The following is a 107,859-nucleotide window of genomic DNA, read 5'->3' as shown; positions in this document are numbered from 1 at the left end:
CTGATCGCCATACAGAAGTCAGCAGACGGCATAGTAGCTGGCGAATGTCAGTGAAGGCCTGAACGGTACAGAGTGGTGAATAGTTTCTGTTATTCGATACACCGGACGCAGACAAATCCAGCAAACACTGGAACTCATGCCAAGTGGTCACGGCGGAACCGGAGGCTGCGACGTTATGAGGGCTGAGGTTGTGTCGGCATCACAGGATTACGAAAGCCCGGCAAGCGATACAGGCTTGATGGCACGTATCGCCCACCCCAATAATCTGAAGAAAGCCTTTCAGCGAGTAAAACGCAACAAAGGAGCGGCAGGCATTGACCGCATGACAGTGGAAGACCTGTTCACGTATTTACAAGGGCATGGTCGTCAACTGAGGCAGTGTTTGAGCAGAGGGTTGTGGAAACCCACTCCAGTAAGAAGAGTTCTGATTCCCAAGCCGGACGGAGGAGAGCGAAAGTTGGGTATACCAACAGCTCTTGATCGAATGGTGCAGCAGGCAATACAACAAGTATTGCAGGCAGAGTGGGAGCCAAGGTTCTCGGCTTACAGCTACGGATTTAGGCCCTATAGGTCTGCACATCAGGCTATCAGTCAGGCTCAGTTGTATATGAAGGATGGTTACAACTGGGTGGTGGATATTGATTTGTCGAAGTTTTTCGACCGGGTCAACCATGATCGACTGATGGCAAAGTTGGCAGAGCATATAGAGGACAAGGATGTATTGCGTTTGATTCGTCGATTCCTGAAGTCCGGAGTGATGGAAAACGGGCTGGTAAAACCGCAAGCGGAGGGTGTGCCACAGGGAGGTCCCCTGTCTCCTGTACTTTCAAACATAGTATTGGACGAACTTGACAGAACGCTCGAAAATCGAGGTCTGCGATTTGTTCGGTACGCTGACGACTGTCGTGTGTTTGTTAAAAGTAAGAAGGCAGGGGAAAGGGTGATGGCCAGTCTGGTCAAGCTGATCGAGGGTAAAATGAAACTGAAAGTCAATCACACAAAGAGCGCGGTTGATCGGGCATGGAAGCGCCCCTTTCTGGGGTACAGTTTTACCCGAGACGGCAGGAAAACCCTTGCGACAAAGAGTGGCAAGCGCTTCAAGGATAAAATCAGACAGCTAACCCGAAAGGGAGGTCGATCCCTTGAGCAGAGGCTGGAAGGACTCAACAGGTACTTGCAGGGATGGAAGAACTACTTCCGAGAAGTAGAAACCCGCACAGAGTTTGAACACTTTGACTGTTGGATAAGAAGGCGGTTGCGAAGTCTGCTCTGGTATCAATGGAAGAGAAGCCCAAAGCGGTACAAGGAACTGCGAAAGCAGGGAATCAGTGACAAACTGACAAGGCAAACGGTAGCTTCAGGAAAAGGACATTGGCGAGTGAGCCGGAGTCCTGCGTTACACATGGCGCTACCCAATAGTTGGTTTGATAAGTTAGGTTTAATCAGATTGTTGGCCGCTTAACTGGCCGAAACGCCCAGTACGGACCCGTATGCTGTGGTGTTGTGGGAGGAGCGTAGCCGTGAGGCTACGCCCTATCCCGATCCATCTATCATGCTGCAAAGTCTGATTTTTGTAGCGTATGCATTCCCACGCTGGAGCGTAGGAACGAGGTTTAGGGACCACTTGTGCAACCATCTTCAATGCTCCGGTCATCCTGAGCTTGTCGAAGGATGTGGGCAAGGCTCTTCTTGTTCCTACGATCCCTCGCGGGAATGAATACCCGTCATTCTGCAAAGTGGTATAGGTTTCCACGAAGGCAAACATCAGGAGGTGGGGAGTGCGGCTCTAATTGCTCTTCTGGGGAGCTATTATCACTCCTCAGAGTCCACTATGAGCTGGACTGATTAGCCCAAAAACGCCTGATAAGCCTGATTATCTGTCTCTTCACAATAGTGATAGCCCAGCTCTTCCAAAAAGCTGGTCACATGCTGACGGTCATTCTGGGGAATATCCAGACCCACCGCAACACGACCATAGGCGGCACCGTGATTCCGGTAATGGAACATGCTTATATTCCAGCGGGCACCCAGTTTGTTCAGAAAGTTGAGCAGGGCGCCGGGGCGTTCCGGGAACTCAAAACGGTAAACCACTTCATTCTGAACAGCTTTGCTGTGTCCACCAACCATATGGCGAATATGCAGTTTAGCCATTTCATTTTCGGTGAGGTTGTCTACTGGGTAACCTTTATTTTTCAACTCATTGATTAAATTATCGATGGGCATCTGATCAGGGTGAACCTGAACCCCTACAAAGATTTTTGCATTTTTTGGGTCGTGGAAGCGGTAGTTGAACTCAGTGATATTCCTTTTACCCAGAGTCTCGCAGAACTTTTTGAAGCTGCCTGGTTGCTCAGGGATAGTGACTGCAATAATTGCTTCTCGCTTTTCACCGAGTTCAGCACGTTCTGAAACGTAACGTAGTCGGTCAAAGTTGATATTGGCACCACTGGCTATAGCCATCAGTTTCTGATCACTGGCACCTGTTTTGCTGACGTATTTTTTTAAGCCCGCCAGCCCAACCGCTCCGGCAGGCTCGCAAACTGAGCGAGTGTCATCAAAAATGTCTTTGATGGATGCGCAAATTTCATCTGAGCTGACAGTGATCACATCATCAATGTATTCTCGACAAAGCTTGAAGGTCTCTTCACCAATTTGGGCTACTGCAATACCGTCAGCAAATATCCCCACATGAGAGAGTTTCACCCGCTCATCTGCTTCCAGTGCCGCTTTCAGACAGGCTGATTCTTCATACTCAACGCCAATGACTTTGATGTCCGGGCGCAGGTATTTGATATAAGTTGCGATACCTGCTGCAAGGCCGCCTCCGCCAACAGGAACAAAAATGGCGTCGAGCTGGCCGGTATGCTGACGTAGAATCTCCATGCCGATCGTACCCTGACCAGCTATGGTGTATGGATCGTCGTATGGGTGGAGAAAGGTGTAGCCTTTTTCTTCAACGAGTTTTAAAGAGAAGTCCAGCGCTTGGTCAAAGGTGTCACCATGAAGGATGACTTTGGCCCCCCTTGCTTCGCAGGCCTTGTATTTGATCTCAGGAGTAGTACTGGGCATCACGATTACCGCTTCAATACCCATGGTTTTGGCTGCCAAAGCCACCCCCTGGGCGTGATTGCCGGCCGAGGCGCAAGTGACGCCCCGTGCCTTTTCTTCAGCAGTTAGTTGGGCCATCTTGTTGTAGGCGCCCCGTATTTTGAAAGAAAATACCGGCTGAAGATCTTCACGTTTCAACAAAACCTGATTATTCAGGCGTTGGCTGAGAGAAGGTGCCTCGTGAATTGGAGTCTCAATCGCCACATCATAAACTTTGGCTTCGAGTATCTTTCTTATGTACTGATGAGGCATGGGACTTCACTTTCGTATTGACTGTTCTTGGTTCGACCGATTCTAAACAGCCCTGTGCGCAAGAAACAATCTTTTATCGTATTCATATGATAAAAGGTTTGTGGGAATAGAGCATTTAGTTCAGCGAGGGATTGTTTCTGAGAGTATAATCCCTCGCTTCATTGTATATGACCGCAAGGTAGAGACATGACCCAGGACGAGCTGAAGAAGGCGACTGCCGAGGCTGCATTACAGCGAATTCTCCCTCATCTTGAAGATGATATGATCATCGGAATTGGTACCGGATCCACTGCTAATTTCTTTATTGATGCACTGGCTGAGCATAGAAACAGTTTTGACGGTTGCGTGGCCAGTTCGGAGGCTTCTGCAGATCGTCTGAAGCAACATGGAATCCCTGTTTATGATCTGAACAGCGTCAGTGAACTGCGCTTTTATATTGATGGGGCTGATGAAACGAATGAACATCTGCATCTGATCAAGGGTGGGGGCGCAGCTCTAACCCGTGAAAAGATCGTAGCGGCTGTGTCCAAAGAATTTATCTGCATTGCAGATGGCAGTAAAAAGGTAGGGGTTTTGGGTGAGTTTCCTCTGCCTGTTGAGGTGATTCCCATGGCTCGCAGTCATGTAGCCCGCGAGCTGGTCAAACTGGGCGGTGACCCTGCCTATCGCGAAGGGGTTATGACAGACAACGGTAATATCATTCTGGATGTATGGAATCTGAAGATTACTGATGCTGTTGCGTTAGAACAGAAAATAAACCAGATAGTGGGTGTCGTAACCAATGGTTTGTTTGCTGCCAGACCTGCTGATGTGCTGTTGTTGGGTACTGCTGAAGGGGTAGAGACAATCAAGCCCTGAATGATGATGAGCCGGGTGTAACCCCGGCCATTTTCCTGACATCTACCATGAAAAATTATTGACCATAGATGCGGATGAATAATTATTTCTTTCGCTCATGGCTGTTAGAAAATGGCATTCAAAAAGAAGTGAAGTGAAGCCAGAACACTGCCTAAAGAAAGTGACAGTAAAATCAGTTCGCCGGTTTCCAATTCGTGGTTCTGAGTATTGTGCTGTTTCATATCCATACTGCTTCTCCCTACATCTTATTTTGAGTATTCCCTTGCTGGATGTTTTCACTCTAGGTATTGATCGGTCCTATAGCCTTACTGCGTTGGTCGGTCTTTAGACTGAAGTCGAAGAAAAAAGTGTAGAAAAAGAGCTGTTATGACTGAAAAAAATCCTTAATATAGCTTTTTGAGAGCAAGAAGGATTTAAATAATAATTAAATGGAATTAGGTCCTTTCCAAGAGAACAGCACATGATAAAAAAAATGAATAAAACACTGGCCGCTCTGGCTGTATCTGCAGCCGTAGCAGGGGTATCAGGCCTCGCACAGGCAGCTGACACTATCAAAATTGCCCTGGCTGGCCCGGTTACTGGTCCTGTCGCTCAGTATGGCGATATGCAGTTCACTGGCGCCAAGATGGCTGTTGAGCAGATCAACCAACAGGGAGGCGTTAACGGTAAACAACTGGAAGCAGTGGTTTATGACGATGCCTGTGATCCCAAGCAAGCCGTTGCCGTTGCCAATAAGATCGTAAATGACGATATCCGGTTTGTAGTAGGACACCTGTGTTCCTCTTCTACTCAGCCAGCGTCCGACATCTATGAAGATGAAGGCGTTCTTATGATCACTGCCGCTTCTACTAACCCCGGTATCACCAGCCGAGGCTATGAGCTGGTATTTCGCACAATCGGTCTTGATAGCCTGCAAGGGCCTACTGCAGGAAACTACATCGTAGAAAGCGTTAAGCCCAAGCGTATGGCGGTCATCCACGACAAGCAGCAATACGGTGAAGGCATAGCTACAGCGGTTAAAAATACCGTTGAAAAAGCGGGTGTTGATGTCGCTGTCTTTGAAGGTGTTACGCCGGGTGATAAAGATTTTTCAGCGTTGATTGCCAAGCTGAAAAAAGAAAATGTGGATTTTATTTACTATGGCGGGTACCACCCGGAGCTGGGCTTGATTCTGCGTCAAGGTGCCGAAAAAGGTCTTAAAGCCAAGTTCATGGGGCCAGAGGGTGTTGGTAACAAGGACATCTCTGCGATTGCCGGACCAGCTTCAGAAGGACTTCTGGTCACACTGCCCAAGAGTTTCGACCAGGACCCAGCCAATGCGAAGCTGGTTGCTGCGTTCAAAGCTAAGGGCGAAGACTCCACGGGGCCTTTCGTATTCCCTTCCTACTCTGCTGTTCAGGTGATGGCAGAAGGCATGAAGCTGACCAAGAGTGAAAATCCAGACAAAGTAGCTGGCGCTCTGCGTTCAAATACTTTCGCTACACCAACAGGCAACCTGGCTTTTGATAACAAAGGTGACCTGAAAGACTTCAGTTTTGTTGTTTATGAATGGCATGCTGATGGCACCAAATCGGTCGCCAAGTAAGTAGTTGCCGGAGTGTGAAATACCGCAGGCTTAATCGTGATGGTATTTCCATTCGAAAGGGAATGGTTGCTCTCTGGGCCGACACTGAACTGTTCAGTAGTCGGCCTTACTGCTTCTGTCTGGTTAAATGGTTGAGACAGAGCAGGCAGGCGCCCTTTTTGAAGACTCACCGTGTTGCAACATTCCTTCTTAAACAGCCATGAACGATGGAAATAATTTTTATCACCTTAATGGATAAAAATTATTCTCAGTCAAAATAACAAAATGCAGTACCTAGCCTGATATGGAACAGCCCTGAGCTAGAAAACTCAGCTTGCTCTGAACTATTAAAATAGCGTTAGAACATGTCATAGCTGAATTTTCATGAAAACAGTTCCAGGCGACGGAGAATTATAAATATGCCTGAGTCTTTTTTTTATTTTATTCAACAGCTGTTGAATGGCCTGACAGTGGGCAGTACCTATGCCCTGATAGCCATCGGCTACACCATGGTTTACGGCATCATTGGCATGATCAATTTTGCCCATGGTGAAATCTATATGATTGGTAGCTACATCGCCTTTGCGGTATTAGCAGCACTGGCGATGATGGGTATTGACAGTGTTTCGCTGATGCTTATCTCTGCTTTTGTCATCAGTATCATCATCACAAGTACTTATGGGTTTGCTGTTGAACGGGTTGCATATAGACCCTTGAGAAACAGTAATCGTCTGATAGCACTTATCTCTGCTATCGGTATGTCCATTTTCCTGCAGAACTATGTTCGGTTGGCCCAGGGGTCAAGGGACATTGCCATGCCCAGTATGATCAGTGGTGGCTGGACCTTTGGTCCCGAAGATGGTTTTCATGCAACTGTGTCGTATATGCAGTTAATCATTTTTGTAGTGACTTTTATCTCTATGACAGCTCTGACTCTGTTTATATCCAAATCAAAAATGGGACGAGCCTGCAGAGCCTGTGCTGAAGATCTGGGGATGACTGGGCTGCTGGGTATCAATACTCATCAGATTATTTCTATGACTTTTGTTATTGGTGCGGCTCTGGCTGCAGTAGCAGGCGTCTTACTGGGAATGTATTACGGAGTAATCAATCCCTATATAGGTTTTATGGCCGGTCTTAAAGCGTTTACAGCAGCGGTTTTGGGAGGAATCGGAAGTATCCCGGGTGCAGTTCTGGGTGGCTTGATCTTAGGCATTACAGAAGCGTTTACGGCAGGTTATTTTAGCTCTGAATATAAAGATGTTGTGGCTTTTAGCCTTCTGGTTCTGATTCTTCTGTTCAGGCCAACAGGGATTCTGGGCAAGCCGGAGGTTGAGAAAGTATGAAGTCCTTACGCTTTACTCCAGCCATTCTTTCAACGGTGGTATTACTGGTATTAACCAGTTTAATGCTGGGTATTCGTCTGGAACCTTCGGGCATTGGGCTGAAAGTGACAGTGGCTGATGCCTCTTCACTGTATTGGATTGCGGCAGGCGCCGTTGCTGTTTTCTTTTTCCAGCTATTTCGCGCGCCGATTGATCAGGGATTATCGGGTGTCAAACAACGACTGCCTTCTGTTAAAACAGATCCATTGAAACAGCTCGCAGATAAAAAAAGCGTTAAAACAACACTGGTTTGTTTTGCAGTTGCCGGGTTGATGATTTGGCCCTTCTTTGTTTCGAGGGGGGCTGTGGATCTCGCAACATTGGCCCTGATCTACGTCATGCTGGGTTTAGGGCTTAACATTGTCGTGGGTCTTGCAGGCCTTCTTGATCTTGGATATGTCGGCTTTTACGCAGTCGGTGCTTACAGCTATGCATTATTAAATCAGTATCTGGGGCTCGACTTCTGGAGCAGTCTGGTACTGGGCGGCATTCTGGCAGCTTTTTTTGGGTTTGTACTGGGGTTTCCAGTGCTCAGGCTTCGGGGAGACTATCTCGCTATTGTGACTTTGGGCTTTGGCGAAATCATTCGAATCCTGCTTAACAACTGGACATCATTGACCGGTGGCCCCAACGGAATCAGCCAGATTCCCAAGCCTACTCTGTTTGGTCTTGAGTTTGGGCGAAGGGCGAAAGAAGAGGGGAATGTTCCCTTTCATGAATACTTTGGCATTGATTACAGCAGTACGTATAAGGTGATTTTCCTGTATATACTCGCTGTACTTTTGGTTATAGCGACTCTCTTTGTCATTAACCGTTTATTGCGCATGCCTATTGGCAGAGCTTGGGAAGCTTTACGTGAAGACGATATCGCCTGCCGTTCTTTGGGGTTGAATCCCACCGCCATTAAACTTTCTGCATTCACTATTGGTGCCGCATTTGCTGGCTTTGCGGGTACCTTCTTTGCTGCTCGCCAGGGTTTTATCAGCCCGGAGTCGTTCACCTTTATTGAGTCCGCCATCATTCTGGCCATCGTGGTTCTTGGCGGTATGGGATCTCAGGTAGGCGTTATCCTTGCGGCTGTGATCATGACAGTGTTGCCTGAGTTTGCTCGTGAATTTCAGGAATACCGGATGCTGATGTTTGGATTGATGATGGTCTGCATGATGGTATGGCGTCCAGAGGGACTGATGCCCATGAAACGACCTCATATCAAAATAAAATCCGGCAAGTCTGAGAACGAAAGTTCCGTTAAGACTGCACCAGTCGCTGAAAGCCTTTAGTGCATTCAGCTTATAGAGAGGGTGAGGGAATCAGAATGAGTGAAAGTTTACTGGAAGTTTCTGACCTGAGTATGCGCTTTGGCGGACTGTTGGCGGTGGATCAGATGGCTCTGAAAATCCGTCCCGGTGAGATTGTTTCCATGATTGGGCCCAATGGTGCGGGTAAAACAACGGTATTTAATTGTCTGACAGGTTTTTATCGCGCAACTGGCGGTTCAGTGCAATTTAAAGAGCAAGCCATCGAGAAAATGCAAGGTTACAAAATTGCTCGACTGGGAGTAGTGAGAACCTTTCAGAATGTGCGGTTGTTCAAGGGGATGACAGTGCTGGAAAACCTTCTGGTTGCCCAGCACAGGCATCTGAGCACCGGACTATTGGCAGGCTTGTTCAAAACGCCAGGTTATCGGCGAAGTGAAGAAAAAGCGATGGAAAGGGCAGAGTTCTGGTTGGAGAAGGTAGGTCTCACCCAGTTTGCTAATCGTGAAGCTGGGAATCTGGCCTATGGTCAGCAGCGCCGGTTGGAAATTGCTCGCTGTATGGTGACACAGCCTGAACTGTTGATGTTGGATGAGCCTGCCGCAGGTTTGAATCCAAATGAGACCGCAGAGCTGGATCAATTGATTTCAGATTTGCGACGGGATCATGGTGTCACTGTACTGTTGATTGAGCATGACATGAAGCTGGTGATGGATATTTCTGACCGAATTTATGTCATCAATCAGGGGCGACCTCTGGCTTCAGGCATACCAGAGGATATCCGCAATAATCCAGAAGTGATCAAGGCTTATCTGGGAGAAGGGTGATATTTGATATCTGGATCCCTGAAGCACTCCCAATAACCGGGAAGTGTACTGGTTTGATACATATCAACGGGTGTGCCTTCCGGTTTTTGAATATGAATGCTATTGGAAAAGCGAAGATAACTGAGGTAATGCCGGATGCTGTGTGACAGCCCTCGGTATAGCCTCAGGCAAGAAAGAGCATAATTGTTATTCAAGAAAGACAGGTATACTTCTTCGCCTGTTAATTTCTTGTATCTTTCAGTCGCATCCGGCTGATCATCTTTGAGCCTTTCCAACTCCAGGTTCACTGTATTCAGAGCCCAGTCAGGGTAGTAGTGGTTTTTACAGCCAGGCTGATTCAGTTCATCCGGTGTACAGTTATGGTTCTGGACGCTACTGTTTTCGAACATGGCCGCTATACTGGAGCGTTCAGGATGATCGGTAACAAGGTCATAACCCCACAGCAGTTCGATCATATATTTTCGGGGCTCGAGTAACTTTTCAAAATGCTTAACTAGCTCTTTTTGGGCATCCCGATTCAAAGGAAAAATAAGAGAGGTTGCCTGGTCGTACCATTCATAAGGTTGTTTGCCATCAACGCTGTATAAAGGTTGGGCAAGGTCGTTTAGCCTCAGGACGTATTCCCCCTTTCCTGTAAAGTGAACTTCCCAATTATTCAGCACGATATCCAGAGTGACTTCATTTCCGGGGTGATCCTTGTTGTACTCAAATATTCTTTGAGTAATCTGAAATTGTTTATGAAAAAAGTCTTTGGTTTCTTTTTCTGATGCTTTTTGCAGATACTTTTTTGCCAGCTTCTGGCCATTTAATAAAGGCTGAATAACATACACGACGCCCTGACCACCAGCGAGCCTTTCTCCCCATGTATGGCGCTTTTCTTCCAGTGCAACCAGTTGCGTGTCTGTAGTTTGAATGCCCAGTGCGTGTAACTTTTCTCGATAGGTATGGACTTGATGGATATGATCACTGGCATGAGTGAAAGAGTAAAAACCGGGAAGACGCCGGATTAACTTGTCTGGAATAGCAGCTATGGTCATACCCAGGCTGGTGGAGCCTGCGCCAATAATTCGGTAGGGAATCCGACTTTGCTCTGGTTTATCTACATCAATGCCAGATTCGAACGCCTGAAGTTTTTCAACAAGGCTCATGTCTTCAGTATCAGGGGAGGTGGCTAGCCCTTTCGTATCGGAGTAGCAGTGGTGACAAAATATATAGTCCTTTGCAAAATCATTTGCATCTGCGCTGCATTCAATACATAGAGTGATCAACAGGAAGCCCACCATAAATCTGGATAAGCAATATTTCTCGCAAGGCATTATTTGCATAGCCTGAGCCTTAATTGTTCTTTAGCGACCGATCAAATATAGAAGGTTTTTCAGGTTGTGTTGGAAATTATCCCTTCTGGCTACCCACCACAGGGTTAAATTACTGGAGGGTTTCGGATTGAGGGGCATGGAGCTGCCTAAGAAGATCATTTCTGGTATCTTCTTTTACTCATATAACTATCAGAATAATTAAAGGGCAGTAGTAGTATGTTGGCGCCGGAGCTTCTTCTCAGTATTCAAAATGTATCGACCTATTACGGTAAAATTCAGGCACTTGATTCAGTGAGTATGGACATTGGTGCTGGAGAAATTGTTACTCTGATCGGTGCCAACGGTGCTGGTAAGTCTTCTCTCCTTATGACTATTTGTGGGGATCCCCAGGCCGAATCAGGTTCCATTCAATACAAAGGTCAGGAGTTAACGGGAAGACCTACTTCAGAGATTATGCGCTCAGGTATTGCTGTTGTTCCTGAAGGGCGTAGGATTTTTTCCAGACTGACCGTGGAAGAAAACCTTACCATGGGTGGTTTTTTTGTTGATGGTGAAGCTTTCCAAAAAAACTATGAGCATGTACTGGAACTCTTTCCTCGCTTGAAGGAAAGGTTGAGTCAGAGAGGCGGCACTATGTCCGGTGGTGAGCAGCAGATGCTGGCCATTGCCAGAGCGCTGATGAGCAGCCCGGAGTTACTGCTGCTGGATGAGCCCAGTCTGGGCTTGGCTCCTATCGTTATTCAACAGATCTTCGAAATAATTGAACGGCTTCGTGAAGAAGGCGTTACAGTCTTTTTAGTAGAACAGAATGCTAATCAGGCTCTGAAGCTTGCAGACCGGGGTTATGTACTGGAAAATGGGCGTATCGTGCTGCAGGGTGGCGGTGATGAGTTGTTGGCGGACGATGCGGTCCAGAAAGCTTATCTGGGAGCTTGACGCTTTTCTGGCGTATAAAGGCTCATTGGATAGTCTGGACTACCAAAAGACCGTTCATCCATTGATACCATTCTCATGCTCGGTAGAGGAATCAGGCTGGACGCCAGAGACTACGGTACCTTTGATGTTCAGCTAGCAATTTGGACGCAGATTCTGATCGCTACACTGGGAACAGTAATGCCTTAATAGCGATTATGAAGTACGAGGTGAGCATTATGAAAGCTTCGAATGATCGACTGTCCCGCCGGGAAGTTGCCCTGTTAACCTGCTCTTTATACAGTCTGGCCGGTACAATGGTCTGGTTGTTAAAGACGATTCACTGATCGGATAAGAAACCGGTCTTCCTGATGATGGCCTGGGCCTTGTCCATAAGACCCACCAGGTCATCGAGAGAAAGGCTATCCTGCTTGAAACCACCCAGCATAGACAGGTTGTCACTGGGGGGGACTCTTGGGTTGACCGGAAATTCGTTGTTCAGCTCAGTCAATAAGGCTTGAGCTTCTTCTCCTGACATCCACTCCATAAAAGCAATAGCTTCTTTTTCTGCATGGGTACTCGTCGTCATGGCAATGGCTGAAATACCAATGTGAACGCCTTGTCCCCGCTGATTAGGCCAGAAAATATCTAATTTCAGATCTGGTTTGGCCAGCCTGGCTCTGGAAAAGTAGTAATGATTTACTATGGCAGCATCACAAATTCCCTGCTCAATGGCTTTGATAGCCTCTGAATCATTCTTCATAGGTGGCAGAGCTAAATTTTTAACCCAGCCCTCGATAATTTGTTCTGCATCCTTTTCACCATAGCGGTGGATCAAACTGGCTATCAACAGCTGGTTATAAGGCGTTTGTCCTGAAGCTATACAAAGCCTGTCTGTCCAGTTGGGGCCAGCCAGTGCAGCATAACTGAATAATTCAGATTTCATCACCTGGCGGGTTCCATACACAATGGCTCTGGCTCTCAGGCTGATACCAAACCAGCTATTCTCTCTGGATCTTAAATGCTCAGGTATGTTGGCACTCAATGTGGCCGAGTGGACGGTTTTCAGAAGGCCCGCACTCTGGGCTTTAAAGAGGGAATGAATGCTTTTAGCCAGAAACAGGTCTGCCTTTCGGAGTTGATCGGGGCTATTGAATGACTCAAGCAGGCGTGCCTCCTCTACTTCAACGAGCTTGATTTTGACACCATAAGTTTGATGGTACTTTTCAGTAAGAGGAGTGACCAGTTCGATATTACGAGTACTGTAAATTACCAGATCGTGATGAGCCATGCACGGAGGGGGTAGCAGGAGAGCCGATAATATCAGGCTCGTAAAACAGGCGTTAAATTGCTTCATGATGGCGGCTTTTAAGGATAACTGTTTCCAGATTATCGGCTTCGATGCGTTCTATTGAAGTGGTAGGGCCGGAACACTATTTATCGTTGTGGAAACCCTTCAAGCACCCTTTCAGGAGAGATTTTTAAATCGTATAGGGCATCTTGAAGGCTGAAAATAATACTGTGGGGTTCAAAGTCAAAACCTTGATGAATCGTTCTCTCTGCTTCAGAAGTTTTTCCCAGAAAAGTCTGGATGGCGGCCAGAGTGTTAAACAGATCTGAGGCAATGACATATCGTTGCGACAATGTTCTATTGAGAAGATCGTCTCTATATTCCATAAACTTTTGCTCAAGGTCATTCATTTCAGAAAGAAGCTTTTTGTGCCTGGCAGGATACTGGTTATCCAGCGCCAGAAGGTGATAGGCCCGGAATTGCCGTAAAGGGTATCGATTTGATTGAATCCAGAAAGGTAATTGGCTGCGAGAGCGCTTGGCGTAGCAATGTATTAAGGTTTCACTCATTGCCTCCAACCATTGATCAAAGTGTCTTTTATCTGTCAGATAATGGTTTTCAACCTCTCTTTTCGGCTGCAGCTTTACTTCTTCAGGGGTTATATCTCGTATTTGAAGGTTTTTGTCTTCGGGGCTTGAGCCGTAACCACTGTCAGATCTTGAACGTCTTTCCTGTGGAGGCAAACTCATGATGGAAATAGGGGATAACCTTCTATTTTCTGGCATATTCTGTTTCCCATTTCATCAGGTCATAGTGACTGACAAAACTCTGTCAGACCAATTGGATAACCGGTGATATTTCCCTGCTCATCGGATCTAAAATTTTCCATTAAAGAGGCGATGCTATAAGGGATAAACTACTCGACGCTCGTAATTTAGGCTGTAGGCACATTACACCGTACGCACTTGGGATTTAGTGGCAGGGATGGCCAGATAATGCAGGAAGCACAACAATCAACTGATAGAAAATTCAGGCATGGACTATCAGTCACACTTTTTGTCTGGTTCATGGTTCTGTCACTGGGGCCTATCACGGTGATCGGCGTTAATGAATACCGTGAAGGGAAAAATACAATTGTTCAAAGTCGTTATGAACAGTTGAATACGATTAATCAGCTACTCAGTCAGCAGATTAATAATTATTTTGACTCTGTGATCACTAACCTTTTTATCAAGGCTGGAGTGGCTCAGGAGTTCCTGTCCCATCTGATTCAGAGTCACAAGGCTTTAAAAAAGTCCCCGGAAGAGTTCATCAACTCCTTCAGTTACAACCTGGTGCTGGATCAGTATTCCAGTGAGTTTGTGGACTTTTTAAGGTATTACGATTATTCCGATCTCATTCTGGCTGACGCTGAAGGCAATATTTTATACACAGTGAATGCATACGGTGATCTGGGCAAAAACCTGTTCAAGGGAGCCCTTGCAAATACCTCTTTTGCGAAAGCCGCACGAGAAAGCCTCGAAGAAGTGGTTCCCAAATATGCTGATGTGGCGATGTATCCACCGATCGGGGATCAAAAAGTCAGTTTCTTTATCCTGCCGCTGGTAGACGAGCGGGAGAACACGACTGGCTTTTTGGCAGTCCAAATTCTGGCCTACAACGTTCAGAACATTTTTGAGAGTGAAAACCAGTTTGGTGGTGGCCTGAAGTCTTATCTGGTCGGCGATGATGGTTATATCCGCTATGGGACAGATCTGGATTCTACCCAGTCCATGACATTAGTAGCAGATAATGCCTTGATCAAAGACTGGGTCTCTCACCTGGATACTGAAGGTGATTTCCATGAAATCCATGAGGATGACCATGATCATGACATGGAGGATGAAAGTCTTAACCTTGATAGCGACGCAGAATTAAATGAACTCTTTGGCCAAGACGCTGGCTTGGAAAAAGAAGCGTCTAACCGTCAAAAAATAGAGCAAAAGCTTCATATCAAGAGTTACATCAATGTCTATGGGGAAAAGGTGCTGGGTACCTATCATGCAATAGAGGTAGCCGATACCCCGATGGCTTTGATTTCTGAAGTGGGTCAGGAAGATGCCTTTTCCTCTGTTATTGAGTTCAGAAATCGCCTGATCTATATCTCAGCCATTACTGCATTGATTGTTATTCTGATTGCCCTGGTCATTACTCGCAGGCTGGTCAGACCTATAAGAACTATTACTGCCTGGGTTAATCGAGTTGCTTCTGGGGATTATGTTCAGGGTGCGGTACTCAGTGGTCATAATGAAATCAGTGACCTGAGTCGCAGCTTCTCTGAAATGACCGAAAAGCTGCGAAATGTGATCAGCGACAATGATCGTAAAAGCTGGCAGCAGGAAGGCCAGGCGGGCTTGAATAATTGTATGCGGGGTGAGCAGGAACTGTCAGAAGTCTGCAAAAATATTGTTTCATATTTAGCGCGATATCTGGATATGCAGACCGGCGCCATGTATGTCATGGATGACGAGCAGCGGCTGCAATTGATGGCGTCTTATGCCTGGAAAAGGCGTAAACAGAGTAAAAACAGCTTTGAGGTTGGAGAAGGTTTGGTGGGACAGGCTGCGATGGAAAAGCAGACCATTGAACTAACCAGCATCCCGGAAGATTACATCAAAATCGAATCGGGTTTGGGAAGCACTCCTCCCAGAGTGATTATCACAGTCCCTCTTGTGTATGAAGGGGAAGTTAAAGGCGTTCTTGAGTTTGCTCTTTTGAGAGAACTTAACGATGAACAGAGAAGTTTTCTGGAAGACGCTCTGGAAAGTGTGGCTATCGGAATTAATTCTGCCCAATACCGTACCCGAGTTAACCAGCTGCTGGATAAAACCACTCGACAGTCGGAAGCGATGAAGGAGCAGCAGGAAGAGCTGAGGTCTGTCAATGATGAGTTAGAAAGTCGAGCCAGAGTTCTGGAAGAATCTCAGGAAGAACTGAAAGCCCAGAGTGAAGAAATGCAAAAGTCCAACGCCGAGTTGGAGGAAAAAACTGAGCTTCTTCAGCAGCAGAAAACTGAAATTGAACGAAAAAATCTGGATATTGAGCTCTCAAGAAAAACTCTGGAAGAAAAAGCTAAAGAGCTGGAGCAGGCCAGTAAATATAAGTCAGAATTTCTGGCCAATATGTCCCATGAGTTGCGGACACCTTTGAACTCACTGCTTCTTTTGGCACAAATGTTGGCAGATAACGATGAAGGTAATCTGAGTGAAGATCAAATTGAATCTGCCCAGGTGATCTACAGCGGAGGTAAGGAACTGCTGGACTTGATCAATGACATTCTTGATCTGTCCAAGGTTGAAGCGGGCAAGATGAGCATTAATCTGGATGACATGGATATTGAAGAGCTGTGCTCCAGTATGCGGACTTTGTTTAAGCCTCTGGCCAATAATAAAGGATTGGACTTCGCTGTAGAGATTGATCCCGGAACGACTCAGGTTATTCTTTCTGACAGTCAGAGAGTGATGCAGATTCTCAAAAATTTCCTCTCAAACGCTTTCAAGTTTACTGAGCAGGGGGGCGTTTACATCAGGGTATTCAGCTCAACTCGCGAGACTGATCATGGTAATGAAACTTATGTCGCCTTTGCAGTCAGGGATACCGGAATAGGTATTCCAGAAGACAAGCAAGAAGCTATTTTTGAAGCATTTCAGCAGGCAGATGGTTCAACCAGCAGGAAGTATGGCGGCACAGGTTTGGGACTGGCTATTTCACGAGAGATGTCTTCCATGCTGGGGGGGTATATTGGAATAGAAAGTACCGAAGGCGAAGGGACGACATTTACCGTTTATCTACCGGATAATGCAGTCTGCTCAATCGTAGGTGATAAAGTCATGGCTGACAGTTATTTGTCAGGCACCAGTGAGGGAACTCAAAATACAGTCTCTGCTGCAGCGACTCCTATGGCAAATAAAACAAAGGCTGAGTCCTCACCTATAACAAACAACGTCCCAACCAAAAAGAAAAAATCCAATGGGGCTAACAATATCCTGATCATTGAAGATGATCAGCACTTCTCCGATATTGTCAAGCAGCTTTCAGGGAGCCATGGTTATCAATGTCTGGTTGCAGGGAATGGTAAGGAAGGGATCAAAACAGCCATTGAAGAACAGCCTATGGCCATTATTCTTGATCTGGGGTTACCAGACATGGATGGTGAAGAAGTACTCAAACAGTTACAGCAGAACACTGACACTAAAGATATACCTGTCCATATCGTTTCAGGACGTGATCCGGATGAGTTGGAACGAAAAGGAGCTGTTGGCTACCTCGTTAAGCCGGTATCGGTAGAAGACCTCGAAAGTGTTTTCAGCACACTTGAAGAAGCCCTGTCGGAAGATATTCAACATGCGTTGTTGTTGGACAGTGATGAAAAGAATCGCGCTCATCTGGCCAAAATACTGAGAAAGAAAGGGATGAACATTGCCGAGGTTTCATCCGCAGCAGATGCTGAAAAATCAATGGCAGAGAACCATTGGCAATGCCTGGTGATGGACGTTGAATTACCAGACAGTACTGGCTTGGAGTTTTTACAGAAACTGCAGGAAAAGATGGGCGATAAAATGCCATCGATTGTGATTCATACCGATAAAAAGTTAACGGGTGAAGATCAGAAGGAACTGCAAAAGTATACCCGGGCTCTGGTGATGAAAGGGGATTATGCCTCAGAGCGGGTTATGGATGAGGTCAGTTTATTTATTCACTCTATTGAGAAATCGTCTCCTGATGAAGCGAAGCCTGCAGTAGAGACCGTCAGTAATAAATCTCTGGAAGGACATAAAATCCTGCTGGTGGATGATGATCTTCGTAATACTTTTGCACTGTCTAAAGGGTTACAGGCACTTGGGTTGGAAGTTGTTATCGCAGATAACGGACAGAATGCTCTCGACAAGCTGGATGAAGAAGAAGGCGTTGAACTGGTATTGATGGACATTATGATGCCAGTAATGGACGGCTATGAAGCCATGATCAAAATGCGTGAAATAGACCGACTGAAAGAAATGCCTGTGATTGCGCTGACTGCCAAGGCGATGTCTGATGATAAGGCTAAGTGTATCGAAGCAGGAGCCAACGATTATATGACTAAGCCTGTGGATATCGACAAGCTGGTGGCCATGATGAAGGTCTGGTTATTCAAATGACAGAATCCAGGGATACGGATCAGGACTTTGAACTAAAGCTACTGTTGTTGGCTGTTCAGGAAAAGTATGGCTATCAGTTTGGCAATTATGCCAGAGCCTCTTTAATGCGTCGTGTAAGAAGACATATGCAGATATCTGGAGTGCAGCATATCAGTGATCTGATTCCGCTGTTTCTTCACGATGAGCCTGCTTTTGCCGCTTTTGTTAAAGATATGTCAGTGGTTGTGACAGAGATGTTTCGGGATCCGGAGTTCTTTAAATCTCTCCGTGAAAACATCATTCCTCTTTTAAAGACCTATCCATTTATCAAGGTTTGGCATGCCGGGTGTGCCAGTGGACAAGAAGCTTATTCTATGGCGATTCTTCTGGATGAAGAGGGATTACTGGATCGCTGTCAGATCTATGCAACCGACTTTAATGATCAGGCATTGCGTCATGCCAGAACGGGTATTTATCCGGAAGAGGATATGGCGCTTTATGAAGAGAACTATCGTCTGGCAGGTGGTAAAACAGAGCTGTCTAAATACTGCCATCGAGGTTATGACTCAGTTAAGTTCAATGGCCGGCTGGCAGAGCATATAACTTTTGCCAATCATAACCTGGTGACCGACGGTGTGTTTGGGGAAATGAATCTGATCCTTTGTCGAAATGTGCTTATTTATTTTAATCAGGATCTTCAGGACCGGGTGTTGCAACTACTGTTTGACAGTCTTTGCTCCAGAGGAGTCCTGTGTATTGGTAAGAGGGAAAATATTCTGTTCAGTGCGATCGATGATCATTTAGAAGTGACCGATAGAAACCAGCGCATATACAGGAAAACCTCTTAATGAATGGTGGGGTCGTAGTGGTAGGGGCTTCTGCTGGAGGGCTGTCAGCACTTGAAATCCTGCTGACAGAGTTGGGTGCTAATTTTCCTGCCCCTGTTATTGTGACAAAACATCTGGCTTCAGGTGATGAAGAAGGCTTGTGTAAGGTGTTGAGCAAGTCATCGCCACTGACAGTCAATATTGCCTGTGATAAACAAAAAGTCACTGGTAATCATGTCTATCTGGCTCCGGGTGGATACCACTTGCAGATTGAAGATAAAGAAACCCTGAGTTTGAGTATTGATGAGCAGGTGTGTCATTCCAGACCTTCTGTGGATGTCCTTTTTCAGTCTGCAGCGGATGTTTTTGGAACTCAGATGGTGGGGATTTTATTAACAGGAGCCAACAAAGATGGTGCTGAAGGTATCAAAGCGGTTAAAGAGGCAGGTGGAGCGACGATTGTCCAAAACCCTGAAACTGCCGAAGTGCCGATTATGCCAAAGTCGGCCATTGCAACTGGTTGTGTAGATCATGTACTGGATTTGAGTGACATTGCCATCTGTTTAAAAGCGATGAGTTTTAATCTCGGGCCTAAATGAATCAGGGGAGCTGTCATGGATGACAAGCCGAAAGTCAAAATTCTGGTCGTAGATGACCGTCATGAAAACCTGCTGGCTATGAGTAAACTGCTCAAGCCTCTGGGAGCAGAAGTCCACAAAGTGGACTCTGGGGAAGCCGCTTTGTCAGAGGTTCTTCACCATCATTTTGCGGTGATTCTTCTGGATGTACAGATGCCCGGTATGGACGGCTTTGAGACAGCAACCTTGCTGCACAGTAATAAGCAGACCGCGAATATTCCTATCATTTTTGTGACCGCTATTAACAAGGACCAGGCTTATATCAGCAAGGGTTATAAGGCCGGTGCAGTGGATTATCTGCCCAAGCCCATCAACCCGGATATTCTGTTGGGTAAGGTTAAGGTCTTTTTGCAATTGGAAGAGCAGCGAATTGAGCTTGAGGAAGTTTCCAAGCAATTACGCTGGATTAGTCGTAAGAATAAGCTGTTATTAGATAACGCTGGTGAAGGCATTGCGGGCCTTGATTCTGATGGCAAGATCTCTTTCATTAACCCAACCGCATGCGCGATGCTGGGGGGGACAGAAGAAAGCCTGCTGGGAGAGCATATCAGCCAGTTTGTATTCAATGCTGAAGGAGAAGAGGCTCTGGGTAAGTGGGAGGAGTCTCAGATTCGCGAGAATACTATGATCAGTGGCGGTGTGTTCCGTAGCTCGGAGCGAGTACTCTGGACTCTGTCGAGAGATTCGTTTGCTGCTGAGTACAACATGGCGGCCATTGTAAACGATAGACAGGAAGTACAGGGTGGCGTTCTGCTCTTTCAGGATATTACCGAGCGTAAAAAGCTGGAAGATCAGCTGGTACAAATGGCGAAATACGACAGTTTAACGGGGCTGGCCAACAGAACATTGTTCAGGGAGTTTCTGGGAGCCTCTCTGGCCAGAAGCCAAAGGCGGGATAAGAGCACCGCTGTTATGTATCTTGATCTGGACCATTTCAAGGAAATTAACGATACGCTTGGTCATGATGCCGGTGACTTGCTGTTGAAAAGTGTTTCAGACAGGTTGCAGGAGTGTGTTCGTGAAGGGGATCTGGTTGCCAGGCTGGGTGGAGATGAATTTGCCATTATTCTGGATGATGTCGCTGAAGCTTCCGATGCCAAACTGATTGCTGAAAAGATCCTTACCAAAATTCGTGAACCCCATGACCTGGATGGTGAGGCCAGACACGTAGGTACCAGTATTGGCATTGCGACCTCTGAAGATACCAGTGATGATGCGGAGTCACTGCTCAAAGCGGCTGACCAGGCAATGTATGTAGCCAAGAAGAATGGACGTAATGATTACCGTTTGGCGTCTGAATTGAACAGCGAAGAAAAAGCTCAGGCAGAGCAGGGCAGCTAACCATAAGTCGCTGCTGCCCTGAAATGATTATTTATACATCAAATGAGTCGTTGAGTTTTTTCTCAACCAGTACTTTCTTGAGTTTGGCAAACCTTGGCAGGCCGTTGAGGTAAGGAGGGTATTCCTCTCCTTCAATCAGCGGTTCAAGATATTCCCGGCAAACAGACGTGATTCCAAAACCATCATCGTCAATGAATTCCATGGGCATTTTCTTTTCGTAGTTTGCTACTTCTTCCAGCTGCACTTCACCAATAGACCAGCGGTAAGGCGCATTGGATTCACGGATGATGCTGGACATGACGGCATTCTTGCCAGTAACTGCCAGCTCTACCGCTGCTTTACCTACAGCGTATGCCTGTTCGACATCGACTCTGGAAGCGATATGTCTGGCTGAACGCTGAAGGTAGTCAGCCACGGCATAGTGATATTTGAATCCATGTTCCCGCTTGATCATGGTGCACAATGCGGGAGCCACCCCACCCAGCTGGTGATGACCAAATGAGTCGATAACTGTGGTTGAAGCCGATACAAAGCTGCCGTCAGCATATTTGGCACCTTCAGAAGCGACAATCACACAATAGCCTTCTTCATCGACTGTCTTCTTGACCTTGGCCAGAAACTTTTCTTTATTCAGCGGTGTTTCAGGAAACACAATAATATGAGGCGGGTCACCGTTCTGGCGAGCTGCCAGACCAGCAGCTGCTGCGAGCCAGCCTGCGTGGCGCCCCATCACTTCCATAACGAAAACCTTGGTAGAGTTATCACACATGGAGGCGATGTCATGGCTGGCCTCTTTAGTGGAAACCGCCAGGTATTTTGCTGCTGAACCAAATCCGGGGCAGTTGTCAGTGACGGCCAGATCGTTATCGATGGTTTTGGGAATACCAATACAGGTAATGGGGTAACCCATTTTTTCACTGAGCTGAGACACTTTCAGCGCAGTATCCATGGAGTCGTTACCACCGTTATAGAAGAAGTAACCAATATTATGTGCCTGGAACACTTCAATCAGACGGCGGTATTCTGCTTCACTCTCTTCAAACGATTTAAGTTTGTAACGACATGATCCAAATGCACCTCCAGGGGTCCGGTGAAGCGCACCAATGGCCTCATGAGATTCCTGACTGGTGTCGATCAGCTCTTCTCTTAAAGCGCCCAGAATACCGTTATGACCCGCATAGACCTTACCGATTTGGTCCGGATAACGACGTGCGGTTTCGATAACGGCGCAGGCACTGGCGTTGATAACCGCTGTTACGCCTCCTGACTGCGCATAAAATGCATGCTTGATTGACATCCTGAGTAGCTCTCGCTGAATGAGTAATCTAAATTTTGTGAACTTATGTTGTTTTATGGTAGAACAAGTTTCGCGCTGAATGATACTTAAAACAGGGGAGTTTGTCCGTTTATTTAGCGTGAATTTTTTTATTGAGACGAATGACTAAAGAGTCATTTTTCTGTCCCTGACTATTGAGTCAATTTATCAGGCAATATCTACCAAAAAATCATCCGCTCGGAGTAAACTGCCGGTGGTTTTGTAGTCAAAACCTTTTTAGTCATTGAGATTAGACAGTCTGTTATGATGAGTGTCAGCAAAATCAATGCCATTGTGAGTACGAACCGGAAGGGATGAAAGTGTCAAAAGTACATCATACATCGCTTTGTGGGTACAAAATGTTAAGAGACATCAGTGGTTATTGAAGAGCCTTCAGAGGCTGATTATGAGTAAGGGTGATATGCACATACATATTCTGGGAATCTGCGGCACATTTATGGGAAGTCTTGCACTTCTGGCCAGGGATATCGGCATCAGGGTCAGCGGTTCCGATGAACATGTCTATCCCCCCATGAGTACACAGCTGAAAGCACAGGGTATTCAGTTAATGCAGGGCTATCAGGTAGAGCATCTGGACGATGAGCCTGATCTGGTGGTGATAGGCAATGCCATGAGCCGGGGGAATCCGGTCGTGGAATATGTGCTTAACAAGGGGCTGGCCTACACTTCAGGGCCTCAGTTCTTTGCTGAACATATCCTCAAAGACAAGTGGGTCATGGCGGTGGCCGGGACTCATGGAAAAACCTCTACCAGCAGTATGCTGGCCTGGGTTCTGGAGCATGCAGGCATGTCTCCGGGGTTTTTGATTGGAGGGATTCCGGCTAATTTCGGAATCTCGGCAAGAATGGGAGAGACCCCGTTTTTTGTGGTCGAGGCCGATGAGTACGATACAGCCTTCTTCGATAAACGCTCCAAGTTTGTGCACTATCATCCCCGCACCGCCATTTTGAATAACCTTGAATTTGACCATGCTGACATATTTGAGAATCTTGCCGCCATCCAGAAGCAGTTCCATCATCTGGTCAGAACGATACCGGGGGATGGCAGAATCATATCGCCGGCAAACTCCGAAGCTTTGAATCATGTTCTGGAGATGGGGTGCTGGTCGGAGCTGGAGCAGCTGGGCGGCGAGTGGACCACTCGTTTGATCAATACAGACGGTAGTGCTTTTGATGTGATGTATCAGGAAAAAGTGGTTGGCCACATCAACTGGTCTCTGACAGGAGAGCATAATGTTGCCAATGGTCTGGCTGCCATCGCAGCGGCCAGGCATGTAGGTGTCCTGCCAGGCCAGGCCTGTGAAGCGCTTGGGCAGTTTAAGGGAGTGAAGCGCAGAATGGAGTTGCTGGCGGATATCGAAGGCATCAAAGTCTATGATGATTTTGCCCATCATCCGACGGCTATTGAAACCACGTTGAAGGGTTTGCGTGCCAGATACCAGAATGATCGTATTCGGGCCATTATAGAACCACGTTCCAATACCATGAAAATGGGCATCCATGGTAATGCTCTGTCTGACTGTGTTCAAAATGCGTCAGAAGTGATCTGGTTTCAGTCCGGGGATATAAAGTGGTCTCTGGATGAATATATTGATAAAAGCCCTGTACCTACCCGTGTGATGTCGTCTACTGAAGAAATTATTGACTACCTTCTTCAAACTTCAGAAAGCGGCGATCATCTGGTCATCATGAGTAATGGTGGCTTTGAAGGGATTCATCAGCGTTTGCTGGTGGAGTTGAATAAATCTGCGGCATTGGAAAAAGGTTAAAAAATTGGTTGAGCGTATAACTCTTGCTATTACCGGGGCTTCTGGGGCTCAGTACGGACTCAGGCTGATGCAGTGTCTCGTCGCTTCGGGAGCGGAGATTTTTTGCATGATTTCAAGAGCCGCAAAAGTGGTGATTGAAACAGAAACATCCCTCCACCTGCCTGCTGGTGATCGGGAGGCTGAGGGGGTGCTGATAGATTACTGCAATGCCAGCGCAGGGCAGATCCGATTGTTGGGGCATGAGGACTGGATGTCACCTGTGGCGTCAGGCAGTGGAGCCCCCAGTAAAATGATTGTTTGCCCCTGTAGTTCTGGTACCTTGTCGTCTATAGCATACGGTGCCAGCAACAATCTGATTGAGAGAGCAGCAGATGTTGCCCTGAAAGAACGGCGAAAGCTGGTTCTGGTACCCCGGGAAGCCCCTTATTCAGAAATTCATCTGGAAAACATGCTCAAGCTAACCCGGATGGGAGCTGTGATTCTTCCAGCATCGCCCGGGTTTTATAACAAGCCCGAAACGATGGAAGATCTGGTGGACTTTGTGGTGGCGAGAATATTGAGCCAGCTGGACATCGAGCAGACCCTGATGCCCAGGTGGGGAGAATCCTGGGAGCCTGACAGAGAATAGAACGCATAGTCAGGTGGGGTGACATAGTGAAGCTTTTCTAATGCTCAAATTTCCGAAGTCTGGAGAGGAAATATGGAAGAGACCGAAGGTGTGGGTATTTTCAGGCAGAAAGGAACTGAGATGATGGAAGAACCGCCTGCTTTCAGGCGGTGAAGACTATGCAGAATGCATCTTTTTTTGAGGAGCTGATTAGGGTTCTCAAGAAAAGCTATTAGCCCTCATGATCCCCACTCTGAAACCTGAGTGTAGGTAATACAAGGGCTCCGTAAAACGACCTTGCGGTCAGCTGAGTAACGACCTCACGGATAGCGCCTGCCACTACAGTGGGTCCATTGACGCACATAATCGCTTCACGCTTATCAATATCAAATACGGGTTGAAGCTCGATCCAGGCTTGAGCTTCTATATCGACAGTATATGGAGCTTTTTTACCCTGCTCATTCGCAATTAAAATTCTTACTGTCACAAGATAGTTTCGTGGATCTTCTTCTTCCCCTTCTTTACAGCCGACTTCAAGGGTTGTCTCGATTTTAACATCCTTAAAATCAAAACCAGGAGCCCATATCTTTTCATCCGCAGGAAAGTCACAGGGCTCAACAAGCACTTTGCTAAACAAGAGCTGTCGGGTTTGGAGCGGTGACAGGCTTACATCGGTGCTCATAAGAATTAACCTGCTATCTGAAGAGAATCCGTTGAAGATACACTGATCTGCTCGAGATTTGTCACTACGGGTTTGGATCTGGCTTTGAACAAGACCACACTATCATCCTTCCGAGTCAGAGAGTTCTCAATCAAATCAAAAGAAGCTTTTCGTGCTTTCTGACAAACATCCATCTCTCCTGCCTGTTGTGCCAGCCAAATAAAGGCTTCTGGAACGGCTTGAGCAACGCGCAACAGTTTATCCATAGGCTCAGATTGAACCACGTCATCAGCTTCGTATTTGGAGAACGCAACAGGGCCACCGCCAAAGATTCTGGCAGCTTGAGCTTGGGTAATATCCCAACGTTTACGTTGTTCTCTGACTTCTTCGCCAGACAGGAAACCATCAACTTGTTTTTTAAACGCCAACATCGCTTGTTTGTTTTTTCGGCTCTGTGCAGCATTACCCTGCTCACTGCCACAAGCATCGCAAATAGAGTAGTAGAGAGGGGTTTGTCCGGTTACACCCTTATAGGTAGTCTCTTCCAACTCGTTTTTTTCATGTAGCTGACCTGACTCACAGATAGGACAAACATTCATGTTATTTTGCATTTTTCAACTCCTGTCTTCAGATGGGGGGCAGGACACCACGAGCAACAGTTTACCGCTCTTATTAACTGCAAACTTCACATAATACTCAAAGACCATATCCTTAAAGGCAGCTTCGCACCACTCCTTGCGCATAACACTATAGTGGTCACAAGCAGCCCAAGGGCCGGTAGGCTTTTGTACACACCAGAGTGAACCAAGGTACCGACCATTAGTTATGGCAATTTTAAGTAGTTCAAGTACATCATCATGATCAAGCCGCCATTTTTTCAGGTTCTGTAATCCTTTTTTCGTCCAGATTTCAAAGCCCACGCAGCCCTTTTCCAATAGTTTGTTGATCAAACCAGAGGGGTAAAGTGGACTTCCTGTCAAAATTCTACGGCCTTCGTCACCAGCAGGGGGACTACCCTCATATGCACTTACATTTACAGTATTTACCATTATGGTAAGTTCCTCAAGCAAGCATAGCCTACCTTTTTGAAATACCCTGCCAAATCTTTATTACCATTATGGTAAGTTGGTTTTCCTGAAGATATCCAGACCACCCTATGACTTACCCTTTTTGCGTAGCTCTTCTTCCAAAGCAGGGCTGAGTATGATCACAGGCTCTTCGTCATTTCCCATCGCTTGAGAAACCTTTTCAATGTCACTCCGGATGCGTAAAACACCGTCCGATATTTTGGGATATTTTTCCAAAAACTTCATGACGGTCATACCAGCAAGAAAACAACTGGCAGCAATTTCCAGAACAAGGCTACCAGGCGCTGCTGATTTAAGTGCCCATACCACGCCTTCTGTTTCAGACTCCGGTGAATACTCGGGTATTTCCAAAGCTTCGAAATTTTTTTGCAATGTGGAAATCACCGAAAAATACTCTGTCAGAATATCCGCACTGACCACACCAATGCTTCTCAGTCGTTGAGACTGATTCACAAAACTGAGACTGGCGAAATTCTCTTCGTAAGGCTTGTCCAAGCGAAGCTTCAGCATAGCCAAAGGTTTGAAATTGTCATGCTTCTGAATGTCTTCGTAGAAGAAGAAAGGTTTATCGCCCATCATCACAACAGGCTTTCCATAAACTGCCCTGACTTCGGCTACTCTTTTTTCAGCGACATCAAAACAGGGTTCTCGGGTTTAGAGAATCATAAGCACCAACGTTTTATATTTTTCGAACTCGAATAAAGTTAAGCAACCGTTCTGATTGCAACTATTTAATGAGCTCAGGCAGGTTTGGGTCCTACGCCTGGCGGTGTTGGTTGTCTACATCCTAAATATTTTACCGAACGTTCATGTTTTTAAAACTCTAAACCTGAGTAAAGGTCAAACTTTTCGATGATCTCTTTGACGTTATCGGAGAAGCTGTCCAGGTAATGTTTGAAATTATTTTCCAGTTGCGAAGGGTTGCCTGTTAAATCTTTCAGGCTGACATCCGCAATGTTATAAAACACATAACCAGAGGCTTCACGCAGGGCGTCAGTATCCTGATCCGGCAGCCCGAACTCTTCCATCTGGAAGGCGACCTCTTCTTTCACCTGTTCTTTAGTCTCTTCCAGCAGGCAGTCCAGACGACGTAGGACAAACATTGGCAGAATGACATCACGGTACTTACCCCTGACATACACATCCCGTAGTCAGTCGTCGGCTATTGACCAGATAAAACTTACGATTTTGTTGTGAACAGAGTGATCCATGAGGAGCATAAACCTGTGTGATGGGCGAGGGCCAGCAAGGTGAAAGATTATTGGGGATCATTGTACGTGTGTGTGAAAACCTTCGCCAGTGAGGAAAAAACTCGCATCACACTGACTTCAGCAAGCCGGGTCCAGCGATTAACACGTGATGCTGTCAGGCTTCTCTCAGTTAAGCCGTAACTGCAGGTTATGAAGCCAGAGCGCCAGTGCATCCAGATAAAGTATTACCTGTGTGTTTTCATCTGCAGACTGGGCAGCTACTTCCGGTTTAAAGGTTTCGGGGAGTTCCTGCTTTACTACTTCCAGCTGATAGTGGGCATGAGGCTGATCTGAAATAACCAGTGTTTTGCCCGGAGCAGGCGACTCTTTCATCCATCGAATCAAGGTGTCTCTGGTGTTGGCTCTCTGCCAGTGATCCCGTTTCCAGACCCTGGGTGAGTCGATAAATGCTACCGGCAGTTTCTTCATTGCTTCAGGCAGCTTCATAGATGCAAACAGTTGCATCGCTCCTTCTGTTTCTGTGAGGGGGCGAGCGGCTTCAGCTCTTTGTCCCTGCGCCTGTTTTCCAATACTGTTGGCAATCAGGCAGTCTGTTTTGTCGATGCCGTCATTCAGGGGGCGCTGCCCTACCAGAAAGACAATGTTGTTAAAGCGCACACCTTCCTGCCAGAGTCGGGCCAGGTGGTTGAGACGGCGTTCCATTCTGGGAACAGTAGCGCCCAATAGTAAGGTGTATTCATAATGGGTCGAAGAGGGCAGTAGCTCATCCACCAGGTTCAGGGTTTTGAGGTGCTCCATCACCGCTTCATGCTTATCCGGTGTTAAAGACAGGTCTTGCATTTCCCAACGTTCCTGACCAGGTCGCCTGCGCCACTGCTGAGAGGCAGAAATCAGGGATTTCAGAGAGTCAGAGTGGGATATACCGACTTCTTCCATTAACGTAGATAATGCCAGCAGTTCGAGATTGTCGGCGGCTGAGCCATGATCCAGAAGTATGCTGTCAGAGAAGTGATTATGTGGGGGCATAGAGTCCTTCCATGGAATCAATCAGAATCAGATAAGCCGTCATGAGTGGAGAAAAGAGCAGGTATTAATACATTCTTTCCCCTGCTCAAGGCTGTTTCGGCAGCGCAGTAAACTGATTTAGCAAGGTGCTTGCAGACTAGGAGGCTGACCGAGAATAGACAGCCCGACCTAAAATCCAGAAAGAACGGCCATCTTTTCCACTAAATTTGCTTAAATAGGTCAACTATTCGCACAAATTCAGTGAAAAAACTGACTCGTTCTACTGAATTTTATGCTCGGACGCTATTCTCGGTCAGCCTCCTGGTTTGTTGTTTGGGCTACCCTGACCTGCAGGTTATGGAGCCAGAGCGCTAAAGCATCCAGATACATGATCAGTTGACCATCAAAGTCCGATTGCCGGGCGGTCGCTTGCGTAGTGAAGCCTTTCGGTAATTCCTGCCTGATGACTTCCTGCTGATAAAGAAGGTGGGGCTGATTGGATACGATCACAGCAGAACCGGGTTTGGGATGGCTGGCAACCCAGTTTTTTATGCTGTCTCGGGTATTACCACGTTGCCATCGATCGACCAGCCAAAAACGGTCAGTTGAGAAGAAGTCGATCTTGATGTGCTTCATTGCGTCAGGCATTTTAGTCGACATATAGACCATTTCAGCCGCCTCTTTTTCAGTAGCAGGGCGCGCCTTTCGTTTTTTATCGTCGGGCGCATCTTTGCCAATTACTTCAGAAACCAGTGTGTCTGTCTGATCTATGTCGTCTTGAGTAGGGCGCTGACCCGATAAAAAAATAATCTGATCGAATCGGACGCCTTCATTCCATAGTTTGACCAGGTGCTGAAAGCGGCTTTTCATCCGTGGTGCAGTGCCACCCAGTACCAGTGCATAATCAAAATGCTTCTTATCGGGTTTCATTTCTTTGATTAAGCCCAAAGCTTCCAGATGTTCCATTACTTTATTTTTCTGCTCATCCGTAAGCTTCAGGTCTGCAACTTCCCAGCGCTCCTGATCGGCTCGTCTTCGCCACTTTTGGGTGGCATTAACCATGGAATCAAACGTTTTCTCATGTGGAGTGTCTGTTACAGAAAGAAGGGCTGACAAGGTGTCGAGCTGTTGCTGGCTTAAAGCTGGAGCCCCGGCGTGAGCGTGACTCATCAGGAAGAAAGTCAGGAGAAGCCCCTGTAGCAAGGGCTTATATCGTTGATACGAGCTGCAGTTCATGTCGGTTTATGGATCTATTTTAAACACCACAGAATAGATCAGCTTTTGATTTAATGGGGTAAAGAAGGCGGGGACGATTTCGCTACCGCATTCATCAGGCTTTGATCCAGGTTAGGCAAAGCCCAGGCTTCGGGATAGTTTTTCGAGAGTTCTTCAATCATCACCGAATACTCTTCTGCTGGTTTATTCAGAAGGTATGTCAGGAATGTATAGATGCGGTTGGACATTTGGTGGTTGAATTGATTCATTTGTTCTTCTGAAACGGCTTTGGTCTTTACAGCGTCATCCAGGACAGAATTACGGGTGCAGTTCGCTGCAATCATCAGGGCCAGTTTCTTGACGGTATCATCATTCATGGGACTTTCTCAGCTCGTGTTGTCTTCTTATCTTCAGTGTAGATCGGTTGGATTTCGTGAAAATAAAGCGAGATCTTTGAGGTAGGGCGGAGTCTGTAAGATGAGTAAAAAAGAAAGGGGTCGAAGAGACCCCTTGCGTCAGACGTTATCTGGCTCGTTGAGATTAATATCACCATGTAGGACCTGATATCTTTTCAGTTTTTCAGCATCCTGCTCGGCCTGGTCCAATTGTTTGCCAACGTTTGACCAGGTGCTAGTGGCGAAGTAAAGGCCAATAGCACTACCTACCCCCATACCGAATGCAGCGCCTACTGTGGATCCGAAGAGATAGCCTCCAGTCAGTGCACCACCCATTCCCCAGCGGGCGATGGTTCCCCAGGATTCATTGGTGCGCACACAATACTGCTTGAGACTTTTCCAGGTTTTGGAATTCCCTATGGATTTAATCTTGTCCTTTATAAAAGTCGGGACTCTGAAACTGTCCACAGACAGCCCTATAAAGGATCTTTTGGCTCTCTCTCCGGCGTGCTGAAGAGCCTTTTCGCCCGCCTTGACCACAGCTTTTCCTGTTTTTTCAGCTATCTGGTCTGCCAGGCCCTCTATGATCACATGACCTGGGACGCTTGGTGGCGGTATGTTCGTTGTATCTGCTCCGTAAGCCATGGCATACCTCCTTGTTAATCCATGAACTGTTGGTTTTCCGTTGAAAGCAGTATTACATGGGGTTGAAAGAGGGATCACTGACAACTTAGTCAGAATGACTAACTTCCTTCGGCAAGGTAGAAGAAGAGCCTTATAGGGCTCTTACAAAGTATCGATGGAGCATCTTTGCAGTGAGTACCATGTGCTGATGGCGTCTACTTCTTCTTCGGTCAGCATCTTGGCGATATTGACCATGGGGATATGGTTGTTGCGCTGACCATTACGATAGTCGTTCAACTGTTTCACCATATACATTTTCTTCTGACAAGCCAGGTTTGGATTGAAGTCAGCAGTGCCAACGCCATAGGGGCCGTGACATCCGGAACAAAGAGCCAGAGCCTTATTTTTGGCAGCTTCCAGCCTCGGAGTCATTTCAATCGCGCGAAACTCAGGGCTTTTATCCCCGGATAGATCACATCCAGTCAACAGGGCAGCTGTAAACAAGCTGCTCAACAGCCAAACTTTTTTTTTCATGATATGTGCTGCTTCCCAAGATAAATCTCTTATCACCCAGAGTTGATAAGAGAGAGTATCGCTAAAGGGGCTTTAATCAATAGCTTTTCCATCTTTCGTGAAGCGAAGCCATTGGTGAGAAAACCAATAATAATGCCGTCCATCCATAGAAGGTGCTGTGCAATTATAGCGACTGCGACCGACAGGCAGTGGTGATTTGGCCTGAGTACGGAATCGGGTTTTCTCTTTATCCAACCACTCCAGTTCTACTTTCCCCTGGCCCGAAACATAACAGTTCAGCTGTTTTTTCTGATACTGGCCATTCGCCAGAGTCAGAATTAAAGGAGGCATCAGTTCTTTAGGGTCGATGATGGCTGTATCTGGCTCCTGTCTGGTCACTGGCAGAGGCCTGCTGTTTACTTTGGTTCTGAAGCCGCCCATATCGGTATAATTACCAGACATGGGGTAGCGGGGCAGTCGGGTGAAGTCTGACAGCGGGCCTATGGCCCCGGATTGCTGGCCAAATCCTATATAACCCATCTCTTTAATCATTTTTCGCAGGGCAGGGTCGGTTTCACCGAAAGGCCAGGCCAGCATTTTGATACTTTGTCCGGTTTTTTCCTTGATGCGTTCTTCAGTGTCAGTAATGTCCTTTTTGGAACGCTGCAGCCAGGCTTGATCCGATTCTCCGGATTTTTTTTCAGGCATGTGTGGGTGACTGATTGTATGGTTGGCGATGGTGGCCCCTGCGCGGCTCATTTCCTGAATCTGTTTCCAGGTCAGGAATTTGCCAAAGCCCCGGTCTACAGGTTGAGTGCTGACAAAAATAGTAAAGGGCCAACCTTTTTCTTTCAGTATGGGGAAGGCATTTTCATAAATATTCTTATAGGCATCATCAAAAGTGATGACCACCGTTTTATCCGGTACTGGCTGGCCGTTTTGTATGGCTCTGGTGATGCTCTCTATGGGGGCAACGTTAAAGTCATTCTTATCCAGGTAATCCAGATGTTGCTTAAACATTGCTGGTGAAATACTGGTCACGGCCGGGGTTTTGTCACTGACATGGTGGTATTGCAGGAATACTGCACTGTCAGCGGCCATGACAATGGCTGGTACTAATAAAGGTAGTATGAACAATCCTTTCAAAGAGCGGGAAGCAAGGTGGCTGAGTTTTCTTGTGTACGAAGCTATGCGACGGGTCATGAAGCCTCTGTTTTAATTAGGGTTATTTAAGAGATGCAGACTGAGGTCCACTTATGATTAGTTTCAGACTTCGAAACTAAGACATTTACAGTATGTTTTGCAAGGTCTTAAACAGAACACAAAAAAACGGCGCCTTGGAGGCGCCAGATCAATAGATCCATAAGGGAGGGCGTCAACCTTCAGGATGGGTAGGACCTTTGGGTGACGACTTTCAATGACCAACATTCAAAAGAGTATATTCGGTTGGCAGAATCTGCCTTACGACTTAGGTATAAGGGAGCCTTCAGACCTTGTTTTTCCTCACTTTGGCGTACCAGGAGGAAGGGTCGACCAGCTGTCCGCACTCATCCATTTCCGGATATATCAGCCCTCGTTCGTCGCAATATCGGGCCAGTTCCGGGTAGCCCCATCGAAAGAGTGTGGGGATATAGATTTCTGGTGGGAGACTCGGTTCTTCATACATACCCTTCAGCAGGCGCTGTCGCTGAGCTTCGACCAGAATCACTGCTGCTGCGACGGAAACATTGAAAGACGCAACGATACCCTGCATGGGAATAATAATGTGCTGATCTGCGAGTTCTGCAGCTTCCGGGCTGATTCCTTTCTTCTCCGCACCCATCATCACGGCTACAGGCGCAGTGTAATCAACCTCTGAATAAGGTATTGCAGTGCTGGAAAAATGCGCGGCATAAACTTTAAAGCCCTTGGCTTTCAGTTGTGATATACCTTCTTCTACACTGCTGTGATGATGAACATTCACATATTTATGGCTACCGACTGTTCTGCCCCGAAAATTTCTATAGCCCATTTTTGGCTGGCTAAGATGAATGTCGGGAATGCCCACAGCATCGCAGGTACGAATAATGGCTGACAGGTTGTGAGGCTTGTGAACCTGATCAGTGAGTACCGTAAGGTCTGGCTGGCGTCGATCCAGTAGATCTTTAAATTTTTGGTAACGTTCCGGTGTCATGGTTTTTCTCTGAATACAGCATAGTGTGGAGTTTCTTTTGTGTTTATCGGGATTATTTTACACCGATGAGTGTCTTGGGGTTCTATGTCTCTTTTTTTACAAGAGAATACCGGGCCAATGAACATTATCTATGAATGTAGAAAATAATGATGACTTTGAAAGAGGTCTTTTGTGGAATCGGATAGCTTTGTAGCAGTGCATGCATGGCTTCAACATCATGGACACTGGCTGGGTCCCTTTATAGCACTGGCTGCTTTTGTTGAGTCACTGGTGGCCATCGGGTTTATTATTCCTGGCGTTGCTCTACTGTTTGCTCTTGGTGCCTTGGCGGGTAGTGGCTTGATGGAGCCTTTACCTATGCTGACCTGGGCTTTTTTTGGTGCTGTTCTGGGTGATGGAATCAGTTTTCAGGTAGGCCATCATCTGCATGCACGAATCCGTGATTGCTGGCCTTTTTCGACACACCCGGGGTGGTTGAAGAAAGGTGAGTATTTTTTCGAAAAACACGGTGGCTTCAGCGTTGCTCTGGGCCGGTTTATTGGGCCTATTCGTCCGGTTATTCCTGCTGTTGCCGGCATGATGGATATGTCTCCCCTGCGCTTTTATACCATCAACCTGCTCTCATCAGTTCCCTGGGCTATTGCGTATATGATGCCAGGGTATTTGACAGGGGCTGCATTGAAGGTAGAAGTTCCGCAGACTTTTTATTTCCTGTTGGCCGGTATAACCATTGCAGCTCTGTTGATTCCTTATCTTGGGTTGATGATGGATCGTGCTCTTTGCAGGAATAAGATGACTCTGATGTTGCCCATTGGCTTCGTTATAATTGGACATATCAGCTTGCTGATCCTGACAGTGATGGATATCAGTGGGCAGATGGATGATCACAATGCAATGATACAGACGTTTGTCGTCAATATTTCTGTTCCTGTCGTTGAACATGTTCTTGGGCTGGTGACCTGGCTTGGAAGTGCCGCGGGTCTTTGGTTTCCCTTATTGTTATTCTGTGTCTATTTTCTGTGGACTAAGCGTTATAGGAAATTACTGATTTTATGCGCCTGTCTGGTAGGTATGGAAGTGACGCTCTGGCTAATGAAGTGGGGGATCGAAAAACCAAGACCTTCCAATTTCGATGGCCTGGAGCAGTTTTCTTTTCCTTCCGGACATACTACCCAGGCAACTTTCGTCTGGTTGATAGTGAGTTTGTATCTGGTTGCAGGACAGAGAAGGGTTGTGAAGTTCTGTGCTTACAGCTTTACCCTGCTGATTGCTTTGATGGTGGCTCTGTCACGGCTGGTTCTTGAAGCCCACTGGTTTGGAGATGTTCTGGCAGGTGCATTGTTAGGAGGCGTCTGGTTCAGTGCGGCGGTGATGGCAGAAAGAATTTATGCCAACGGTAAATTGCCTCTGTTTCAACGCTCTTAACCCGGAAAGTTCATCAAGTCGTTTTAACCACGAAGATTGAACCTCCGACTCTTTTATATGACCCAATGGTGGCTCTGTAATGACCTTGCGACGTTTGTAAATTGCTTTTGAGCCAGTTGTCTCCATTTTCTTATTCATGGCCTGACAGGCCTTCTCAAACTGATCGACACGGATAACCCTGCCAGCCTCTTTCTTAGAACCATTGCACTTTGAACGAGAGAGACAAACTTTGCATGCATCTTTTTTTGCCCGGTAGCTCTTTCCCCTGACTTTGCTGTCAGGGTTAGTGATCAGTGTTTCTCCAGCTGGACAGATAAACACATCGGCCTCTGTATTATGGGCACAGTCTGCTTTGACAAACTTCCACAGAATTGCCGAGGTGTTTGTTCATCACTTTATCTGCAGCTATGAGCTGCCACCTATGGCGGTCATTATCGATCTTGACCATACATCCGCTATTACTCACGGTGGGCAGCAGCTGAATCTGTTCAATGCCAAATATCAGGATTACTGCTATTTGCCCCTGATGGTTTTCGAGGGACTCAGCGGTAAATTGATTACAGCGATTCTGCGTCCGGGTAGAAACACTCACTGGCAAGGAGAATGCGGCCATTCTCAAAGGAGTTAATTTCCTGAGTCAGGGGCTGATGAGCTGGGCCTGAGGGATCAAAAAATCCATATGCAGGCCGTTGTGACCATCACCAAAGCCGACATGAATGCCTTCAACTCCCTCATTGAGCGGACTGTTTATGGTGTAGTCGATATTATCCAGCACCCACTTGTTCAGTCCAATAGAAAACTCTTTGGCTTCTGTCGGTTTAGGACCCAACTCACCATCAGAAGGGCCCGCCAGAGCCACCACCTGCTGGCAACATTCATCACCGTCTATGTTGAGTGAAACCAGCTCATTATTGACAATTTCACAGGTAGTTAATTGGCTGGCAGCAATGCGGCGGGCAATTTTCAATCCTTTTTCGTGCTGCTCATGGGTGATACAAGGAAGGCAGCTGACGACAGCTCCCTCAATAGGCAAGGTGCCATTAATGGTGAAGGTTCTGTTTTCATCGGTTGTCTGATACTCCAGCCCGACTTCCAATAATCTAGATGCGGTACAGGGAAAGAGAGGGGAGTCATCAATCACATCCAGGCAGACCGGATTATGAGGGATGCATTCAAGGGTGAAGTTGTCCTTGCCGAAAATCAGCTTCTCGTTTTCGGTCAAGCGCTTGTACCATTCATCACGGTCCGACAGGCACTGATTAAAGTCGATTGCGAACAATTGTTTAAGGTTATACAGCACAGCTTCTGTTGAGTTGTCGAAGAAATGCAGTGGCAAGCTGAGTAGCCGGGCATCGTCGGGACGGTTCTCAAAAAATGCGGCTCTCTCTTCACTGTTTTTGATCAGACCTATATAGGCAAAGTGATTATGGTCCCGTTCAGATATCGGATCGTAGGCAGGGATCCCTTTTTGTGTCAGCTCTTTTTGGGCTGCTTTGTTGCTGCAAATAAAGCCTATGTCCTGACTTGAAAAAAAAGCTTCTATCTGATTCATGATAATCGATGTCCAGACCTGCGTTTATGGGTTAAATGACAGCTCCTGTCGATCGGTCAGTTTGATAGCAATGACCAGAAAGGCAAGCGCTGAGAAGAGGAAAACGGCTGAGCTGTAGACAGGCTTTACAGACCAGTCGAAGCCTAAAACAGCCACATGGTAGGCATTGGCCAGATAAAAAAGTGGATTAAAGTAGCTCAGGGTTTGCAGGCTGTCAGGGAGACTGGATACGTCGTAGTAAATACCACTGAAAAAAAGTAATGGCTTCAAGGTCAGATTCTCAAAAATAGAGATGTCCTTGAATTTTTTCGACAACATGGCATTGATATAAGCCAACAGTGAAAACATCAGCCCGGTAAATAGCATCAGTGCTAGCAGCAGGAGCCAGCTATACAGTTTGCCATGCAGCAAGAACAAAATAATGATGTTAACAGGCAGGCATACGACAAAACCGGTGATTGCTCCACAAGTGGCATAGGCCAGCACGATAACCCGGTTTGGCATTGGGCTGGCCGTTAATTCTGAAAAGTGGGCTACATACCTCATACTGAAAAGGGTGCTGGCAATATGGTTGTAGCAACTTCCGGAGATGCAACTGAGCAACAAACCCGTGGAAAAGTAGCGCAGGTACTCAACGCCGTGAATTTTTCCAATCTGTTGACCCAGTATTCCACCAATAACGATCAGAGACAGAATGACGGTAATCAGAGGGGCAAAAAAAGCATAATAAGATTCTCTACTGCAGGATTTGACCTCGTAAGCAATGATGGTCAAAAAACCTGTCAGTGAGTTATGGTTCATTGTTCATCTGGCTCAGGTATTGCCTTTCAAGTGAAGGCGACGATGCAGTCTGTCCCTGACAGTAATCGGCAAGGCTTTGTTTTTCGCGTCTTAACGAACCTTTGTCCAGGTTAATGACGGTTGAGCAAAGCTTGAATACTTCCTGAAAGTCATGGGAGGTCAGGATGATATACAGGCCTTTCTCAACCTGTTGTGAAAGGTAATCCCAGATCATCATCCGGCTTTGTATGTCTACACCAGAAGTGGGTTCATCCAGAAATAACAGATCCGGAGAGTGCATTAGTGCTCTGGCCAACATCACTCTTTTTTTGGTACCGCCTGAAAGATATTGGCTTTCAACATGGACCCACTCGTTGAGTCTGAATTGATCGCAGTAATCATCAATAATGGGTCTGGCTTGTTTTCGACTCATACCATGATATCCGGCCTGGTTAATAAGACCGTCGTATACCGTCATGTTGTTCATAAGGTTGGAATCTTGAGGCAGGCGACCTATGCGACCTAAAAACTGTTTGCGATTCTGTTGTAAACAGAGGTGGCCAAAACGAACAGTGCCATGGGTAGGCTTAATGATGCCTGACATCAACCCTACCAGCGTTGATTTACCGGAACCGTTAGGGCCTAGAATGCCAAGACATTCACCTGAATTAATATTCAGGTGAATGTCATTAACAATCGTTTTGCCTGAGATTTGCTTGGTTAATCCTGATACCTTGAAAAGGCTCAAGGCGTTCCATCCCAAGTGCATTCTGAGTTTCTATTTTTGATACTGCGAACCGTTGAGGGTGAAGAGTGCCTGATCGTTTTTTTGGCTGCTTGCTTCTGAGTGCTGATTTTTGAAGCCGTGGTTTCAGTCTGAATGTAAACAGTTTTCATGATGAAGATCCTTTGACGGATACTGAGTCGTGGATAGGGCGTTGACCGAACATCTTTAAAGGCAGGTGAATTTATGAGTGAAGGGGGTCTGACAATCAACGCCGTAAATTATATAGCAGAGATATTCTCATCCTGCCATATATGGAATCGAATTTAATTCTTGCGGTGACTAAGTAAAAAACAGTATGAATAATTAATAAGCGTCATTCGTTTTTTTATTGAATTTTTGGGTATCGTCCGGGGGCAATACATGGGGGAATGGGCTTGATTGAAGATCGTTGGGTTTCAGACTGTCAAAAGCCATCACCGTGAGTTTGTCCGTTGTAAAGGCACCCGTATCGATAAAGTGGCAGTTACCCATAGGCAGAAGTTCATTGACAATGGTGTGATCACAAAGAATATGGTCAATTCCCTTCACTGTGTCGGTCTTTTTCTATACCCATTGGATATAAGTGTCGATAAATGTCCTGTCTCCTGCGGCTACCCTTACCTGCTACTATTCTGGTTCAGCTGGAAAAAACATACTTCTCTCGTTTGACCTGCCTTGGACTAAAGCCCAGTATTTTGAGTGCCGCTGCAGCATCGTCAATCATGGCTGGATTACCACACAGGTATATAAGGTCTTTTTCTGGGGAAAGACCCAGTTCAGGAAACTGGTTCTGAAGGTAGCCCGGATATTCCTGCAAAGCACTATTCAAGGATTTTTCTCTGCTGTAGCAAGCCCGGTATTCAATGGTTTCGGATGAGGCTGCGAGCTCACGAAAGTCTTGCTCGTAAATCATATCAGCCCTGTGTCTTACACCCATCATGACAAGAATCTGGGTGCCCGCACTGGCTAGCTTTTTCAATGACGGAATCATAGCCCGGTAGGGGGCCAGACCTGTTCCGGTACCGGCCAGTATGATTCGTCCATCGTATTGATCTGGCGCCGTGAGAATTCCGAAAGGCCCACCGACAGACAGCTTCAGACCTGGCTCTGCTTCACTGAACAGTGAGGACGCAACTCCCCCTTCAACAAAGCTGATGGCTATTTCAATCTCCCGGGTGTTTTTGAACGACTCAGGCGCGTTGGCAATACTGTAACTTCTTTTATAATCCTGCCCTTTAAAGGAGAAGTGCAACTGCACAAATTGCCCAGGCTGATAGTCAAACCCGCCCTCTACTCTGAAGTCCAGCTGCACGGTGTTCTGGCTGAGCTGACGCTTGGCAGCCAGAGTTGCAGGATAGAGTGGACGAGGCATGGCAAACTCCTTCAAATCGGTTTTCAGCAGTTTATACTCATCGCCTTTCAAGATGCTACGTTGTTGCCAGCGTTCGCTCACCCTGGTCACCTACTACTTGTAGGCTCACAGGGCTTCGCTCACTTGTCGCCTGGTAGCATCTTGAAATCTAATGGGTATAGTCGCCGGATACTGAGTTTACTTCCTGGGTCTTACAAAGCGTGTGGCTTCAGCTTCCAGTGGATTATCCGGCCAGTAATGTTTGGGGTATCGGCCTTTGAGATCTTTCTTGACCTCCTGATAAGTGTTCTCCCAGAAACTGTGCAGATCCCGGGTGATTTGTACCGGTCTCTGGGCAGGCGAAAGCATTTCTATGGTCAGGGGTTGCTGTCCAAACCCGATGACCGGTGTTTCCAGTGTGCCAAACAGTTCCTGGAGCCGGAGTGATATTTTTGGTTCTTCCGGGTTGGAGTAGTCAATACGAATTCTGGAGCCGCTGGGAGCCTGCCAGCGTTCCGGGGCTTCGGTTTCCATGAGCTGCTGTTGTGACCAGTCCAGTCTGCTCTGCAATATGCTGGTCAGGGAAAGTTTTTTTAGCTGCTCGAGTTTCGTCATGTTGGTTAGATAAGGTCCCAGCCATTGTTCTAGCTCAGCCAGCAGGGCCTGGTCGTTCATCTCAGGCCAGCCGGATTGTCTGGCCTGCTGGAAACGTTCCATAAACTGCATTCTTTCCCTGAGCTGTTGTGCCTCTTTACTCCACGGTAAACTGTTTAAGCCTTTGTTGATAATTCCCTGAATTAAGGCTGTCTGGATCAGTTCAGGGTCAGGCGACGATAGGCGTTTTTCATCCAGCACCAGTGCTCCCAGGGTTTCCTGTTGCACAGCAACGACGCGTTCTTTGTCCGCACTCCATACCACTTTTTGCTGCTCCAGAATTAAATCTGAAAGCTCGTCATAAAGGATATGTAAGCTGACCGGGCTGGCCAGAAAGGCTTTTGCGTTTCGGTGACTGGCAACATTGCCGATGTTAGGAATGACCAGATATTCATTGGCTATCAGTGGATCCGTAGGGTCCAGTTCAACGCCCTGACCACTGGCCAGAAGGTATTGATTGGACAGGCCTCTGCGTTGGGCTATTCGATCAGGGTAAGCAGCAATAAGTAATCGTGAGTATGGCTCATTGAGGTTTGAGTTTGAGCTTTCGGTTCTTTGCCTGAGCTTTTGAAACCATTGACGTGATAATTGTCGGGCTTTGTGCACAGAGTGAGAGCTTTTGCCTGAGGACTCGCCTGTCAGTAATTGAATTCTATCCGAGATATCGACTGAACGACCCTTCTGTCCTCTCAGTAAATCTCTTTCAGAGAGTACTGCGGCCAGTTGACTGCCTTCTTTCAGCAAGCCTTTGTCTGCTGATGCAATCAACATATGAGCAATGCGAGGATGTGCTCCAAGCCGGGTCATCTCACGGCCATGGTCTGTTATTGTGAGGCTGCCTGCAGTGGTGGATGAAAGAGCGCCGAGACTTTCCAGTAAAGAGGTGGCTTCCCGGTAGCGACGATCAGGTGGTGCGTTCAACCAAAAGAGTTCATCAGGCGAAGCACCCCAGGTGGCCAGCTCAAGAGCCAGTTGTGCAAGATCCGCTTCTTCTATTTCAGGCGCATCTGCAGATGCCAGTCTGCTTTGTTCAGAAGCCGTCCAGAGACGATAGCAGACACCGGGCTCAAGTCGCCCTGCACGTCCTTTTCTCTGATCTGAACTGCTCTGGCTGGTTCGGCGAGTCTCCAGTCGAGTCATGCCGGAGGAAGGATCGAACACGGCTTTCCTGACCTGACCCGCGTCAATCACTATGCGAATGCCTTCAATCGTCAAACTGGTTTCGGCAATATTGGTCGCCATTACGATTTTTCTTTGCCCGGCTTTAGGCGGTTGAATCACCTTGCGCTGATCCGTCAGGCTCATATCTCCGTACAGAGGAAGCAGCTCAATATTCTCTGGCAGAACTTTTTCGCTGAGCAATGAGTGAACCTGTCTGATCTCACCGGCTCCGGGAAGAAATACCAGAACAGAGCCTTCTTGTTCATTGATTGCTTGCACCACACTCTGACAAATTGCCTGACAGAGGGGAAAGTAGCTTCGATCTTTGAGAGGCTGATCCCGGTAAAAGATCTCTACAGGGTGGCTGAAACCCTGACTGACAACCAGAGGGGCTTTCAGGGCACTTGTCAGTCTCTCAGTCTGAAGAGTGGCTGACATGATCAATAATTTCAGAGGTTGATCACGAAAGTATTCCTGACACTGAAGAGATAGAGATAAGCCAAGGTCTGCCTGTAGCGAGCGTTCATGGAATTCATCAAAGATCACCATGGAAATATCTGAAAGCTCAGGGTCATCCTGCAACATACGAGTCAGAATACCCTCTGTTACCACTTCGATCCGGGTGTCCTTGCTGACTTTGTTTTCCAGCTGCATTCGGTAACCAACCGTTTTTCCTACCGGTTCGCCAAGCAGCTCAGCCATTCGCATGGCTGCGGCGGACGTCGCCAGTCGTCTTGGCTCCAGCATTAGAATCTTGCCGGAAACGTTCAAGTGGTTAAGCAGATAGAGTGGGACCAGGGTTGTTTTACCTGCCCCTGTCGGAGCTTGCAGGACAACCCGATCGTGTCGGGTAAATGTATCTGCCAGCTCTGGCAGAATCTCGCACACAGGCAGGTCAGGAAGTTCTAACGACATCATGAAATGAAATGGGTTCGCTTATTGGGAAGACTTACTGTCGTCGTAAACTTCACGGACTATCCGGGCTACGGCGCTTCTCCAGGGGCGGGCATGAACCCCGAAAGTATTCAGTACTTTGTTAGACGACAAGGTGCCATTGGCGGGTGGTTTAATCCCTTCTCTGGATTCAATGTTCGCCATAATCAGTTTGCGGACTTTCAAGTCCCGGTGCTGGGAGGCTTCCGCTATAAGAATTTCGGCAAAGTTACTTTCAGAAACAGATTCTGTTGTGGAGTAGTGATAAGTGCCCCAGGTTTCAGCACCACAATTGAGCTGTTGAACCATGGCGACAATGACCCGGGCTGCGTCAACCGCAGGTGTGGGGCATCCCAGTTGATCAGGGGTAACGTACACTTCTTTGTTGACCAGCATCTGTTCTGCCAGTCTTCTGAGAATGTTGGGGCGACGTTCGCTGATAATCCAGGACAATCTCAGGATAATATGGCGCTCACAGCGTTCCCGGATTTGTTGTTCAGCCTGAAGTCGACTGTTGCCGAGAACACCAATAGGATTTGTGGGATCTTTTTCATTGTATGGTTCCTGCTTGGTGCCATCAAAAACTCTATAACTCGACAGCTGAAACAGAATAATTCCCTGGCGTTGGCAGCAATCCGCCAGTTCAGCGACAGCGTCCCGGTTGATACTGAAACAGCGGGAAGGTTCATTCTCAGCCTGGACCGGATTGTTATAGGCGGCGGCGTTGATGACCAGATCTGGTTGGTGGCGGCTGAGGCAACTCTGGATCTGCTCGGGTTCAGAGAGGTCCAGCTCAGTTCTGTCCGGGGAGTACCAGGAAATACCTTTCTCTCCCAGGATTCTACAGACTTCATGTCCGACCTGACCGGTTTGACCGATGACCAGTACTTTCATACTTGGGTTCCAATATCACGGGTAGTTAATTATCCGGAAGCCTGAAGGAATTCAGGTTGAAAGTGCCTTAAGTTCGATAGGCTCCTGGGGCTATTGAAGCATGAATAGGGTCTGGCTCCTAGCTTTGAAGAGAGAGCAGCAAAAACAAGGAATAGCAAGTAGCGAAAAATATCAAGACCCCATGCCCTGCAGGGGAAATTCTGGCAGAATGACTCACTTATTCGACTATGCTTTTTCCAGCTGTTGTGACTAACGAATTGGCGAACAATATGTACGTGGCAGACACTCCTCCGGAAACGGTTGATGATGTAGAACGCATTCTTCTGGTGGATGATAATCCCACCAACTTGCAGGTGCTGCTGCAGACCCTTAGTGGGCGGGGCTACAAGCTCCTTATTGCTAAAAACGGCGAAAGCGCTCTGAGGATTGCCCACAAGGCAAAGCCTGCGCTGGTTTTGCTGGATATTATGATGCCTGGTATGGATGGCTACGAAGTATGCCGTCAGCTGAAAGAAGATCCGGATACCAGCAATATTACCGTGATCTTTCTGTCAGCTCTGGATGATACCAAAGACAAGGTTCGTGGCCTGGAAACCGGTGCCGTTGACTTTATCTCCAAGCCGTTTCAGGCAGAAGAAGTCATTGCCAGGGTAGAAACCCAGCTCAAGATACATCGATTGGAGCAGGCGCTTTCAGCCAGAAATCGTCAGCTTGAAGCCGACAAAGCCCGTATTCTCGAAAGTATGAACGAAGGTATCTTCGGTCTCGATAGCCGGGGGCACATTACCTTTGCCAATGCGGCGGCTTCTATTATGACAGGCTGGCCTATGGACAGTTTGATCAATCGCAGTCTGATTGAGTTGATGTTCGATGAAGCGGGAGATGAAGCTCGCAGTCAGCATCTGGCGCCTATTCAGGTGGCTTTGAATAAAGGTGTCAGTAAAAGAGTGGACGATGCACTCTTCTGGCACAAAGAAGGATCCTCATTCCCGGTCAGTTATTCGTGTACACCCATTATGGAAGAGGGGCAGCCTAATGGGGCGGTGGTCGTTTTTACTGACATTACCAGTAAAAAACGCGGACAGGCCGCTTTACAGAAGGCGTTGGACGAGTTGGAAACCCAGAAGGAGAAACTCACTCATGTGTCTCGTTTGAGCATTATGGGTGAGATGGCTGCAGGCTTTGCCCATGAGGTGAATCAACCGCTCACCGCTATCTCCAATTATGCTCAGGTGGCTAAGCGCATGATGGCCAGGCTGGAGCATAAAGACGACGAAATCTATGACTCACTTTATGAGGCCATGGATAAAATTAATATTCAGGCGCGACGTGCCGGGGAGATCATTGCCCGGATACGCTCATTTGTTAAGAAGCCTGATCATGTTCTGGGTTGCGTGGACCCAATCAAGCTGATCAGCGATACCGTCAAACTGGCTGAAGTGGATGCTCGAAACAACAGTATGGAGATTCATACTGAGGTACCGGAAGATCTGCCCGAGGTGAAAGTGGATCCGGTGCAGATTCAGCAGGTCGCTTTGAACCTGATTCGAAATGGTATGGAAGCCATGAGAGATCAGGCCACCCGGGATATTGGTGTCTGGGTTAAAGCGGAGCAGGCCGACGATCAGTTCGTTAGAGTTTCTGTAATCGACAGGGGCTACGGACTGGCTGATGATGCCGAAGAAAAGTTATTTACGCCTTTTTATACCACCAAGTCAGATGGAATGGGGATTGGTTTGACGGTTTGCCATTCCATTATTCAATCCCATGGTGGTCGCTTAACGTTCCATCGTCATTCTGATGGCGGCACGATCTTTGAATTTACTATGCCTATTGCCTAAGGCCAGTGTTAATTACCCTACAGGCTCTGTGTGACCGGTATGGGGTATAACGCTTGGGGCGCTAGTAAATTCACGGGCAGACTTGTTCAGGAATAAGTCTGCTTCCCTCATTTCAATCACACCTGTTGGTATTGTTTTTTCAGAGAAGTCTGTCGACCAATGGTCGTGATCTGTCTGTTATTTCTCACTGTTGGGTAAAGTTCAGAAAGTTTGCTGTCTGAATGCTCAATGCAGGCATACCATCATTCCTGTCAGCCAGTCTGCAGGTTATAATGCCCGGCTCGGGGAAATGAGCTGGAGCTGAATAAGCTGAGGTCATTGATCGGGATGTTTTCCCGTTATGAGCATTCAGAAAGTCTGGTCGAGCAGGGGGAGAAAACCTCCTGGTTTTCTGGCTGGTGAACAAGGAGCACGCAGTGACTGAACAGGTAACAGAGTACATGCATGAACTGGGCAGAAAGGCCCGGGAAGCCAGCGCATGGGTAGCAAAAGCAGATACAGGGCTGAAAAACAAGGCACTGTTGGCCATTGCTGCTGAACTGGAAACAGCTCGACCGGCACTGCGTCAAGCTAACGCCGTAGACCTGGAAAACGGTCGGAGTCGTGGGTTGGATGCAGCTCTACTTGATCGACTTGAACTGACTGACGCACGTATTGATACCATGATAGAGAATTTGAATCAGGTGGCTTCTCTGCCTGATCCAGTGGGTACTATTGACGATCTCAAATATGTTCCCAGTGGTATTCAAGTAGGTAAGATGCGAGTACCTCTGGGGGTTATTGGCATTATTTATGAATCTCGTCCTAACGTGACGATCGAAGCTGCCAGTCTCTGTCTGAAATCAGGTAATGCGGTGATTCTCCGAGGGGGCAGTGAGTCTATTGCCTCTAATCAGGCTATAGCTCAATGCATCCAGAAGGGGTTGGCAGCTATTGGGCTGCCGGAAGCGGCTGTACAGGTAGTGGAGACAACAGATCGTCAAGCTGTGGGAACCCTGATCAGTATACCAGAGTATGTTGATGTGATTGTTCCCAGAGGAGGGAAAGGCCTGATTGAGCGCATCAGCCGTGATGCCAGAGTCCCTGTGATCAAACATCTTGACGGTATCTGCCATGTTTATATTGATGACCTGGCTGACCGTGAAAAAGCAGTAGCTATTGCCGTCAACGCCAAAACGCACCGTTATGGTGTCTGTAATGCTATGGAAACCTTGCTGGTAAACAGAGCCGTTGCTGCGGACTGGTTACCAGAGCTGGCTCAGCGATATCAGGAAATAGGTGTGGAACTCAGGGGCTGTTCTGAGGTCTGTGATCTTATCCCGGATGCTTTGGCGGCCACAGAAGATGACTGGCAGACAGAGTATCTGGCTCCGGTGTTGTCCATTAAGGTCGTTGGGGATATGGGTGAAGCCATCCGGCATATTAATCGCTACGGTTCTCACCATACTGATTCGATTATTACCGAGAGCTATACCCGTGGTCGGGATTTTCTGAGAGAAGTTGATTCCAGTTCCGTCATGATCAATGCATCCACCCGTTTTGCCGATGGCTTTGAGTATGGACTGGGGGCAGAGATTGGTATTTCCACGGATAAGATCCATGCTCGTGGCCCTGTTGGGTTAGAGGGGCTAACGTCCCAGAAATATGTAGTATTGGGCGACGGTCATATCCGGAAATAACGGATTGCCAACACCCTTGGTGATGATTAATGATCGCACCCTATAACCACTGGTTCTGTACATAAGTACTCAATCAGCAAGCAATTATGACAAAAGCCTGTACAATTCATGTTCAGGCTTTTGGTTTTTATGAGTTCTAAAGAGATATATGCAATCTGAACAACTGAAACAATTGGTCATTGACGCGATTGAAGAAATGAAAGGCAACGATATTACTTGTCTGGATGTTTCAGAACTGACCAGCGTGACTGACTACATGATTATCGCTAGTGGTACTTCCAACCGTCATGTGAAGTCCGTAGCTGACAATGTCATTGAAAAGTGCAAACAGAGTGGAGCTCGTCCGCTCGGGATGGAAGGCCAGGAGAAGTCCGAATGGGTTCTGGTTGACATCGGTGATGTGGTTCTACACGTCATGCTGCCAGCTACCCGTGCGTTCTATGACCTGGAGCGTCTATGGGAGCCGAGTGAGGAACAGCAGGCAACTGAGCAATCCTGATGCGTGTTCGTCTGATCTCTGTGGGCTCAAAAATGCCAGGCTGGGTAGACGAAGGCTATAAGGAGTACAGCCGTCGCTTGGGTGCCGACCTCAAACTGGATCTGATTGAGATTCCGTTGAATCGGCGCAGCAAGGGCGCGGATGTCAACCGCCTGCAAGAGAAAGAAGCGGGACAAATGCTGGCTGCCGCAGGGCAGGGCGACTGGGTGGTAACTATGGAGATCAAGGGGAAACCCTGGTCTACTGAAAAGCTGGCAGACAATATGGGAGGGTGGATGCACTCTGGCCGTAATGTCAGCCTGATGGTTGGAGGCCCTGAAGGTCTTCATTCCAGTGTAATGGCTCAGGCGGATCTTCGCTGGTCATTGTCACCCTTGACGTTGCCGCACCCTCTGGTCAGGGTGGTTGTTGCTGAACAGGTGTATCGTGCCTGGAGCATTCTCAAGAATCATCCTTACCATAAATAGATCATCGCCATGAACGACATATGATGTCTGTTTTGCAACACCCTGAAGCGGGCAGTTTATGGCAGTGGTAAAAATGTCTTTGGAGTGCAGAAGAGGACCTGAAAAGGCCTTGCTTCTACCCTTGAAGAATAGCAATAACCCTGAGATGGCTGCATTTTTACAATAACAGCCGCAAGCCCTTGAAATGATTTCTTTATCTCAGAGGGTAAAAGGTTTTTCAGGGTAAAGAATTGAATAAGTAAAGAAAGCAATGCTTTCACGGTAAAACAGATGCCGGTGAATACCTTAAAAGACCACAGAGCAGAGCAACGGATTGTCAGTATTAGGGTCTGGCTGGCACTGGTCTTCATGATCCTTCTGGTCATGGTACTGGTTTCCAGGCTTTTTTATCTTCAGGTGGTTAAGTACGATGAGTTGGCCACCCAGTCTGAAGAGAATCGAGTGCTTTTGCGGACAGTTCCTCCTGTTCGAGGGCTGATCTATGATCGTAATGGCAACTTGTTAGCCACCAATCGTTCCAGTCAGACTCTGGCTATTGTCCGAGAGCGTGTAGAAGACCTTGATCAACTGCTCGATGATATTGCCCAGATCATTCCTATTTCCGAGAACGAGCGAAATCGCTTTCTCCAGCAAATAAAACGACGCCGACCTTTTGAGTCCGTTCCCCTTAAATTCCGCCTGAATGATGAGCAAATTGCTCTGATAGCCGTAAACCAGTTTCGTCTTCCCGGTGTGGAGATTAATGCTGAGCTGGTTCGGGAATACCCCGAGGGCAGTTCATTCGCCCATAGTATTGGTTATGTTGGCCGTATCAATGATCGGGAATTGAAGAATCTTGATCCGGCGCTTTATACTGGAACCTATACCATAGGGAAAATCGGTCTGGAGCGTTTTTATGAGCCGGTGCTTATAGGCAAACCCGGCTATCAGGAAGTTGAAGTTAACGCTCGTGGACGGGTAACCAGGGTATTGAATCGGGTGAACCCGAAACCTGGCAAAGACCTGCAGCTCTATATCGATACTGATCTGCAAAATGCGGCCATCAAGGCCATGAAGGGGAGAAGAGGCTCCGTTGTGGCTTTGGATCCAAAGACTGGCGGTGTGATGGCCATGGTCAGTAATCCTGCATTTGACCCCAACCTGTTTGTAACAGGCATTGATTACGCCACCTTTAATGATCTCAATACCGATATTGAAAGACCTCTCTATAATCGTGCGACATTGGGTGAGTATCCACCGGCTTCTACGATTAAACCTTTGGTAGCATTGGGTTTGCTTTCAAATGATGTGGTAGAAAGGGATGATAAAATCTATGACAAAGGCTGGTTTCAGTTGCCGGGCAGTGACCACCGTTTCCGGAACTGGAACCGCCGGGGTGAAGGCTGGATAGATATGAAGCAGGCTATCATGCGCTCCAATGATACTTTCTTCTATAACATGGCCGGAAAGATAGGCATTGATCGTCTTCATGACTTCCTCAGTCAATTCGGAATGGGGCGCAAGACCGGTATTGATATTCATGAAGAACGGGTAGGCCTGTTACCTTCAAGAGAGTGGAAGCGTGGTGCCTATGGCCAGCCCTGGTATCCCGGCGAAACGGTTATTGCCATTATTGGTCAGGGTTACATGCTGACAACGCCTATACAGTTGGCAGAATCAGTCACTCTCATTGCCAACCGGGGGAAACATGTCCAGCCTCGTTTGGTGAAGGAGGATATTCCGGAATACCAGAGTCCTTCATGGGGGCATGATATAGAACTGGATGACCGGGATTGGGATTTTGTTATTGATGGCATGGAAAAGGTTGTCAGCTTCAATCGAGGAACGGCTTACTGGCGAATTGGTCGGGGGCTGAAATATCGAATGGCTGGCAAGACCGGTACCGCGCAGGTAGTCAGTATTCCCCAAGGGGAAGAGTATGATGCTGAGAAGTTAAAAGAGTTTCAGAGAGATCACAGTCTTTTTGTTGCTTTCGCGCCTATTGAGGACCCTCAGATAGCCGTGGCTGTAGTATTGGAAAACAATAACGGTGCGGCCAATGTTGCCCGCGATTTGATGGACTTTTACCTTCTGCCCAGGCTGGAAAAAGCTGAGCAGGAGAAAAAAGCCAGTGCTAAAAACAAGGGGGCAGCCCAATGACCGGTCAGGATTTTGTTCGCCAACTTGATGAAGGGCAGGGCTTTCACAGGGCTCCGGACTGGTCAGAACGTTTGCATATTGACTTTATGTTGATAGGTTTTCTGGCCATAGTCTGCGGCGCGGGTCTGTTCGTTTTATACAGTGCCAGTGGGCAGGATATGAGCATTGTCATTCGACAAGCTATTTATATGCTTATTGGTTTTGTCGGAATGATCATCATTGCCCAGTTCTCTCCCCGTCTGTTAATGCGATTGTCACCCTGGATATATGTCGGTGGTGTCGTTCTCCTTATAACGGTGTTAGTGATGGGAACGCATTCCAAAGGGGCTCAGCGCTGGATTCAGTTGCCCTTTATCCGTTTCCAGCCTTCAGAAATCATTAAGCTGATCATGCCCATTGTCGTGGCAACGTATCTCTCCAAACGTCAGTTGCCGCCTTCTCTGAAGGATATTGTTGTCGTGCTGGCCATGATTGGTATTCCCGTAGTGCTGATTGCTAAGCAGCCTGATCTCGGAACTTCGCTTTTGATCGGTGCTTCAGGCATGTTTGTGTTGTTACTGGCCGGCTTGAGAAAACGACTGATTTTCTCTGCCATCATGCTGGCTGTCCCTTCGGTCTGGGGGTTCTGGCATTTTATTATGCTGAATTATCAGAAGCAGAGGGTGTTAACTTTTCTAAACCCTGAGAGTGATCCCTGGGGATCGGGTTGGAATATCATCCAGTCAAAAATTGCCATAGGCTCGGGTGGAATTTACGGAAAGGGCTGGCTTTTGGGGACTCAGTCGCACCTGGACTTTCTGCCGGAAAGTCATACTGACTTTATTATTGCAGTTCTGGCAGAAGAGTTTGGTTTGATGGGCTGTCTGGTTCTTCTGGTTCTGTATGCACTGATCATCGGTCGAGGCTTATTTATTACCCTGAAAGCCCAGACTCTGTTTGGCAGACTGCTGGCAGGTAGTATAACTCTGACGTTTTTTGTCTACATCTTTGTCAATATCGGTATGGTCAGCGGCCTTCTGCCGGTGGTGGGAGTGCCTCTGCCTCTGGTCAGTCGGGGAGGAACATCACTGGCTACCCTGATGGCGGGTTTTGGTATATTAATGTCGATTCATACCCATAAAACATTTCTGGGACAAAGCCGATAAGCACTGATAAGTCTTTCTTTTCAAGTCAATAAAGAAAGCTTTTCAAACGGTAGCAGTCATCATGTCGCACATTATGAATGTGCGACTCTGAATGTGCGACTCTGAATGTGCGACTCTGAATGTGCGACTCTGAATGTGCGACTCTGAATGTGCGACTCTGAATTTCTTGCGCTATTTTCAAGATTAATTCGATGGAATGTATTGTTCTGCATTCCATCGGCTGACAGCTTTCTTATCGGGTTTTGAAGTATGTCTGTGATCTGCGAAACAGTAATGAGTGTGGTGGGGTTCACTCCTGACAAACTTATTACACAGGCATGCTAGTTGTCGCTTCCTGACTGCTGTAGAGTAAGCATTATCCCGTATGATTTTCAGGAAAACGGATATCCAGAGTAGTAACAGGGGGATGAATATGGCCTTAAGAGCAAAACTATTATCGGCATTATTCAGTAGCTGTCTTCTGGCAGGGCCAGTCATGGCTGCTGATATTGAAAACACTGTGAGTAAAAAACCAGACTATGCCCTTCAACCTGAAGTGAAGGCGTTTATTGATGATCTGGTGAAAAATGAAAAATTCACTCGTAAAGAACTGCAGAGCGTTCTTGAGAAGGCAAATAAGTCTGACCGGGTTCTGGAGTTAATCAGTCGGCCTGCTGAGAAGCGGTTGGAGTGGAAAGATTATCGCAAGATTTTCATGACTCAGGAGCGAGTGGATCGAGGAGTCACCTTCTGGGACGCTCATAAAAAAACTCTGACGAGCGTTGAAAAAGATTATGGGGTTCCTGCTCATGTGATCGTGGCCATCATTGGTGTAGAAACTTACTATGGTCGACAGACCGGTGGGTTTAAGGTTTTAGATGCTCTTTCAACCCTGAGCTTCGATTACCCACCCCGCAGTAAGTTTTTTACTAAACAGCTGAAAGAGTTTCTGATTTTGGCGCGAGAGCAAAAACTGGATGTTTCCGAGCTCACCGGCTCCTATGCCGGGGCAATGGGGATTCCACAGTTCATGCCGTCGAGTTACAGAGCTTATGCTGTGGATTATACCGGTGACGGACAATCCAATATCTGGAAGCAAGAAGAAGACGCGATCGCCAGCGTAGCTAACTATCTGCGTGAAAATGGCTGGAAAGCCGGCAAACCAATTGTCAGTAAGGCCAAGGTCACAGGAACCAAGTATGAGAAGGCAGTGTCTGACTCAGTCAGGCCCAAGAAAACCCTGAAACAGCTGGAAGGTTCCGGTTGGCGGCCGGTTGCAGTATTGCCAGAGGCATCCAAGGCTGCAGCTATCAAGCTCGAAGGGGATAAGGGGCCTGAATATTGGTTGGGAATGCATAACTTTTACGTCATTACCACTTATAACCGCAGCAAGCTTTATGCAATGGCCGTGTATCAGCTGGCAAGAGACGTGAAATCCAGCTATAAAACATCAGTGCCAAAGTCTGGAAAGACAGTTGCTGAAAAGAAGTCTCTATAATCTGAGTTGAGTCTTATGATGATCTGGTCATAGATCACTGTGAGCTTAAAGGTTCTAGTAAGATGAACTAAGGTACCGTTTTTATGCGTCAGGCGTAAAAACGGTTTTCTTTTTTATATGTTTCAGATAATGGTTTGGGCGGGATTCTCAGGAACATTTTTAAAGCGTCATATTGTATGAAATTGATAATCAAAACAAAATCCATAGCAGGAAGCATTCTGGGGTTGGCCATTCTTCTGTTAAGTGGTTGTGTTACCGTTCAGGATGGCCCTCCCGAAAACAAGAAAGATGTCAGTCAGATCCCCGATGCTATTCCAGTCACTCATGATGGCAAGTTCAAGGACTCTCCCTACGAACTGAATGGGGTGACCTATACCCCTATGAAAAGCGCCAAAGGCTATCAGGAAGAAGGTGTGGCTTCATGGTATGGCACCAAGTTTCACGGTAAGCAGACGGCAAATGGTGAAGTGTATGATCTTTACGGTATGACCGCTGCACACAAAACGCTGCCATTGCCATCTTATGTCAAAGTTACCAATCAAAGAAATGGTAAATCTGTCGTATTAAGAGTCAATGATCGAGGTCCTTTCCATGGCGACAGGGTCATTGATCTTTCTTATGCAGCGGCTGTCAAACTGGGTTATGCCAATATTGGCGTGGCGGATGTACTGGTTGAAGGGATTGATGTTAAGTCTTTTGCCGCATCACAAAAAACCGGGAACGTTGAGTCTGGTTCTGAAGAAGACGATGGTCAGCAACTGTTTGTTCAGCTTGCTGCGCTGAAAAATTACCACAGTGCTCAAATGCTGCGTCGACAGGTAGCGGAAACGATAGGCAGTACGATCAAAGTGGTAAAAGGGGAAGAACAGCCAGACCCCTATTACCGTGTCCGAATTGGACCGGTTCAGACGCCTGAGCACCTGGAAAAACTGCTGGATAAGCTGGATGAAGGCGACTTTGATGTGCCCTATCTGGTTTATGAAGATGCTATCACAGAGTAGTCTGATTCTGTTTCCAAGTCAGTCAGGCTCAGGTCGCTACACTGATTTTGACTGACTTTAGATGAGCAGCCAGTGAATATATTACATTCTATTTTCACTGCGTCCCTTAAACTCATCGGCCGGGAACATTATAATGACCGGCAATAGAGAATTTCAGAGCTGATTTCTAAATGACCAAACGATTGAGTCCAGTCCACGCCAGCCGTGAGCGATTGAAAAGGGTTGCTGGGTGGGCGTCCATGCTGTTTATTCTGGCGACCGGAACAGTTCAGGCGAAGACAGGTGCCCTGATTCCTGCTCCACCCAAGATTGCTGCCAGTAGTTTTATTCTGATGGATGCAGGCAGCGGAGAGATTCTGGCTTCAGAGAATCCGGATCAAACCCAGCATCCAGCTAGTCTGACTAAAATGATGACAGCCTACATTGGTGAGATTGAGTTGGCTGCAGGTAATATCAGTCGGGATGACCAGGTTCTGGTCAGTGAAAAATCCTGGAAGATGAGTGGCTCAACTATGTTCCTGGAAGTCGGGGACAAGGTGCCGGTTCAGGAACTTCTGAAGGGTATTATTATCGTTTCTGGTAATGATGCCAGTGTGGCTCTGGCTGAACATGTTGCAGGGAGTGAAGATGCCTTTGCTCAGCTGATGAATAACACAGCCCGTAAGCTGGGGATGATCAACTCCCATTTTGTGAATGCTTCAGGCTGGCCAGCGGATGATCACTATTCCACCGCAAGGGATCTTGCGATACTGTCTCGCCATATTGTTCAGGATTACCCTGAATACTACGATCTTTACGCCCAGAAATACTATCAGTACGGTGTCGACAAAAAGAGTGGCAAGCCTCTGCGTCGTCAACCTAACCGAAACCGTCTGCTGTGGACCAACCCTTATGTTGACGGCCTGAAGACTGGCCATATTGCAGCGACGGGTTATGGGCTGGCTGCTACGGCAAAACGTGACGGTCGACGTTTGGTTACAGTAATTCTGGGTGCCAAGAGTGAAAAACAGCGCGCTGAAGAAGCTCAGAAACTACTGACCTATGGCTTCCGCTTTTTTGAAAACGTGGATGTCAAAAAAGGTGGTGTAACGCTTGAGACTGTTCCCGTTTGGAAAGGCAAGCAGGATAAAGTGAGCGTAGCGATCGATAAAGATCTGATCGTCACTGTACCCAGAGGTACCAGTAAAGATCTGAAGGCGACTCTGGATATTAATCCAATGATTAATGCGCCTATAGAAGCAGGACAGCAGCTGGGCACACTGAAAGTGACCATTAATGACGAGGTGATTAAAGAAGTGCCTCTGAGAGCTCAGTCTGCTGTAGAGCGCGGTGGTTTCTTCAAACGTCTGTGGGATAGTGTCAGGCTGTTCTTTAAAGGGTTGTTCTGATACGTCAGAAAGTACCCTGTGAGTGAAACAAAATACCTTCAGGTTCAATGAGCCTGAAGGTATTTCATTTATTGTCAGTGTATAGAGCCTTGAGCTTAAATAAATGACCGATCAAGAAGCGCCAAAAATTGAATTTCCCTGCGACTATGAGATTCGTATCGTAGGTAATGCCGCTCCGGACTTTCAGGAAGTTGTTTGCGCTATCGTCAAACAGCATGCTCCGGAATATGATGGCAATTTCCGCCTGAAAGAGAGCCGTACTGGCAAATACACGTCTGTCATGGTGACTATTATTGCAACCGGAGAGCCTCAGCTGAAAGCTATCTTCGAAGCCTTGAAAGCGACCGGTCGGGTACAGATGGTACTTTGATGAGGTACAGGCTCCGATGAAACTGAATATTCGCTATCTGGGCAGGCAGCCCTACGAACCAGTCTTTGAGGCCATGAAAGCATTCTCTGGACAAAGGGATGAGCAGACGGTTGATGAGCTCTGGTTTGTCGAGCACGATCCTGTTTTTACTCTGGGTCAGGCAGGTAAACCGGAACATGTTCTGGCTCCCGGTGACATTCCGGTAGTAAAGGTGGATCGTGGAGGGCAGGTAACCTACCACGGACCCGGACAGCTTGTGGTGTATCTTTTGCTGGATGTGCGCCGTTCAGGCAGTGGGCCCAGAAAAGTGGTATCCGCCATTGAGAATGCCATCATCAAAGTGCTCTCTGGTTATGGGATAAATGCTTGTGCCAGACCCGATGCGCCCGGTGTTTATATTGAAGGTGCGAAAATTGCGGCTCTTGGGCTTAGGTTCAGGCAGATGAAAAGTTATCATGGGCTGAGTTTCAATCTTGATATGGATCTGGAACCGTTTGCCCGTATCAATCCCTGTGGCTATGAAGGCTTGCAGGTAACCCAGCTCAGGGACTTTCATGAACCTGTGCAATGGGATGAAGTGAGTGATTGCTTACTTGAGTGCCTTATGGGGGAACTTGGGTATAATGAGGCTCAAACGGTAAAGGACGAAGTATTTTTTAATCAGGTTCATGCAACCTGATTAGGAAGCTTGTCTTCAGATCAAGTACAGGGTGGTGAATGACCATTAGTCCTGATTCACAAACGGCACACGCCGGTAATACTGACCAACATGGCTCTGACTCTATGAACGATAGCGACCTGATACCCACGGTTCAGATTCCGGCTGTTAATATTCAAAGCGGCGAAAAATTCGTCAATGAAAAAGGCATTACTGCCATCAAGAATGGCATTAAGGCCAGCAACCGCTCTGATGAAACCGTTCAGCCATTTATGCGTAAGCCTGAATGGTTAAGAATCAAACCCAAGTACGGCAGCAAGTTCAAAGAGGTTAAAGGCACAGTTCATGAACACAAACTGAGTACCGTTTGTGAAGAAGCCATGTGTCCGAACATTAATGAATGCTGGAGCTCTGGTACGGCCACCATAATGTTGATGGGCGATGTTTGCACCCGAGCCTGTCGCTTCTGTGCAGTAAATACAGGCAACCCTAAAGGTTGGCTCGACAAAGATGAGCCAGACCATACCGCTAACAGTGTAAAACTGATGAACCTGAAATACCTGGTTCTGACTTCTGTTAACCGGGATGACCTGGAAGATGGTGGTGCCGGTCATTATGCTGCAGTGGTTCAGCGTGTGAAAGAAGTGAATCCGGAGACCGATGTTGAAGCACTGACGCCAGACTTTCTCGGTGTACTGGCTGATGTGGAAACAGTGGTAGACAGTGGTATTGCCGTTTTTGCCCAGAATGTAGAAACCGTTAGACGACTGACACATCCTGTACGTGACCCTCGCGCCAGTTATGAGCAGACTCTGGATGTTCTGGCTCACTCCAAAAAGTACCGTCCTGATGTTTTGACCAAAACCAGCTTGATGCTGGGCCTGGGTGAAACAGAAGAAGAGATTATCGAAACTATGGATGATCTCAGGGCTATTAATTGCGATATTCTGACACTGGGTCAGTACCTGCAGCCCACTAAAAACCATTTACCTATTGATCGGTATGTGACACCTGAAGAGTTTGAGAAGTATCGTCAATGGGGCCTGGAAAGAGGCTTTGTAGAAGTCGTGGCCGGTGCTCTGGTTCGTTCCAGTTACCGTGCTGAGCAGGTACTGCAAAAGAACAATGTTGGTTTGGGTTAAGTCATACTATTAATGGCAGAAGTGCTTTATGATTGCCATATATAGAATATTATCCTGATCCAAAAACAAAACAGGCCACAACTAATCAGTGGCCTGTTTTATTTTTAAGCGGCAGAAGCTGTAGCTTTGGAATGTAATACCAATCGCACTTTCAAAATCCCCTACTGTGCAGCCATTTGAGTCCAATATTCTGTACGGCTATGACTCCTCACCCCGCCTTTATGCCCTGTGGGTATTGCCTATTGGACTCAAATGGCTTGCTCATAACGGGGTTTGAAAGTTTGATTGGTATAACTCCTGGCCAGTTCGGATTGTCTGAAAATCTATAATAGAAACGCTCTATCCACTGCATCAGGTTTGAGGTATTAAATTTGATTCCTCAGCCCCAGCTGATCAGGATGTGGATATAGATAAGTCTGTTCCTGAATGTATTCATTACCATGGTTTTCAATAAAGTGCCGTAACATGGCCATGGGGACTACTAGCGGTATGGTGCCTTGGCGATACTCTTCTACCAACTTGAGAAACTGGTTTCGTTCCTGGGTATCCACCGTCTTTTTAACATACCCAAGAATGTGTAGCATGGTATTGGTGTGCGATTTGCGGTTAGCTCGTTTCTTCAGGGTATTCATGAACCCTTCGAAGTATTGTTCCAGAAAAGATTCCAGCTCCATTTTGCCGCCTTCGGCAACCAGCCTGCCCAGAGCGGTATAGTCACTGGGGTTATGGGCCATGATCATGTACTTGTGAATAGAGTGGAAATTAACCACTGTCGCATGGCTGGGGTTTTTGAGTACTTCGTTATGCCACCGGTGATAGGCACAAACCCGGGTAAAGAAGTTTTCTCTTAAAACCGGATCATGAAGGCGACCTTCTTCTTCTACTGGCAGTAGGGGTTGTGATTTCATGAGTGCTTTGGCATAAGCACCGGCCGAGCTGACACCTGACGGTGTGCCATTTTTATGGTAGACCTTAACCCTTTCCATACCGCAGCTGGGCGATTTCTGCATCAGGATATAGCCGCTGATATCTGTCAATTCATTGGCTTTCTGGTTGCCATAATCTGTTAATTGATCGGTAACGTCTCTATCCGGATGGTCCGTACCGACAACCCGTACTTGATTAATATCGCCCACGAGACGAATGGGTTCTCGGGGAGTCCCCAGCCCAATGGCGACTTCCGGGCAAACAGGTTCAAAATGGAAGTACTGATTCAATGTGTTCATACAGAATGAAGATCGTTTATGTCCACCATCGTAGCGAACTTTCTGGCCCATAAGACAGGCACTGATACCCAGTTTGATGTCTTTTTCAGGTTCTGGAATAGAAACAATAGCCATTGGGCACTTCCTTTTTTATTTCTCTATTTTCAATGTAACTGCTTTAAGCGTAGCCGTATAACTTTGCTCAGGGCTGCTTCAGAGCTTTGAAAGCAGAGAGTACTTTTTCTCTGGATAGTTTGTGATCGATAATCGGTGTTGGATAATCGATATCATGAATATCGTATTGCCAGGGGGCATGAATCTCTTTGTTTCCCTGTTCTTTCAATTGAGGGAGCCATTGACGGATAAACTGTCCGCTGGCGTCGAATTTCTCAGATTGACTGACAGGGTTAAACATTCTGAAATAGGGGGCTGCGTCGGTTCCGGTACTGGCAGACCATTGCCAGCCACCGTTATTAGCAGATAAATCACCATCGATCAGATGTTGCATGAAGAATGCTTCTCCAAGGCGCCAGTCGATCATCAGATTTTTGGTCAGAAACATGGCTGTGACCATTCTTAAGCGGTTGTGCATCCAGCCGGTGTTAACCAGTTGTTTCATGGCTGCATCTACCAGGGGAAACCCCGTCTCACCGTTGCACCAGGCATTGAACGTTTTGTTATTTTGACTCCAGGGTAACCGCTCGGTCTCTGTGATAAATGCCTGACCTTTGGAGAGCCTGGGAAAACCGTGCAGTATATGTTTGTAGAATTCTCGCCAGATTAACTCGCTCATCCAGCATTGAAGACCGTCATTGCCTGAGTCCAGCTCGCCGTTATTAGCCTGGAGTGCAGCATAAAAGCACTGCCGCAGGGATATTACTCCTGAAACGAGGTAGGGGGACAGTGTGCTGGTCGCATCAATTGCCGGATAATCCCGTAACTTTTTATAGTCTATGGCGTGGAGTTCAATGAATGCTTTAAGGCGATCTCCTGCTTCTTCTTCGCCTGCCGGCCATCGTTGCGAAATCGCCTCTGCAGGTGAAAACAGATCCTTATAATCTACTTTTTCTACCTCAGGGAGGAGTACAGATTTCTGTTTCTCAGGTACCGGCAGTGGTTGTATCTGATGGGGCTCAATGGTTCGATATAAAGCCTTCCTGAACGGTGTGAAAACCTTGAAGTATTCACCCTTCCCATTCAGCAATTGACCCGGAGTAATCAGAGTCTGATCAGTGAAACGCTGGCATTCGAGATTTTTTTTTCTAAATAGTTGTTCAACACAAAGATCTCTGTGTTCCTCATTAAGACCGTGTTCGTTGTTGTAGCTTATTCCATCGCACTTGAGATTTTGAGCCAACTCTAAAAGCTGTTTTGCACAGTTTTCAAAGCGGTCGGGTTGAATAATGACCAATGGAATGCCCAGCTTATTCAGTGACTGCTCTAATTGATTCAGGTTCTGCATCCAGAACCAGAGCTTGTTAGGACTGTCATTGTGCTCAAGCCACTGATCCGGGCACAGACAATAGACGGCAACCACCTCATTTTTTGCTGCCGAGTGAAAAAGGGCCGGGTTGTCTCTTACTCTGAGATCGCTTCTGAACCAGACCAGTGTTCGACTCATAAAGCCATGAGCTGGACATCGAGCTCACCCCCGAAATAGCGAAATGGATGCGGTGCCTGATGGCGCTTGGTTTTCATAGTGAAGAGAGCCCTGAGTTTTATTCTGAACCTTTATATCGTATACGGTATTTGAGAGAAATTGGATCATGGCGGCTGACCATGCCATGAAGTGAGAGGGTAGCGTTTTTTCTGCCTATACTTCACGGCTTCACGAACAGCCTGTGTGGTGACTCCATGAGCAAAGCGAACGGTGGACTGACTGAAGAAGAGTTAAAATCTTTCTGGATGCCCTTCAGTACCAATCGTCTTTATAAGGCTGCTCCTCATTTCCTCAGAGAAGCCAGTGGACTTTACTTCAAGTCAGATAAAGGCCAGCGCGTTATGGATGCTGTCAGTGGGTTGTGGTGTTGCAGCCTGGGACATGGTCGGAAGGAAATTGCCCAGGCTGTTTATGAGCAGTTGTGTACGCTGGATTATGCGCCCAGCTATCAGCTTTCTCATGAACTTCCCTTTAAGTTGTCACGTCGTCTTTTGAATTATCTGCCAGATGATTTCAGTCAGGTCTTTTATGTTAACTCGGGTTCGGAAGCAGCAGAAACCGCGCTGAAAATGGCGCTGGCTTATCATCAGTTATCCGGAAAAACAGAAAAAGTGAGACTGATTGGTCGTGAGTTGGGTTATCACGGAGCAGGCTTTGGAGCGATCTCGGTGGGTGGTATACCCAATAATAGTCGTTTATTTCCCAATCAGCTGCAGTTTACCGATCGATTACCCGTTGCCAGAGGAGATAACCCTTTTATTAAAGGAGAACCGGAACGGGATGATACCCAGGCTGAAAAATTACTGGAACTGATTGAAAAATACTCGGCAGAGACCATCGCGGCGGTTATTGTTGAGCCGGTAAGCTGCTCGGGTGGAGTGCTGGTGCCTCCTGAAGGGTATCTGAAAAGATTGAGAGAAATTTGTACTGAGCATGACATTCTTCTGATCGTTGACGAAGTGATCTGTGCGCTGGGGCGACTGGGTCATCCCTTTTCCAGTGTTGAACGATTTGGTGTGATTCCGGATTTCATTACAACGGCCAAGTCTCTGGCGAATGGTGTGATTCCATTAGGCGCTGTTTTTGTTCGCTCTGGAATTTATGACGTGTTTTTGTCAAAGAGTGACACGCTGGTGGACTTCTTTCACGGATATACTTTTACAGCGAATCCTGCAGCCTGTGCCGCAGCAATGGCCTGTATGGATATCGCTGAAAGAGAAGGACTCTATTATCGGGCCTCAGAGCTTGAGTCGTACTGGGAGCAGGCTGTGCATAGCCTCAGAGGCTCACCCCATGTTAAGGATATTCGCAACCTTGGTCTGCTGGCAGGCATTGAATTAGTGCCAGCGCCTGGCGAGCTGCCAGGGTATAGAACCTGGCAGTTGTTTCGAAACTGTTTTGAAAAAGGTGTCTTAGTCCGAGCCAACGGTGAAGTACTGGCACTCTGCCCCCCTTTAATTATTGAAACATCTGATATTGATTACATTATCAATGTCTTATCGGATGAGCTGGGCAAGTTGAAATAGCCAGCTGAAATCACTGTCTATACTAGGAAGCTTATTTTCCAGCTTGGTTTCCGGTATGTCAGTCAGTCGTCAGAATTATATTGGTGGAGTGGGTAGAGATAGTGTCAGTGGAAGGGTTATAAAAGTCTTTAATCCGGCGACTGAAGATGAAAGTTGTCGTATACCAGACTCATCCAGGGAGGATATTGATCTGGCGGTTAAGGCAGCACAGAGCGCTCTGCCAGGCTGGTCTGCAACGCCACCGGTCAGTCGTAGCAGGGTTCTTATGAGGTTTCGAGAACTGCTGGAAAAAAATCGCAATGAGATCTCTGGGTTGATATCAGAGGAGCATGGTAAAACCAGAGAAGATGCCAGTGCCGAACTGAGCAGAGCTATTGATGTACTGGAGTTTGCCTGTGGTATTCCTCAGTTACTGAAAGGTGAACATTCCCATCATGCTTCCAGCAGTATCGATTGCTGGTCGATGATGTTACCTGTAGGTGTCTGTGCAGGGATTACCCCCTTCAACTTTCCGGCGATGGTTCCACTATGGATGGTTTCCATAGCCCTGGCCTGTGGCAATACATTTATTCTGAAACCTTCCGAGAAAGATCCCTCTGCCCCGGCGTTAATTTCTAAGTTACTGCAGGAGGCAGGGCTGCCTGATGGTGTTTTCAATCTTGTCCATGGTTCAGCCGACAGCGTCAATGCGATTCTGGATCATCCGGGGATTGGTGCTGTCAGTTTTGTGGGGTCGACTCCGGTGGCCAGGCATGTTTATGAAAGAGGTTCTGCTGCCGGTAAAAGGGTTCAGGCTCTTGGGGGAGCCAAGAATCACGCGGTAGTGCTGCCAGATGCTGATATGGATATGGTGGCTGAGCAGATCGCTGGAGCTGCTTATGGAAGTGCAGGAGAGCGCTGTATGGCTATCTCTGTGGTTGTCGCGGTAGGCGACGATGTAGGAGATCAGTTGGCTGACAGATTAAGCGAGCATGCTCGCAGCTTGAAAGTAGGGGCTTTTGATACACAGCCTGACCTGGGGCCTCTTATCACTATGGAGCATCGGGAAAAAGTGTTGGGTCTGGTGGATTCAGGCGTTAAGGAAGGCGCCCAATTATTGGTCGATGGACGGGAAGCTTTTTTTGATAAAGGTTATTTTCTTGCGCCCTGCCTGTTCGATGCCGTTGAGCCTGATATGGCAATATATCAGCAGGAAATCTTTGGGCCGGTTCTCTGTATTGTCAGAGTGTCTTCTTACCAGGATGCATTAGATCTCATAGCTGCAAACCCATACGGCAATGGTAGCGCAATATTCACCGGCTCTGGCAAGTTGGCTCAACATTTTTGTGAGCACGCAGACACCGGTATGGTAGGCGTGAATGTTCCGATTCCGGTGCCTGTGGCCTGGCACTGTTTTGGTGGTATCAAGCAATCCCTGTTTGGGCCATTGCATATGCATGGCCCGGATGGTGTACGTTTCTTTACCCGGATGAGAACCGTCAGTGCCCGCTGGCCAGAGAAGCTGACCGGGCAGCGAGAGGCGAATTTGAATATTCCTGAGGTTAAGTAGTCAGCAGGGGCCTTCGATCATGAGTCAATACATTGTCATTGTCTTGTACTTTCTGGGCTTAGGGCTACTGGGCTATCTGGCATCAAAGCGTTTACATGGACTGGATGACTTTTTTACGGGTGGCAAACGTCTGGGGTGTTGGGTAACAGCCCTTTCAACTCAGGCTACCGGTGAGTCAGCCTGGTTATTATTGGGGCTGACCGGGTTAGGGGCTCTTGTCGGTGTCAGTGCGTTCTGGGTGGTGTTGGGGGAGCTGGCAGGCGTTGGTACTGCCTGGTTTCTGATGGCATCGCCCTTTCATAAAGCCACTGAACGTTGTCAGGCTTTGACGACCACAGACTATTTACTCCATAGGTTTTCAAAATTCACCGATATTATCCGGTGTGTTTCTGTTACCGCTTTAGTGGTGTTCTGTACTATTTATGCCGCTGCTGAAATTGATGCAACAGGAGCTGTGCTGGAGCATGCGCTTGGATGGAATTATTACGCAGGCGTGTTAACCGGTTTTCTGATCGTGACTCTTTACTGTGCCTTTGGAGGATTTCTTGCTGTGGCCTGGACCGATAGTGTTCAGGGAGTCATGATGATGCTGGCGCTTCTATTGTTACCGCTGGCGGCCTGGTGGAGTATGAACTTACCAGAAGGGTTGTGGGTGGCAGTGGAAAGTATTGACCCTGCACTGCTTACGGCTCTTGGTCCCGGTGATCCGGTTATAAAAGGACTGGAAGTGATTGGGATGATTGCCATAGGTCTGGGGTTTATAGGAACACCTCATATCTTTACCCGGTTTCTGGCCGTCAAAAGTCATAAAGACATTCGTCATGGTCGATGGGTGGCTATTTTATATACTCTTTTGGCTGACTCTGCAGCTGTGCTGGCCGGGTTGCTAGGCAGGGTTCTGTATACCTCAGCAGAGCAAAATCCGCAGCAGGTGCTGGGGAACGGTGGTCAAAATGTACTGCCAATGATGACGGAGTCATTTTTCCCCATGTTTATCGTTGGCTTTTATATTGCTGCCATTCTGGCAGCAATTATGTCTACTTTTTCATCGCTCCTTTTGCAGGCTACAAGCAGTGTTACCTGTGACTGGCTGTATTTTCATCAAAGGCATCAGTTATCAGGCACTGAAGCCAAACAGCATTCCAGGAATATCACCTGGGCGCTGGCTCTGGTTGCGCTGCTGTTAGCCGTGACTGTCACTCGATTCTTGCCGGAGCATACAATCTTCTGGTTTGCTGTTTTTGGTATGTCTGGCATCACAGCAACCTTTTCTCCCATGATGCTTCTGGCTTTGTTTTGGCGTGGTTTTTCGTCTGCAGGAGCTTTAGCTGCAATGGTCTCCGGGGCCTTAATGATTCTGGTGGGTAAACTCTGGCTGCAGCAGCTGAATGAAGTAGGCATCTATTTTCAGGCACTGGAAACGCTGCCTTTGGCTTTTGTTGTTTCATTGTTCTCGGGCTGGGCTGCGAGCCTTATCTGGCCCGATGAAAGCCCCGTAATGGTTTCGGGATGATCGTTCTATTATCAATGAAGGCCGGGCTAAGTTGTGAAGATGATCACTTTTTCACGTAAACAAAACGCTACGATTTAGTAACAGTAGTCTTCGCTGGAAGTAGCGTATGATATCCTGCAGTTGCTGGTGGTTTTTCGATCAGTATGATTGTGAATACCCCGGATAAGATTCTCGCTGTCTTGAGGAAGTTAAAGTCAATCTGAAATGGATTGAGCCTCGGTCAGGCTCCAGGCCGGCCAGGCCAACAGAATAACATTATGTTTTTAGATCAATATTGTACTGAGCTGGAAAATAGCCAATTCTCTTTTACTCGTCAGCAGTCCAGTGATTTTGCCAAGAATATCGCCAATGACTTTAATCCGCTGCACGATGTGGACACCAAGAAGTTTTGTGTGCCTGGTGACCTCCTGTTTGCCAAAGTCTTAAGCTCGGAAGGGCTGTATCCCAACATGAGGGTGACCTTCAGTGGGATGGTGAGTGACGGGGTAGCTCTGTCAATCACAGACGCAGAAAAGGGGGACAAGGTTATCTGTGATCAGAATGAGAAAGAGTATCTCAGAGTCGAGCACAGCGGTGAGCAAAGTAATGATGCCGATCTGATTACAAAGCTGGTCAAAGCTTATGTAGCTTTCTCGGGTAAAAACTTCCCCCATGTGCTGGTGCCATTGATGAAAGAGAAGAATGTCATGATCAATGTCGCACGCCCTCTGGTCATCTATGAAACCATGTCGGTTCATCTGGAAACAGTGGATCTGCAAAATCCGGTGATAGAAGCTTCCCAGTCTTACCTTGAAGTGAATGGCAAACGCGGTAATGTCACTCTGGGCTTTATCTTCAAAGATGGAGGTAAAGTGGTTGGAGAAGGCAAGAAAACCATGGTTCTGGCCAACCTTCGCGAGTACGATCAGTCTACCATCGACAGCCTGGTCGACGAGTACAATCGTCGCCGGATGGAGTATGCCGCTTAAGATCGGCGTATTTTCATCCTAAATAGCCTATCGGGAGCCTATTCGGCTCCTTCCATTCTGTTATACTCCCGAATCCTTCACGGAAGACATTAGAGAGCCTGTCTGGAAAATAATGGATCGGTTAAAATCCAGAAAGAACAGTTTAGGAGCCTGACCGAGAATAGACAGCCCGGCCTAAAACCCAGAAAGAACGGCCATCTTTTCCACTGAATTTGCTTAAATAGGTCAACTATTCGCACAAATCCAGTGAAAAAGCTGACTCGTTCTACTGAGTTTTATGCTCGGACGCTATTCTCGGTCAGGCTCCTGGTTATTCGATCAATTCGACAGAATAGACGCGCTATTCCCACAAAGTTGATCGAGCAATATGACTCGTTCCAGTGAATTTTAATCTCGAATCCTTGTGTTCAGACAGCTTCTCAAGCTTCAGGATCAGAACCAGAGAATAGCCGAAAAGAAAGGACAGAGAGTCATGCCTGCATACCGTTCAAGAACTTCGACCCACGGTCGTAATATGGCTGGTGCCCGGTCGCTTTGGCGCGCTACGGGTATGAAGGATGACGACTTCAAAAAGCCTATTATTGCTGTTGCCAACTCCTTTACCCAGTTTGTTCCCGGTCATGTTCATCTTAAAGACATGGGTCAGCTGGTTGCCAGAGAAATTGAAAAGCACGGCGGTGTAGCGAAAGAATTCAATACCATCGCCGTCGATGATGGCATTGCGATGGGGCATGATGGCATGCTCTACTCCCTCCCCAGTCGCGATATCATTGCAGACTCCGTTGAGTACATGGTAAATGCTCATACTGCTGATGCATTGGTCTGCATTTCTAACTGCGACAAGATTACTCCGGGAATGCTGAATGCAGCCATGAGGCTGAATATTCCGGTCATTTTTGTTTCTGGCGGCCCCATGGAAGCAGGCAAGACCAAGCTGGCCCAGCATGGCCTGGATCTGGTGGACGCCATGGTCATCGCAGCTTCTGATGCTGATGATGAAACAGTGGCTGAGTATGAACGTTCTGCCTGCCCAACCTGTGGTTCCTGCTCCGGTATGTTTACCGCCAATTCCATGAACTGTCTGACTGAAGCTTTAGGTTTGTCGCTGCCAGGCAATGGTTCCATGCTGGCGACCCATGCAGATCGAAAAGCGCTGTTTTTGGAAGCAGGGCGCAGAATTGTAGACATTACCAAACGTTATTATGAGCAGGATGACGAATCGGTTCTGCCTCGTTCTATTGCCAGTTTCCAGGCTTTTGAGAATGCCATGTGCCTGGACATTGCGATGGGCGGTTCCACCAATACCATTCTCCATCTGTTGGCTGCTGCACAGGAAGCGGGCACCCCGTTTACTCTGGAAAATATTGATGCCTTGTCTCGTAAGGTGCCACAGCTGTGTAAGGTAGCTCCGAACATTCAGAAATACCATATGGAAGACGTTCATCGTGCCGGAGGTGTGTTCGGTATATTGGGAGAGCTGGATCGAGCCGGACTGCTACACAATGAACTGCCAACTGTTCATAGTGCGTCAATGAAAGAGGCCCTTAATCGTTGGGATATCAAGCTGACAGACGATGAAGCAGTAAAAACTTTCTATCGGGCTGGTCCAGCCGGTATTCGCACGACAGAAGCCTTCAGTCAGGAGACGCGCTGGCCAACTCTGGATGATGATCGTGAGAATGGCTGCATTCACTCTCTTGAACATGCTTATAGCGAAGAAGGTGGTCTGGCCGTCCTGACCGGTAATATTGCTGTAGATGGTTGCGTTGTTAAAACCTCCGGCGTTGATGAAAGTATTTTGGTGTTTGAAGGTCCTGCTCACATCTGTGAAAGTCAGGAAGGTGCGGTCAGTGATGTTCTTGAAGGTCGTGTAAAGGCCGGTGACGTCGTCATCATTCGCTACGAAGGCCCACGTGGTGGTCCTGGCATGCAGGAAATGCTCTACCCAACCAGCTATCTGAAGTCCAAAGGTCTTGGCAAAGAGTGTGCTTTGTTAACTGACGGTCGTTTTTCTGGTGGTACATCAGGCCTTTCCATCGGTCATGCTTCTCCTGAAGCGGCTGCTGGAGGCAACATTGGTCTGGTTGAGCAAGGCGATATCATTCGTATTGATATTCCTAATCGTACGATCGATGTCAAACTGTCCGATGAAGAGCTTTCTTCACGCCGAAAAGCTATGGAAGCTAAAGGGAAGGATGCCTGGAAGCCTGTAGCAGCTCGTCCACGTAAAGTTTCTGCAGCATTGAAAGCCTATGCTGCTATGGTAACTAGTGCCGATAAAGGCGCTATCAGAGACGTGTCACTTCTCGACTGAGAGTGACTGATGAATGACAGGCCTGACAGGGTCTGTCATTCAACTCTTAAAAAGTTTCCCGCCTATTTACATTTCTTGTTCGATAACGAAAAGTTTGCATTCTTGATATAGAAAGAAGGCTTCTTCGAGCAGTCACCGAGCTCTATAGTGGCTCCCCATTGTTTGATGTATGAGTCCTTTGCAACAAACAATTGTCCCAGTTCCACTTCATCATTATTTTCATTAATGTAAGAAACAATACAGACCTGGCTTAGATCGTAGGTCACAGAGGGTTTCCATTGGCTGGAGTGAGGAGGGAATGTCTGGTATTTGTCGTGCAGGTGACCCTGTGCATCCGAGCTTTTGTGAGCTATTTAAGTGACTTAAACCGTACTTGTAAGAAGATCACTTACTTATAGTGCGGTAAATCAGTTCATTTAGCTGTTCTCAGCGTTTATCGTATAACCTCACAATATCTTTTGGGGCTATTGATAGTATGACTATCGTTGAGCAAATAACAGACTGGGTAAACCAGTCAGATAAAGCTGGTTGGTGGCGCTTCACAATTAGAAAAGCGTTGGAGCTGGGAGAGCTGAGCCAGGCTGACTATGAGGAAATCTTCCAAGTAGCCAAGATGGAGTTCGGACTCATTGAGAAGGAGGCGGATTTTGAGGCCAAGGTATCTCCAGTACAACCTACGGGGTTTGGGGCAGAAGAGAAGGCGTATAACATAACGTCTATCAGTCAAGTCGCCAATGTATCCTCGTTATCGTCAGACCAGATAATACAGTTCAATCCTACGGGCATTACTGTTGTCTATGGAGATAACGGCGTAGGCAAATCCAGCTACGCAAAGATTTTGAAGAATGCCTGTCTGACCAGAGGCGATGCTCCTGATGTAATACCCAATGTGTTTACTGGGGCTACTGGTACACCCTCTGCGGTTCTTGAGGTCGAGTCGGAAGGGACTACCCAGCCTCTGACATGGGAGAAAGGGGGCGAGCCACACACACCACTTAAGTCTATTCGGGTGTTTGACTCTCACTCCTCGGTTCACTACCTATCAAAGCAAGACTCTATTGATTACAAGCCTGCTGCCTTGATGCTGCTTGATGAGTTACTTAGTGCTGCCTCGTATATCAGCCAGAAGTGTACTTCAGATGTAGCAGGGTTGCGGAGCTCTCTTGTTTTCCCTCAAATGTATCCCGAAACAGCGGCAAACTCTCTGGCAACAACTATCAGCAGCAAAACGACTGCCGAACAGGTTCAAGCCCACTGCGCCGAAGATACTGAAGTTGGGGTTCTGAAAACTCTACAGCATGAACACCAAGAGCTTTCCACCAATACCCCGGAGGTACTGAGAAAGAGATACCAAGGCAGGCGTAAGAGCCTTGAGTCGTTCCGGGACTTCCTACAGGGGCTTAATAGTAAACTGGGCGACGCTGCGGTGAAGGGTTACGAGCAGCTCCACCAGCAGTCTATAGCAACCCGGCAGGCTTCTAACAGGTTGGGAGAAGAGACCTTTACAGGCTTGCCGGTTGATAAGATTGGCTCCCATGAGTGGCAGATAATGTGGAGGGCTGTTGAGACTTTCGTTAAGAATGTACGTCCTGATGGAGCCTTTCCACCAAAAGAGGGTGAGGCCTGCCCTACTTGCCTTCAGGTTATAGGTGAAGAGTCTTCGGCAAGGCTGGAGTCGTTCCACCATTATTTGAAGAATGAAATACACCGGGAAGCAACGAAAGCAGACAAGGCTTTTAAGGATTCGCAAACCTCTATCAAGGCCGTCAACACTGATACAACGCCATACCTTGCCGTCTTGGAACTTGTTGGCGGCTTCAGTGCCGAACTACGGGGTAAGCTGGATTCTCTGGTAGCGGCTTTTGTTGCCCGTAAGGAAGGACTTCTCGGGAGTACTTCAAACTTCAGCTATACAGAGCTAGACCTGAAGCCCCTCGAGTGGTTTAACGCTCAAATCCAGTCCCTGACTGAGAAAGAGGCAGGAGTGAAAGACAATGAAGCTCAGGCCAAAGCAATAGCCGATAAGATTAAGGCTATTCGGGAAATCGAAGACCGTCTTAAGATTCGGGAGTATAAACCAGCGATTCTTGATGAGATTCGTAAGGCGAAGCTCAGGGACAAGTACGGCAAACTATCTGGTACTACTGCTGGTGGCGGGATTACTCGTAAGAGCACTGAAATAAGTACCTCCAGCTCCATCGGGCAAATACATCAGTACTTCCTTGAGGAGCTGCGTAAGCTTGGCTTCAAGAATTACGATGTTGAAGCGGCTACCAAAGGGTCTAGAGGTAGGCAGATGTTGAGCCTCAAGCTCTCTGGAAATGGTAGCAAGCTGCTTGATATTGCCAGTGAGGGAGAACAGAAATGTATTTCCCTTGCTGGGTTTATGGCTGAGCTGCGGGTAGATAATAGAAAGTCTGCCGTGGTCTTTGATGACCCTGTGAACTCCCTTGACCATAAGTACAGAGAGAAGTTCGCTAAACGTATTTGTGCTGAGTCCCAGCACAGACAGGTAATCGTACTAACTCATGACTTACCGTTCCTGCTGATGCTTCAGGAGGTTGCCGGTGAAGTAAATACTCTTGCCTTGACCAGAAACCCTACTACTACTGGGTTGCTGCTTGACCGTCCGCCTTGGGATTCTATGAAGACTGATAAGCGAATCAAGGCTCTTAAAGCACGGCTGCCCGGTTTGAAAAAGCTGTTCAATGAAAATGAAGAGGAGTATAGGGTTCAAGCACGTACTACATACCTTGATATGCGTAAGGCTTGGGAGAGGCTGATTGAGGAGTGGCTTATTAGAGGAATCGTTGCTCGCTTTGGCCGTGAAATAAAGTCTACCAATGCCAGATATCTTGTAGATACACAGCAGGAAGATGTAGATACCATTAACGCCGCTATGGATAAATGTAGCAGTTGCTGCCATGACACAGCCAGCGAGCTTGGGGCTACCTACCCCGATGTAGATGAACTGGAGCAGGATATTTCTGCTTTCGAGGAGTATTTCGACAGTCTCAAAAAACGCAGAAATGCTGCTAACTGATATGAGGTGAAGGCAGAGCTTACACTGCCTTATTCCAGTGGCGTTTAACTGTAGGCAGGCTGATTGATAATCGGGCTGCCACTCCTTCTTGCTTTACCCCCTCTTTCTTCAGGGTTTGTATTTCCTTTGTTGTTTTTTAAAGAGGTCTACCCAGTTGTTTACCTTCTGAGTGAGCACGGATAAGCCTTTCTTGAGTTCGTCCGATTATCCAGTTGCTACTATGCAGATACTCAGGAAGGTCAGCCAGTCAGTCAGACTCATGGGGTGATCCGTGCATCACATCATCAAAATTCTCAATGCGACAAGAATCAGTAAACCGCCGCAAAGTCGGCTGATCAGTGTTGCTCTCTTTCTGAGGGCAGGCAGAATACTGGCGTGTCCAGCTACTCCAGCAATTAAGCAGTACCAGATGCCATCACAGAGAGTGGCCATAAGAGCCATTAACAACTGCGTTGTAAGTGTCGTTTCTGTTGTCACGAACTGGCTGAACAAAGCCAGGAAGAAGACGGCGATCTTGGGGTTTAGAAAGGAAGTCAGAAACCCGTCAACAGCTGCCTGACGCATAGACAGGGATGAAGTGTGTTGTTCTGATACATCACCGATGAATGCGCCACTGGAACTGATCGCCTTGTAACCCAGCCAGGCCAGATAACCTGCGCCCAGCCAGGTCATGAGTTTAAACAACCAGGGTGTCTGGGTAATGACTGCAGCCATACCAGCGGCGACCAGAAAAGCATAGATGCCAATGCCAGCTGCATGAGTTATGGCGGTCACCAGACCATGGTTTCTCGAGCCCTGAAGCGTACTTTTCATGACCGCAGCAAGGCTGGGGCCCGGTGATATAGCGCCGAGAATGCAGACTGCGAAAAGAGATAACCACGACGATGCGCTCATAAAATCGACTTCAGCCCAAAAAGCCCGGCAGTATAAAAGATCAGAGGTTGCTCAGGAAGAGTATCAAGATCAGGCCCGGGCAAATGGTCCTGATATACCAGGGCCAGATTTTCCAGAATAGACTTTTCTGGATCTCGGGAAAGCCCTGACTCAATTCTTTGAGTAGACGATTCTGTCGCATCACCCAACTGCCATAAATAGCAATCATGAAGCAAAGTAAAGGTTGCAGATACTGTGTTGCAACTTTAACCGCCAGGCCCAGAAGGGTTTCTATATGATAAATGATCACTATTGACAGGCAGGCAGAAAAAACAGAAATGCACCAGCTGGCTCGATGACGTCTGAAAGATACCTTTTCCACCAGACAGGCAACGGTGGGTTCTATCAGAGAAATTGAGGATGTCAGGGCCGCTATAACCAGTAGAATGAAGAAGGCCATGGCAACCAGTTGACCCAGAATGCCTAACTGGTTGAACAGGGTTGGTAAAACGTTGAATACCAGAGTATCTGCGCTGTGAAGTTGACCATCAGTTGAATAGATTTCTATGCCTTGCTGCATGGCAGCGTACATACAGGGGATGATCAACATGCCTGCCAGAAAAGCCACAGAGCTATCAACCACGGCAACCTGAAAAGCCGTCAGGGGAAGGTTGGCTTTTTTATTCAGATAAGAGCCGTAAACCATCATACAGCCAACCCCCAGGGACATGGAGAAGAAGGATTGCCCCAGGGCAGATATCAACAGTTGCTGGTTAAAAAGTTTGGAAAAATCCGGAATCAGATAGACTTTCAGGCCTTCCATTCCACCAGGTCTGGTCAGTGCAAATACAATAAGAACAGAGAGAATAATGAAGAGGGCTGGCATTAATCGGTTGCACCACCGCTCAATACCATTCTTGACGCCACCGGTGACAATCAACGTAGTCAGAGCCATGAAAATAACGGTGGCCAGCACAGTTGAATGAAAATTGAAGTCAGTCAGCCAGTTGGCGACTTCATGGAATCCACTGATCTCGAATATTGGAGCCAGTGAAAAGCCTACAAACCAGCCTCCAACAATACTGTAGAAGCTGTAAATCAAAGTCAGTGTGACCAGCCCCATTATGCTGGTAACCCACCCCAGTTTCCTGCCCCAGCCTCTGCTATCGAGCTGAGTCATGGCTGTGACGGAATTTGACTGGCTATATCGCCCTATGGTGAGCTCTGCAACCAGAGTAGGGTAGGCAAGAATAAACGAGAAACAGAGGTAAACCAGCACAAAGGCTGCCCCGCCATTCTGAGCGGTCTGGGTGGGAAAGCTCCAGATGTTACCCACACCCACTGCACAGCCGGCAGCGGCAATAATAAAGCCTAATCTGCTACTGAACTGGCCGCGATGACTGGCAGTAGCCTGGATGCTGTTGCAGACTTCTGGCAAGGTGGGTCTCCTGTGATCAGACATTCCATTCAGGGACTATGAGTCCGCCTACTTATTGTTGAAAGCAGTTTCTCCGTTGTCTGATACGCGGGCATGAACAGCTTGAACAGGCTGGGAAACCGAAGGATCAGCAAACTTCAAAACTATAGCAGCGATTTTGAGGTTTGCTGTATACCTGTTTCTCTTGAAAATAAAGCTCATTCAGATTCTGTTATTGTTGCGGCTCTGAATGAGCTTTATTTTGTTGATGGCTATTTATTCGGGCGAATAAAGAGGAGCGGTTTGCCTTTTTCCAGCAAGTAAGGGTAGACAATGGTTTTATTGTCTTCGCCAATACCCACCTCGCTGGGTGCCAAATAGAAGTAAACCCACCCTGGCAGACGAGCACTTAACTTCTGGTAAAAGACATTTTCACTGATGCTTTCCAAACCTTCACCTTCGGTGATGGACAGCCTTGGGAAGGAGTCATCATTCATTGCCGAAAAGTACCATGATGGCTCTCCCGCCATACTGAAATAAGAGAAGGGAGGAGCCCGGTCAATGGGTTTTGGAACAGGGACATACAGGCTCAGGACACAGTTCATACGAGCAAAAGAGCAGTTAGCTCCCGTCTGCTCAAGGTACCACTGTTTGAACGCCAGACCGTTATGCTGATAAGGCGTTTTAACAGGCTTGTACTTGTAATTCATGTCATTGAGAATGTTCAGGGCTGAACGGGTGAGCATTATCTCAAGCGTTTCCCTGGCCTCGATCTCGTCCTTGGCCATGGCAATAGGCATCCAGGCAAAGACCCTGTTATGGTCATAATGGCTGGCTCCGGGGACTGTCCACCCCCAGTAGAAATGCTCAAAGGCACCATAAGGTCTGACATTGACACCCACTACACCGCTGGCGCTGCCATAGGCTGGATGAGAGACGTTACCCAGTTTGTAGTCCTCTAGCTTGCCTTCCTTGCTATAGGCTCCAGCTGGCAACTGCTGGTCATGCACTTGTTTACGCATGCCGCCAGCATAAGTCAGGTTTTTCGCTTTGGACCACTTTTCGTTGTAGGCCCCTTTATGGTTTTTGCCTGGCATATTCAATGCACAGCCTGCTATCAGCAATGCAGCGGCTGCTCCCAGCAGGTTTCGGAAAATCATATCCATACTCTCCTGTGCGCGGTTTCGGATCTCTCGAACCATCGGCCCTGCAGTACAAGCCTTTATAGAAGTTGCTTGCTTGTTTCAAATGCTTCTAGTAAGCGGTGTTGTTTAGTACAATAGGTAATCACCAGCTGTGCTTTTTTGAGGGGAAAAACACGGCTTAAATCGAATTTGAATCAAACCTGCCTGAATTTTGACCCAGTCCAGATAAGCCAGTGGAGCTAGTTGTGGAGAAAAAGAGGGTTTGTAGTGAGTTGTTTCTCTTTAAGCACTCAATCATGAATGAAGTCTCTTTTCTGGTAACAAAAGACCTGTCTGCACCTTCCTGGGGAAGGCATTGTGTGCCCAATAACTAGTGTTTGGATAATTGAAACAAAGTTGGTTATCTGAATATTCCTGAATCAACGAGCCTGGATCTGACAGGTTTTGGTGTTTAACGTGAAGTATCCAGCCTTGGTGTTTTTGTTTCCGGTACTGCTGTTGTTAATGGCTTGTGATGCAAGACAAGTGCCTGAAAGAAAAGAAAAGCTGGATGAAGCGATAGTTACCCGAATTTTGGAGGCTAGACTCACGGCCATTATTGATGGAGAGGTAGAAAAGATAAAGGGTTTCTACTCACCTGATGTGGACTTTAAAGTGACCAACGTTAAAGGCATTCAATTTAATCAGGGCTATAAGGTAATAAAACAGCAGGCAGAATTGAATGCTGTTTATGGAATCGAATACCAGGAAGATGTTCTGGAACGATTTATATTCATTACCAATGAATTTCAAAAGGCGATAGTAGAGCAGCGTGCCCATGAAATCTGGTTGTATCGAGAACGCTTTAATGATATTTCCATTACAGCGGTCACCCGAACAGAGATCGAGCTGATTCAAGGCGTTCCTCAAATCACCAAAGTTCATAAAATGATCCTTAGCCGCAGTATCCTCAATGAAGATCGTAGAGGCAGTATGTCAACGTTGAAAAAGGCAGTGGAAATAGAGTGTTGTGGTCAATAACGCATGCAGTGATCGCCATTGACCAGAATTTGCTCATATCTTCAGATGTGGAGGGAAGCAGGCATACCTGTAAGGCTTAGACTTAAAGTCAGTAACTCATCCCAGCTGTTCAGCTTTTCAAGCCCCTTGATGCCTTTATCGATATGGCCAATATGAACCAGCATTTGGCGAAAGTCGCTTTCACTGTGACGTCCAATGCACTTTTCCAGCAGACCTCTGCGCTTTTTGAGAATAAAAGGCGACATACCATGGGTCTTGGCTGCCTGATCGTAAGCTGCATCGGGTGGGACATTGCGTGACTTCAACCGACTGAGATGACTGAGCAGCCGAACTTCCCGGGCCAGAGCCCAAAGCACGATCGGAGGCTCGATGCCTTCGCTCTTGAGTCCTCCCAAGACTCTAACCACTGACTTTGGGTCGCCATTCAACGAGGCATCAGCCAGCTGGAATACATCATAGCGGGCACTGTCCGAAACGGCCTCTCTGACGGTTTCAACTTCAATCTTTTTATCGTTAGCCAACAGTTTCAGCTTTTCAATTTCCTGAGACGCTGCCAGCAGGTTACCTTCAATACGCTCACACAGTAATGACAGCGCATCCTGACTGGCCTCAAAACCTTGGCTTTTAAGGCGTCGGGCAATCCAGCCTGGCAGCTTGTCGTGTTCAATGGGCCAGATAGGGATAAAGAGTCCTTCCTGATCCAGAGCCTTGAACCACTTGGCTTTTTGGCTGGCGTTATCGAGGCGGTCAGTAATAATCAGCAGCAGATTGTCTGGAGAAAGGTGCTTAAGGTATTCCTGAAATGCTTTTCTGCCAGAATCCCCAGGCTTGCCGTTGGGCATCCTGATTTCCAGAATCTGTTTCTCTGCGAAGAGTGAAAGACTGTTGGCCGCTGCCAGAAAATCGCCCCAGTCAAAACTGTTGTCTACATGATAAACATGGCGTTCAGTGAACCCCTGCTTTCTGGCTTGTTGCCGAATCTGGTCGCAACATTCCGAGACTTGCAGAGGTTCGTCTCCACTGACTATGTAGACGGAAGATAGTTGTCGCTTAAGCTGGGCACCGAGCTGGTCGGGTCTGATTTTCATTGTTTTGATTCAAGCGCCTTACGCTCAGCTTCCAGCACTTTACGGGCGCGTACTTCTTCCTGACGAAGAGCTTCACCGGAAATACCTGCAACCCTGCGGACTGTGGTTAGCAGTAGATCCTGGCGTAACTGATCAAAGATGATGGTTTCTTCGCTTTGGGCCGCGTTGGTGAGGTTCTTGTCCTGGAACATGTACCTTTCATTAGAGAGCACAATGGGACCAAAAAGCTTCAAACCATCACTTGTGCTGAGTTGATAGGTCGCTTTCAGGGTCAGCAGACGCTCATACTGACCGGCGCTGGCCTGAGTTTCATTACTGGTAGTGCGTTTCAGGCTGGTCAGTTGCAGATGGTATTGAGCATCGTCGGTGATCTCAATGCCATTGAAAGTCAGTGCTTTTCTCAAGTCCCTGATAAAGGGCAGGTCACTACCCGAAACAGACAGCTGGGCGATCTCACTGGCAATATCGACCTTACCTCTTAACTGAAAGCCACAGGCAGTCAGCAGGCTGGTGATCAGTAGCAGGGGCAAAATGGCTCCTGTATGAAAGCGTCTTGTCATGATCTCTCCATAGTACAGTGACCAGGTACTGTGTCAGCGATGGAACAGTGTTTTCAGGGATCGGAATGCTAGCATGCCGATCCCTAAAGGTTAACACTGGAACGCTTGCCTGTGTATCGTTGCCTTCATGAGTTTAAACGCTCAGATTTCATCAGGGTTGAACTGTGTTTCATTGGGGCGACGCATTCCGAGTCCTTTATGAACGATTCTGCGCATATCAATCTTGAACTGCTCTATCAGGACACTCTTGTCATCACTATCCCGGGTCAGATAACCACCAGCCTGAGCAAAGGCCTGTTTGTTGATGGTTTCTTCCAAATGAATATCGACTCCGCTAACGCCATACACATTACTTTTGATAGGTTCTTTGCTTTGCTGAGTCATGTCTTTTGCGTAGTCGACAGCCTCTGAAATATCCCGTTTAAAGTGTTCAATGAAATCATCGTTGTCCAGCTGAGGGCCTGTCACGCAAAAGTGAAGAGCTTCCGGATGGTTCAGGCTGTTAAAGCGCCATTTTGGCTTCTGCTTACCCATATAATCCTTAATGAGGTTCACCCTGAAAGAATTACTTCTGGATTTGAATGCCAGACACATAGTGTGCTCCCCCATGACCTGGAGTTCAGGAAAACCCTGGATTATTTCAACCATTTTGGCTGCGGTTTCGTAGGTTTGCTGAGCCTTGAGTCTGTAACCTTTCTTTCCATGCTTCAGCATGGCCGCCCAAGGGGCGGCAAAAAGGCCTGTCGACATACTGCCTTCCAGGTTGGCAACTGCATACATGCCGCCTTTCCATTCGGTATCGACAAAAGCCAGGTAATCCGACAAGTCACGGTTCTGCATCAGCAGCACCGAGTTACTCTTCAGGGAGTAACCGTATTTGTGGGTATCAACACTGATACTGGTGACACCCGGTAGACGGAAGTCAAAGGGTTTTACATGCGGGTATTTCTCAGGATCCAGCCAGGCAAGAATAAACCCACCCAGGCAGGCATCGACATGAAGGCCAATGTCGTATTCCCTGGCCAGGCTGCTCAGTTCTGTGAGAGGGTCAATAGTTCCATAGGGGTAGTTGCCTGCTGAACCCACCAATAGCACCGTTTTTTCAGGGTTGATTAGCCTTCTCACATCTTCCATATCTACGGTGTATGAGGACTCGTCAGAACCCTCATGAATTTTTGCTACCTTGACGACCAGGTCAACAGGTCCCCGTTTGAAGGCCGGGTGTGCAGTGGAAGGAATAATAATCTCCGGATTCCTGATGCCCATGGCAACAGCCCGGTCTCTATAAGCTTTAAGGGCGGCCTTGATACTCATGGAGCCGCCACTGGTGATCACGCCATCCGGTTTGCCAAGGCCCTGATCCTGAATACTCTTACCGCCCAGAGCCTCCAGCATCATGTTGATCACACTGCTCTCAAAGTACATAGCGCTAGGACTAAGATCTTTTTGAATGGCATTAGAGTGGGAGAACATGCCAAAGATTTCATTCAGAAAGTCGTAGTTTTCATGATCTCCGCTGTACACAGAGCCTGAGACAGTACCGCCTTCCCAGAGGGCATCTTCGTACTTTTTAAAACCGTAAGCGATATTTTTTATTTTCCAGAGGGACTCTGGCTCTTCCGGTATTTCTTTGTAGACAGGAGCGTAGTGAGTCATTCCCGGGTACAGCCAGTGGCGGATGTAGAGCCATTTTGCATAGCCATAAAGGTAGCCGGGGCCACTTTCCTTGATTTTATAATCATCTATTTTGACATCCCGAAATTCCAGAATGACATCCAGCATTTTTCGGAGATTTTTATCATTGGTCAGAAACGTTTCCATTTCGTCAATGGTGGCTTCTTTAGCAGCTAAAGCTTCCCGGTTAAGAATATGAACAGCCAGATGTTCTGCCTGGTCTGGATTTTCTGGTTTGAAATGCATCACAACAGAACCGATGTTGGAGCATCTGGAACTGGGTTTAATACCATTGATGCGACAATGCTCACTGCCTTTCCAGATTAGAGGATTCTGGTAGTTAATTTCTGAGTGAGATGCCATAAGCACTGAAGTGCTGTAGACCGGAAAGGTACTGGATTGATAGTTTTCACTGCTGCCGATACTTTTAACCAGAGCGACCGAACGATTCTGACAACTGTCTGCTGAACAGTGATCATTGCTATGACTGCCCAGGTAAGGCTCAATCATGTAAGTGGTGTTGAGATCGGCCTCCTCATCAATAATGGAAGGAATCAGGTAGATTTTCAGTGTGCCTCTGTCAGGTTGTTTTTGCTTTTCAGTGGTGAAGAACGTTGAGCCGAAGGCCTGCTCTGTTGAAGGCCAGTCAAACTCCAGAGTGATTTGATCTTTTGGTGTGGTTCGAAGTGAAAGGCTGGACTCTTTCTGCGCATTAAGAATAAAGAGGCTGGTACTGATAAATTCACTCTGGTTAGGCAGTGAAATTATATAAGCCTGAGTACTTTGGGTAATCAAAAAAAAGCCGAAAGCCCCCAGAGCTTTCCCCAACCATAAGCGGTTGCAGAAGTTTTTTGTTATCCAGTTCGATGAAAGGTACTTTGAATTTAAAAGACATTTGTTGTCTGGCATAAGTTTGCCTGCATTTAATAGAAGTAAGCTTGGATTTTGATCGAACTGTCTTTCTCGATCAGATTTCTAAGATTAGGCAATGAAATGCAGGGCTTTCGTTTTGCTTACAGACGAAAAAGCAATAATAAATTCTTCTCTATTCTTCGTTTTTTAACCAGTCAGGGCAATGGTTTCCTGACGAGTGATCACCAAAGCTGTATTTTCGTAATAATAAGCAGCTTCATTGATAAAAATGGGGAAGCCAGGCTCACCTTCATAATGGGTTACTGTGCCATCCATATTCTGAAAGAGAGGCATGCCTGGTTTCAGTCCCTCAAAATCTTTGTCCTGTAATGAATCGTGAACCATGGCTGATAGGTGGCCATCGTCAGATTTAGGGTACTGAATTCGTTCTGTTACCTTATAGACGTCAATGGTTCTTGGTAGGGCTGTTGGCTGCTGACTATGCCGCATCAGGGTAAAGTCAATCAGGTGTTTGATCACAACTTCCGTTTCAGCGAACTGATCGTGTCGCAACACGCCATTGGGCAGAGGCCCTACTTCAATGGCCATGGCATAGTCTGAAAGACTGTTCAATGTTCGACTAAAGCTTTTATCACGGTCACTCAGAATGACTTTTACATCCGGCATATGCTGTTGCACATAGGAGGCAGCCTGAAGATTAAAAGCGGCCTGATCTCTGACTATCAGAGTCATACCCATATTGCTGGTGGTACTGTGCAGATCAATGATAAAACGATCATTATTGGCTTTGGGGCCTAGAAGCTGATTAATTTCCCGGGCACGTCGGTGTTCATAAACCGAGTCGTCATTATTGTTTAAAATCTCATCGGTGAAAGAGCGGTTAAGATCTGCGTCAATAAAGCGACTGGCTCTTTTACACGCTTCAGTATTAGCCAGCAGATAATCGACTGGAATAGCACTCTGGCTGAAGCTTTTGTCCTGTTCCAGCTTTCTGATCAGGTAAGGCCCAATCAACTCATTGCCATGGGTGCCGCCCACGATGGTGATTTTTTTAATCATATACAGACCTTTGTTGTACTGATTACAAGACTAAACTTGGTGTCATGTTTCTACAACTCTACGTGCAGCGAGTCATGGTTGAGCAACGTTGTCCTGCCTTTCCATGAACTCGAGAGGCTCCTATACTCTGGTTGCCTGATCCGGAGTCCTGTCAGCCCATGGTCACTCTTTCCAGCACCCACGTCAGAAATCTACTCGTTCCTTATGATACCTGGCGGGCCAGAGAGTCACTCAAGGTAGCCTTGGCTGTACTGCTGTGTCTGATTATTATTTTCAACTTTCAGATTGAAAACGGCTTTATGGCTCTGTTGGTCATTACGGTCATTAATGCGGTTTTTCCCCATGATATGACCCGCATGATGTTGGAGCGTTTGGGGGGAGCCAGCTGTGGGACTCTTATCGGATTTTTACTGATTCAGTTCACTGATCCGATAGTACAGACCTGTCTGGTGGCCATAGGCCTTGTTCTGCTGATCTGGCCCTATACCTCGGGAAGAATGCATTACGCTTCTGTTTTTGCCGCTTTGACTCTTGCCGTTCTCTATCAAATGAACTTTACGGACAGCCATCTAGCCATCAGTTTTGGTGTGCACTGGGTGCTGTTAATTGCTATGGGCGCAGGCATTTTATGGCTGGTCAGTTCATTTGTTCATCCTCAAAACGCTACCTGGGCATTACGCCACCTTCTTGATCGTTTTCTGCTTGATTTATATAAGCTGAGGAGCCGACAACGGGTTATGGTGTTGCCTCTGCTGGAAAGATTGTTTCAGGCGGGTGGAAAGTATCTTGATGCTCGAGAAAGTAGCCAGTGTCGTAAACTTTGCGACATCATTCAGCCTCTGTCAGAAGAATTGAGTGAGTTGAGTCATCTGGTCCCCTTGATTCATGACGATATCTCTCCTGATTACTGTCAGAAGTTTCATTTGTTTTCCCAGACAGCAGAACAGGCCTTCATCCATTTTAATCATGCCGACGAGCGTTCAGAAAAAAGAATCGAATATCTGGCTCAGCTTTATGAGCAAATGCAAAGCCACTTTTATCAATTCTGGGAACAATACAGCGCCAGCCAGTTTAAGAGTCATTTAGTCCCGGTCGCCAGAGCTCAGCGTTGTTGTTATGCCATTCTTCAGCATGCTTTATATGTACATGAAGCCAGAGATGTGTCTAAAAAAATACCTTCGGCTGCTCCGTCCGATGAGGAGATCCAGAACTTCCGAAGAGCAATCAAAATCACGGTGATCATGCTAGTGACTGCACAGGTGTCATTGCAAATGCACTGGCAGGGAGGCTTTCAGGCTTTGATTGCTGCAACGGTCATGGCCATACAACCCAATGCAGGCTTATTACTGAGTCGTATATCCCAACGGTTAGTGGGATTGTTGAGCGGAGCTGCAGTGGCTGTTGCAGTAGCTATGCTGCTTAGTCATCTGACCAGCGTCTGGGTATTGATTAGCTGTTATTTTGTGGGTATCTACTTTGCCAATTATTACAGTCTGGGCAGTGAGCGATACAGCTATGGAGCACTGCAGGCCGGGGTTGCTCTGACTCTGACACTTTCCTATGGGAACTCTACGACAGATATTGATTTTCTGGTGATGTCAGAGCGTATTGCAGGGCTGTTCGAAGGATTTGCCATTGCCGTGATTATTCTGATGTTGTTTCCGGACAGTCCGGGTCGCCAGTACCGTACAGCACTGGAAAAATTGAAACACAGGTTGCTATGGCGGTTAGAGCAGAAAGAAGCGTCTGATATGGCTGTTGTGCATTTCAATCAGGACATTGCCTTTCTGCAGCAGCTGGCATCACAGTCTGATCAACTTTCCAGCGTTACACGTCAGCTTCCAAGGTATAGACCCTTAACAGGAGTAGCTACCAAGTTGGTACGTAATATCAGTGCCATGGAAAAGCACTTTCTGGATGTTTCCGAACAAAGCCGAATGAAGCCTCTCGGTCAGAGTGTTTGCAGAGATTACTCTTCCATTCTGGCCCGGTGCTTTCGAAGCCAGGATTTTCAGGAAGAAATATCAGCCTTGCATGATTTAAGGCGTAGTCTGGTGAAAACACTCCGCAACCTGCAGGCTCCCGAAGTCAGGCAGCATCACTCTTGCGCGAGCCTGAGCCATACTGTCTGTGCACTGCTGGCCTGTCGTGATGCCTGCCAGAATCTGATGACACTGCAACGCTATTTCCAGAAACTATGACCATACCTCAACGTTACGCTACTGCAATCGTAAGTGTTCTTATATTGGTGGCCGGATTTGTGCTGGTGACCAATCGATATATCCCGAATACCGACTTTGCCACACTGCAGGCTTATACCGTGCCAGTATCCAGCCTGGTGGCGGGTAATATCACCCACGTCAAAGTATCGGATAATCAAAAGGTGACAACAGGCGACCTGCTGTTTGGTATTGATCCGGAGCCGGTGAATATCAGCCTGACTCAGGCTCAGGAAGCCTACCAGGTAGCACATGAACATTTTCAGTCACTCAATCGTCTGTTTCAGTCCAACAATGTCAGTCGGGATGACTTTCTTCAGGCCAGTAAAGCGCTGTATCTCAACGCCCGCTCCCTGTCAGAAGCCCGTTATCAACAAAAACATATTCTCACTTATGCACCGGTTTCAGGTTATGTCACCAACCTTGAGGCCCGACCGGGTCAATATGCAGAAACGGGCCAGAGAATAATGACTCTCATTGATGACAGTGACTGGTGGATTTATTCCAACGTTAAGGAGAATAATCTGACCCGTGTTTACCCGGGGCAGACTGTTCTGGTCAGTCTCAATTCCTGTCCGGGTGTTGTAATACGAGGGCAGGTTGCGACTATTGCCAGAGGTGTGGATATTGATGAAACAGGGCCCAGTGGGCTGGCCCAGGTAGAAAGAACCAGTAACTGGATTCGACTGGCGCAGCGTTTTCCAGTAAGAGTGGCGTTTGATCGAACACAGCTGCCGGAGAGCTGTATGCTTTATAACGGGACTACCGCAATTACTACGATTTTGACGGTGGATAACGTCTTATCCCGAGCCGTTGCCTCTGCCATTCAGCAACTCAGAACCCACCTTCAATATTTGTACTAGCCGACAAACTCACAGCCTGACTGCATTACGAACCCGTCATTAAAGTGGTAGGATGCTGCGAATGGACGACGAATTTTTACTAAATAAAGGGTAAAATAGCTCCTGATGCTGCTGAGTGCTAAATCCTAAACCTTGCCGTTCGTACTGAGTTTGTCGAAGTGCATTATCCGCATCCTTCGAAAGTTCAGGATGAACAGAGTCGGTATACCTTTTAACGCTCAACTGCAGTTGCTGTTTAAAAAGTACGGGTGATAAGAAAGGTTTCTTCATCGCTGCGAGATAAGCACAAATTTCATAATAATAAAGTCGCCTTTGCTACTGTATTTCAAGGATTCCGGCCATGGAGCAGGCAAGTCAAACACCGCCTACGAATAAGCTGTCTACCCGTCTTGCTTTAATGCTTGCCGCACTGGTTGCTATTGGTCCTTTTGGTATCGATACGTATTTGCCAGCCCTCCCGGCGATGGCCGCTTTTTATGATGTTTCTACAGCCAGTGTCCAGATGTCGATCAGCTTGTTCTTTGTAGGATTTGCTCTGGGACAAGTTGTCGGTGGACCTGTTTCTGATCGTATCGGGCGCAAGCCGGTAGCATTGGTAGGATTGAGCATCTTTACCCTGACCAGCCTGTTGATCATCTGGACTCAAAGTGTGGATGAGCTTTTATTGCTCCGGTTTATTCAGGCACTGGGAGGTGGAGCCACTACGGTTATCTCTTCGGCCACAGTACGTGATCGGTATCATGGTCGGGATATAGCAAAAATGCTGTCCATGGTTTCCATGATTATGCTGATGGCTCCCATGTTGGCACCCGGTATTGGAGCCATCGCGCTTAATTTTTTCTCCTGGCAAAGCATTTTTGTGATTCTGGCAATCTACGGCGCATTGCTTTTGTTTATGGTGGTTTTCTATTTACCAGAAACCAATTCAAACGCAAAAGCTGACGGCCCATTGGTGCGAGGTATTCTGCAGAAGTATGGAGAGGTTCTGGGTACGCAAAAAGCCATGGGATTTGTGCTTTGCACTGGTTTTTCTCTGGGCTGTCTGTTTACGTTTCTAACGGGCTCTGCCTTCACTTATATTGAGTATTTTGGTGTTTCCACCAACCTTTATCCCATTCTGTTTGGTTCCAATGTGCTGATTTATATGATGGTCAATCGACTGAATATGAAACTGTTGAATCGTTACGAGCCGGTGCAGTTGATTCCCATAGGCATTGCTATTCAATTAACGTCTATGGTCGTTTTTAATGTGGTGCTGCACTTTTTTAATCCGGGACTGCCTTTTGTTTATCTGATGATAACCCTGACGATCAGTTCTATTGGTTTTATTGCTGCCAATTCAACCAGCTGTACTTTAAGGTATTTTCCTCACAGCAGTGGTACCGCCAATGCGGTCATCGGAACACTTAACTTTGGTCTGGGCGGCGTTGTGGGCATCCTGATGTCCCTGATGCACGACGGAACATTGGTACCCATCGCTACCACTATGTTCCTGGTGAGTTTCTTGTCGCTGGTTTTCTTTATCTGGGGAATGAGAGCTCCGGAGCCTGAGATTCCGGGTCAGGCATCGGAATCGGCCAATATTTTTTCAGAGTCCAGTGAACGAGTCCGGGAGCCAGCTGATCTTTGATGCTCTGGTGAGCCTGCGGTCCAGTGGCGACAAAGTTGAATCAGCTCCTTGATGCCCTGACTGACGTACTTTTGTCGGTGCATAATGAAGTAGAATTGACGGCTTAAATCTCTACCGGGAATCAGCAAAGGCGTCAGACTGCCTCTTTTAAAGGCTTCCTGAAGTGTGATTCTCGAAAGACAGCCAATGCCCAGCCCGGCTTCCACTGCACGCTTGATGGCTTCCGTATGTTGTAACTCCATGACTACATTCAGACTGGGAAGAATCCCGTGCATGGCTCGGTCAAACGCCTGACGCGTACCAGAGCCTGCTTCTCGAAGAATCCAGTCAGTATTCAGAAGATCCTGATCGGTCAGCTGGGTTCTGCTCTCAAATTTATGGCCCGGGGCGCAGAAAACAACCAGTTCGTCATCGCACCAGGGCATGACATTGAGGTCACGGTGATGCAACTCTCCTTCAATCAATCCGATATCCAGATCAAAGTTCAGAACTTTCTCGGTAATAGAGGCTGTGTTGGCTACTTCCAGATCAATGTGAGTACCCGGCTTGTCCCTCATCATTCTGGCGACAATATTGACTGCCAGATAGTTACCTATAGATAAAGTGGCCCCCACCTTGATCTGGCCTACCAGGGTTTTACTGGAGAGTTTTTGTTCCAGCTGTTGAGCTTTTTCCAGCAGAGCTTCGGCTTCGGGGCGTATCTGATGGCCAAGGTCATTCAGTTGTAGTCTTTTGCCAATACGGTCAAACAGCTGAGTACTGAACTGCTGTTCCAGTTCTTTCAGTGCGCTGCTGGCGGCAGACTGGGACATGGCCAGTGATTTGGCGGCACGGGTGAGGTTTTGCTGGCGTGCCGCTTCCAGAAAAACCTCCAGTTGTCTGAGAGTAAACTTCATTGGCTTATCGAATTAGTCGAATAATCTTATAAAAATTATCTGTTTCACAAATATCGTACCCCTGACTAGGATGATCTGGAAGAAGAAATATTATGAATAGATGAACCTTTCGCTCATTGTCCCCTCTAACGGGCAAAGGTTCGGGCAGAAAATTCGGCCATCAGGAGTGATACCTACCGTGAGCAACCTTATCCGGGAGACAGTAACCAGCGTACACCACTGGAATGATACCCTCTTCAGTTTCACCACCACACGTAACCAGGGTCTGAGATTCAAGAACGGCCATTTCACCATGATCGGTCTGGAAATAGAGAATAAACCTCTGTTGAGAGCTTACAGTATTGCCAGTGCCAATTATGAAGAAGAAATGGAGTTTTTCTCCATCAAGGTGCAGGACGGTCCTTTGACACAGCACCTGCAGATGCTGGAAGTGGGTGATAACGTGCTGGTAGGCACCAAGCCTGTGGGCACACTGGTATCGGATAACCTGCTACCCGGAAAAAATCTCTATCTGCTCAGTACCGGCACAGGGCTGGCGCCTTTTATGAGTATCATCAAGGATTTTGAAATCTACGAGCAGTTTGACCATGTGATTCTGACTCACGGTGTTCGTTATGTGTCCGAACTGGCTTATCAGGACCGGATTGAGCATGAGCTGCCTGAAAACGAATATTTTGGTGAGATGGTCAAGAGTCAGCTGAAGTATTATCCCACCGTTACCAGAGAAGCGTTTCGTAACGAAGGTCGTCTGACTGATCTGATTGAGAGTGGAAAACTGTTTGCTGATCTGAATCTTCCTGAACCCAACCTGGAAGATGACCGCTTTATGCTTTGTGGCAGTCCTGCAATGCTGAAGGACCTGTGTCGTATTCTGGAAGAGCGGGGTTTCAAGGAAGCCCGGGGCGGGAATCCAGGTCATTTTGTGATTGAAAGAGCCTTCGTAGAGAAGTAAAAGCTTCTAAACAGTCATGAGCAGCAAATGCAGCTCACCCTGAAACAAGAAAATGGCTACAGAGTCTGATAAAGCTGCATCTTCATAGTAAAAAGTGAAAGGTATCGGAGTGAACCGATACCTTTCCTCTGTGGCTTGTCAGGCCATAGACACTTTACTTTTCGCCTTGCGATCCACCAGGATCAACGCAATCAAACCCACAATGCCAATCACTATACCTACTGGCTTGGTCCACTGCGGGGATAGCCCGAAACCAATGCTTGCTGTGAGGATATAAGACAGAGTGACACTGGTACCGCCAATGGCTGGAAGACTGGCAATCCAGTGGAATGCTCCGCGATCAAACAGGTACTTGGTAGCCAGCCAGAGCACGCTGGTGGACAGTAACATATTGGAGAAGGCGAAATATCTCCAGATCAGCGAGAAATCCACAAAGGTTATCAGATACGCAATGCCGAGAATCGGGGTAGCCAACAAGATGCGGTTACGCATGCTCTGTGGAATATTGAACGCATCAACAATGGTCAGACGCAGTGAACGGAATGCCGTATCTCCTGAAGTAATCGGGAAAACGGCCACTGCAATAATTGCCATGATGCCACCCAACACACCCAGATAACTGGAAGCGACTTCATTAACCACCATGCCCGGACCACCCATATCCAGAATGGCTTTCAGTTCAGCATATCCACCGGGGAATGCAGCAATACCTGCCAGTGCCCAGACACAGGCCACCAGACCTTCAGACATCATTGCACCGTAGTAAACCGGGCGCACATATTTCTCGTTGGTCAGGCAGCGGGCCATGATGGGCGCCTGAGTCGAGTGGAAGCCACTGATAGCTCCGCAGGTAATAGTGACAAACAACAGAGGCCAAACCGGTAAGCCGGCAGGGTTGGGTGTCAGAATGTCACTCTGATGCTCAAGGTGGCTGTGTGTAACGTAATTGAAGACATCACTGGCGATGGGTAGATGAGGAGCATCTATCAGCAGTGCAATAGCAATCAGAGTCGTCATGACGATCATCAACAGGCCGAAGAACGGGTACAGTCGGGTAATGATCTTGTCGATCGGCAGTAAGGTGGCCAGGAAGTAATAGCCCAGAATCACCAATACCCAGAAAGTATTATTGGCCAGGATGGTGCCTTCAAAATAGCTCAGGTTACTGAGCAGCCCTGCTGGACTCATGATGAAAACGACACCGACAAAGAATAGTAGCATGGCCGTAAACACCAGCATGATGCCCTTGAAGTAGACATTGAAATATTTCCCGGCAATTTCTGGCAGGGATTTACCGTCTTCCTTGATGCTCATAACCCCCGAGAAGTAGTCATGAACCGCGCCGCCAATAATGTTGCCCAGAACAATCCATACCAGTGCAATGGGGCCGTATAGTGCACCCAGAATAGGACCAAAGATAGGACCCACACCGGCAACATTCAGAAACTGGATCAGATAAGCTTTGACCGGGTGAATAGCGACGTAGTCAACACCTTCGTCAAATCGTTTCTGGGGTGTATCTGCAGTAGGATCGATCCCTGCCTGCTTTTCAACAAAGGGACTATAGAATTTGTAACCCAGTATCAGCAGGGTTATACAAACAAAAAATACGATCATGGCAATGTGTACCTGTTGTTATCTTGCAGCCTGTGTGGCCATGTTGGATTTTTTATTGTTTCCGTCCATCTCAGATAGAAGAAACAGAGCCTTTGATCAGCGGGACATATTGTATTTATTAACTCTGGCTGGTGTTGCTTGTGCTCTGATCGAAAGGTATGTTGCCCTGTGAAAAAACGAGTGGGGTGTTGGTTTGTGTGGACAAGGCGGGCGAAGGATAGGTATTTACCGATCTTTTGGGGTTGATCTGGATCAATTAAAAAGCAGTTTTTAGTCGGAACCCGTCAATTAAATAAAGCATTTGGATTGTGTTCAGATAATTAATTCTTAATTCTGTCTTATGGATTGTGTTATAGAACTCTTCAATGGGATTGAATCGCGGGTTGCCTCTTTCTCTGTTTTGTTTGAATAATATTTAAACCATAGAAAAAGCTAATGAGAGCGATGGATATCCATCATTAGCCTCTATCGACAGTTTCTCTAAACTGTCAGTCATGAGTTAACAACTGATTCAATAAACCGGCCCAAGGAGACTGGGAATGAGTAACAAGACTTATTTGACGACGGGGAACGGTGCCCCGGTAGCTGACGACAATGCCAGCATTTCAGCAGGTGAACGTGGTTCTCTGACCTTTGATAACTTCAGACTGTTTGAAAAACTGGCTCATTTTAACCGTGAGCGTATTCCTGAGCGGGTTGTTCACGCCAGAGGTTATGGTGCTTATGGTACCTTTACCCTGAACAAGGATCTGTCCGATTACTCGATGGCAAACTTCCTTCAGGGGGCGGGTAAACAGACAGAAGTTTTCCTGAGATTCTCTACGGTAGCCGGTGGTCAGGATTCCGGTGACTACGTTCGGGATGTTCGCGGTTTTGCCCTGCGCTTTTATACCGAAGAAGGCAACTACGACATTGTGGGTAACAATACGCCGGTGTTCTTTATTCGTGATCCGGCCAAGTTTCCTGACTTTATTCATTCCCAGAAGAAAGATCCGAAAACCAATCTGGGTAATCCGGCACATCATTTTGAATTCTGGGCCAGCCACCCTCAGTCGATGCATCAGATGACTATTGTGATGTCGGATCGGGGTATTCCACAGTCTCTGCGTCATATCAACGGCTATGGCTCTCATACGTTAAGCCTTTATAACGAGAAAGGTGAACGCTTCTGGGTGAAGTGGCACTTCAAAACCAATCAGGGCATTAAAACCCTGACCAATGAAGAAGCTGAATCCATGCCATCAGATGGTATGCAGAAAGATCTGGTAGAGTTCATTGAGAAGGGCGACTTCCCAAGCTGGACGGTGAAAATCCAGATCATGACCGAAGAGCAGGCCAAAGATTATGAGATCAATCCTTTTGATCTGACCAAAGTATGGCCTCATTCCGATTTTCCTCTGCAGGACATTGGTCAGTTGGAATTGAACCGTAATGTTGAAAACTACTTTGCTGAAACCGAGCAGGTGGCTTTCTCACCCAGCAACGTGGTGCCTGGCACCAGTGTCTCTCCAGATAAGGTATTGCAGGCCAGGTTGTTTGCCTATGCTGACGCTCATCGCTACCGTGTGGGTGCAAACCATCAGCAGATTCCGGTCAACAAACCCAAATGCCCGGTTCATCACTATCAGCGTGATGGTGTAATGGCAGGCGCTTCAGGTTGTCCGGTCACCGGGCATCTGCAGGGTAGCCAGGTGAACTTCTATCCGAATGATCGGGCAGGTGAAGGTGCTCCCGTTCCCAAGCCTAATGCTGCAGAGCCACCCATGCCGATAGAAGAAAATGCCTGGTTGAAAGCCTACGACACTACCGATGAAGATAATTACTCTCAGGCAGGAAGCTTGTTCCGGATGATGTCAGAAGATCAGAAAGTTCAGCTGGTTGAAAATATAGCTGGAGGTTTGAGTCAGGCGACAGAATCTGTGCAGCAGAGGATGTTTGAACACTTCACCCGTTGTGATGATGACTACGGTCGTCGTGTGGCTGAAGCTGTGAAAAAACAAGGTTAAGGAAGGTGATAAACAAGCCTGCTTCTTAGTAATCAGAATCAGGCTTGTGTAAATAAGCATGAAACTCCATACCGTTCGCACTGAGCCTGTCGAAGTGCATGACCAGCATCCTTCGACAGGCCCAGGATGAACGAAGTCCATGCTTTAATCGGGAATTTATTTCTAGAAACAATCTTAGTCACTGCCAGAACCTGACCCTGACCCATAACGTCCTCTTTCTAAAAAAGCTCTCTCTTTTGCACTCATATGAACGGTTGGTATCATTTTTTCTCCACGGCCAGCAGGTCTGAGAGGTGTTGCTTCCTGATCGGAGGATTCCTGTGAGGGCGTATCAGGGTCTTCTACCCTCAGCCTTTTTCTGGGAATGGAGGAACCGGGCATCGACTTCCCGGGAAAATGTTTACCTCCGGTGACAGGAGGAGGCCGTTCTGTACCGCTCTCTTCAGTCTCGGACTGACCATTGTCGCTTTCAGAGAGATCAGTAGACTGACTGTCCGAACCACTATCATAATCTTTCCATTCATTGCCCGGAATACAATCAACCCTGGGTTCATAACGATTCAACCATTCTCGCCAGTTAGTTGGATGACCGTTCGCAGTCAGGGTCAAATTACGTTCGACAATGACAGTATCCAGTAATAATCTCAGTTGTTCCTGTTCTCTCAATGTGAGCCGGCTTTCGTTACCTAAAAATGCGCGTAAATAGTGGGCGAAATACTCTGAATGCAACATATCGCCTTCACCCACATTGAATTCCGTTGCCAAATCGCACTCCTGGTTGTTAGACCACATGGCAGAAAATGTATGAGCGAACTGCCAGATTGAGCGATGAAAGCGACTGTTGTTTAAAATTCTTTCATCCAGTGACTGGATCTCGTATTCCAGCAGCGCCGATTTCAGAGGGCGCCAGTTTTGAACGAAAAGGGTTTGACCGAGGTCTTCAATTTGCTGAGGGGTAGTGGCTGGCTCGCCCAGAAGATCTTTATTGATGCTATTGACCTTCAGTTCAAAAGAATTAAAGAGGGCAAATGGATCACTGTTAATATTGATCTCACAGTCTGTCGTTCGATAAGCCCAAAGCGCCATAAGAAAGTATTTTTGCAAATCCGTTAAAGGTGACGTTACTGAAAAGGCTGTCTTGCAGAGTTGCAGCATCACTTCCACTGTTTCATGGCGATCATGGGGTTGAAAAGACTGAATCATGGCTCTCAGGCTCTGTTCCGTCACCACCTCGCGATTGATCTTCAGTTTTTGCAGGGCCGACAGCAAATGAGTAACGGCGGGCCATAGTTTGATGGACATCAATTCAGCAGGGGGAGGTGAGGGAATGTTTTCAAGCTTTACAAAGCGATCAGGCGCCAACAGCCAGCACTTCCAGCTGTGAGGAATCTGCATATTACCACCCCTGTCTGTTTTCATGGCGCTTCGCCAGTTTTCGGGGAACTTGTAACACCACGCAGGCCATGGCGTTTTCCAGAATTTTTTAATCCTGGCTTTCAGGGAGTCTTGATAGACCGGTGGGGTGGAAGCCGTATCCGTTGGACCTCGTGTTTGTTGAGATGAGAAGGCTGGGCCCGTTTTACCGCGTGTTTGTCGAGATGAGACAGGGCGGGACTTTGATTTCCTGGTGAGCTCCTGCAGTTCAGTTCGGGGTTGTTTGCCGCCACCGGCAAGTCTGACATGGCGATGCCGCATGTAGGACTGAGGCTTTCCATGGCAACTGGACGAGGGAGGGTTGGCAGTGGCACCACTGCTGACAGATGTTGGAACGTTATCTGGACTAAACAACCGCTGTGAATCCATCCTGACCTCTTATGCTACTTTCCCTGAATCATTATCGTTTGACCATGAATCCTGGAGAGAGTTCCGGGCACTTTTCGGCGAGAAAAGGGTCAAAACTACCGGAATTCCAAGGAATGGATTTACGGTTATGAATGGAGCAGCATCAGGACAGACCAGTATTAACTGGAAAGAAGCTTCCCGTCAGGTGATGGCTTCTCAGCGAAAAAGAACGGCTCACGCACGAGATGAGGCTGTGCGTGCGCCTTTTGGTCCGTCGGTCAAGAAGGCTCACGTTTCTGCTCTACATATGTCTGCTGAGTTGTCCCAACCCCCAACGCAAAGAGAGGCTCCTCTCTTCTTTGTTGATTCTACAATGCCTGGGGTGCCTGAAGTTAAAGCGAGACCTTTCACCCGAGTGACTCGTCTGTCGGATTCTTCGGAGTCCGAATCGGGTGAGTCTGGAGCTGAAACTGTGACGGAACCCATGGTGGTTTCTATCGAAAAGGGTTTGTTAAGGGAATTTCAGGCACCGTCTCCCTGTTCTTCAAATTTTGAACTCTTTTCACCGGTTCCCTTTTGGGATGTGGACTCGGTCGAGTTTCGTGAAGTTGAAAAAAACACCGATCTTCATACCTCATCGTTCAACCTTCCTGATGACCAGAAAGCACTTGTTAATGAGATGACAATGGTGCTGGACAAAGCCAGACAGTTTTCCATCGTTGATATCCATCAGACGACAAAATCTTTCAGGGAGCGATGCCAGGCAGCGCGAAATGAGATGATTCAGTGGCAGTTCAAGGAGTTGGTGGAAGGGCACTTCCCGGGGAATACTGACTTTGATCAGCAGATGAAAGTCATGATGAAAGCAGAAGGCGCCCGACGTCTTAAGTTTATTCGTTGCGATGACTGGTGCTTTTTCCTCCTGGCGCACTGGTTGAGGAGTAAGAAGCTGAGCTCCCAGGCTTCTCTTGTGAATCTGCAAATTAAGAAGGGAGAAGACATGCTCACTAATCACTATTTATTGCTGATGGCACCGGGTGATCAGCCTGTTTCCGGGATTGACGACCATGAAACGTCCATTCAACAGGGGAAGATGCCTGACAAGGCTTTCTGTGAGGCTATGGAGAAGCAAGGGGTTGTTATTGTTGATCCTTCTCTCCAGAGAGTCGTGCCTCTCACTGAAAAGTCGCTGTCTGATCATATGTTAATGCTTTGCAGTCAGTATGGTTACTGGATGACAGGAGATGCCACAATCTCTCTGGCAGAGCAGTTTCAGAAAAACGACAGTCTGAGTGAAAAGGATATCAGTCTGGCAAAGCGTCAAACCCGAAGATTATTGCCTTTGGCTGTGTTGCTCTGGCATCACGGTCGCAGTCTGTCAATGAGCGGGTTGATGTGGCATCTCAAGGGGATGGAGAGTAAACCTGCTGATCTTTGTCCCAATACAATCAGTAAATCTGTTCCCTGGAGCATCTGTGCCCTGCATTGTATACCTAAAGTATTTGCTGATTATGAAGCCGTTGAGCCATTGGGTAAATCCTACAAAACTAACGATTTTGATGTTCTGGCCTGTTATCGAAGTAGTTCTGAGGAGTATGTCTCTGCTCTTAAACATCAGGCCGAGAAATATCTGCGCAGGGGACGTTCAGTAGAGCAGTGTCTGGAAGCTATGAGCTCGACGGGCTTTTTCGGTGATTATGAGGGAGAAAGCAGGGATTCCAGAAGGAAGCCTTATCGGATTCCAGCCATTGATGCCATTGATCCCAAATTCTGGAATAGAAAGAATTGGAGAGGCACAGGGAAAACACTGCTGAAGGCGATCGGGGTGGACATCAAAGCCTGCAAGAGAAGTGTCGGTAGCCGGATTGCCCAATCCATAAAGGGGAAGGATCTTATTGATGGCACCGTGTCGCTTATCTGTCAGGATTATCGCCATCTTTGGAATCATCGACCTGAAATCAAACCTGCCATTACGCTGGCCAAATCCAACATGCCAGCGCTGGTCAGGCATCTGATGAAGGAAGAACAGGTAACCTTGTCCGAAACTCAGAGCACTAAAAAGTCATTTGCCTGGAAGCCTTTGGATACGTTGCAGGTCTGTCACGCAGAGTCAGAGCACTTTCGTCGGGCTCTCAATTGTTTCATCACCCAGGGTTTTGAAGAGGGATTGGATGTTAAATCCATGGCTGAGATCCTGCAGTCCACGAAAGGCACAGTAGCTCTTGGTTATCACTCAAGAAAACTGCTTTCGATAGAGTTACCAACATCGGTCAAAGAAGCTGGATTTACTGCCTGGTGCGAGGAAGCTTTGCTTAAGGTTATTGCTGATGAAGGTGTCAATTGTCCTGAAGTAAAAACGCTGCTGACCCGAAGATTACAGAGGATGTTTGACCGAATTGATTGGGAAAAAAGCGCAGAAACCATTCTGGGCAACCTTAAAACCATGCTCTCAAGACAGCCCGAATTCATGAGTTTTGCTGAAGCGTTGATTCCGGACTTCGACTCAGATAGAGCCAGGGGGTGTACTGCCCAGTTTCTAAGGTGTCTGATTTTTTACTCCGACTTTGAACCACCTGGAAAGGTTTCTGAAGCACTAGCGATCAACGCTTTGGATGAACTGGGCTTATATAGAACGGGTAGCGAAAAATGGCGCAGATCTATTCTGAAGCAGATTAAAAGCTATCTTAGGGAAGGTCATACTCTGTCGTACATTTCCCACAAGCTGAATAATGGAGACCTGTTTTTCAAACACGGAGCAACGCCCGCTATTGGTTGCCCCGGACTTCGAAGTGACAGAACCTGGTCTTATTCAAGATTAAGGACGTTTCTGTGGGAGGATGGACTGTCAGTTAGCGCCATGATGACGAAATATCCCAAGTCAGCGGAATGTCTTGATTTTGAAAGGCAGATATACAGGCACAAAGGGGAGTCGATGACGCTGAATGAGGGCCGGGTCATCGACCTGATGCTGACACCAAAGTACGATACTCCCCATGAATCTTCCAGGCGGGTGGCCGAAGTCGCCAGAACCTTTGATATGACTAGAGGTAAAGCCCGTGATTTCTTTCACAGACTGAAACGATTCAAGATGCACAAGGCCGCCAAACGGTCTCACTTTCCCATATCCATTCCTTTGGAGAATGGGCGAGTGGCCCACAAGCGCCTTATCGACTCTGAAATTTCCGTCAGCAAACAACGAAAACTTGATACTGACTCATGATCACTGCTTCATTTTTTCTTTAAAATCATTGTACATGCCTTCGAGCCCGCCTTTTTTACCTACGTCAAAGCCAAACCAGGCTTTATTGGCAAAGCGAGGGAAGTCCGCCTTCACATAGGCGTACTCATGGCTAATGGCCATTTCAAAATCCCGAGACAGGCCGATAATGACGATCAGAGCCAGGAAGATCATTGCCAGCAGCTTGTACATGCTTCATACCCTAATGAATTTGTTTCATCGATATTAGCAGAATGGTTATTTATGCTCGATGCACCAGTCTGAATTTCTTCCTTAAAAATAAATATTAATTACCAATAGTCTTTTACTGACAGATCACAGATCACAGATCTGACTGAACGGAATATGAATAAGAATGATTGTGAGTCGCTGAATCTGAATGATCTATGAATACGACTCTTATCCCACCTTGCTGAAGACTGATCCCTTTCTATATTCACGGCGCTGCAGCACTCAGTAATCGTTTTATGAGCGTTTTGGGTGGGTCAGTCAGAGAGTTTGATCTGGACTTGGATGAGAGGCACAAGGATTCTCCTTTATCCAAAGTTGATGGGAAATACGGAAACAATGATTCCGGGCGTGACGACTGGTTGGAAGACTCTGACAGTTTCAGGGAGCAGCAGGCTGCACTTTCCCGGCAAGCCAGAAAATTTCAGGAGAAGCAGGAGCAGGAGCAGGAGCAGGAGCAGGAGCAGGAGCAGGCGGAGAAGCTAAAAGCTCCGTTTGAATCTCGCGATGAGTCTTCAGAATTCAATCAGGAAAAACTGGAGGCTCATGTCAGTTCCGATCTGAATACGGAGTTTAAACCTGATACTGATCATGTCTTGCAAGGAGAGCTGGATGGCATGGTGTTTCTTCCCGGCAACAAGCCTGATGGAGAGGGTGGATCGGGCGAAACCAGTGGCAGTGCGCTGAGCGCGCCACCTCCTCAGGGTGGTATCAGTGATCCTCCTCCGGACTATAACTCGGTCGTACAGGGGCAGGGTTATATTGCTCCGCAAGCGTTGGAGCGGCAAACCATTGTCATTCGCAACGGAGTGCTGGTTCATGAACCAAGTATGCCGGTAGCTGTTGATCTTCAGCAGGTCATGACCGTTAATCCTGAGTTGGCACAACAAAGGGATTTCTTGCAAAGAATGCCGCCATCCATTGGTCGATTACAGAATCTGGGTGCTAATCAGGGAGCGGTGATTGAAGCTACCCGAAAACTGGAAATCCCGATTGGTATTACCAACAAGTTTTCCAAACTTCAGGAATATCATCTGGATCTGATAATAGACAACAGTGGGTTGATGAATGAGAGCGACACCGGTTTGTCTAAGACTCTGGGAGGGTATACCCAGCTGACACGGATGGAAGAATTGAAGTGCCGGTTGAAATCTATGGTGCCCTTGTTGGCAGCCGTATCGACTCAGGGAATTACTGTGAGATGTTTGAATGTTTATGAGCCCCAATGTATCCCGGGAGACATGCCTGTTGCAGATAAAGAATGCGCTCTGAACTCTTTTCACAGACTTGGGAAGAAAGCTCTTGCCAGTAACAAATAGGCCATAACCAGCTGAGCGAACATCATTCTTCCTAGATTGAAGCATATCTCACTCTCCAGGCAATAAGTATTTACTTAATAAATAACTGAAAATCATTAAAAAACAACAAGTTAAGAGCCCTAAGTAGTGGAGCTTAAGCTGCCTCCGAACTGGATTTGATAAATTTTCAAATACCGGAAGAACATTATCTCGCTGAGCTCTTTTTGGGAAGAGACAGTAATGCCCCCACATCATCAGACGATGGGTTGCAAAGAGAAAACCACAGTCAAAAAACACACCATCAATAGTTTCTGATATTTCTCTGTAGCGCTTTTTATAAAAGTGGATTGCATTCGCTGTTAAAATCAAAAAAAGCAGGATCGTTAAGGAAAATAATATTACTACGAGTATTCCTATCATCTTGATAACCTGTATATTTCATTTCCGGCTGACTCTCCAACGGAACCGAATAACTTTGAACCGCCATACCCCCCAGCAGCACCAGCAACCACACTACACCACAACAAGCTTGTACCGCCTGATGGAAGACCAAACACAAGGTTGCAAACCCCCCAAGCTGCGACAAATCCACCAGCTGCGCCACCACTGATACTCCCCGCAACTTTTGCAGGCTCGACAATGGTTGCTTTACTGCACTCATCAGAATCCGGCTTCAGTGTACAGGCCTTCTGGATATTGGCCGCACCACCTGCCACATCCAACGCCATGGAGAGATAGCCCAACCGGGCAAATGTCCTTGAGGTTTCTGCTAACCGGGCGTAATTGTTGGAAAAACCTTTAAGTGTCCCTGCATTTTCCACTGATGGACGATAGCCTTTGACTTCAAGCCCAGCTGTGACTTGATCCGGCTTGCAGGCACATCCCTGCCAAACAGCTCTCTTTCCATCATGCCGTTAATCGTTGTATCCAGCTGATTGAATAATACACGTCTCTGGTTGAAGAAATTCTCACTTCTTAAGTGGCCTTTTTTCTGATACGTAGAGATGTAAAGTCGCTCAATCTGGTTCAAAGTGTGCTCTACCACTTTGCCTTTCTGGCTAAAGTAGTTATTCACCCACCCATACATGGGCGCAGTAACAGTTGTCATATTACTTAGAATCGCATAGTGGTCGGCCAGAATTTTTCGCTCTTTCGCGGACATTTCCGCCAGTTCTTTATCTACCTCGATGGCTGCCTGCTGCATCATACTTTCCGCTAGCTGGCAGCTGCTGGCATCAGGGGGAGTGATAATCACCATCTGACCAGGCTGTGCCCGACCATTTTTCAAGTGAGAATTAATAGCAGTAAAGTGCGAGCGGGTTTGAGGTGAAGGTGTTTGATAGAGTAAATTGATCAGCTGATCAAGGGTATATTCACGTTCAGCAATAAAGAAAAGCGCCTCTTCCGGGATAACACTACTCATACTTCTATATCCTTATAGGTTGTTATTGCAGAGTTGTTTTAATGTGTCGGGATTATGGTAGGAATTGAAGCCTGAATTCAAGTCATAAGCCCGTAATTATCGAAAGTCTTCAGCCTTGGGGAGGAACACCATTAAATAAAGCCGTTTGGGATAGCTTTGAAGCGGCGAGAAGGAAAGGGCGGCAGACGGTGGCTTACATCTTCACGGATGGCGAGCCTTCTGATTATGGGGAAGGAGCATCCGGTGCCAAAGGATTTATAAAGACTGTACAGTAAATACGTCGTCAGGCGTCTGCGGATTTTTATCCAATCGGAATGATGGCCTGTACCGATAAAAAGAGCTGCATTAAGTGGATGAACTGGTTGGATAATCATCGTGAACTGGGACGTATTCAGGTGATGGATGATTATTTTTCCGAGCGCAAGGAAGTCTACGATCAGCATAGGGGGTATTCCCTAGACTCTAGGCTTGTATATGGCTGCCGGTCTCCTGGGGCCTGTTGACCAGATGCTGGATAATCTGGATGAAAGTGAAATCTTCCGTAAGCACGAAGTAGAGGAGTTTATGGGATTCAGGATCAGTCAGGAAGAATACCAGCGCTATTATCACGGGGCGGTTGAAGCCAGAAGCAATAGAAAAACCTGGGGCAGGGGGGAGCATCCGGTGGATGAGTTGAACAGGGAGCCTCTGGATTTGATGGGATACCGTTTATTCCGGGTAGTAGACGGCTTTACGGTATCGGATACAGAGTCTGAGGGTGAAGACTTTACGATGGATGTGGATGATCCACCCATGCCTAACGTCGAACAATGTCCTTGTGTGATTCTATAAAATTGCGTCTCTCTCACAGTGATGGGAGAGACGCATTTTGTCAGCCCTGTGAGTGATAGAACTCCAGGGCTGCTACTGCTCCGTTTTTATCAGAGCCTAATACGGCCTGCAGGGCACCTAGACAGCTCAGAACATTCGTTTGATTGGCACTGCAGCCCATCAAGCCGATCCGCCAAACTTTTCCAGCCAGATTACCCAGGCCTGCCCCAATTTCCAGGTTGTACTTTGACAAGAGTTCGCTTCTTACCTGGGCATCGTCGACGCCATCAGGAATCTTGACGGCGTTTAGTTGGCTTAATCGTTCGCCTTCAGGAACCACCAGTTCTAACCCCATGGCTTCAAGGCCTTTGGCCAGTGCATTGTGATGAAGCTTATGGCGTGCCCAGGCATTCTCAATGCCTTCTTCCTGTAAAATCACCAGGGCTTCATGGAAAGCGTACATGGCATTCACAGGCGCGGTATGATGGTAAGCCCGCTTGGTTCCCTTACCCCAGTACCCCATGATCAGGTTCATATCCAGGAACCAGCTTTGAACCTTGTGCTTGCGGCTGGAGATTTTCTCCACGGCTTTTTCACTGAAGCTCACCGGAGAAATACCCGGTACGCAGGAGAGACATTTCTGAGTGCCGGAATAAATAGCATCAATACCCCAGCCGTCCACTTCCAGCTCCGATCCACCCAGAGAGGTAACAGCATCAACAATGGTCAGACAGTTGTGTTCTCTGGCCAGACGACAGAGTGCTTCTGCATCTGAACGGGCACCGGTGGAGGTTTCTGCATGAACAAAGGCCAGGATTTTGCTGTCCGGATGGGCCTGTAGTGTCTTCTCAACTTCAGCGACATCAACGGCACGACCCCATTCACCCTGAACAATGACAGGTTCACCACCGGCACGCTCGACGTTCTCCTTCATGCGGCCACCAAAGACACCATTGGTGCATACAATGACTTTGTCGCCTGGCTCAACCAGATTGACAAAACAGGCTTCCATACCCGCAGAACCCGGTGCAGAGATGGGCAGTGTCAGGGCATTGCTGGTTCTGAAGGCATATTGAAGCAGTTCCTTGACCTCATCCATCATGCGGACAAACTCAGGGTCAAGGTGACCGATGGTAGGGCGGGAGAGGGCTTCAGTAATTCGAGGGTATACATCTGAAGGGCCGGGCCCCATCAGGGTTCTTTTGGGAGGGTGGAATGATTGAATGGTCATATCTTGTTCTACTGTTGTTAACCGTTTAGTCAGGTTTTCTGCAAGAATGCTCCTATGTATTACACATTTTATCGGAAAGTATCAATGTTCAATTTCAATTGAGCACTGTATACACTCTCGACAAACCGTTGCCAGGAACATGGAGTGACCATGAAGCCAGAAAGCTATGACGTCATTTTTGAACGAGCCTGTGAACGCAAGGGGGGAGAAAGCGCTGTCGAATCCTTGCTGGAAAAACCCCTTGCCAATCAACAATTGAAAAGCATTCCAGATGATCGGTATCTTGCAGAGTTGACCCGAAAGGTTTTTCAGAGTGGCTTTGTCTGGAGAATAGTGGATCAGAAATGGCCTGATTTCGAAGAGGTATTCTGGGGCTTTGATATTGAGAAATTGTTGATGATGCCCGACGACATGCTGGAGCGAAAAGCGACCGACCCCAAGATCATTCGCCATCTTAAGAAAGTTTGGAGCATTCGAGAAAACGCCCTGATGATCCATGATGTGCAGCAACGCGGAAGCAGCTTTGCCGAGTTTGTCGGGACCTGGCCAGAGGACGATATCATAGGGCTCTGGGCTTATCTGAAAAAGCACGGAAGTCGCCTTGGGGGGAATACAGGGCCTTATGCTTTACGAACTCTTGGCAAGGATACGTTCCTGATGACTCGCGATGTTGAAGGTTACTTCAGAGCGATGAAAATCATTGAAGGCAGTGCGGGTAGTCAGAAAAGCCAGAAAGCCATCCAGTTATTTTTCAATCAACTCAGGGAGAGTAGTGGTCGTTCCCTGACCGAGCTCAGTAGGTTATTGGCTTTTGGCGTGGGTGATAATCATGTCCAGGTTTTGATTGATCTGAGGCAGTAAAACTGGACAACCTTGCAGTCTTTGCATTGAATCCTGCGAAACGGGTGCCCTTTCGGTTCAGTTAAAGAAGAAAGCCAGAGTTGATACTGAATTATGTACTGGTTGTGGAGAGTGTGCTTTAGATTGTCACAGTCGTGCGATTTTACTCAGATTTTACTCAGATTGTACTCAGATTGTACTCATTAAGAAAAATAAATGATCGGTTACTGAGTCTCTCTTACCTTGAGTTGTGAAATGAGCGGTTGGTAGAAGTCAGGCCTGTGTTTTAGGATGAGCCCGTTTGGCTGACAATAAAGAAGTAAGTCTATGCTCCTGGAAACACTGTTGTTTACTGCTGAGATTACCCTCCCGGTTTGTGTCATGTTATTGGCGGGTATTCTGTTTAAGAAAAAGGGTGTGATTGATGATCATTTTATCAGCGTTTCCTCTCGTCTTGTTTTCAACTTTGCCCTGCCTGCCGTTATTTTCCTGAGTCTTTCCAATCTGGATCGTTCTGCCGGGCTTGACCCTATGCTGGTTGGGCTGGCCTTTGTGGGATCTCTGGCAGGCTTTTTCCTGGCGTGGCTGGTATCTCTCAAGGTAACAGAGAAAAGGGAAGACCGTGGCGTGTTTATTCAGGGAGCAGCCAGGGGGAATCTGGCGATTATTGGTCTGGCGCTGGTGGCCAATATGTATGGAGATCCAGGCGTAGCACTTATGTCTTTGATGATGGCATTTATCATCCCCCTGTTTAATGTCTGTTCAGTGGTCGTTCTCGGGGTTTATTCACAGCAATCCGGTGCCTCTCTCAGCATTCGTGGAATGATCACCGACTTGATCACCAATCCTTTGATTATCGCAGTGGTTCTGGGTGTGCTGGTGAGTCTGAGTGGTATTGGAATCCCTTCCGTTGTGGACAAGGTAGGTCGTTACTTTGCCCAGATTTCACTGCCTCTGGCGCTCCTTGGCATTGGCGGTACATTGAGTGTTCAGGCCTTGAAAGAAACCAGTCTGGCTTCCCTGTGGGCTTCTCTGCTTAAGGTGGTATGGCTGCCATTGATTATGGTCCCTCTGGCCTGGGTGATGGGTTATAACGGCATGGAGTTGAGTGTGGTATTCCTGCTGTTTTCCTGTCCGACAGCGGTCGCCAGTTTTGTCATGGCGAAAGCCTTTAATGGAAATGCACCGCTGGCTGCCAATATTATTGTTCTAACGACCCTGGGTTCTCTGCCCGTTGTGAGTGCAGGTATTTTCTTTATGAGATCGGTCGGGGTGGTCTGATTATTCCCTCTCCTAGGAGTCTATTCTCGGTCAGCCTCCTGGCCTGTATCCCATCCCGATAATTGGCCAGTTGGTTGGCCCAGGTATTGGTCGTAGTATTCATCTCGTCTGTCTTAGGCTTTAGACATTCTGTCACGATCTGTCTTCAGTGTTTTGGCAAGGCTCTTTTTTACTTGTTGGATCAAGGAGCTGCTCAGAGTATTAACGGCTATTGTCGTGAGTGTCGATTGATTATCGAGCCTGTTGAAGAAGTCGAGCCTGAACGATCCATCGCAATATTTCCTGACTGGTTCCTACCTTCAGAATATAAAAAGGTTAACGTCAATGGCTTGGTTGGACTTTCAGGACAATGATGTAACTGGCTGAGTTTCAGCTATTCTCTGACTGTCCCTTTTATTGCGTAACTATTGCGTGAGGTTATAAGGTGAGTAGTCATACCCATTCATACCCAAGAAACTTCAGTCATATTGGTATCTCTGTGCCTGATCTTGAAAAGGCAGTAGAGTTCTATACCGAAGTAATGGGGTGGTATTTGATCATGCCGCCTACTGATATTACTGAAGATGACAGTGCGATTGGTCTTATGTGCACCGATGTTTTTGGTGAAGGCTGGTCATCGTTTCGAATAGCGCACTTATCAACAGGGGATCGGATAGGTGTTGAATTGTTTCAGTTTCCGCAGCAACAACAGCCGGAGAATAACTTTGAGTATTGGAAAACCGGCGTTTTTCATTTCTGTGTCCAGGATCCAGATCTGGAAGGTTTGGCAGAGCGTATAGTTCGACATGGTGGCAAACAGCGGATGCCCGTTCGATATTACTATCCGGGTGAAAAGCCCTACCGGATGGTTTATATGGAAGACCCTTTTGGCAACATTCTGGAAATTTATTCCCACAGCTATGAGCTGACTTACTCTTCAGGCGCCTATTCTGGCTGATCCGGAAAATCTTTCTGACGTTCAAAATCAATGTGGAGTTTATTGCAGTCCGGATCATTGCATTGATCGTGAAGGCGTTGATTTATGCAGATATCAGTGTAGCCAGGCGTGGGAGAGGCTATTTGGGTTGATTTTGTTCTGACTGCTTATCTTGATAGAACATAATATGTTGATCATTTGAGTAAATGACCTTGCAAGCATTACAGTGCCGTCTATAAATAAGCGGGTCAGTATACCCATTGGATTTCAAGATGCTACCAGGCGACAAGTGAACGAAGCCCTGTGAGCCTGCAAGTAGTAGGTGATCAGGGTGAGCGAACGCTGGCAACAACGTAGCATCTTGAAAGGCGATGGGTATATAAATACTTACAGAAGGTTCGGTCATGGCCAGACCACAGCAGTACAATAAAGAGAAGGTGACCGCTCAGGCAATGCACCTTTTCTGGAAGCAAGGCTATCAGGCCACACCTGTTAGCGACCTGGTGAAGGTGACAGGGGTTCGTCCCGGAAGTCTATACAGTGCCTATGGCAATAAAGAAGGGCTATTACTCGCAGCATTGGAACACTATACCAATGAGTTGGAGTCGGATGTGCGCCGGCGAGTGAATAGCAGTATCACTGCAAAAGAAGGGATTGAATCCCTTTTGCAACATATGATCTTTGAGGCAACCGGTGATTGCTCTTCAGATGGTTGCTTGCTGATTAATACCCTTCTGGAAATGTCAGGGCAGAATGACAATGTTTGTCATCTGGTCAGCCAGTTGTTGGTCAGATTGGAGCAGTGCTTTACTGAGGTTCTTGAGAGAGCCAAATCTGAAGGAGATCTTTCCCAAAGTGCTGATTGCGAACAATTAGCCGTATTCTTGATGGGAATTATCTGGTCCCTGAAAGTAATGAGTCGACTGTCGCCGGAGCCATGGCGCATGCAGGCACTGTTGACTCCGGCAATGAAGGGACTGTTTGAAAACTAAGCGGTTTTTTTCAACTGGATCAGACGGTAACTGACCAGGTCTTCAATGGTCAGAACAGGCAGTTCATGAGCGCTGGCAAATTCCACGAGGGCTGGCAGGCGCATCATTTCACCGTCTTCATGGGTGAGTTCGCAAAGAACACCTGCGGGCTTGTAGCCAGCCAGAACGGCAAGGTCGACGGTGCCTTCCGTGTGTCCTCTTCTGTCCAGTACCCCATTGGGTCGTGCTCTTAGCGGGAATACATGACCTGGCCGGGCAAGGTCATCAGGTCGACAGCCATCTTTTATAGCCGTTTTAATGGTGGTGACTCTGTCTGCTGCAGATACACCGGTGGTGACACCTTCTTTGGCTTCAATAGTGACAGTGAAGGCTGTGCCATAACTGCTGGAGTTGTCCTCGACCATAGGGGGTAGGTCCAGGGATTTCAGTTTTTCATCGGTTAAGCACAGGCAGACGATACCACTGCATTCGCGGATCAGCTGAGCCATCTGTTTGTTGGTGATGGTTTCAGCGGCAAAAATCAGGTCGCCTTCGTTTTCCCGATTTTCATCATCCACAAGAATGACACCTTCGCCTCTGCGAAGCGCCTCAATGGCTCTTTCTACACGCTGGAGTGGGTTGCCAAAAGGCTCTAATAAAGACTGATTCATGGAAAAAGCTCTTATATCGGGTTTACCAGAATCAGGGCACAGGAACGAACACAGACAGGAACAACGTTCCTGTTTCAGGCAGATAAAGTTATCCAGAGCAAATCACAGAAAGTTCGCTCTTCATTCTCTCCTATCCGGACTATAACCGTCGGCTCTGGATTCGCACCAGATCTGCTGACCCTGTTGTACTGAACAACAGGCGCTCGCGGGCTTTTGTCTGACATCTGGACAATTACCGCCGGTGGGGAGTTTCACCCCGCCCTGAGAATAAGTCAGATCTTGTCTGATACGGCCATGCTAAGCGGGGATAAGTCAGTAAGCAAGTTTCTGTTGGAAATAATGCATCAGGGAGAAGCAGGCCTCTGGAATTAGCTGAGTTATCGACGATATTTTATACAGGGATGCTGTTCAAAGGGGGCATTCCATCCATAGGAGGTGAGGTTATAGACAGAATCAATCCAGATCATAAGCCGATGGCTATTGTTCCTCCCTTTCAGGAAGGCCCTTCCAGGGTAGAGAGTGAGAACCCCAGGCCGCAGGTCACTTCAGAGTCTCAATCCGAGGTTCAGGGGGTGAAGCTTCCTGACAGGAGCATTGAGAAAGCGGATAAAGAAAAAGTCGATACATTAAACGAGGCTGCAGGCGAGCTTTGGGGAGCGCTTCGTTCTGTCCCCTTGCCACGGAAAGCAGAAAGTCGAGCCTCAGTTAATATTCTGAATATCCATGATATCGGTGAACCGGGAGACATTATTGCCCGAGTTTGTCCCAGGCCGGATCTGGGCGAATTTTTTCCCTTCTGGAACTTTATTCTCAGAGAACAGGTTCCGGTGATTGTAAACATCAACGAGGCTGGTGCCAGTGGCGATTATTTTCCTGACAGAGCCCGAGTGATCGCCAGTGGACCGATCACTGTTACCCAGAAAACTTCAGAGTCAGGCCGTTCAGAGAATACTCACAGAACATTTGAGCGAATCAAACTCAGGGTTAAGGAAGCAGGGCAATCCTCTGCTCGAGTTAAACTCTACAAGGTCACTGACTGGCCAGACTCAGCCGGTTATTCAAGCGCGAAACGTTTAATCAAGTTTGGCAGAAAACTGATTGCTCTGAGGCGACCTCCCTTGATTCATTGCCGGGCAGGTCTGGGTCGATCAGGAGCACTGGTTATGGTTATGAACCTGATTCTGCTGGAAGCGTCGGAAATACTGGTGAAAGAAACGGCTGTTGCGAAACTGGCTGAGCTGATTGTTCAGGCTCGGGGAGATCGTATTGACGCCCGATTTGTGACAACGCCTGATCAATTTTATTTCTTGCTCAGGGTGTTGAAAGAGTTGACGGGCTTAAGTTCCCAAGAAGTCATTGCACAGGTGAACAGCTTCTGTGGTCTGACAGACTCTGAGCCAGATTCCAGTTCGGAAGAGGCTTAAAGCAACTGAAATTTATTGAAGCTTCCGGGCTAGATCTCACCAATCATGTTTTTAAGGTGAAAGCGCCCGATATCCAGTTCAGGTGTCCAGAAATCAACGTCATGAAGGTACTCCATTTTTGCACTGAGTTTCTCCAGATCTTTCTTACTGGCTCTGGACCGAAACAAAGGATCATTCACCTGTCGTACAATGCAGTCAGCATAAGCCTGATATGTGGCAGATTTGTCTTCTTCGGATAGTTTCAGTGCCTGCTCCAAATCGCGATAAGCCCCAATAAAATCACCATCAAGCAGCTTTTCATTGGCCTGTTCACGGAAAAAAGCGGTAGTCACTGGTATGGCAAACACGGCCAGATCTTTTGACCATATATGCTTCAGTCTAAGAGCCTCAATCTGTCGCATAATATTGGTGAGCGGGACTTGATTATCGAGCTCATGGTTCAAAAGCCCCAGCCATGAGCTTATTTCAAGTTCATCAACGGCTTCGGCAAATTCATGGGGGGCATCTTTGAATGATTTGAATTTCTCTACGGCTTTAATGGCGGGGGCAAAACTGCCACTGGCATGATGAATCACTACCGCCACAAAAACCGCTTTGCCGGCAATCTTCAGTTTCTTTTTTTCTTTAGGCTCTTCACTCCAGCGAATGAGAGAGTCCTGAATGGCTGGATTATTCGCACGAATATAATCCAGCTCCTGATTAATTTGTTCGGGTGTATATTCATTGACCAGCATGAAGCAGAAAAGTGACTCCAGTAGCTCCGTTTGGTTTTGAGCTACAGCATCTTTTATCTTCTGGCTGAGCTCGGCGCGTGTCATTTTTTCGGATAAGCCCGGATATGGGCTAGTGCTTTCATCTAACATAACGTTACCAACGGATTCAGCTTCTGTATTCATGATTTCTTCCAGCCTGTCACACCTTTAAACGGCCCCTTGGTTGTTCAGGGGATGTGGCTTATATCGGCCATGTTTCCGGTATCTGAGAGCAGCCTGTCAGCTTCTTGTTACTGATCCTGTTATTTACAGGCACCAAAAAAATAAGGGGTTTGGGAGGAATCAGCTCTCTGGCTCTATTCAGGGCGTGTTGGGCTTCTGATTCATTACCATTGAGCCGGTACAGAAAGGCAGAGAAGAACAGTAATTTACCGTTATCAATAGCTAGGAGGCTGACCGAGAATAGCGTCCGAGCATAAAATTCAGTGGAAGAGATGGCCGTTCTTTCTGGATTTTAGGCCGGGCTGTCTATTCTCGGTCAGCCTCCTAGGAGCCTGACCGAGAATAGTGGTCAAGAATAAAATTCAGTAGAACGAGGCCATTTTTTCGATAAATTTGTGCGAATAGTGGGCCTATTCAATCAAATTTATCGGAAAAATGGGCCGTTCTTTCTGGATTTTAGGCCGACCTGCCTATTCTCGGTCAGGCTCCTAG

Annotated in this window: 96 protein-coding genes and 1 riboswitch; of the genes, 49 read left to right on the top strand and 47 right to left on the bottom strand. The window is 47.3% G+C overall.

Translation table 11 applies throughout. The annotated features are described in order from the left end of the window. Positions 1–136: 136 nt before the first annotated feature. Positions 137–1,462: a group II intron reverse transcriptase/maturase gene (gene ltrA, locus GZ78_RS04520; protein ID WP_201772648.1), complete on the top strand. Its 1,326-nt coding sequence runs from the start codon at positions 137–139 to the stop codon at positions 1,460–1,462. Between the two features lie 383 nt (positions 1,463–1,845). On the opposite strand, the gene ilvA is transcribed toward ltrA, so the two are convergent. Beyond that, a complete protein-coding gene (ilvA, locus tag GZ78_RS04515) occupies positions 1,846–3,360 on the bottom strand; it encodes a threonine ammonia-lyase, biosynthetic (protein ID WP_034833087.1) in 1,515 nt (504 codons plus the stop codon). Positions 3,361–3,546: 186 nt separating this feature from the next. Between ilvA and rpiA the strand changes: the two genes are divergently transcribed. Continuing rightward, a complete protein-coding gene (rpiA, locus tag GZ78_RS04510; RefSeq protein ID WP_034833084.1) occupies positions 3,547–4,218 on the top strand; it encodes a ribose-5-phosphate isomerase RpiA in 672 nt (223 codons plus the stop codon). 104 nt (positions 4,219–4,322) lie between these two features. Here rpiA and GZ78_RS30590 read toward each other — a convergent pair whose 3' ends face one another. Next, positions 4,323–4,445 (bottom strand): hypothetical protein, encoded by a 123-nt coding sequence (locus GZ78_RS30590; RefSeq protein ID WP_269078733.1) that lies wholly within the window; start codon positions 4,443–4,445, stop codon positions 4,323–4,325. A gap of 233 nt (positions 4,446–4,678) precedes the next feature. On the opposite strand from GZ78_RS30590, the gene GZ78_RS04505 reads away from it, so the two are divergent. The 4 genes from GZ78_RS04505 to livG all read left to right on the top strand — a co-directional run bounded on the left by GZ78_RS04505 (position 4,679) and on the right by livG (position 9,250). Then, entirely contained in the window at positions 4,679–5,803 is a 1,125-nt protein-coding gene (locus tag GZ78_RS04505; RefSeq protein WP_330217596.1) for a branched-chain amino acid ABC transporter substrate-binding protein, read from the top strand. Positions 5,804–6,201: 398 nt separating this feature from the next. Next, complete coding sequence (gene livH, locus GZ78_RS04500) at positions 6,202–7,128, top strand: high-affinity branched-chain amino acid ABC transporter permease LivH (RefSeq protein ID WP_034833083.1); 927 nt, start codon at positions 6,202–6,204, stop codon at positions 7,126–7,128. Beyond that, positions 7,125–8,447 (top strand): high-affinity branched-chain amino acid ABC transporter permease LivM, encoded by a 1,323-nt coding sequence (locus GZ78_RS04495; RefSeq protein ID WP_034833081.1) that lies wholly within the window; start codon positions 7,125–7,127, stop codon positions 8,445–8,447. Before livH ends, GZ78_RS04495 begins: the two co-directional genes overlap by 4 nt. A gap of 35 nt (positions 8,448–8,482) precedes the next feature. Beyond that, a complete protein-coding gene (livG, locus tag GZ78_RS04490) occupies positions 8,483–9,250 on the top strand; it encodes a high-affinity branched-chain amino acid ABC transporter ATP-binding protein LivG (protein ID WP_034833078.1) in 768 nt (255 codons plus the stop codon). Here livG and GZ78_RS04485 read toward each other — a convergent pair. After that, a complete protein-coding gene (locus GZ78_RS04485; RefSeq protein WP_152558546.1) occupies positions 9,232–10,398 on the bottom strand; it encodes a hypothetical protein in 1,167 nt (388 codons plus the stop codon). The genes livG and GZ78_RS04485 overlap by 19 nt on opposite strands. A gap of 384 nt (positions 10,399–10,782) precedes the next feature. Here GZ78_RS04485 and GZ78_RS04480 point away from each other — a divergent pair, with 384 nt between their 5' ends. Next, a complete protein-coding gene (locus tag GZ78_RS04480) occupies positions 10,783–11,502 on the top strand; it encodes an ABC transporter ATP-binding protein (protein WP_034833075.1) in 720 nt (239 codons plus the stop codon). A 316-nt stretch (positions 11,503–11,818) separates the two neighbouring features. On the opposite strand, the gene GZ78_RS04475 is transcribed toward GZ78_RS04480, so the two are convergent. Together GZ78_RS04475 and GZ78_RS04470 are read right to left on the bottom strand one after the other, a co-directional pair. After that, positions 11,819–12,835, bottom strand: a complete 1,017-nt coding sequence (locus tag GZ78_RS04475) for an extracellular solute-binding protein (protein ID WP_034833074.1) — start codon at positions 12,833–12,835, stop codon at positions 11,819–11,821. A gap of 80 nt (positions 12,836–12,915) precedes the next feature. After that, positions 12,916–13,554 (bottom strand): hypothetical protein, encoded by a 639-nt coding sequence (locus GZ78_RS04470; RefSeq protein ID WP_034833072.1) that lies wholly within the window; start codon positions 13,552–13,554, stop codon positions 12,916–12,918. 210 nt (positions 13,555–13,764) lie between these two features. On the opposite strand from GZ78_RS04470, the gene GZ78_RS04465 reads away from it, so the two are divergent. Genes GZ78_RS04465 through GZ78_RS04450 form a run of 4 tightly spaced genes read left to right on the top strand, consistent with a single transcriptional unit; the run spans position 13,765 to position 20,731 of the window. After that, on the top strand, positions 13,765–17,946 hold the full coding sequence (locus tag GZ78_RS04465; RefSeq protein ID WP_081869662.1) for a response regulator: 4,182 nt from the start codon (positions 13,765–13,767) through the stop codon (positions 17,944–17,946). Then, positions 17,943–18,773, top strand: coding sequence for a CheR family methyltransferase (locus GZ78_RS04460; protein WP_051785813.1), 831 nt, complete (start codon positions 17,943–17,945; stop codon positions 18,771–18,773). Before GZ78_RS04465 ends, GZ78_RS04460 begins: the two co-directional genes overlap by 4 nt. After that, positions 18,773–19,351: a chemotaxis protein CheB gene (locus GZ78_RS04455; RefSeq protein ID WP_034833068.1), complete on the top strand. Its 579-nt coding sequence runs from the start codon at positions 18,773–18,775 to the stop codon at positions 19,349–19,351. The genes GZ78_RS04460 and GZ78_RS04455 overlap by 1 nt, the downstream gene beginning before the upstream one ends. A gap of 15 nt (positions 19,352–19,366) precedes the next feature. Continuing rightward, on the top strand, positions 19,367–20,731 hold the full coding sequence (locus GZ78_RS04450; protein ID WP_051785812.1) for a two-component system response regulator: 1,365 nt from the start codon (positions 19,367–19,369) through the stop codon (positions 20,729–20,731). 31 nt (positions 20,732–20,762) lie between these two features. Here the strand turns inward: GZ78_RS04450 and GZ78_RS04445 are convergent, their stop codons facing one another. Continuing rightward, positions 20,763–22,028, bottom strand: coding sequence for a 6-phosphofructokinase (locus GZ78_RS04445; RefSeq protein WP_034833066.1), 1,266 nt, complete (start codon positions 22,026–22,028; stop codon positions 20,763–20,765). A 439-nt stretch (positions 22,029–22,467) separates the two neighbouring features. Between GZ78_RS04445 and mpl the strand changes: the two genes are divergently transcribed. Both mpl and GZ78_RS04435 read left to right on the top strand, forming a co-directional pair. After that, a complete protein-coding gene (gene mpl / locus GZ78_RS04440; protein ID WP_034834166.1) occupies positions 22,468–23,835 on the top strand; it encodes a UDP-N-acetylmuramate:L-alanyl-gamma-D-glutamyl-meso-diaminopimelate ligase in 1,368 nt (455 codons plus the stop codon). A gap of 67 nt (positions 23,836–23,902) precedes the next feature. Beyond that, on the top strand, positions 23,903–24,463 hold the full coding sequence (locus GZ78_RS04435; RefSeq protein WP_236631501.1) for a flavin prenyltransferase UbiX: 561 nt from the start codon (positions 23,903–23,905) through the stop codon (positions 24,461–24,463). Positions 24,464–24,674: 211 nt separating this feature from the next. Here the strand turns inward: GZ78_RS04435 and GZ78_RS04430 are convergent, their stop codons facing one another. From GZ78_RS04430 to trmH, 12 genes are all read right to left on the bottom strand, one after another. Then, positions 24,675–25,124, bottom strand: coding sequence for a protein-export chaperone SecB (locus GZ78_RS04430; RefSeq protein WP_034833063.1), 450 nt, complete (start codon positions 25,122–25,124; stop codon positions 24,675–24,677). Positions 25,125–25,129: 5 nt separating this feature from the next. Continuing rightward, on the bottom strand, positions 25,130–25,714 hold the full coding sequence (locus tag GZ78_RS04425; RefSeq protein ID WP_051785811.1) for a type II toxin-antitoxin system MqsA family antitoxin: 585 nt from the start codon (positions 25,712–25,714) through the stop codon (positions 25,130–25,132). Positions 25,715–25,717: 3 nt separating this feature from the next. Then, positions 25,718–26,152, bottom strand: a complete 435-nt coding sequence (locus GZ78_RS29950; RefSeq protein WP_201772647.1) for a hypothetical protein — start codon at positions 26,150–26,152, stop codon at positions 25,718–25,720. A 105-nt stretch (positions 26,153–26,257) separates the two neighbouring features. Further along, positions 26,258–26,770 carry a hypothetical protein gene (locus GZ78_RS04415; RefSeq protein ID WP_034833062.1) on the bottom strand — a complete coding sequence of 171 codons (513 nt, stop codon included), beginning with the start codon at positions 26,768–26,770 and terminating at the stop codon, positions 26,258–26,260. Between the two features lie 236 nt (positions 26,771–27,006). Next, positions 27,007–27,333, bottom strand: a complete 327-nt coding sequence (locus tag GZ78_RS04410; protein ID WP_034833060.1) for a type I restriction-modification system subunit M N-terminal domain-containing protein — start codon at positions 27,331–27,333, stop codon at positions 27,007–27,009. A 234-nt stretch (positions 27,334–27,567) separates the two neighbouring features. Beyond that, the gene (locus tag GZ78_RS04405) at positions 27,568–28,428 is read right to left on the bottom strand and encodes a hypothetical protein (protein ID WP_034833059.1); all 861 of its coding nucleotides are present in this window, start codon (positions 28,426–28,428) and stop codon (positions 27,568–27,570) included. Between the two features lie 282 nt (positions 28,429–28,710). Then, positions 28,711–29,577 (bottom strand): hypothetical protein, encoded by an 867-nt coding sequence (locus tag GZ78_RS04400; protein WP_034833058.1) that lies wholly within the window; start codon positions 29,575–29,577, stop codon positions 28,711–28,713. Positions 29,578–29,693: 116 nt separating this feature from the next. Beyond that, complete coding sequence (locus GZ78_RS04395) at positions 29,694–29,999, bottom strand: hypothetical protein (protein ID WP_034833057.1); 306 nt, start codon at positions 29,997–29,999, stop codon at positions 29,694–29,696. 138 nt (positions 30,000–30,137) lie between these two features. Then, positions 30,138–30,662: a hypothetical protein gene (locus tag GZ78_RS04390; protein WP_034833055.1), complete on the bottom strand. Its 525-nt coding sequence runs from the start codon at positions 30,660–30,662 to the stop codon at positions 30,138–30,140. 141 nt (positions 30,663–30,803) lie between these two features. Then, entirely contained in the window at positions 30,804–31,175 is a 372-nt protein-coding gene (locus GZ78_RS04385; RefSeq protein ID WP_051785810.1) for a c-type cytochrome, read from the bottom strand. A gap of 72 nt (positions 31,176–31,247) precedes the next feature. Beyond that, the gene (locus GZ78_RS04380) at positions 31,248–32,357 is read right to left on the bottom strand and encodes a polysaccharide deacetylase family protein (RefSeq protein ID WP_081869661.1); all 1,110 of its coding nucleotides are present in this window, start codon (positions 32,355–32,357) and stop codon (positions 31,248–31,250) included. A 283-nt stretch (positions 32,358–32,640) separates the two neighbouring features. After that, on the bottom strand, positions 32,641–33,327 hold the full coding sequence (gene trmH, locus GZ78_RS04375; RefSeq protein WP_034833052.1) for a tRNA (guanosine(18)-2'-O)-methyltransferase TrmH: 687 nt from the start codon (positions 33,325–33,327) through the stop codon (positions 32,641–32,643). Positions 33,328–33,498: 171 nt separating this feature from the next. Between trmH and GZ78_RS04370 the strand changes: the two genes are divergently transcribed. Continuing rightward, positions 33,499–34,752: a bifunctional DedA family/phosphatase PAP2 family protein gene (locus tag GZ78_RS04370; protein WP_034833051.1), complete on the top strand. Its 1,254-nt coding sequence runs from the start codon at positions 33,499–33,501 to the stop codon at positions 34,750–34,752. Here GZ78_RS04370 and GZ78_RS30905 read toward each other — a convergent pair. Then, positions 34,669–35,073 (bottom strand): transposase, encoded by a 405-nt coding sequence (locus GZ78_RS30905; protein WP_161787299.1) that lies wholly within the window; start codon positions 35,071–35,073, stop codon positions 34,669–34,671. The two genes, GZ78_RS04370 and GZ78_RS30905, sit on opposite strands and share 84 nt — an antisense overlap. Before the next feature lie 31 nt (positions 35,074–35,104). Between GZ78_RS30905 and GZ78_RS04365 the strand changes: the two genes are divergently transcribed. After that, positions 35,105–35,380 (top strand): transposase, encoded by a 276-nt coding sequence (locus tag GZ78_RS04365; RefSeq protein WP_161787298.1) that lies wholly within the window; start codon positions 35,105–35,107, stop codon positions 35,378–35,380. Between the two features lie 9 nt (positions 35,381–35,389). Here the strand turns inward: GZ78_RS04365 and GZ78_RS04360 are convergent, their stop codons facing one another. The 8 genes from GZ78_RS04360 to GZ78_RS04330 form a co-directional block, all read right to left on the bottom strand. Beyond that, a complete protein-coding gene (locus tag GZ78_RS04360) occupies positions 35,390–36,304 on the bottom strand; it encodes a hypothetical protein (protein WP_034833047.1) in 915 nt (304 codons plus the stop codon). Between the two features lie 24 nt (positions 36,305–36,328). Beyond that, positions 36,329–37,105, bottom strand: a complete 777-nt coding sequence (locus GZ78_RS04355; RefSeq protein WP_034833045.1) for an ABC transporter permease — start codon at positions 37,103–37,105, stop codon at positions 36,329–36,331. Next, positions 37,095–37,853 carry an ABC transporter ATP-binding protein gene (locus tag GZ78_RS04350; RefSeq protein ID WP_081869658.1) on the bottom strand — a complete coding sequence of 253 codons (759 nt, stop codon included), beginning with the start codon at positions 37,851–37,853 and terminating at the stop codon, positions 37,095–37,097. Before GZ78_RS04350 ends, GZ78_RS04355 begins: the two co-directional genes overlap by 11 nt. Further along, complete coding sequence (locus GZ78_RS30195; RefSeq protein ID WP_236631473.1) at positions 37,829–37,981, bottom strand: hypothetical protein; 153 nt, start codon at positions 37,979–37,981, stop codon at positions 37,829–37,831. The genes GZ78_RS04350 and GZ78_RS30195 overlap by 25 nt, the downstream gene beginning before the upstream one ends. 193 nt (positions 37,982–38,174) lie before the next feature. Continuing rightward, positions 38,175–38,399 carry a hypothetical protein gene (locus GZ78_RS04345; RefSeq protein WP_034833044.1) on the bottom strand — a complete coding sequence of 75 codons (225 nt, stop codon included), beginning with the start codon at positions 38,397–38,399 and terminating at the stop codon, positions 38,175–38,177. 88 nt (positions 38,400–38,487) lie between these two features. Continuing rightward, complete coding sequence (locus tag GZ78_RS04340; RefSeq protein ID WP_152558545.1) at positions 38,488–39,303, bottom strand: FAD-binding oxidoreductase; 816 nt, start codon at positions 39,301–39,303, stop codon at positions 38,488–38,490. 96 nt (positions 39,304–39,399) lie between these two features. Continuing rightward, entirely contained in the window at positions 39,400–41,934 is a 2,535-nt protein-coding gene (gene hrpB / locus GZ78_RS04335; RefSeq protein WP_051785806.1) for an ATP-dependent helicase HrpB, read from the bottom strand. A gap of 18 nt (positions 41,935–41,952) precedes the next feature. Further along, positions 41,953–42,843 (bottom strand): SDR family oxidoreductase, encoded by an 891-nt coding sequence (locus tag GZ78_RS04330; RefSeq protein ID WP_034833042.1) that lies wholly within the window; start codon positions 42,841–42,843, stop codon positions 41,953–41,955. Positions 42,844–43,112: 269 nt separating this feature from the next. On the opposite strand from GZ78_RS04330, the gene GZ78_RS04325 reads away from it, so the two are divergent. From GZ78_RS04325 to lipA, 12 genes are all read left to right on the top strand, one after another. After that, complete coding sequence (locus GZ78_RS04325; protein WP_034834153.1) at positions 43,113–44,684, top strand: ATP-binding response regulator; 1,572 nt, start codon at positions 43,113–43,115, stop codon at positions 44,682–44,684. A 416-nt stretch (positions 44,685–45,100) separates the two neighbouring features. After that, entirely contained in the window at positions 45,101–46,363 is a 1,263-nt protein-coding gene (locus tag GZ78_RS04315; RefSeq protein WP_269078732.1) for a glutamate-5-semialdehyde dehydrogenase, read from the top strand. A 148-nt stretch (positions 46,364–46,511) separates the two neighbouring features. Next, positions 46,512–46,862, top strand: coding sequence for a ribosome silencing factor (rsfS, locus tag GZ78_RS04310; RefSeq protein ID WP_034833039.1), 351 nt, complete (start codon positions 46,512–46,514; stop codon positions 46,860–46,862). Beyond that, positions 46,862–47,329, top strand: coding sequence for a 23S rRNA (pseudouridine(1915)-N(3))-methyltransferase RlmH (rlmH, locus tag GZ78_RS04305; RefSeq protein WP_034833038.1), 468 nt, complete (start codon positions 46,862–46,864; stop codon positions 47,327–47,329). Before rsfS ends, rlmH begins: the two co-directional genes overlap by 1 nt. Positions 47,330–47,599: 270 nt before the next feature. After that, positions 47,600–49,468, top strand: a complete 1,869-nt coding sequence (gene mrdA, locus GZ78_RS04300) for a penicillin-binding protein 2 (RefSeq protein ID WP_034833036.1) — start codon at positions 47,600–47,602, stop codon at positions 49,466–49,468. Next, entirely contained in the window at positions 49,465–50,613 is a 1,149-nt protein-coding gene (gene rodA / locus GZ78_RS04295) for a rod shape-determining protein RodA (protein WP_034833034.1), read from the top strand. The genes mrdA and rodA overlap by 4 nt, the downstream gene beginning before the upstream one ends. A gap of 412 nt (positions 50,614–51,025) precedes the next feature. Then, entirely contained in the window at positions 51,026–52,090 is a 1,065-nt protein-coding gene (gene mltB, locus GZ78_RS04290; protein WP_236631472.1) for a lytic murein transglycosylase B, read from the top strand. A 176-nt stretch (positions 52,091–52,266) separates the two neighbouring features. Then, positions 52,267–53,091 (top strand): septal ring lytic transglycosylase RlpA family protein, encoded by an 825-nt coding sequence (locus GZ78_RS30585; protein ID WP_051785804.1) that lies wholly within the window; start codon positions 52,267–52,269, stop codon positions 53,089–53,091. Positions 53,092–53,261: 170 nt separating this feature from the next. Further along, positions 53,262–54,479, top strand: coding sequence for a D-alanyl-D-alanine carboxypeptidase family protein (locus GZ78_RS04280; protein ID WP_051785803.1), 1,218 nt, complete (start codon positions 53,262–53,264; stop codon positions 54,477–54,479). 103 nt (positions 54,480–54,582) lie between these two features. Continuing rightward, complete coding sequence (locus GZ78_RS04275; RefSeq protein ID WP_034833033.1) at positions 54,583–54,849, top strand: HP0495 family protein; 267 nt, start codon at positions 54,583–54,585, stop codon at positions 54,847–54,849. 16 nt (positions 54,850–54,865) lie between these two features. Next, positions 54,866–55,528: a lipoyl(octanoyl) transferase LipB gene (gene lipB / locus GZ78_RS04270; RefSeq protein WP_051785802.1), complete on the top strand. Its 663-nt coding sequence runs from the start codon at positions 54,866–54,868 to the stop codon at positions 55,526–55,528. A gap of 104 nt (positions 55,529–55,632) precedes the next feature. Continuing rightward, positions 55,633–56,649 (top strand): lipoyl synthase, encoded by a 1,017-nt coding sequence (lipA, locus tag GZ78_RS04265; RefSeq protein WP_034834145.1) that lies wholly within the window; start codon positions 55,633–55,635, stop codon positions 56,647–56,649. Positions 56,650–57,014: 365 nt separating this feature from the next. Here the strand turns inward: lipA and GZ78_RS04260 are convergent, their stop codons facing one another. Then, entirely contained in the window at positions 57,015–57,989 is a 975-nt protein-coding gene (locus GZ78_RS04260; RefSeq protein ID WP_034833030.1) for a YbgA family protein, read from the bottom strand. Between the two features lie 67 nt (positions 57,990–58,056). Continuing rightward, complete coding sequence (gene phrB / locus GZ78_RS04255) at positions 58,057–59,475, bottom strand: deoxyribodipyrimidine photo-lyase (RefSeq protein ID WP_034833028.1); 1,419 nt, start codon at positions 59,473–59,475, stop codon at positions 58,057–58,059. A gap of 233 nt (positions 59,476–59,708) precedes the next feature. On the opposite strand from phrB, the gene GZ78_RS04250 reads away from it, so the two are divergent. The 5 genes from GZ78_RS04250 (at position 59,709) to ilvD (ending at position 67,384) form a co-directional block, all read left to right on the top strand. Continuing rightward, the gene (locus GZ78_RS04250) at positions 59,709–61,040 is read left to right on the top strand and encodes an aminotransferase class III-fold pyridoxal phosphate-dependent enzyme (protein ID WP_034833025.1); all 1,332 of its coding nucleotides are present in this window, start codon (positions 59,709–59,711) and stop codon (positions 61,038–61,040) included. A gap of 55 nt (positions 61,041–61,095) precedes the next feature. Then, complete coding sequence (locus tag GZ78_RS04245) at positions 61,096–62,589, top strand: CoA-acylating methylmalonate-semialdehyde dehydrogenase (RefSeq protein WP_034833023.1); 1,494 nt, start codon at positions 61,096–61,098, stop codon at positions 62,587–62,589. 19 nt (positions 62,590–62,608) lie between these two features. Then, positions 62,609–64,102, top strand: coding sequence for a sodium:solute symporter family transporter (locus tag GZ78_RS04240; RefSeq protein ID WP_034833021.1), 1,494 nt, complete (start codon positions 62,609–62,611; stop codon positions 64,100–64,102). A 257-nt stretch (positions 64,103–64,359) separates the two neighbouring features. Next, positions 64,360–65,070, top strand: a complete 711-nt coding sequence (locus tag GZ78_RS04235; protein ID WP_034833019.1) for a DUF3581 family protein — start codon at positions 64,360–64,362, stop codon at positions 65,068–65,070. 472 nt (positions 65,071–65,542) lie between these two features. After that, the gene (gene ilvD, locus GZ78_RS04230; protein ID WP_034834144.1) at positions 65,543–67,384 is read left to right on the top strand and encodes a dihydroxy-acid dehydratase; all 1,842 of its coding nucleotides are present in this window, start codon (positions 65,543–65,545) and stop codon (positions 67,382–67,384) included. 62 nt (positions 67,385–67,446) lie between these two features. Here ilvD and GZ78_RS28735 read toward each other — a convergent pair whose 3' ends face one another. Further along, positions 67,447–67,650, bottom strand: coding sequence for a hypothetical protein (locus tag GZ78_RS28735; RefSeq protein WP_152558544.1), 204 nt, complete (start codon positions 67,648–67,650; stop codon positions 67,447–67,449). Between the two features lie 209 nt (positions 67,651–67,859). On the opposite strand from GZ78_RS28735, the gene GZ78_RS04225 reads away from it, so the two are divergent. After that, positions 67,860–70,427: an AAA family ATPase gene (locus GZ78_RS04225; protein ID WP_034833015.1), complete on the top strand. Its 2,568-nt coding sequence runs from the start codon at positions 67,860–67,862 to the stop codon at positions 70,425–70,427. Positions 70,428–70,703: 276 nt separating this feature from the next. On the opposite strand, the gene GZ78_RS04220 is transcribed toward GZ78_RS04225, so the two are convergent. The 3 genes from GZ78_RS04220 to GZ78_RS04210 all read right to left on the bottom strand — a co-directional run bounded on the left by GZ78_RS04220 (position 70,704) and on the right by GZ78_RS04210 (position 73,883). After that, positions 70,704–71,321: a LysE family translocator gene (locus GZ78_RS04220; protein WP_034833012.1), complete on the bottom strand. Its 618-nt coding sequence runs from the start codon at positions 71,319–71,321 to the stop codon at positions 70,704–70,706. Between the two features lie 40 nt (positions 71,322–71,361). After that, a complete protein-coding gene (locus GZ78_RS04215) occupies positions 71,362–72,738 on the bottom strand; it encodes a sodium-dependent transporter (protein ID WP_201772646.1) in 1,377 nt (458 codons plus the stop codon). Between the two features lie 251 nt (positions 72,739–72,989). Next, positions 72,990–73,883 (bottom strand): hypothetical protein, encoded by an 894-nt coding sequence (locus tag GZ78_RS04210; RefSeq protein ID WP_152558543.1) that lies wholly within the window; start codon positions 73,881–73,883, stop codon positions 72,990–72,992. Positions 73,884–74,318: 435 nt separating this feature from the next. Here GZ78_RS04210 and GZ78_RS04205 point away from each other — a divergent pair, with 435 nt between their 5' ends. Further along, positions 74,319–74,882 (top strand): hypothetical protein, encoded by a 564-nt coding sequence (locus tag GZ78_RS04205; protein WP_034833002.1) that lies wholly within the window; start codon positions 74,319–74,321, stop codon positions 74,880–74,882. A gap of 41 nt (positions 74,883–74,923) precedes the next feature. Here the strand turns inward: GZ78_RS04205 and holA are convergent, their stop codons facing one another. The 4 genes from holA to GZ78_RS04185 all read right to left on the bottom strand — a co-directional run bounded on the left by holA (position 74,924) and on the right by GZ78_RS04185 (position 80,136). After that, positions 74,924–75,970, bottom strand: coding sequence for a DNA polymerase III subunit delta (gene holA, locus GZ78_RS04200; protein WP_034833000.1), 1,047 nt, complete (start codon positions 75,968–75,970; stop codon positions 74,924–74,926). Then, complete coding sequence (locus GZ78_RS04195) at positions 75,967–76,530, bottom strand: LPS-assembly lipoprotein LptE (RefSeq protein WP_034832999.1); 564 nt, start codon at positions 76,528–76,530, stop codon at positions 75,967–75,969. Before GZ78_RS04195 ends, holA begins: the two co-directional genes overlap by 4 nt. 141 nt (positions 76,531–76,671) lie before the next feature. Continuing rightward, positions 76,672–79,113: an aminotransferase class V-fold PLP-dependent enzyme gene (locus GZ78_RS27135; protein WP_051785799.1), complete on the bottom strand. Its 2,442-nt coding sequence runs from the start codon at positions 79,111–79,113 to the stop codon at positions 76,672–76,674. Positions 79,114–79,263: 150 nt separating this feature from the next. Beyond that, positions 79,264–80,136, bottom strand: a complete 873-nt coding sequence (locus GZ78_RS04185; protein ID WP_034832997.1) for an aspartoacylase — start codon at positions 80,134–80,136, stop codon at positions 79,264–79,266. Between the two features lie 158 nt (positions 80,137–80,294). Between GZ78_RS04185 and GZ78_RS04180 the strand changes: the two genes are divergently transcribed. From GZ78_RS04180 to GZ78_RS04170, 3 genes are all read left to right on the top strand, one after another. Further along, positions 80,295–82,337, top strand: a complete 2,043-nt coding sequence (locus GZ78_RS04180) for an FUSC family protein (protein WP_034832996.1) — start codon at positions 80,295–80,297, stop codon at positions 82,335–82,337. Next, positions 82,334–83,218 carry an HlyD family secretion protein gene (locus GZ78_RS04175; protein ID WP_034832995.1) on the top strand — a complete coding sequence of 295 codons (885 nt, stop codon included), beginning with the start codon at positions 82,334–82,336 and terminating at the stop codon, positions 83,216–83,218. The genes GZ78_RS04180 and GZ78_RS04175 overlap by 4 nt, the downstream gene beginning before the upstream one ends. A gap of 340 nt (positions 83,219–83,558) precedes the next feature. Further along, complete coding sequence (locus GZ78_RS04170) at positions 83,559–84,848, top strand: multidrug effflux MFS transporter (RefSeq protein WP_051785798.1); 1,290 nt, start codon at positions 83,559–83,561, stop codon at positions 84,846–84,848. On the opposite strand, the gene GZ78_RS04165 is transcribed toward GZ78_RS04170, so the two are convergent. Then, positions 84,779–85,744 (bottom strand): LysR family transcriptional regulator, encoded by a 966-nt coding sequence (locus GZ78_RS04165; protein ID WP_081869657.1) that lies wholly within the window; start codon positions 85,742–85,744, stop codon positions 84,779–84,781. The genes GZ78_RS04170 and GZ78_RS04165 overlap by 70 nt on opposite strands. Before the next feature lie 178 nt (positions 85,745–85,922). Here GZ78_RS04165 and GZ78_RS04160 point away from each other — a divergent pair, with 178 nt between their 5' ends. Beyond that, a complete protein-coding gene (locus GZ78_RS04160) occupies positions 85,923–86,696 on the top strand; it encodes a ferredoxin--NADP reductase (protein WP_034832994.1) in 774 nt (257 codons plus the stop codon). A gap of 138 nt (positions 86,697–86,834) precedes the next feature. Here GZ78_RS04160 and GZ78_RS04155 read toward each other — a convergent pair whose 3' ends face one another. Next, complete coding sequence (locus tag GZ78_RS04155) at positions 86,835–88,313, bottom strand: carbon starvation CstA family protein (protein WP_034832988.1); 1,479 nt, start codon at positions 88,311–88,313, stop codon at positions 86,835–86,837. Between the two features lie 539 nt (positions 88,314–88,852). Here GZ78_RS04155 and GZ78_RS04150 point away from each other — a divergent pair. Further along, entirely contained in the window at positions 88,853–90,319 is a 1,467-nt protein-coding gene (locus GZ78_RS04150; protein ID WP_034832987.1) for a catalase, read from the top strand. 174 nt (positions 90,320–90,493) lie between these two features. On the opposite strand, the gene GZ78_RS04145 is transcribed toward GZ78_RS04150, so the two are convergent. Continuing rightward, a complete protein-coding gene (locus tag GZ78_RS04145) occupies positions 90,494–92,122 on the bottom strand; it encodes a hypothetical protein (RefSeq protein ID WP_034832985.1) in 1,629 nt (542 codons plus the stop codon). Positions 92,123–92,249: 127 nt separating this feature from the next. Here GZ78_RS04145 and GZ78_RS04140 point away from each other — a divergent pair, with 127 nt between their 5' ends. Then, positions 92,250–95,321 carry a hypothetical protein gene (locus tag GZ78_RS04140; RefSeq protein ID WP_034832983.1) on the top strand — a complete coding sequence of 1,024 codons (3,072 nt, stop codon included), beginning with the start codon at positions 92,250–92,252 and terminating at the stop codon, positions 95,319–95,321. On the opposite strand, the gene GZ78_RS04135 is transcribed toward GZ78_RS04140, so the two are convergent. Further along, on the bottom strand, positions 95,322–95,531 hold the full coding sequence (locus tag GZ78_RS04135; protein ID WP_034832982.1) for a hypothetical protein: 210 nt from the start codon (positions 95,529–95,531) through the stop codon (positions 95,322–95,324). A 275-nt stretch (positions 95,532–95,806) separates the two neighbouring features. Between GZ78_RS04135 and GZ78_RS04130 the strand changes: the two genes are divergently transcribed. Then, positions 95,807–96,886, top strand: a complete 1,080-nt coding sequence (locus GZ78_RS04130) for a hypothetical protein (protein WP_034832976.1) — start codon at positions 95,807–95,809, stop codon at positions 96,884–96,886. A gap of 313 nt (positions 96,887–97,199) precedes the next feature. On the opposite strand, the gene GZ78_RS04120 is transcribed toward GZ78_RS04130, so the two are convergent. The 3 genes from GZ78_RS04120 to GZ78_RS28730 form a co-directional block, all read right to left on the bottom strand. After that, positions 97,200–97,526, bottom strand: a complete 327-nt coding sequence (locus GZ78_RS04120) for a hypothetical protein (RefSeq protein ID WP_152558541.1) — start codon at positions 97,524–97,526, stop codon at positions 97,200–97,202. 108 nt (positions 97,527–97,634) lie between these two features. Continuing rightward, complete coding sequence (locus tag GZ78_RS04115) at positions 97,635–98,288, bottom strand: hypothetical protein (RefSeq protein ID WP_034832971.1); 654 nt, start codon at positions 98,286–98,288, stop codon at positions 97,635–97,637. Between the two features lie 131 nt (positions 98,289–98,419). Next, complete coding sequence (locus GZ78_RS28730; protein ID WP_152558540.1) at positions 98,420–98,731, bottom strand: hypothetical protein; 312 nt, start codon at positions 98,729–98,731, stop codon at positions 98,420–98,422. A 31-nt stretch (positions 98,732–98,762) separates the two neighbouring features. On the opposite strand from GZ78_RS28730, the gene GZ78_RS04110 reads away from it, so the two are divergent. Then, complete coding sequence (locus tag GZ78_RS04110; RefSeq protein WP_034832969.1) at positions 98,763–99,119, top strand: hypothetical protein; 357 nt, start codon at positions 98,763–98,765, stop codon at positions 99,117–99,119. Positions 99,120–99,159: 40 nt separating this feature from the next. Here the strand turns inward: GZ78_RS04110 and GZ78_RS04105 are convergent, their stop codons facing one another. Next, the gene (locus GZ78_RS04105; RefSeq protein WP_034832968.1) at positions 99,160–100,329 is read right to left on the bottom strand and encodes a pyridoxal-phosphate-dependent aminotransferase family protein; all 1,170 of its coding nucleotides are present in this window, start codon (positions 100,327–100,329) and stop codon (positions 99,160–99,162) included. Positions 100,330–100,479: 150 nt separating this feature from the next. Between GZ78_RS04105 and GZ78_RS04100 the strand changes: the two genes are divergently transcribed. The 6 genes from GZ78_RS04100 to GZ78_RS04075 all read left to right on the top strand — a co-directional run bounded on the left by GZ78_RS04100 (position 100,480) and on the right by GZ78_RS04075 (position 104,358). Further along, entirely contained in the window at positions 100,480–101,190 is a 711-nt protein-coding gene (locus tag GZ78_RS04100; RefSeq protein WP_034832966.1) for a DNA-3-methyladenine glycosylase I, read from the top strand. A 25-nt stretch (positions 101,191–101,215) separates the two neighbouring features. Then, positions 101,216–101,389: a 4Fe-4S binding protein gene (locus tag GZ78_RS30900; RefSeq protein WP_152558600.1), complete on the top strand. Its 174-nt coding sequence runs from the start codon at positions 101,216–101,218 to the stop codon at positions 101,387–101,389. 107 nt (positions 101,390–101,496) lie between these two features. Continuing rightward, entirely contained in the window at positions 101,497–102,450 is a 954-nt protein-coding gene (locus GZ78_RS04095) for an AEC family transporter (protein ID WP_034832965.1), read from the top strand. A gap of 173 nt (positions 102,451–102,623) precedes the next feature. Beyond that, positions 102,624–102,803, top strand: a complete 180-nt coding sequence (locus tag GZ78_RS28720; protein WP_152558539.1) for a hypothetical protein — start codon at positions 102,624–102,626, stop codon at positions 102,801–102,803. Positions 102,804–102,874: 71 nt separating this feature from the next. Next, positions 102,875–103,387 carry a lactoylglutathione lyase family protein gene (locus GZ78_RS04085; protein ID WP_034832961.1) on the top strand — a complete coding sequence of 171 codons (513 nt, stop codon included), beginning with the start codon at positions 102,875–102,877 and terminating at the stop codon, positions 103,385–103,387. Positions 103,388–103,770: 383 nt separating this feature from the next. Beyond that, positions 103,771–104,358: a TetR/AcrR family transcriptional regulator gene (locus GZ78_RS04075; RefSeq protein WP_034832958.1), complete on the top strand. Its 588-nt coding sequence runs from the start codon at positions 103,771–103,773 to the stop codon at positions 104,356–104,358. On the opposite strand, the gene ribB is transcribed toward GZ78_RS04075, so the two are convergent. Next, positions 104,355–105,008, bottom strand: coding sequence for a 3,4-dihydroxy-2-butanone-4-phosphate synthase (gene ribB / locus GZ78_RS04070; protein ID WP_034832956.1), 654 nt, complete (start codon positions 105,006–105,008; stop codon positions 104,355–104,357). The genes GZ78_RS04075 and ribB overlap by 4 nt on opposite strands. 118 nt (positions 105,009–105,126) lie before the next feature. Further along, positions 105,127–105,281, bottom strand: a riboswitch (FMN riboswitch). 128 nt (positions 105,282–105,409) lie between these two features. Here ribB and GZ78_RS04065 point away from each other — a divergent pair. Continuing rightward, complete coding sequence (locus GZ78_RS04065) at positions 105,410–106,432, top strand: protein-tyrosine phosphatase family protein (RefSeq protein WP_034832955.1); 1,023 nt, start codon at positions 105,410–105,412, stop codon at positions 106,430–106,432. 29 nt (positions 106,433–106,461) lie between these two features. Here the strand turns inward: GZ78_RS04065 and GZ78_RS04060 are convergent, their stop codons facing one another. Further along, the gene (locus GZ78_RS04060) at positions 106,462–107,328 is read right to left on the bottom strand and encodes a hypothetical protein (RefSeq protein ID WP_034832954.1); all 867 of its coding nucleotides are present in this window, start codon (positions 107,326–107,328) and stop codon (positions 106,462–106,464) included. Positions 107,329–107,859: the final 531 nt, after the last annotated feature.

The sequence above is a fragment of the Endozoicomonas numazuensis genome (assembly GCF_000722635.1).
Lineage (GTDB): Bacteria > Pseudomonadota > Gammaproteobacteria > Pseudomonadales > Endozoicomonadaceae > Endozoicomonas_A > Endozoicomonas_A numazuensis.
The sequence above is the reverse complement of the archived record's forward strand: the minus strand, read 5'-3'. Positions and strand labels throughout refer to the sequence as shown.

What these genes read in the sequence shown, in the direction of transcription:
- lipA (WP_034834145.1), top strand. Translation starts at nt 55,633, where the DNA reads ATGAACGATAGCGACCTGATACCCACGGTTCAGATTCCGGCTGTTAAT.
- GZ78_RS04115 (WP_034832971.1), bottom strand. Translation starts at nt 98,288, where the DNA reads ATGAGTAGTGTTATCCCGGAAGAGGCGCTTTTCTTTATTGCTGAACGT.
- rpiA (WP_034833084.1), top strand. Translation starts at nt 3,547, where the DNA reads ATGACCCAGGACGAGCTGAAGAAGGCGACTGCCGAGGCTGCATTACAG.
- GZ78_RS04445 (WP_034833066.1), bottom strand. Translation starts at nt 22,028, where the DNA reads ATGTCAATCAAGCATGCATTTTATGCGCAGTCAGGAGGCGTAACAGCG.
- GZ78_RS04060 (WP_034832954.1), bottom strand. Translation starts at nt 107,328, where the DNA reads ATGAATACAGAAGCTGAATCCGTTGGTAACGTTATGTTAGATGAAAGC.
- GZ78_RS04415 (WP_034833062.1), bottom strand. Translation starts at nt 26,770, where the DNA reads ATGATGGGCGATAAACCTTTCTTCTTCTACGAAGACATTCAGAAGCAT.
- GZ78_RS04400 (WP_034833058.1), bottom strand. Translation starts at nt 29,577, where the DNA reads ATGAGTCACGCTCACGCCGGGGCTCCAGCTTTAAGCCAGCAACAGCTC.
- GZ78_RS04180 (WP_034832996.1), top strand. Translation starts at nt 80,295, where the DNA reads ATGGTCACTCTTTCCAGCACCCACGTCAGAAATCTACTCGTTCCTTAT.
- GZ78_RS04150 (WP_034832987.1), top strand. Translation starts at nt 88,853, where the DNA reads ATGAGTAACAAGACTTATTTGACGACGGGGAACGGTGCCCCGGTAGCT.
- GZ78_RS04065 (WP_034832955.1), top strand. Translation starts at nt 105,410, where the DNA reads ATGCTGTTCAAAGGGGGCATTCCATCCATAGGAGGTGAGGTTATAGAC.
- ilvD (WP_034834144.1), top strand. Translation starts at nt 65,543, where the DNA reads ATGCCTGCATACCGTTCAAGAACTTCGACCCACGGTCGTAATATGGCT.
- mrdA (WP_034833036.1), top strand. Translation starts at nt 47,600, where the DNA reads ATGCCGGTGAATACCTTAAAAGACCACAGAGCAGAGCAACGGATTGTC.
- GZ78_RS04175 (WP_034832995.1), top strand. Translation starts at nt 82,334, where the DNA reads ATGACCATACCTCAACGTTACGCTACTGCAATCGTAAGTGTTCTTATA.
- livH (WP_034833083.1), top strand. Translation starts at nt 6,202, where the DNA reads ATGCCTGAGTCTTTTTTTTATTTTATTCAACAGCTGTTGAATGGCCTG.
- GZ78_RS04185 (WP_034832997.1), bottom strand. Translation starts at nt 80,136, where the DNA reads ATGATTAAAAAAATCACCATCGTGGGCGGCACCCATGGCAATGAGTTG.
- GZ78_RS04235 (WP_034833019.1), top strand. Translation starts at nt 64,360, where the DNA reads ATGTTTTTAGATCAATATTGTACTGAGCTGGAAAATAGCCAATTCTCT.
- rsfS (WP_034833039.1), top strand. Translation starts at nt 46,512, where the DNA reads ATGCAATCTGAACAACTGAAACAATTGGTCATTGACGCGATTGAAGAA.
- GZ78_RS28730 (WP_152558540.1), bottom strand. Translation starts at nt 98,731, where the DNA reads ATGCTGATCGTAGACTTCCTTGCGCTCGGAAAAATAATCATCCATCAC.
- GZ78_RS04505 (WP_330217596.1), top strand. Translation starts at nt 4,679, where the DNA reads ATGATAAAAAAAATGAATAAAACACTGGCCGCTCTGGCTGTATCTGCA.
- GZ78_RS04480 (WP_034833075.1), top strand. Translation starts at nt 10,783, where the DNA reads ATGTTGGCGCCGGAGCTTCTTCTCAGTATTCAAAATGTATCGACCTAT.
- GZ78_RS04105 (WP_034832968.1), bottom strand. Translation starts at nt 100,329, where the DNA reads ATGACCATTCAATCATTCCACCCTCCCAAAAGAACCCTGATGGGGCCC.
- GZ78_RS04465 (WP_081869662.1), top strand. Translation starts at nt 13,765, where the DNA reads ATGCAGGAAGCACAACAATCAACTGATAGAAAATTCAGGCATGGACTA.
- GZ78_RS04460 (WP_051785813.1), top strand. Translation starts at nt 17,943, where the DNA reads ATGACAGAATCCAGGGATACGGATCAGGACTTTGAACTAAAGCTACTG.
- GZ78_RS04275 (WP_034833033.1), top strand. Translation starts at nt 54,583, where the DNA reads ATGACCGATCAAGAAGCGCCAAAAATTGAATTTCCCTGCGACTATGAG.
- livG (WP_034833078.1), top strand. Translation starts at nt 8,483, where the DNA reads ATGAGTGAAAGTTTACTGGAAGTTTCTGACCTGAGTATGCGCTTTGGC.
- lipB (WP_051785802.1), top strand. Translation starts at nt 54,866, where the DNA reads ATGAAACTGAATATTCGCTATCTGGGCAGGCAGCCCTACGAACCAGTC.
- GZ78_RS30585 (WP_051785804.1), top strand. Translation starts at nt 52,267, where the DNA reads ATGAAATTGATAATCAAAACAAAATCCATAGCAGGAAGCATTCTGGGG.
- GZ78_RS29950 (WP_201772647.1), bottom strand. Translation starts at nt 26,152, where the DNA reads ATGGTAAATACTGTAAATGTAAGTGCATATGAGGGTAGTCCCCCTGCT.
- GZ78_RS04425 (WP_051785811.1), bottom strand. Translation starts at nt 25,714, where the DNA reads ATGCAAAATAACATGAATGTTTGTCCTATCTGTGAGTCAGGTCAGCTA.
- GZ78_RS04380 (WP_081869661.1), bottom strand. Translation starts at nt 32,357, where the DNA reads ATGACCCGTCGCATAGCTTCGTACACAAGAAAACTCAGCCACCTTGCT.
- phrB (WP_034833028.1), bottom strand. Translation starts at nt 59,475, where the DNA reads ATGAGTCGAACACTGGTCTGGTTCAGAAGCGATCTCAGAGTAAGAGAC.
- GZ78_RS30590 (WP_269078733.1), bottom strand. Translation starts at nt 4,445, where the DNA reads ATGGATATGAAACAGCACAATACTCAGAACCACGAATTGGAAACCGGC.
- GZ78_RS04210 (WP_152558543.1), bottom strand. Translation starts at nt 73,883, where the DNA reads ATGGATATGATTTTCCGAAACCTGCTGGGAGCAGCCGCTGCATTGCTG.
- GZ78_RS04120 (WP_152558541.1), bottom strand. Translation starts at nt 97,526, where the DNA reads ATGAGTGCAGTAAAGCAACCATTGTCGAGCCTGCAAAAGTTGCGGGGA.
- GZ78_RS04485 (WP_152558546.1), bottom strand. Translation starts at nt 10,398, where the DNA reads ATGAGCCTTGTTGAAAAACTTCAGGCGTTCGAATCTGGCATTGATGTA.
- trmH (WP_034833052.1), bottom strand. Translation starts at nt 33,327, where the DNA reads ATGACACCGGAACGTTACCAAAAATTTAAAGATCTACTGGATCGACGC.
- GZ78_RS04405 (WP_034833059.1), bottom strand. Translation starts at nt 28,428, where the DNA reads ATGCCCCCACATAATCACTTCTCTGACAGCATACTTCTGGATCATGGC.
- GZ78_RS04195 (WP_034832999.1), bottom strand. Translation starts at nt 76,530, where the DNA reads ATGACAAGACGCTTTCATACAGGAGCCATTTTGCCCCTGCTACTGATC.
- GZ78_RS04140 (WP_034832983.1), top strand. Translation starts at nt 92,250, where the DNA reads ATGAATGGAGCAGCATCAGGACAGACCAGTATTAACTGGAAAGAAGCT.
- mltB (WP_236631472.1), top strand. Translation starts at nt 51,026, where the DNA reads ATGGCCTTAAGAGCAAAACTATTATCGGCATTATTCAGTAGCTGTCTT.
- GZ78_RS04475 (WP_034833074.1), bottom strand. Translation starts at nt 12,835, where the DNA reads ATGAAGCAATTTAACGCCTGTTTTACGAGCCTGATATTATCGGCTCTC.
- GZ78_RS04145 (WP_034832985.1), bottom strand. Translation starts at nt 92,122, where the DNA reads ATGGATTCACAGCGGTTGTTTAGTCCAGATAACGTTCCAACATCTGTC.
- GZ78_RS04165 (WP_081869657.1), bottom strand. Translation starts at nt 85,744, where the DNA reads ATGAAGTTTACTCTCAGACAACTGGAGGTTTTTCTGGAAGCGGCACGC.
- GZ78_RS04135 (WP_034832982.1), bottom strand. Translation starts at nt 95,531, where the DNA reads ATGTACAAGCTGCTGGCAATGATCTTCCTGGCTCTGATCGTCATTATC.
- GZ78_RS04390 (WP_034833055.1), bottom strand. Translation starts at nt 30,662, where the DNA reads ATGGCTTACGGAGCAGATACAACGAACATACCGCCACCAAGCGTCCCA.
- GZ78_RS04280 (WP_051785803.1), top strand. Translation starts at nt 53,262, where the DNA reads ATGACCAAACGATTGAGTCCAGTCCACGCCAGCCGTGAGCGATTGAAA.
- GZ78_RS04260 (WP_034833030.1), bottom strand. Translation starts at nt 57,989, where the DNA reads ATGGCTATTGTTTCTATTCCAGAACCTGAAAAAGACATCAAACTGGGT.
- ilvA (WP_034833087.1), bottom strand. Translation starts at nt 3,360, where the DNA reads ATGCCTCATCAGTACATAAGAAAGATACTCGAAGCCAAAGTTTATGAT.
- GZ78_RS27135 (WP_051785799.1), bottom strand. Translation starts at nt 79,113, where the DNA reads ATGCCAGACAACAAATGTCTTTTAAATTCAAAGTACCTTTCATCGAAC.
- GZ78_RS04360 (WP_034833047.1), bottom strand. Translation starts at nt 36,304, where the DNA reads ATGAATCAGATAGAAGCTTTTTTTTCAAGTCAGGACATAGGCTTTATT.
- GZ78_RS04430 (WP_034833063.1), bottom strand. Translation starts at nt 25,124, where the DNA reads ATGAGCACCGATGTAAGCCTGTCACCGCTCCAAACCCGACAGCTCTTG.
- ribB (WP_034832956.1), bottom strand. Translation starts at nt 105,008, where the DNA reads ATGAATCAGTCTTTATTAGAGCCTTTTGGCAACCCACTCCAGCGTGTA.
- GZ78_RS04100 (WP_034832966.1), top strand. Translation starts at nt 100,480, where the DNA reads ATGAAGCCAGAAAGCTATGACGTCATTTTTGAACGAGCCTGTGAACGC.
- GZ78_RS04220 (WP_034833012.1), bottom strand. Translation starts at nt 71,321, where the DNA reads ATGAGCGCATCGTCGTGGTTATCTCTTTTCGCAGTCTGCATTCTCGGC.
- GZ78_RS04245 (WP_034833023.1), top strand. Translation starts at nt 61,096, where the DNA reads ATGTCAGTCAGTCGTCAGAATTATATTGGTGGAGTGGGTAGAGATAGT.
- GZ78_RS04110 (WP_034832969.1), top strand. Translation starts at nt 98,763, where the DNA reads ATGGCTGCCGGTCTCCTGGGGCCTGTTGACCAGATGCTGGATAATCTG.
- rlmH (WP_034833038.1), top strand. Translation starts at nt 46,862, where the DNA reads ATGCGTGTTCGTCTGATCTCTGTGGGCTCAAAAATGCCAGGCTGGGTA.
- GZ78_RS04250 (WP_034833025.1), top strand. Translation starts at nt 59,709, where the DNA reads ATGAGCAAAGCGAACGGTGGACTGACTGAAGAAGAGTTAAAATCTTTC.
- GZ78_RS04225 (WP_034833015.1), top strand. Translation starts at nt 67,860, where the DNA reads ATGACTATCGTTGAGCAAATAACAGACTGGGTAAACCAGTCAGATAAA.
- GZ78_RS04495 (WP_034833081.1), top strand. Translation starts at nt 7,125, where the DNA reads ATGAAGTCCTTACGCTTTACTCCAGCCATTCTTTCAACGGTGGTATTA.
- GZ78_RS04330 (WP_034833042.1), bottom strand. Translation starts at nt 42,843, where the DNA reads ATGAAAGTACTGGTCATCGGTCAAACCGGTCAGGTCGGACATGAAGTC.
- GZ78_RS04095 (WP_034832965.1), top strand. Translation starts at nt 101,497, where the DNA reads ATGCTCCTGGAAACACTGTTGTTTACTGCTGAGATTACCCTCCCGGTT.
- hrpB (WP_051785806.1), bottom strand. Translation starts at nt 41,934, where the DNA reads ATGATGTCGTTAGAACTTCCTGACCTGCCTGTGTGCGAGATTCTGCCA.
- GZ78_RS04470 (WP_034833072.1), bottom strand. Translation starts at nt 13,554, where the DNA reads ATGCCAGAAAATAGAAGGTTATCCCCTATTTCCATCATGAGTTTGCCT.
- GZ78_RS04355 (WP_034833045.1), bottom strand. Translation starts at nt 37,105, where the DNA reads ATGAACCATAACTCACTGACAGGTTTTTTGACCATCATTGCTTACGAG.
- GZ78_RS04385 (WP_051785810.1), bottom strand. Translation starts at nt 31,175, where the DNA reads ATGAAAAAAAAAGTTTGGCTGTTGAGCAGCTTGTTTACAGCTGCCCTG.
- GZ78_RS04435 (WP_236631501.1), top strand. Translation starts at nt 23,903, where the DNA reads ATGCAGTGTCTCGTCGCTTCGGGAGCGGAGATTTTTTGCATGATTTCA.
- mpl (WP_034834166.1), top strand. Translation starts at nt 22,468, where the DNA reads ATGCACATACATATTCTGGGAATCTGCGGCACATTTATGGGAAGTCTT.
- ltrA (WP_201772648.1), top strand. Translation starts at nt 137, where the DNA reads ATGCCAAGTGGTCACGGCGGAACCGGAGGCTGCGACGTTATGAGGGCT.
- GZ78_RS04130 (WP_034832976.1), top strand. Translation starts at nt 95,807, where the DNA reads ATGAGCGTTTTGGGTGGGTCAGTCAGAGAGTTTGATCTGGACTTGGAT.
- GZ78_RS30195 (WP_236631473.1), bottom strand. Translation starts at nt 37,981, where the DNA reads ATGAAAACTGTTTACATTCAGACTGAAACCACGGCTTCAAAAATCAGC.
- GZ78_RS04350 (WP_081869658.1), bottom strand. Translation starts at nt 37,853, where the DNA reads ATGCACTTGGGATGGAACGCCTTGAGCCTTTTCAAGGTATCAGGATTA.
- GZ78_RS04450 (WP_051785812.1), top strand. Translation starts at nt 19,367, where the DNA reads ATGGATGACAAGCCGAAAGTCAAAATTCTGGTCGTAGATGACCGTCAT.
- holA (WP_034833000.1), bottom strand. Translation starts at nt 75,970, where the DNA reads ATGAAAATCAGACCCGACCAGCTCGGTGCCCAGCTTAAGCGACAACTA.
- GZ78_RS04240 (WP_034833021.1), top strand. Translation starts at nt 62,609, where the DNA reads ATGAGTCAATACATTGTCATTGTCTTGTACTTTCTGGGCTTAGGGCTA.
- GZ78_RS04455 (WP_034833068.1), top strand. Translation starts at nt 18,773, where the DNA reads ATGAATGGTGGGGTCGTAGTGGTAGGGGCTTCTGCTGGAGGGCTGTCA.
- GZ78_RS04155 (WP_034832988.1), bottom strand. Translation starts at nt 88,313, where the DNA reads ATGATCGTATTTTTTGTTTGTATAACCCTGCTGATACTGGGTTACAAA.
- GZ78_RS04170 (WP_051785798.1), top strand. Translation starts at nt 83,559, where the DNA reads ATGGAGCAGGCAAGTCAAACACCGCCTACGAATAAGCTGTCTACCCGT.
- rodA (WP_034833034.1), top strand. Translation starts at nt 49,465, where the DNA reads ATGACCGGTCAGGATTTTGTTCGCCAACTTGATGAAGGGCAGGGCTTT.
- GZ78_RS04395 (WP_034833057.1), bottom strand. Translation starts at nt 29,999, where the DNA reads ATGAATGATGATACCGTCAAGAAACTGGCCCTGATGATTGCAGCGAAC.
- GZ78_RS04075 (WP_034832958.1), top strand. Translation starts at nt 103,771, where the DNA reads ATGGCCAGACCACAGCAGTACAATAAAGAGAAGGTGACCGCTCAGGCA.
- GZ78_RS04325 (WP_034834153.1), top strand. Translation starts at nt 43,113, where the DNA reads ATGTACGTGGCAGACACTCCTCCGGAAACGGTTGATGATGTAGAACGC.